Below are 115,343 nucleotides of genomic sequence, written 5' to 3'. Positions count from 1 at the left end.
CCCTGACGTTTGAGCCAGATAACGAACCCAGTACGTTAAGTTCAAAGGTCGCAGAAATAGGTGTTAGGAATTTTGTGCGATTGAGTACTATTGCTTAAAGGCAACAGTATTTAAGCGCGCCGGATAACCCAAACATAATAGGGAATCGGGGAGCTGCCCGTCAGTAGCCCGAACTGTACCCGCAACTGTGAGTAGTCGAAGCGTTTTGCTTCTTACCTACGAGTCAGGATACCTGCCTATTTCTGTTTTCGCTGCGTGCAGCCTTAGTTCTCGAGCGGGTAACTCGAGGGAGCAGAAGATGATATTAATGAGTTTCGCCCTGTTGGCCCAAGCGGCGGCAGGCACAAATAACACCAATCAATATCCATGTGGGAGCAATCGTTAGTGATGCCTTCCACATCGAGTCTTGCGCCCTTAGCGCCCGCTGCGACTTCCGCTAATATGGCACTTCAAGTGAGCCAATTGAGCTGGGCGATTGAGGGAAAAACCATTCTCTCGGAGATAAGCTTTGCCCTGCAGAAGGGGGAAATGCTCGGGCTGATTGGCCCCAATGGCGCGGGTAAATCCAGTTTGCTGCGCTGTTTATACCGCTTTATTCGCCCTGCTAAAGGGCATATCAGCCTGTTTTCGCAGGACATTAGCGAGCTGTCGCCCAAGGCGTTTGCCTGTAAAGTGGCGGTGGTGCAGCAGGATACGCCGCAATATTTCGATATGACCACAGAGCAATTGGTTGCCATGGGACTCACGCCCCATAAGGGGATGTTTGATAGCCATTCCAGCGAAGACAGTGACAAGATTGCCAAGGCGCTGGACAAGGTCGGCCTGAGCCATAAAGTGCATCAGCAATACGATCGATTATCGGGCGGTGAGAAACAGCGCGCCCTGATCGCCCGCGCCATAGTGCAGCAGCCGCAGTTATTGATTTTAGATGAGCCGACAAACCACCTCGATATCCGCTATCAAATTCAAATCTTAGAGCTAGTGCGAAGCCTTGGGATCAGTGTGGTTACCTCTATTCACGATCTCAACTTGGCCAGCGCCCTGTGTGATAGCTTACTGCTGCTGGACAAGGGGCAGGTGAGTGCCATGGGCACGCCGACTGAGGTCTTAACCGAAGAACGTATCGCCGAAGTGTTTGGGGTTTGCGCCCAAGTCATGCCCCATCCACAGCATGGTAACCCCTTGATTAATTACTTTTATGGTTATCAAAAGCCTAAGAGCGATACTGCGGACGCGGCGAGTGACTCCCATGCAGTTTCGGCTCAAGCGTTACCTCCTATGGCCTGCACCTGTCATACCTCCGGGGCACCAAGCGCGGCCTTGCACAAGCATAGCGTTGAACCCACGCCATGATAGACACTCTCAAATTGGTGACCATGAATTTTTTTAGCCACATTTTTACGCCGCTCACCCGCCAGCAATGGCTGATTTTAGGCTTGGCGGGCTTTGCCCTGCTCACCCCCATCGCTGCCGCGAGTTTTGGCGCGGCAAACATTAGCTTTTTAGATGTGCTGCATGTGTTTATCAATAAATTCAATCACCTTTTTGCCAGTGATGTCGAAGTCAGCACGGCCAGCATGACCGAACGGATTGTGATGGAGCTGCGACTGCCACGGATTTTACTCGCCTTTGTGGCGGGGGCTGGGCTGTCCTTGGCGGGGAGCGTGCTGCAAACCGTGACCCGTAACCCCCTTGCCGATCCTTATCTGTTCGGCATTAGCTCTGGCGCTTCGTTTGGTGCCGTGGTCATGCTGACGCTATTCACAGGTTCTGGCCTGTTTGGCAATGCGGGCGCAATAGCCAGTTCGGGGATTTTTAGCGGTTCGGGCAGCTTTGCGGGGCTGCTCTGGTTGAGCTTGCCCTTCGGCGCCTTTATTGGTGCCAGTCTGTCGGTGTTAATCGTGCTGGCGTTAGCTGGGTTAGGCCTTAAGAGCCAGGTAGAGCGGATGTTGCTCTCTGGCGTGGCAACCTCCTTTATGTTTGGCGCGTTAACCAGTTTACTGCTGTACTTTGCCAGCCCGCAGGCTACCGCATCGGTATTGTTTTGGAGTCTAGGCAGTTTTGCTAAGGCCAGTTGGTCGCTGTTGGTGCTGCCGTCCTTAGTGGTGCTGGTGAGCTTTTTGATTATTCTCGGTTGGAAGCGCCAAATCATGGCGTTGCAGGCGGGGGATGAAACGGCCCACACCTTAGGGGTGAATGTGCCTAAGCTGCGTCTCAATATGCTGCTGCTCTGCTCGCTTATCACCGCCATTTTAGTGGCGACCTGTGGCGGCATTGGTTTTGTCGGCTTGATGATCCCGCACACAGTACGTTTGTTATTCCCCGGTCGTCAGCCCATCTTATTGACGGCGCTAGTGGGCGGCCTGTTTATGGTGTGGATTGATGTGCTCGCCCGATGTTTGCTTGGCAATCAGGAATTACCCGTAGGGATTATCACCGCCGCGATTGGTAGCTTCTTCTTTTTGCTGATTTTACGTCGGCGCAAGCTATCGAACTAGTTGTTTGCATGCTGATGTTGATAAGCAATTGTTCGATAAGTGATTGTTGAAAGAGAAATTGCCCAACTCGGATGAGCCAAATTCGTACTTAGTGCGTATAGCAAATCGCTGCCGAATGCGTCGTAGTGGTTGTTCTAGAATGTAGTGGCGAACGCATCCTTGCGAACAAATCGTTGCGAACAAATTGTTGCGAACGAATCGTTGTAAATGAATAGTCGCGAGCGTATTAGCCAATAAGTTATGAGTAGCGGCTCCACTTAGGGAGCCTAAATTGCCACTGGAGCGTGAATGTCTCAATCTGCCCTGTTATTTCAAATCGAGCCTGCGAGTCGAGCGCAGGATCAGTTTATTCAACAAAAGATCGATCTGAAGACTAAGCCGCCGGGCGCTTTGGGGTTGTTAGAACCTTTGGCGCTGCAAATTGCCCGCATTCAAGGGCCGCAGCAATTACAGATAGTTAACCCAACCATGTTAGTGTTTGCTGGGGATCATGGGATTGCCGCCGAAGGCGTGTCGATAGCCCCGAGCGAAGTCACGCGGCAAATGGTGCAAAATTTTGCCCATGGCGGCGCAGCTATCAATGTGTTTTGTCGCCAATTAGGCTTCAATCTCGAAGTGATTGATTGCGGTATTTTAACCCCGGTTGAGGGGGGCGAAGGCATTATCGACCAACGCCTTGGTGCGGGCACTGGCGCAATTCATTTAGAGCCAGCGATGAGTTTAGCCTGTGTGGACAAGGGCTTTGCCATGGCGCAGGCGTTGATCGAGCGCCACCATCAAACGGGTTGTAACTTGGTCGCCTTTGGCGAGATGGGGATAGGTAACACCTCTTCCGCTGCGGCGATTATGGCGGCCATCATGCAACTCGATGTGGCCGACTGTGTTGGCCGAGGCACGGGGATCAGTAGCGAAACCTTAGAGCGTAAACAGATGCTTATCGAACTCGCACTGCTGTTACATCAAAGTGCGATGACAGGGCCTAAGCAAGTGCTGGCCTGTTTGGGCGGCTTTGAAATTGTGCAGATGACGGGGGCCATGCTCGCCGCCGCCGAGCGTAAGATGCTGGTCGTGGTGGATGGTTTTATTGCAACCGCAGCGGCTTTGGTTGCCGTGAGTATCAATGCCCATGTGCGGGATTATTTGATTTTTGCCCACCGCTCCGAGGAGCAAGGTCATCAGCGGATGTTGGAACATTTAAAGGCTAAACCTTTGTTATCTTTAGGGCTGAGATTAGGCGAAGGCACGGGCGCTGCCTTGGCATTGCCGTTAATTCAAGCCGCAGTAAATTTTTACAATCAAATGGCGAGTTTTAGTGATGCTGGGATTGAGGCTGTTGTATGATGTGCCCTGCTAAGTGTCTTATTTAAAATAATAACTTTTAGCTAACCGTTTTAATCTTAAACCTTGCAGCAAGTGTTAATTCACTAAGGATGCTTTATGTCAGAACGCGAAAGCTGGCACAAAGAGATAGATTTGTTTTTAGTGGCTATGGGCTATTTTACCCGCATTCCTATGCCCAAATGGGTTGAGGTCGATGCCGACAAGCTCAATAAAGCCAGCCGTTACTTTGGGTTAGTGGGCCTGCTGGTGGGGCTACTCAGTGCCATCGTGTTTTGGCTTACCCAAAACTGGTTGCCCGCCGGCGTGTCCGTACTGCTGTCGATGGTCACAGGTGTGCTGCTCACGGGCGGTTTTCACGAGGACGGTTTAGCCGATACCTTCGATGGTTTCGGTGGCGGTTGGACGGCGGAAGACAAGCTGCGGATCATGAAAGACTCTCGCCTAGGGAGCTACGGCGCCTTGGCTTTGATGCTTGTGCTGATGCTCAAGTGGCAATTATTAGTGGAACTCGCGCTTTATGATCCTGTGGTTGCTGGCTCGGCGATGATAGTCGCCCACACAGTGAGCCGCGTCGTTGCCGCCAGCCTTATCTTTACCGAGAAATATGTGCGCGATGATGAATCCAGTAAATCCAAGCCGTTAGCGCAGCATCAAGGTATTAATGAACTGTTTATTTTGATCGCCAGCGGTGTGTTAGTGCTGTTAGTGCTTAAGGGCATTGCCGCGTTGTCGTTGTTACTGGTGATGATAGGCCTACGTCGTTTGATTGTGGTGATCTTTAGACGCCAAATCGGTGGCTACACGGGGGATACCTTAGGCGCAGCGCAGCAGATCTGCGAAATCGTCTGTTACTTCGTGCTGCTCGTTGTGGGTAGCATACTGTGATCCATTTAGTGCTAGGCGGCGCGCGTAGCGGTAAGAGCCGCTACGGCGAAGCCTTAGTGCGCCAGTATACCGCCCTCGGATTCGATGCCTGCTATTTGGCGACTGCACAGGCGCTCGATGCCGAAATGAGCCGTCGCATTCGTTTACATCAGGATGGACGTGCCAAGGATGATATCGACTGGCAACTCGTCGAAGAACCCCTGGCATTAACCGCCAAGCTCAAACAATTAGCCAAACCCGGCCGAGTGATTCTGGTAGATTGTTTAACGCTTTGGCTCACCAATCAATTACTTGCACAGAGCCCCGAGGCCGAGCCCGCTTCAACGGAATCGGACTTTGCCTTGGATTTTGCCCGCTCTCGCCATGAGCCTTTAGAACACTGGCGGCAACAACGCGCCGATTTTATCCAGACCTTAAGCACCCTTGAGGGCGTGGTGATTTTAATCAGCAATGAGGTCGGCTCTGGCATTGTGCCCTTGGGCGAATTGAGTCGTCAGTTTGTCGATGAAGCGGGTTGGTTAAATCAGGCCGTTGCCGAGGTGGCGGATAATGTGACCTTAGTGGTGGCGGGTCTGCCACTGGTGCTTAAATCCAGCTAAGACAAACTGTTATCGACGCATTCTTAGTGAGGGAGCGAACCGTTTCCCCGTTAGTTTATTTTCCTCTGTTGAGTGATGTTCTTGCCCATGAATTCAAATAACGCCTCCAACTCCACTTCGGCCTTGTCGCAAAACCAGTTTCAAGGTGTTGCAAGTCAAAGCGAAGCTCAGCATTCAGGTGCAAAAGTGCTTATGGTGCAGGGGACAACCTCGGATGCGGGCAAAAGTACGCTGGTGGCGGGGATTTGTCGATTACTCGCTAGGCAGGGCGTGAAGGTCGCGCCTTTTAAACCGCAGAATATGGCGCTCAATAGCGCAGTGACCATTGATGGTGGTGAGATTGGCCGCGCGCAGGCACTGCAAGCCGCAGCCTGTTTTCTCGCGCCGCACACGGATTTTAATCCCATCCTGCTTAAGCCAAGTTCGGACACGGGCGCGCAGATCATCGTCCACGGCAAAGCCTTAACCACCCTAGAGGCCTCGGCCTTTTTCGGTGAAAAATCTAAGGATTATAAAGCCATGGCGTTAAATGCCGTGCTGGAATCCTTTGCGCGTTTAGGCCAGCAATACCAAACGATTGTGGTTGAAGGGGCGGGAAGCCCAGCGGAAATCAATCTGCGTGAAGGGGATATCGCCAATATGGGCTTTGCCGAGGCGGTCGACTGCCCGGTGATCATCATTGCCGACATCGATAAAGGCGGGGTATTTGCCCATTTGGTTGGCACCTTGGCGCTGCTGTCGCCCTCCGAGCAGGCTAGGGTAAAAGGCTTTGTGATCAATCGCTTTCGTGGCGATATCAGCCTGTTGCAGTCTGGTCTCGATTGGCTCGAGAATCATACGCAAAAGCCCGTGTTGGGGGTGTTACCCTATTTGCATGATTTGCATTTAGACGCCGAGGATGCACTTATAGAGTCGCCCACTAAGCAGACCAAAAGCCGTTTTAAGGTGCGGGTATTAGTGTATCCCCGCACCAGTAATCACACGGATTTTGACCCACTTAGGCTGCACCCCGATATCGATTTTGATTATGTGTCGCTCCAGACTCAGGCTTTGGCACAGACTCCGGAGATTGCCGCCGATCTGCTGATTTTACCCGGCAGTAAGAATGTTCGAGCGGACTTGGCTTTTTTGCGCGAGCAGGGTTGGGATAAGCAGATTGCTAAGCATTTGCGCTACGGCGGTAAGCTGCTGGGGATTTGCGGCGGCTATCAAATGTTGGGTGAACGCATTGCCGATCCCATGGGGATCGAAGACACACTTGGCGTGAGCCTAGGGCTGGGATATTTACCCATTGCCACCGAATTTAAGGCTGAAAAACAGCTACGTAGGGTCACAGGCCATTTAGCGCTGCTAGGGCAACAAGTGGAGGTGAAGGGCTATGAGATCCACTGCGGTGAGTCCCAATATCTTGCTCCCCATTACTTTGAACACCAATGTCTTGATCTCAGCGCTGCGGTAAAGTCTGCCTCACTATGGTTGAAAGCTGAGAATAGCCAGCAGGTTAACCCCTTTGCCGATGGCTGTTTAAGTGACGACGGGCAAGTGCTCGGCAGCTATTTACATGGGCTATTCGACAGCCCTGAGGCCTGCCAGCTCGTCCTTCATTGGGCTGGGCTGGAGAATGCTCAAACGATTGATATCAATGAAATTCGCGAACAACAGCTGGACCGTTTGGCCTATGTATTAGCCGAGCACCTCGATATGCAAAAACTCGCGTCCATTATAAATGCATAAGTGTTAGCAGTAGGATAAACAGAAGATCATGACAGCAGAGAACGAAAAACAGCTCGATACCGAACAAGCTCAAATCAAAGCCGAACGCCATAAGGCGCGCCAGCAAAAAGTGAAGGCAGGTGTGGACGCTAAAATTGCCGCCGCCCAAGAAGAAAAAGGCATTCTGCTGGTGCTGACCGGCAATGGCAAAGGCAAGTCGACCTCTGGTTTTGGTACGGTTGCCCGCGCGGTGGGGCACGGTAAAAAAGCCGCGGTAGTGCAATTTATCAAGGGCACATGGGAATGCGGTGAGCGTAATCTGCTTGAAGGTGCGGGCGTGGCCTTTCATGTGATGGGCACCGGATTTACCTGGGAAACCCAAGACAGAGAAAAGGACACTGCCGCCGCTCTGGTCGCTTGGGAAGCCGCCGAAGCCTTACTCCAAGACGAGAGCATTGATTGCCTAATGCTCGATGAGCTGACCTATATGGTGAGTTACCATTACCTCGATGTGGAGCGGGTGCTCACGGCGCTGAAAAACCGTCCGCCGATGCAGCATGTGATTATCACTGGCCGCGCTTGCCACCGCGCGATTATCGAACTGGCGGATACGGTTAGCGAAGTGCAGCCGATTAAACATGCCTTCGAAGCAGGCATTAAAGCGCAGCCGGGATTCGACTATTAAACAGCGCGGCTTAGGCGGATTGGTTACACCGCGATCCGCCCTTTAAACCCCATTAGGGCTGTTGTTCCTCGGTAAAATCCGTTAGCGTTTTATCTTTAGCCGTTAGCGTGAGTAGCATGGGTAACTCAAGGATGATGCGATGAATAAACGTATTGTGATTTGTGCAGACGGAACTTGGAATCGGCCAGAGAAAGACCTTAAGGTGGATTTTCCCACTAATGTGCTGCGTCTGGCGCGGGCCATCAGCCCGATGGCGGCCGATGGAAAACCCCAGCAGGTGTTTTACGACTGGGGCGTTGGTTCTTATTACGATCAAGCCATTGGCGGCGCGACGGGGCGTGGACTACACAAAAATATCATGGATGGTTATCGCTATTTAGTGCAGAACTATTCCCCCGGTGATGAGATCTATCTTTTTGGCTTTAGCCGAGGCGCTTACACAGTGCGCTGTTTATGTGGCCTTATCAATAATTGCGGCATCCTCAAGCGTCCCGATGCGAGGCTTATTCAACAAGCCTTTGACCACTATAAAAAAAGCAGCGCGCCCTTTGCCCCAAGTGGCGATAAATCCGTCGAATTTAGACAACAGCACAGCCACGAATCGCGGGAGATTAAGTTTGTCGGCGTGTGGGATACGGTGGGCGCCATGGGGATCCCGATTTCGTTTCTCGGCTTGTTCGAAGATAAAGACGAGTTTTACGACACTAAGATTGGCCGTAATGTGCGGGTTGCCCGCCATGCCTTGGCAATAGACGAACACCGCAGCGACTTTGAACCTACGATTTGGCAAGTGCGCGACAATATGGATATGCAGCAGGTCTGGTTTGCCGGCGCCCATAGCAATATTGGCGGCAGCTATCTACCGGATAAGGATGGCTCGCTATTGTCGGATAATGCGCTCGCGTGGATGATGGCCGAGGCCGAGCGGTTTAATTTGAGCTTAGAGCCGCACCTAGCGGCGAGTTTGCATCCCAATCCTTTGGCGACTTTACACGACTCGCGCCGCAGTTTTTACCGAATTAAGCAATCCTATTTGCGCCCAATTGATCCTAACGTCGCGCCCGTGTTGCTGCACCGCTCGGTGAAAATCCGCTGGGAGCAAGACCCTAAATATCGGCCTAAGAATCTGCAGACCTACCTTGAGCAGTACGGCTGGCCAGAAGAATTCATCGATTAAATATAAGGAATATCATGTTAATGCGACGCTTTATTGCCCTCGGCCTAAGCTTGGCGCTGTTACCCATAACGGCGCTGGCCGAGCCTGCAAAACGTATTATTGCGCTTTCGCCCCATGCGGTTGAAATGCTCTATGCCATTGGCGCGGGGGAGTCGATTGTGGCCGCGACAGATTATGCGGATTATCCCGAAGCGGCGAAAAAAATCCCCAGTATCGGGGGGTATTATGGGATCCAGATTGAGCGGGTATTAGAGTTAAATCCCGATCTGATTGTGGTATGGGATACGGGTAATAAAGCTGAGGATATCAATCAACTCAAAAGCTTAGGTTTTAAACTCTATAGCAGTTCCCCAAAGATGCTTGAGGATGTTGCCAAAGAAATTGAGGAGTTAGGAGCGCTCACGGGGCGCACTGAGCAGGCGAGCCAAGTGGCGGCCGATTATCGCAGTGAGCTGCTGCAATTACGCAGTGAGAATGCCGCGAAATCCGAGCCAAAGGTGTTTTATCAGCTGTGGTCTACGCCGTTAATGACGGTCGCGAAAAACAGTTGGATCCAGCAGATTATCGGTGTGTGTCATGGCAAAAACGTTTTTTACGATGCCGCGAGTGATTACCCGCAGGTGAGTTTAGAGAATGTGTTAATGACCTTGCCCGAGGTGATTTTACAGAGCGAAGAGGAAGGCAATGTCAAAGGGGTTGATTGGAGCAAATGGACCGAAATCCCCGCGGTTAAAAACCAGCATATTTATCAATTAAATGCCGATCTATTACACCGGGCAACACCAAGGGCGCTACTCGGTGTAAAGGCGGTCTGTGATGCTTTGGATAAAGCGCGTTAATCGCATATCACATATTATTCAATTTAATGCAATGTACTGTTTTATTGATATTTATCATCAAAATAATAAGGAAGTTCCATGCATACATTACTGACTTGTTTGTTTATCGCTATGTTATTGCCTTACTTAGCCAAAGGGCCCGTCGCATGGGCAATGGCTAAAGCGGGCGGTTATGATAATCAACATCCGCGTACTCAACAGGCGCAATTAACCGGATTTGGTGCGCGGGCACTCGCTGGGCATCAAAACGCCTTCGAATCTCTACTGATTTTTGGTTTAGCCGTAGTGACAGTTATCGCCACGGGCAAAGTCACTGCGACTGCTGAGTGGTTAGCGGTTGTGCATATCGTTGCGCGGGTGGCGTATCAGATCTTGTATCTGCTGAACAAAGGCACGTTGCGTTCATTGTCTTGGTTTGTGGCGATTTTCAGCGCCTTTGGAGTCTTCTTCCAAGCGTTTTAACGGCCTGAGGTTGGTTAACAGTGATGTGAGTCTCTCAGACCGAAGGAGCTGAGATGAGAGTAGTGGATGCTGAGAATCGAGCCTGGTTTTTGTTTGAACATAAGGGCGAACTTTATCTGGATGCTAACTGCAGTATGAGTGCATTTGGTTATCACTATTTGATCCAATTAAAAGAAGTGGAATCGGCGCGCTATCGTGATATGGGGCGAGCATACTTAACACAACTCGCCTACGACATTCATTATTCGGTGCCGATTGCTGAAAACAGCCGCTCGATTTATCGAGGCAGAGATCAATCCAGAGAATTTGAACCCTTAACTCGTCGTGCTATCCAGCTATGGCGAGAAAGGCTTCCTCCGACAACTTAAGACTGCACTATAGCCTAGGCTTGACTTGCTGTGTCAAAAATCACAACTGATGAATTTATCGTCGATTTTCTGACATTAGTTAAGCGGAACATGATTTATTGTCACTTAAAAATCTATGTCAAATAATCGCTCATTTTTAATGGTTAACAGCCAATTTTGACGGCTAGAGGCTGGCTTTAGTCTCAAATAGCTAAATTGATGTAATTAAAGGTTTTTGTGTTTCTGTATCCTATTGAATAATGGTAGTAATTTGACAATTTCAAGCCATTAAATTGACAGTTTTCTTTATGAAAAACCTCAGTTATATTGCAGTTGTTGATACAATTGTTGAGGTTTGAAAACCATGTTACGTCTAATGACCTATGGCATTGTCGCCTTTGCATCTTGGTTTATTTATCAGGATGTTTCCGACCATTTTGGGATGGAGACCTTTGATAAGGTCTTGGTGGAGAATGTGCAACATAAGGTTGAGGCTCGAAAGGCAAAAGCAGCGGCGGAGCAATACGCACAGCAGCTTAAGCGTCAGGCCGCAGCCGACTGCCAAACGACAAACGCATGCACTCAATAACGGCGATGTATCATCTTTGTTCTTGCTGCGCATAAGTAAGAAGCTGTTCGCCACAGTGTCATAGTAGAGGGGCAAATAATCCTATTTGCCCCTCTTGGGCTTATGAGCCCTAAACCAACTAAAGCAATCCTATTAGAGCAATTGTTTATTCACTGACTACTTTTGTGTGGCGCGGTAGTGGTCGAAGTTTTCGATATAGTCTTCGAGATTGGCGTCAATCATCTCTTTGTAGCGTTCGATATAGTAATCCATCATTTCCTGTTTTTTGGCCTGCATTTGTTCTTTGGATTCAAAGCTGGTGGAGCCAAACCAAGCGTTGTAGCGGGCGACGGCCCACATAAAGGAAGCGCTGACCTCACCGGTTTGGATCTCGGTGTTTTGGTTTTGCTGGTTCGCGAGCTTAATCATCTCGGTGGCACGTTCGTAAAAGGCTTGTTGGTTATCAGACATCAGCAATTCCTATTGTTGGGCAAAGTAAAGAGGGCGTTGAGTGCATCGCCCTTTAGGCTGTTATTAATAACCCTAAGGTATTTTGTGGTTGAGGGACAGTCGTGCGCTTCACAGAATCCGTTGATATCACACCAAAAGGTGGCGCCGAAATGAAATATGGGATAGGCGTAACATTTTTCACAGCTTTAGCGAGCGTCTTTGCCGCAGATGCTTGTTGTTACGCCAGTCAGCTTGATATGACCATTTAGCGCGCGCTCTAGTTAGCGGCAAAGCTCCACATCGCTTGGATAAGGCCATTAGCGACTTCAAAGACCACCATGACTTCAAAGGGCTCCTCGCGGATGCCGCTGATCCGTTCGTGATCGACCACCTTATTGCCGACCACCATACGATTGAGGATCTCGGCGTGCAGATGCGGCAAGTTAAAGCGTTCATTCTGATAGAAATCACTAAAGGCGGCCTTGCCTCGGATCACGGGCTCAGTGGCGGGTGGGCGGTAAATACAAACATCGTCGCTAAAGAGCGCGACAAAGCTTGCAAGATCGTGTTGGTTATAGGCGACTAATTGGGCTTGCACTAAGGCTTCGGCAGTTTGTTCTGCTATCTGGGACATTTGCTGGCTCAAGCTATCTTCCTTCAAAATAGGGGCTAAATCTGACAAGAGACGCTAGCCCGTTAAGGTTTACGAGAAAGGGCTTTCAAACGCAAAATGTCGTTATCTCAGCCTGCTTTCCCGCCATCGCGATTAATGATGAATTTATATTAAATTTTATTATTCCAATGACTTAAGCTGCGTTTGTCCCCAATGTGTGGCAAAGGGCATGGCTTCTTGTGGGGTTAAGGTAAACTCCAGCTCACAACCATCGCCACGGGGCATTTCCCAAAACTTAACCCCATTCGTCTCGAGGGTGAGCTGAAAATACCCAGAGCCGTCGGCTCTTGGGCATTCGGTATCTGGAACCGCATTAGCAAACAACCTTTCTTTAAGTGCAGGAGGGAGCTGATAACTCATGCTTTCTGGCAAGGTTTGCGAGGGTTTATCGGCAATAAACCACTGCCACGGATGGAAAGGTTTACCATCGGCGAGGGAGAAGCTAACAAACTCTTGGCTGATCCCATTGGCGCCAAAACCTGCCGCCCAGCGATATAAGCGCACGCTGAGCCAATGCTGATTAAGGAAAATCGGTTCTGCATAGGTTTCATCTGCCACAAAATGGCCCATTTGCGACAACATTCTGCGGCGAGTATCAAAGGTCTGTGCCAGCTGCGCATCATCGGTGAGCTTTTTCTCAAGCCACTGATTAATGGCGGGAATGCCTTTTTGTGGGCCGTTAAACTCGATACCGACTTCGGTGCCATAGGTCAATGGACGGTATTCAATGGTTTGAAAAGCTTGCCATTTTCCGCGGCTCAGTGAAGGTTTGGTTTCAAGCGGCAGATTGTAGGCATCGGCGCTGCAGTCATCTTGGTTATCCGGGCTGAGTTGGCGTTCAAGCTTTATGGGTAAGGATTTGCCTGAATTATCTTTAAACCAATGGCCGCTGAGTTGCTGCGCCGTAGCGCTATCGAACTGCCAGTTTCCAGTATTGTTTTCTTCTTTCCAAATACCGTTTTGCAGCTCGAGCTGTATTGGGGTTAGGTAGCGTTGATAGTAGTAACTGCCACTGCCGTATTGGTTAAAGCAGACCCTTACACTGCTTTTACCCAGCGTGCCTTGCCAGATTCCTGAGAGTTCATCGGCGGCAAAAGTGCTTAAAGGCAGTGTAGTGGCAAGTAATAGGCTTGAGGACAACAGCTTAAGTAACTTCCGTGTATTCATGTTTTTTCTCTTAAAAGATAATCGCTTATGACGTTATTTGCTGGTTATAAAAAAGTCGCCCTAAGGCGACTCTTAACGGTTTAGATCTCGATAAACGGCAGATTTAGATAGCCGTTTATCGCGTCAAAAGGCCCGTTTATTCGACCTGCCAATCGATTTGTTCGCCAGCGCGAATTGGCACAACGTTGTTGTCGCCAAGTGGGTAACTGACGGGCACATCCCAAGATTTTTTCACTAGGGTGATGGTATCGCTGTTGCGGGGCAGATTGTAAAAATCTGGGCCGTTGAAGCTGGCAAAGGCTTCTAATTTATCCAGCGCATTGACCGATTCAAAGGCTTCGGCGTACAGCTCAATGGCCGCATGGGCAGTATAAGAACCCGCGCAGCCACAGGCGGCTTCTTTACGATCTTTAGCGTGTGGCGCTGAGTCGGTACCGAGGAAGAACTTCTTATTGCCACTGGCCGCGGCGCCTAACAGCGCTTGCTGGTGGGTATTGCGCTTTAAAATCGGCAGGCAATAGAAGTGCGGACGAATACCGCCAGCCAACATATGGTTGCGGTTATAGAGCAAGTGGTGTGCGGTGATCGTGGCGGCCACATTGTCAGACGCTTGAGTCACGAAATCGACCGCATCCTTAGTGGTGATATGCTCGAGAACGATTTTGAGCTTAGGGAAATCGGCCACGATCTTGCTGAGGATATTCTCAATAAACACGCGCTCGCGGTCGAAAATATCAATCGATGAATCAGTCACTTCACCATGCACTAGGAACAACATGCCCACTTCCTGCATCGCTTCGAGGGCGGGGTAGATGTTCTTCAAATCGGTCACGCCAGAATCCGAGTTGGTGGTCGCGCCAGCTGGGTAGAGTTTAGCGGCAACGATTTTGCCCGAGGCTTTGGCTTTACGGATTTCTTCTGGGCTGGTTTTGTCGGTGAGATACAACACCATTAAGGGTTCAAATTGCGAGCCCGCTGGCACTTGCGCCTTGATACGTTCGTAATAAGCCAAGGCGGTTTCGGTATCGATAGCGGGAGGAACTAGGTTAGGCATCACGATAGCGCGGCCCATATAGCGGCTGATATCGCGAACCGTGTCTTTTAATTGTGCGCCGTCTCTTAGGTGAATGTGCCAGTCGTCAGGACGAGTAATAGTGAGTGTTGTCATAGGGCGATTCATCTTGTTGAATGTTTCTGCTGCGAGGGTGGCAGGATCTTATGTGGCAAGGATTTAGCTGTAAAGGGAAACTCAGCCATTTCACCAATAAAAGTGTTAACGCATGTTGAGTGCCTGCACTCCGTCTTACTCCTATGTTCACAAACCGCTTTTCAGCGGACACTTTCGCGAAAACCTGCGGACACTTTCTAATAAAGCCCTAGGTGTCCGCGGACACTTTTATCTTAAATATTACTTAACTTCATGAAAATAAATGCTTTAACGAGATTGGCATAGGCGTTGCTATTACTGGATATCGATTTTTAATAGTGTCCGTAGCGATGGGCCTATCCAGCCCTCCGACAGGGAAGCGAGAAACGCCATGATTAAAGATACCAGCGGCCAAGATAAAGTCCTTGTGCCATCGACCGCCAAACGCCTCAAGTTGCCTCTGATGATTGGCGGCTGCACCTTACTGGTTAGCGCCTTAGTGTGGGCCAGTTTTGGTAGCGATAAAGTCAGCCAGTCCATCAGCCGCAGCGAGCTCACTACCGCAACTTTGTACGTTGGCACGCTCACTCGAGATGTGGCCACCACGGGTAAAATTGTTGCTGCCAATGCGCCAATCCTCTACAGCACCGAAGAAGGCACAGTGACGCTACTGAGCAACCCTGGGGATAGCGTCAGCAAAGGTGATGTAGTCGCAAAGCTGGATAGTCCAAGATTAACCAATCAATTAGAACAGGCGAAATCGCTATTGGCGGGATTAGAGAGCGCCCTTGAGCGTGCCAAGCTAGATGCCAGACGTAACCAATTACAAGTCAATCAAACTTTAGACATGGCCTCAGTCGATTTGGAAGCGGCCGATCGGGAGAGCCGTCGCGGGGATTTATTGATCCAATCTAAACTGATCAGCCAAATCGACTATGAGAAGGGCAAGGACGATCTGCACAAGGCAAAACTCAAGTTTAAGCATGCGGAGCAGGAAGTGGCCTTAACCAAGGAAACCTTAACCTTTGAGGTGAAAAACAAGGCCTTGGAAATGGAGCGTCAGAGTCTGGCGGTAAAAGAGCTTGAGCGTCAGGTCGACGCCTTAAATATCAAGGCGCCGGTGAGCGGCATTATTGGTAACTGGTTGACCGAGCAAAAAACGCGTCTGAGCGCCAATCAGCCCATCCTGACTGTGGTCGATTTAAGTGCCTATGAGGCCGAGTTGGCGGTGCCTGAATCCTACGCCGACGAGTTAGGGCTCGGAATGGAGGTCGAACTGAGCTTCGGTGAAGTCAAACTCATGGGCAAGTTATCGTCGATTTCCCCCGAAGTGCGTAACCGTGAAGTGACCGCCAGAGTGCAGTTTGTCCAGAGCGAAAGCTTGAAGCTGCGCCAAAACCAACGGATCTCCGCCCGAGTCTTACTCGAACACAGGGCGAATGTGTTGATGGTTAAACGCGGTACCTTTATGACCAGCGGTGGCGGCGATGAGGTGTATCAAGTCGAAGGCGATATTGCTACCCGCCGCGAGATTAAGCTTGGCAGCACCAGCATGAGTCAGGTGGAAGTGATCGAAGGCGGTAAAGCGGGTGACGAATGGGTGATCTCCAGTGTTGAGCCCTTCAACCATGCCGAACAGGTCAAAATGCATTGATGACCGATAGTCAAAAATTACTTATTAATCAAATTGATGTAATTAACGCCGCTCTGGCTAAAAAGTCTGCGGCTAAGGTGTACAAGGAGTTCATTATGCGTACTAAAAACGTCGATCTTGGTCTGCTGATGTCATCCAAATTGTTTGGTGTTCTGGCCTTGGCCCTACTGGTCGTGGCGGTTGAGCTGGGCATAGGTGAGGCCAATAGCTGGTTTTTCCTCGGTTTAAATATTTTGGAATGGACGAATCCCTTAGAAGAGGCGCGCCAAGTGGGTGATGTCTCGATGGAAAGTGTGAGCTTTATATTCGCTTGTCTCAATGGGTTGTTCGATGCCTTGAGTGGGTTGGTGATGGGCCGTTTTGCGGGGTAATGGTTTTGTGTTAGCCGTTACCGCTTAAAGATAAAGAAAATACTGGCGCGTTTTATAAGCCGTTTGCGCGCAAAGATAAAAATTAATCAAGGAAATTAAAATGTTATCAATGAAGAATATCAGCAAGGTTTTTAAAACGGACTTAGTGGAAACCCACGCGCTGCGGGATTTCAACCTTGAGGTGAATGAAGGCGAGTTTGTGGCTGTAACTGGCCCTTCGGGATCAGGCAAAACCACCTTCTTAAATATCGCAGGCTTGCTCGAAGGCTTCACCCATGGGGATTATTTTTTAGATGGGATTAATGTCTCTAACCTTAGTGATAACAAGAGTGCCGCCGTACGCAACGAGAAGATTGGCTTTATCTTCCAAGGCTTTAACTTGATCCCCGATCTTAACCTCGCGGAAAACATTGAAGTGCCGCTGCGCTACCGTGGTTTCAGTGCCAAGGAGCGTAAACGCCGTGTGGAGCAAGCGTTAGAGCAAGTGGGCTTAGGTGCGCGGATGAAGCATTTACCGACCCAATTATCCGGTGGTCAGCAGCAAAGGGTGGCGATTGCCCGCGCTTTAGCAGGGGAGCCGCGTTTTCTGCTTGCCGACGAACCTACGGGTAACCTCGACAGCTTAATGGCCCGCCAAGTGATGGAATTATTAGAGAATATTAACCAATCTGGCACCACGATCATCATGGTGACCCACGATCCTGAACTGGCCCGCCGTGCCCAGCGCAATATTCAAATAGTCGATGGTCAAGTCTGCGACTTTACCATGTATCAACCCGATGCGGCCCGCAGTGCAAGCCACGGCAGTGTCGATAAACTGGTTGCTAACGCCCAAGGCTAGGAGCGGTTATGTTCTTCTATTATTTAGATTTAGCTTGGCGTAGCATCAAAAAAACGCCCATGTTGTCGGCATTGATGATCATGGCGATTTCCATCGGCATCGGTATCACCATCACTACACTCAATATCTACAAAATGATGTCGATTAACCCAGCGGGGGAGAAGTCGGGCCAATTGTTTGCGGTGCAGCTGTGGAGCCAAGGGCCTGATGCCTGGGATCGCTTCGATCAACAGATCACCTATCAAGACGGGATGAACTTACTCAAGAGTGATATTCCGAGCCTGCAAACCACCATGTTTCGCACGGGCGGCGCGGTGCAAACCGAAGATCCGGCTTTTTTACCCGTGCTGCAATCTCGGGTTAGGGTAACCAATAACGACTTTTTCCCACTGTTTGGCCTCGAGTTTCAATACGGTCAGGCATGGGATGACAGTGTCGATAAAGATGCTCGCTACGAAGTGGTGTTGACCGATGAGCTAAATAAGACCCTATTTGCGGGCCAAAATAGTGTCGGCAAGACGATTTATTTCAATGCTAAACCGTACCAAGTGGTTGGGGTGCTTAAGCCTTGGGAGCCGAGTCCAAACTATTACGACCTTAACAACGGTGCCTTTGGCAATGTGGATACCTTGTTTGTGCCCTACAGTTTGGCACCGATTGAGGAGTACGCCAGTTGGGGTAATACCAACGGCTGGAACTATGAAAGCATCAACAACTATGCACAGCGTTTAACCTCGGAAAAGCATTGGACGCAATATTGGGTGCAACTGGATACGCCTGAGCAAGTGGCTGAGTACCGTCAGTGGGTACGCCAATATATTGAACAACAAAAGAAATTAGGCCGCTTTAGCTCACCTAAGGCTGATGTGCAGTTGTCCGATGTTGACCAATGGTTAGCCATCAATAAAGTGGTGCCTGAGGATAACAAGGTGCTGGTGGGCCTGAGCGCACTCTTCTTAATTGTTTGTTTAGTCAATATGTTAGGTCTATTGCTGTCTAAGTTTTTACGCCGTGCTCCCGAGATCGGCGTGCGCCGAGCCATCGGCGCCAGCCAAGGGCAGATCTTTGCCCAACATATGGTGGAAGTGTCCTTGATGGGATTATTCGGCGGTTTACTCGGCTTAGCTTGGGCCTGGGGCTCACTGATGCTGCTGACGAAGAAGTTTCAGTTGGAGGCATCTTTAACTCACCTCGATACCAGCATGTGGTTGATAGCCCCTTTGATCGCGATTTTGGCGGCTGTGGTGGCTGGCATCTACCCCGCGTGGCGTGTGTGTACGACTAACCCTAGTGTTTATCTTAAGAGCCAATAATCGGGGGCAATATGTTACATATCAAACCTATTCTCAGCAGTTTATTACGCAGTAAAAGTGGCCCTTTGTTGCTGTTATTACAGATCATTTTATCTGTGGCTATCGTCGCTAATGCCAGCTTTATCATCGCCGAGCGCCTGAATTTAATGGCGCGGGATTCGGGGGTTGTTGAAAGCGAAGTCTTCGATTTCAGTATTTATCATTTTGATAAATCAACGGATTTAGTCGCGCAGGATAAACGAGATTTAGAGATCATCCGTGCGATCCCGGGCGTTATCGATGTGGCGCCCACCTCTATGGCTCCCCTGAGCGGTGGCGGTTGGTCGAGTAACTTTACGCTGGGGCCTGAGGAGCGCGCTAAATCTACGCCCAATACGGGCATGTATATGAGTGATGAGCATTTCATCAACTCCCTAGGACTGAAGTTAGTCGAAGGACGTAACTTCTATCCCCAGGAGATCACCACAGAGTTGCTGGAAGATGGTGGCAAGATGATCGTCACTAAAGCCTTTGCCGATAAGGTGTGGCCAAATGAGACTGCGCTCGGCAAGAGCGTATATATGGGCACGCAGCACTTTGTGGTGATAGGGGTGTTGGAGCGCTTACAAACGGCGTGGGTGGATAACAAAAACCTAGAGTTTAGCTCAGTGTTGTCGGTGAATTATCCCGCTGACTATAAACGCTATTTAGTGAGAGCTAAGTCGAGCGATATGGCCCGCCTCAAGGAAGTCATTCCCGAGCTGTTGCATAAGGAATATCCGAGCCGCGTGGTCGAAGGTTTTACGACCATGGGAGAGCGCCGTATCGAGGCGTACCGTGACCATGAGTTAATGGCAACCGTACTGACCATGATGGTGGTGTTACTGCTGCTGATCACATCCCTTGGGGTGACAGGCATGGTGATGTTTAATATCCAGCGCCGCACTAAGCAAATCGGCACTCGCCGCGCGTTAGGGGCGAAAAAACGGGATATTATCAGCTACTTCCTCGTAGAGAACTATCTGCTCTGCTTGCTCGGCGGTGGCATTGGTGTGCTGTTAGCGATTCAGCTCGGCCAGCAATTGATGAGTCTCTATAGCCTGCCGATGTTGGAGATAGTCTATCCATTGCTGACTGTGGCGGGGCTGTTTGCGGTAACTACCCTTGCGGTGTACTTGCCAGCTCGCAAGGCCGCTAAGATTTCTCCTGCGACAGCCACCCGCAGTGTTTAAATAGGATGAAGGGCATTAAGTGCAATAACATTAGGATGTTATTGCACTTTTTGTTACTTTAAGGTTAATAGTTTTACTCTGGACGCACATGCTCACATGGACACTATTCTGATTGTCGACGATAACCATGCCATCTGTCAGGCCTTAGGCTTAATGCTGGAGATCAATGGTTATCAGGTGTTGACTTGTCATACGCCCGAAGATGCCCTTAGCCTAATGGCAACCCAAGATGTTGATTTGGTTATCCAAGATATGAACTTCACCCGCGATACCACCTCGGGTGAAGAAGGGCGACAGTTGTTTTATGCCCTGCGTGAGCGTCAGCAAGATCTGCCGATCATCCTGATGACGGCATGGACCCAGCTAGAAACTGCGGTCGAGTTAGTTAAAGCGGGCGCCGCCGATTATATGGGCAAACCGTGGGATGATGCTAAGTTACTCAACAGTATCACTAATTTAATTGCGTTACATAAACTTGCCCGTGCAAACCAGCAGCTCGAACGGGTGAATTCCCAGCGTCAGGTGGCGATCGCCGATGCGGATCTCTGCGGAATCGTGTTTGGCAGTGGCGCTATGCAGCGCTGTATCGACTTAGCCTTACAACTGGCGCGCTCCGATGTGTCAGTGTTGATAACCGGCCCCAATGGTGCGGGTAAAGACAAGCTTGCCGATATTATTCACGCCAATTCCCCTTTAAAAAACAAACCTTTTATCAAGGTAAATGTGGGCGCCTTGCCGATGGAGTTACTCGAAGCTGAACTCTTTGGTGCCGAGGCGGGGGCTTTTACGGGCGCCAATAAGGCGCGTATTGGTCGCTTTGAGGCGGCCGATGGTGGCACGCTGTTTTTGGACGAAATTGGCAATTTACCTCTGTCGGGCCAAGTGAAATTGCTGCGGGTATTACAAACCGGGGAATTCGAGCGCTTAGGCAGCCATAAAACCTTAAAGGTGAAGGTGAGGGTGATCAGTGCGACTAACGCCGACCTGGCCCAAGATATTGCCGAGGGGCGTTTCCGTGAGGACTTATTCTATCGTTTGAATGTGATTGAATTGGCCTTACCGCCGCTGAATCAACGCATTGACGATATCTTGCCCTTAGTGAAGCATTTTGTCGGCGAGGGTTTTAGCCTGAGTAAACCAGCGCAGCAAGCCCTGTTGAATCACCGCTGGCCGGGCAATGTGCGCGAGTTGGAAAACGCCTGCAAACGTGCGGCGCTGTTGGCAAAAAGCCGAGTGTTAACCGAAGTCGATTTTGGTTTACCGCCCGCGCATGGCCACCATCAAACTAGCCATCAAATGAGTCATCATGCTAGCCATATGAGTGTCGCGCCCCTTGGGCAGACTCGGCCCTTAGTCACGCCACTTGAACCGCAATCCATGGCGAATCCACCGATTGAGCAGGAGAGCAATGAGACGACGGATGTGAGCCGTGAGCAGATTGAAATGGCCTTAAGGCAACACAAGGGCGTGATTGCGCGCGTGGCGAAATCCTTAGGGTTGAGTCGCCAAGCCTTGTATCGCCGCATGGACAAATTTGGCTTAGAGAAGTAACGATTGGCTGCATAATGGGTGGCGATTAGGCGGGAATTAACGTGCTACTGCGAACAAAATTAATCATTTATTCAACAGCTTGTTGTGCTTTGGGTGTGTTACTCACCCTAGGCGCCATGAGTTATCGCTCGTCAGTTTCCTCTCTTGTGGAGGATGCTCCCCATACGTTGCCCGATATTACCGTGCCAGAGCTGGATTTGGCGCAGCTCGAAGATGCGGTGGCCGCAATCGAATCGACGATTAAGGATACTGAGCAATTTCAAAAGGCACTCTCATTGCAGGAGCGCTTGAAGACAGAGCAAATCAAACACGAGTTGCAAAAGTTAGAGCAACTAAAGCAAGAGCAAGTGCAGATTAAGCTCTATAAACTCGATCGTTTGAAGGATGGGCTTTTTAGTCCCGCCCCCCATCCTATTGAGGCGCCACCAATGGTTGCGCCTGTTGAACCTGTGATCCCCGCCGAATTTAGCCTGTCGGAACACACTCAGTCGATGCCAGCAGTATTTGATATGCTGCTGATATTGCTGCTGGCCTGTGGTAGCTGCGCGCTTGGGGTTGCTTGGTTTACTCGTCATTTAGCTCGCAGTCTCAATGCCTTAGAGGTTGGTTTACTCAACTTTAACGACAATGACTTTAGCGTGAGCATTCCGGCAAATGGGGAGGGACAGCTGAAAGCATTGGCGGAATTATTCAATGATTCGGCGGCTAAGCTGCGCCAAGAGCGGCAATATATTTACCAGCGGGAACTGCTGCTGGATAAGGTGATTCAAAGTTCTCCGAATGTGATGCTGCTGTTTAACTATCACCAAAAACTCATGTATGCCAACGATGCGGCGCGGCATCTTTTTCATATCAAAGGCAAGATGGAAGGCTTAAGCCTCGATGAGCTGCTGCAAGACTTACCCGAAGCGCTTGCCTTGGCACTTAAGCAAGAAAAGAGCGGCCTGTTTACCATGGGTGAGGATGATACTGAGACTTGGTATCTGAGCCGTGGCCAGTTTTTACTGAATAACCAACAGCATAACTTAATCTTGCTCAAGCAGATGACCCGAGAGCTCAATCGTCAGGAAGTGGCGGTATGGAAGAAGGTGATCCGCATTATCAGCCATGAGTTGAATAACTCTGTTGCGCCCATCGCCTCCATGGTGAACTCGGGGCGTTTACTGACGAAAGATCTCGATAATCCCAAGCTTAAGCTGATATTCGACACCATAGAGAGTCGAACGAATCACTTGAGCCAGTTTATTTTCAATTATGCGCGCTTTGCTAAACTGCCTTTACCGCAGCGACGTGACGTGCCGTGGCAGCAGCTTATCGAACATTTAACCCAACATTATCCTTTTACCTTAGCCAATGAGTTACCCGCAGAGATGGGCTATTTCGACCAAGGGCAAATGGAGCAGGTTCTGCTGAATTTACTGAAAAATGCCCATGAATCAGGTTCCAATCCCGATGAAGTCACGCTCTCGATTCGCTACCAAACCATGGTGGATGGGGCGGGCTTTAGTATCAAAATCGAGGATCGCGGCAGCGGTATGTCCGAGGAAGTGTTAGAGCAAGCCCTATTGCCCTTTTACTCGACTAAACAATCGGGCACGGGGTTAGGTCTGCCCCTTTGCCGCGAAATTATCGAAGCCCACGATGGCAGCATTAGCATGCATAATCGCAGCGACGGTGGTCTGTCGGTACATTTGTGGCTGCCGCAATAAACCGCCTTTAAGTGTGTATCAAGAGGTTTCACTCCTCAGCCGAATGTATTACCCAAATGGGCTATTTTGCGGTTTTTACCTTAGCTTTTCGGGCTAATTTGCCCCTCCCTCTAATGACGACAGATCGGCTGTCCTGTTACCCTGCGTAAGCGAAAATGTTGACTAAGGGCTTGTCCTTGGTTCGGCTTTGGATATCGCGTAATGGGTGGCTTTCATCAACAGGGAGAGGAAAGTGAGATCGTTAAAAAAGCGGTTGTTCGTCTGCATCTTGTGTCCCTTGCTGTTTGTCAGTTCCCCCAGTGTTTTGGCCGATGATGACATTGAAATCAGTGGATTAGTCATAGACAGAACCTTAACCCGTTTTGGTAAAGATTTTGGCTTTTACTATTCAAGTTATTGGCGCGAATTGCCCTTTACCCAAGGCTTTAACGTGACCCTGTATGAAACCGTGTTTCCGCAGGCGGGCACGGTTTTAACCTTGGAGGTCAACGGTACGCGCATCTATACCACGCACTTTGGTCGCCGCGCCAATCCGATTAAGGAAAGCGCAGAGCAGGCCATATTGCTGACCATTGATTACTTAGCTCAGGTTCGAGCTAATGCCATTACGGGTGATTTTTCAGGAACAACGGACGACTTTTAGGATAATAATAATGACTTACAGGACGTTACTTTCTCTTGCCGTGCTCTGCATGGCATGCACAAGCCAAGCAACCGAATTAATCTATACCCCTGTGAATCCCAGCTTTGGCGGTAATCCGCTCAATGGCGCCTTTCTGCTGAATAAAGCGCAGGCTCAAAACGATAACAAAGCCAGCTCGACCGAGAAGGACTTTGTTACCCGCTTTAAGGAATCCTTAGAACGCAACATCATCAACTCTATCACCCGTGGCGTGGCCGATGGGGAAATCACCGATGGCGTGTACGATACCGGTGATTTTCGTATTGAAGTGGCTTCCACTGGCACTGGAGTGATGCTGACCATCACGAATATCGAAACCGGTGAAGTGACAGTGATTGAAATGCCAACCTTCGGAGGCGGAAACTAATGACTCGTTTCATCTTTATCGCCCTGATGCTGCTGAGTATGTCAGCCTGTAGCTTGATCCCAAAGCCTGACTTAAATATCACGCCCGCACAGGTGAACCCCGTGAGTGAGGTGATGAAGGGATTACAGAGTCAGCCTGGGCCTAAGTTTCCTATCCCTGTGGCCGTGTATTCATTTCGCGACCAAACGGGCCAGTATAAGCCTCAGGCGAACGTGAGTTCCTTCTCCACGGCGGTCACGCAAGGGGCAACCTCTATGTTGATGCAAACCTTGCTCGACTCGAAATGGTTTACCCCCGTCGAGCGTGAGGGCCTGCAAAATCTACTGACCGAGCGCAAAATCAGCAACAAACAAAATGGCACCAAGGGCGATGATATTCCGGTGTTATCGACGGCGAGATTGCTATTAGAAGGTGGCATTATCAGCTACGAGACCAACACCAGCACTGGCGGCACTGGGGTGGAATACTATGGCATCGGCGCCTCGGAAATGTACCGTGAGGATTTAGTCACTATCTATCTGCGCGCGGTCGATGTGCACACGGGTAAAGTGATGATGTCTGTATCTACGAGTAAAAGGGTACTTTCGCAGGAAATGCGTGCAGGCCTGTTCCGCTATACCAGTTTGAATCGTTTGGCCGAGGCAGAAGTCGGTTTTACCACTAACGAACCCGTGCAATTTTGCGTGCTGCAGGCCATCGAACTCGCGGTCGCCGAGTTGATTGATAAGGGCATTAAGCAAGGTTATTGGAGTCAGGCTCAGGTGACACCACCCGCTGAAAGACAGCAGGAGTTGAGCCAAGGTTAATTCCCATTGCGATAACAAGCACCGAGCCAGCGACATGTCTGGCTCGGTTTTTTTATGGTTAATCGGACTGTAACGCCTTCCAAAACAGCGCAAAGCTGGCATCGCGATAATGCTTATCTTTGCCTAATTCTGGATTATCGATAAAAAAGCGCGTGGCGGCCAAGTATTGGCCGTGACAGTTTTCAAGCATTAAATCAACGGGATAGTGGGCAATCAATCCCATCAGTTGCCCCTGTTTTATCAATTGCGCGATAAAGCCTAAGATGCTGTTCATCGCCTGCTCGCGAATATGCACTGCTATCTGCGGCGACATAGAATACTGCTGGAAAAACAACTGTTTGACTGGATTTTCAATCGACCAATCGATCGCACTCTGCCAAAGCGTTTCGGCATTGTGTTTAAGATCTTGCCCCTCACCGACCTTTAATAACAAGGCATCGGCAAATTCTTGCTTGATGGTAAGAAACAGGCTTTCCATCAGTGCTTCCTTGGTCGGAAAATGATGGAACAGGGTGCCCGTGGCGACGCCCGCCTGCTTGGCTATCGATGCGGTCGAGGTGCCATGAAACCCTTGGTCGACAAATAAGCGTAAGGCGGTCTCCAAAATGGCCTGACGTTTATCTGTCATGGGTTTAGTGTCTGTATCTGTTGGTAATAAGCTCGGCATAACCCCTCCTAAGTGCCCCTATTAGCGTAAAAACAGCTTCATCAACATGCGTTGGATAAAAGTACCATAGGGAGGGTGGACAAACTTACCCGTGTTGAAGCGACCTCGGCTGAGCACGGTTTTAGCGTGGCTAAAGGTGAGGAATCCTTCCTTGCCGTGGTAATGGCCCATCCCCGATGGACCTATACCGCCAAAGGGGGCATCATCGGCGGCTACATGGAACACGGTTTCGTTGATGCACACACCGCCGGAATGGGTTTGCTTGAGGATTTTTTGTTGGCTCGCTTCATCAAAGCTCATCACATACAGGGCTAAGGGGCGGGCGCGATGGTTCACGTAGCTAATGGCCTCATCTAGGCTGTCATAACCAATCACTGGCAGCAGTGGGCCGAAGATTTCCTCTTGCATGAGTAGCATATCTTCAGTGGTGTCGGTAATGAGCTGAGTCGCGAGTTTACGATGCTGGCTATCAATCACGTCATTCGAGGCGGGGATCACCTTAGCCCCTTTAGCCTTGGCATCCTCAAGCACGCTTAGCAGGCGCTCAAACTGGCGGGCGTTAATGATGCTGCCGTAATCTTTGTTGTGGGTAATGGCGCCATACATGGCCTGGAATTTCGTCTGATAGGCTTGGATAAACTCTGCCACTTTCGCCTTAGAACAAAGCACATAGTCAGGTGCTACACAGATTTGTCCAGCATTCAAACACTTACCATAAATCATTCGTTCTACTGCTATCTCAAGTGACATATCGGGGGCGATAATCACTGGCGACTTACCGCCCAGCTCGAGAGTCACAGGTGTGAGATTATTGGCGGCGGCGCGCATCACATGGCGACCGACTGTGGTTGAACCGGTGAACAGCAGATGATCGAAGGGCAGGGCTGAAAACTGCGCCGCGACATCGGCTTCCCCTTCGACCACGGCAACATGGGATTCTTCAAACACTTCGGCAAGCAATTGCTTAATGACGCTATTGGTCGCTGGGGTGAATTCAGAGAGTTTGAGCATGGCATGGTTGCCAGCGGCGATAGCCGTGACTAAGGGGCCGATGGAGAGCATGACGGGGAAGTTCCAAGGCACGATTATCCCAATCACCCCCAGTGGTTGATAATGCACTTTCACTTGGGCGGGGGCGAGTAAGATGCCCGCATGGCGGCGGCTTGGCTTGAGCCATTTCTTCAGGTTTTTTAGGCTGTAATTGATGTTGTTGACCACGGGCATAATGTCGGAAATCAAGCTGTCGTCGACCGATCTGTGGCCATAGTCCTGTGACAGCGCCTCGACGAGCGGCTGTTGGAATTTTAGCAAGGCGGCTTTAAGGCGGATTAAGCGTTCTTTACGGATTGCGTAATCGGGATTAGGAGCGGCCAAGTAACTTGCACGTTGGCGTTGGAGTAACTCGGTGAGTGGCGAGATTTTTGCTGGGTCTGTTGCCATATTCATAGTGATTCCTCGGATGCAAGTCTTGAGCTGATGACGTGATTTGTGGTGGATAAAAACAAACCGACTGATTAGTCGGTTTATCCTAGCGAACAGCGTGAGCATACGCAAGTGTTCTGGTGCATTTATGAGCAAGATCACGGCCCGTGATGGGCTTAACTTCTACACTTAAAAGGTAGTTTGTTAGACAAGGAGTAGGTATGACTTTGTTAAAGCATGGTATTTCAGTTGGCATTGAGCGTTATGGTGACGATGATTTTTTTGTTGCCTTTAAAGCGATTGGCACCTTAACCCATCATGACTATGAGGTGATGGTGCCCGTGCTCGAAGCCGCGTTAGCTGGGGTAAAAGATCCCGATATTTATGCCTTAGTCGATGTTACTAAGCTCGATGGTTGGGAACTTCAAGCCGCTTGGGACGATCTAAAACTAGGGGTTAAGCATGTTCGCCACTTTGAGCGGATTGCCATAGTTGGTAAAACGACGCTACAGGAGGTGATGGCAAAACTGGCAAACTGGTTTACTCCGGCAGAGGTTAAGTTTTTTGTCGATAAGCTGGATGCTATTACTTGGCTCAAAGATGAGCTTCACGATGACTAGCCATTAAGGAGAACAGATTATGCGTTCAGGTCAAATACTCTGGCCCACAGATTTTTCGGAAACTGCGGCCCATGCGCTACGTTATGCTATTGAAATGGCAAATCTATACCATGTAGGGCTAAAGATTTTACACGTTGTTGAGCAACCCTTGGGTGACGAAAACTATATGATCTTAGCGATCACGCCCGAAGAACTCGCTAAGAGTATGGAAGAAGCCGCCGCAACTAAGATGCAGGCTTTACTCGAGGGGCTCAAAACCGAATTACCAATCACGACCTTAATTCGCCGTGGCGATCCCGTCGATCAGATCCTCGAAGAGGCGAACGGTAAGGATGTGGGCATGGTGGTAATTGCCAGCCATGGCAGGACGGGGATCTCGCACTTTTTACACACCAATGTCGCCGAGGCTGTTGCCAATGGCGCCGATTGCCCAGTACTGGTAGTAAAATAGCGTTTAACCTAGGTACAAGAGGGCGCTAAGGCGCCCTTTGTTTTTGATTGCTAAAGCATAATTAATTTTACGCCCTAGCTGCTTGTCCCGATTTACTGCTATAAAATACAGATTATCAGCAATGCGATTTGCCCCCAATATTGGGCGAAACAACAATCAGCGATGGATAAGATTATGCGTACTCAAGAAGTGTTATGCCCGACGGACTTTTCGGCGACTGCCGCCCATGCTCTTAAATATGCGGTTGAAATGGCGAATCTTTATCAGGTGGATATCCGCTTGCTACATGTCGTTAGCCCCGCACGAAGCGCCCATTTTTACGGTGTAGCCGTGGAGACTCCAGCGGCATTGGAGCAAAAGCTGGCGGAATTTGTCGATGAAAAAATGCAGAGCCTACAGCTGGAGATGCAGCAAGGATTAAAGCCTGGCCTGAATATCAAATGCATTGTTCGCCACGGCGATGCGAGCGAAGAAATCCTCGCTGAAGCAGCCGATGTAGGTATGGTGGTTCTCGCCAGTCACGGTAGCAGCGGCTTGGCTGACTTTTTAAAACCCCATGTGAGCCAAGATGTGGTGAGACTGGCAAAATGCCCAGTATTAGTGGTTAAGTAAAAACTACAGCGGATCATGCTTTAACACTGTGTGTTCGAGCAGGGTATTTGAGGCCTCTGCATCGTTGTCGAGGGACACGAAACGTCGATATTTTTCCTGTAGCGCGTTGATGGTTCCATCCTCGGTGATCTGCTTCAATCCCAGATTAAAGTCATCCCGAATTTGTTCATTTAAAAAGGCAAATTTATATTCCGTTGGCGGAAAAATGCGATTGCAAATAGCCACTTGCTTGATTTCCGCCTCGGTCAATTTCCCCTCGATAAATGCCTGCTTGAGATAGTATTTAAAAATGTTCTTATCCATCACTACCACATCGGCCCTGTGTTTCATCAACATATAGACCTGTTGTATTTGCCTCGCCTGTTCTTGATAACCGCTGTTGGCTTTTGCCATTAGGCTAAATTCCTCGCCGAGCAACACTGAGGCCCGTTGAAAGGCGACTACCTTTTTATTGGCAAGGTCTTGAACACTGTTGATAGCGAATCGATGTTCATCGAGGCTGATGGCACAGTTTTGATAGCGGATAGCGACATCGGAGTAGAATACGTTATCCACCATGCCTTCTTTGATGTTGATAATGCCGTCGAGATTGCCCTTTCGAAGCTCATGAAAGGTACGCGCCAAGGGGAAATAATGGATACTGGCATTATGTCCCTTAACGGCGAGGGCTTTGTAGAGTAATTCAAGCTCTAAGCCACTATCGGTCTCTTGAATCACATAGGGAGGGATTGACACACTGACCCCTATTTTGAGTTCATCGGCTTTGCTTGAAAGGGGATGAAATAGGGCGATTAGCCCCATCAGCGGGTAGCGAATATGGCAAAATTTAGCGTAAGCCGAAGCAAGGTTAACCTGTCTCATCACTCATCAATACCTCTTAGTGAGTCACCAACCAGTTTTGGCCGCTCCATGACCTACTGCAATAAGTGTAGTTTGCTAATTTATAGTCTTGTTTAATTTATTTAGCAAAAGCGCAACTAGCCCTTAGAAAGAGGACCCCGGCTGGGTTAAAAAGGCGAGTTCATCGGCGGTGGATTCTCTGCCTAATATCTTGTTTCGATGAGGATAACGGCCAAATCTATCAATGATGGCTTTGTGTCTAAGCTCAAATTCTAAATTGGCGATTGCCGCTTCTCGATTGAATAACTTTTCGGCGACCTGATGAATGACGGCCGACTCGCTATGCATGTATGGCATAAATAAAAAGGGCACTTGTTTTGGCTTAAGTGCTTGGTCAACCTGCTGGGCGACAGCCTCCTGGGCAAGGACGAGCGCGATAGTATCGGCCTCAAAGGTGGCGGGCGTGTCGCGATAGATATTTCGGGAGAATTGATCCAGTACTATGATTTCGGCTAACCGTCCCTGAGGGGTGACGCGCCAATCGGCAAGCTCGCCCCGTTTCGCTTGTTTAAGCAACTCTTCAAATCGGGACTGGATAAGGGCGTCAAACTCGTGATCTTTTATCCACCAAGATTTAGGTGAGATTTCCTCAAACCAGAAATGCAGCACTTGCTCCGCAGTAATAATGTGGCTCATCGCTTGCTCCCATCGATTGACTCCTTTTAGAAATAACAGCGATGGGGGGATAAACACAAGTCAATGATGCAAAATTGTTCAATATTAGCGAGTGTAGCGCTGTAAACTCTGCCTAATAATTTGCGCTGAGGCTATTTCTTATTCACTGAATATCAAGTAGTTTTATTGTCTCTTGGTTAATTTTTGGATCGCTCCGTTATGCCCCTAGAAGTCGCAGCCACTCAATCGATGTCGAAACAGCATAAGGCATTTTTGCGTAAGCTATATTTAGCGCATTTAATGGATGATGAACGGCATAACCTTTTATCTCTCAATAAGTTAACTGGAATGCCTAGGCGCACGCTGCAAGATTCTATCGCCGCATTTGAAGATATTGGCATTCGAGTCGAGTTTGTGCAGGACGGCAGTCGTAACAATGCGGGTTATTATCGTATCGTTACCTGGGGACCCATCAGCAGCGCCTGGGTTGATACCCATGTCGATGAAATTGCCGCAATTATTGGTGTTAATGCCTCGAGTGAAACCTTGGCGTGAAAGAGCGCGGATTTTGGTTCGACACTGAGGCTAAGTTAATTCGACGAGCCGTTTTACCGCCCTTAGAGCAGGATATAAGCGCCGATGTTGCCATTATCGGTGCGGGGTATTCCGGGCTTTGGACGGCCTATTATCTAAAACAATACCAGCCAAATCTGTCAGTGGTTATCCTTGAGGCCGAATGCATAGGCCAAGGTGCATCCGGTCGAAATGGCGGTTGGTTGATGGGCAGTTTTAGTGGCGATGTGGCCTATCTCAATCTGCTCGAGGGCGAGCAGCGCCTTAGCGCTAAAGCCATTATTCAAGCAACCATTTCTGAAGTGGCCACCGTTTGCGCCAAGCATCATATCGACTGTGATTTACACCACGGCGGTAACTTGCGGGTGGCGGCGCGTTATCCCGAGCAATTAGCGAATATTAAAGCCGAATTAGCGCAGTGGCGCGCAGAAGGTTTTGGTGAAGAAGATATTCGTTGGATGGATAAGGCCGAGCTCGATAAGCAAGTGTCTATGGCCGAGGGCCAAGCAGCACTTTTTACTCCCCATTGCGCGCGAATACACCCGGCGAAACTCGTCTGTGGTTTGGCTGACCTAGTGCAACGCTTAGGGGTAAAGATCTACGAGCACACTCCAGTAAATCACATGGCGCATCTTGGTGATGCACAAACCCTATTGCAAACACCAAAGGGACGAGTTCGTGCGGCGATTGTGGTGCCCGCAGTGGAAGGTTATCTGCGTCAGCTTAGTGGACTTGGGCGATTTACCTTACCCGTGCAGAGCCTACTTATCGCCACGGAGCCGTTAACGGATGCCACATGGGATGCAATTGGCCTAGCCAATCGCGCGACCTTTAGTGATGCCAGCCGCATAGTGACTTATGGCCAGCGTAGCCCTGATAATCGGCTGATATTTGGTGCCCGTGGCGGCTATGGCTTTGGCGCGAAAATACGCACAGAATTTGGTTTTGACCCTAAGCTGTTTAATGGGAAATTTCTTGTAAATCAAAGCCTACCTCAGCGTGCTTTCGAGGGCGAATTTGGCTTTCGTTATCAATTATTATTGGCGTTATTTCCTCAACTTAAGGGCGTACAAATTACCCATGGTTGGGGCGGAACGTTAGCCTTGGCGAGGCGCTTTGCTCCCCATGCCATTTTTGATAAAAGTCTCGGTTTAGGCCTGATTGGCGGCTATGGCGGGGAAGGTGTCGGGGCGGCAAACCTATTTGCCCGTACGCTGGTGGACTTAATATTAGGGCGTGATACACAGCTTGCATCTATGCCTTGGGCGTTTAATGCTCCAGTTCAACAGGTATTAGCACCCTGGGAGCGCGAGCCTTTACCTTGGCTCGCATACCATGGCATGAATAAGATTTTTGCGTGGGAAGATAGGCTCTACAGTCAGCCAAAGAGTGCGGCTTGGCAAAAGGGTTTAGCTAAGCGGCTCGCGAATCGATTAGAAGGCTTAATGAGTTAATCTACTTATAAACCAGAGAGTTAATCAGCCCATTACCGATTCATCTTTTTAATAAACGATTTATTCATACACGATAACTACTTTGATGATCCGATTATGTTAACCGAGCAGTTTTTTCTACAGGGCCGCTTTAAGCTGGAGACCATTCCCCATGAAATGCGCATGTCCCATTGGGTATATGCGCCGAGATTAACCGACACGCAAAGCGGGCAAGTGCTGCTCGACCTTGTCGGCCAATGCTGGGATTGTCAGTCAGCCATTGAGCAGGACAATACGCTTTGTCTAACACTCGATGGCTACCCCGACAGAGCCAACTGGCTCGAGTTGGCCTTTTTACCCGAGACGGGGCGAGTCCAGCTAAAGGCTGGCAATATCAATGCTAAGGCACTAATGGCACAAGCGTTTCTGCCTCAGGAGCTGACTAGCTACCTTGATAGGTTACGCGCGAATATCCTCAGTTAAAGGAAGATATAAACCCCAAAGCCCAGCCAACTGAGGAGTAACAAGGCGATTGCTGCCCAAGCAACAGCAGTAAATTGAGTCTGCGGCAGCGAAAAATCTTCGCCATCGTCCATCTCGTCGGCCGCGCTCGCTTGTTGGTTTCTGGCCCTTATCTGTTGTTTTCTCAGTTTATCGCGCTCACGGGCCTTGGCTTTTTGGCGCTTTTTGTATTCGGCAATGCCTTTTTCAATCCCCTGCGCGATAAGCTTGGTCTGTTCCTTCGTTTGCCCCGGTTTTTGCGTGGCTTTGGCAATGCTTAAGGCGTCTTGCTGTGTCTCTGTGGAAATCGTGGTTTTCATCTGCTCAATGTACTGGCGATATCGATTGGCACGATTATACCCTTAACCTTAAGTTAAAAAGCTTAGCGAGTTCGATTTCGGATTAAAAAATCAATGGATAACCGCCCTGTGGTGCAGGAATAAACTCAGGTTCATAATCCCATACTTGCCGAATTATCTCGGCCGACAAAGCTTCCTTTGCCGAGCCTTCACTAACGATTTCCCCCTGCTTGAGGACGATAACTCTATCGCTGTAACGGGCGGCCTGATTGAGATCGTGTAGTACCACAATCACAGTGTAGGCGTGTTTGTGGGCGAGATTTTTTGCCAGCGCTAATACCTTGTGTTGCTGCGCCAGATCCAGTGCCGAGGTGGGTTCATCGAGCAGTAAAATCGGCGGGAAGGGGGATTGGCTCAACTGAGTTAATACCCGCGCCAGTTGCACCCTTTGTTTTTCGCCGCCCGAAAGGGTGGGGTAACTACGCTGTGCCAAGTGCAATATCTCTACCTGGGTGAGCCATTTGTTCACGAGATTCTGTCCCGCCTGTTGGCTCAGCGTGAGGGGATACAGGCCCATGGCGACCACTTCATTCACCTTAAAGGGAAAGGTTAAACTCGCGTGCTGTGGTAACACCGCGAGCGATTTTGCCAGCTCAGCCCTTGGCCAATCAACAAGCGGGCAGTGTCCAAGCCGGATGCTGCCGCGCGCGGCGGGGATCTCTTGGCACAGTGCCTTTAACAGTGTGGACTTACCCGCGCCATTCGGCCCTAACAGAGCGGTGACACTGCCCGGTTGAAATTGCACACTAATGTCCTTCAACACCGCCTTATCGCCGATAGCGTAGCTGAGTCTATCCACGCTTAATTGGGTACGTTCAAAATGTTGTTTAGCGACGGGCGCAGCCGATAAGCTCATAGCCATGGAGTTCTCGCTTAGATTAATTTGCTGCGTTGTTGCAGGAGTAAAAAGATAAAGAATGGTGCGCCAATGAGCGCTGTCACTAAGCCAACAGGCAGTTCCGCAGGGGGTAAAAAGGCGCGCGCGCCGATATCGGCAAGTGCCAACAAGGCGGCACCTAACAGAGCGCTCATGGGGAGGAGGCGTTGATGATCTGGCCCCAACAACATACGCACTAAATGGGGTACCACTAAGCCAATAAAACCGATAATGCCCGTTGCCGCAACACTGACGCCGACCCCTAAGGCGCAGAGCAGGATGAGTCTCAGCTTGAGTGAATCAACATCAATCCCTAAATGCCTAGCCTCGGCCTCACCGAGCAGCAGGGCATTAAGCGCCTTAGCATCACGATTAAATTGCCAACTGAGCAGGGCCAACACCACTAAACACAAGCCCACATATTGCCATTGTGCGCCAGCAATACTGCCCATCTGCCATAGGGTTAAGTCCCTGAGCGCCATATCATTGGCTAAATAGGTGAGCACGCCAATCCCTGCTCCGGCGAGCGCGGCAACGGCGACACCTGATAAGAGCAATAACACGACCGATGTGCCTAAAGCGCTGCTGGCAAGACGATAGACGATAAGAGTAGTGATTAAACCAGAGGTAAAAGCACTGACAGAAATCATGACAGATTCGGCGTGGGGGAATAGCACTATGCAGATGGCCGCACCTAATGCCGCGCCGGATGACACGCCAATAATCCCTGGATCCGCCAGAGGGTTACGAAACAATCCCTGCATCACCGCACCGCATTGGGCTAGCATAGCCCCAACGGCAAGAGCCAATAAGGTGCGAGGCAAGCGGACATTGCTGACAACCAGTTGCTCGTGGGGGGCGAGATTGCCAATGTTTTGTTCCGTGGCCCAATTAAATACCGCGCTGAGGGAGTCGATAAGGCTGATATTCACAGGCCCGACACTGACGGAAAGCAAGCTGCTAAGGAGTAGCAGCGTTGCCATGGTGGGCCATAGCCAGCGATGTTGTAACATACTCATCAGCCCTAACATTATTGATCTTGCTTGAGCAAAGTGGCGGCCAAGTCTTCAGCCGCTCCGATAGCACTAATGCCTAATCCGCCGAGTAAGGCTTGCGGCGCAAGGGTTTGGATATGACCATTTTTGCCTGCGGGAGTGTGGGCGAGTAACGGCATTTCCTTTAAGAGTGCTTGCGCGGTTTGTTCATCCGTTTGTGGATCGCTCTGCTCGCTGCGCTTAGAGAGTAAAATCACATCGGGCTGGAGTGAGAGAATGCCCTCTTGAGAGAGACTCTTGTAACCTTCAAAGTCGGCAATATTTTTCGCCCCCGAGAGCGCGATAATGGTATCGGCTGCAGTGCCTTTACCGCCGACACGGGCGCCGCGTCCTTCCTGTAATAACATAAACAGGATTTTCGGCTGGGCCTGCTGTTGGCTCAATTGCTGTTGCTGTTTATTTAGCCCATCAAGTCTTTGATACAAATCTTGTTTTAACTGTGTCGCTTGGTCTGTGCGTTTCAGTAGCTGAGCGAGGGTATCAATATTGGTCATCAGCTGTTTCTCATCGGCACTTGAGGGTAACTTCACTACCTCAATCTTGGCCTGTTTGAGCACATTAAGGGTGGTTTCTGGGCCCATTACCTCAGAGCCGACAACTAAAGTTGGCGACAACGCTATAATGCCCTCGGCCGACAGCATTCTGTGATATCCCAATTTGGCAACCGATGCCAAGTGCTCGGGAAGATAGCTGGTGGAGTCCACCGCAACCAGCTCGTGGGCTGCATCGAGGGCAAGCACCAACTCTGTCACTCCAGCGCCCGCACTAACCAGTTTTATCTCCTGTGATAAGGCATTGGTCGAGAATAAGGCCGCGAGCGTTGAGAGAGTGAGCGCCTGTAAAAATAGCCGCCAGTTATTGATTGATTGATTGGCATGACGATTGGCTTGAAACAACATGGGTAAACTCCTACTTCATCTGTGTGCAAGGCAGGTAAAATCGACTGCCAAGGGAAAATGTTCTGCTTTAACCTAAGTGATTAATGTTCCATCAAAATCTGCGTCTGGCTGATGGCATTGCCCTGCAAGAGCGCTAACAGCTGCATTAAGGGTTCTACCGGCGCGGCTTTATCTGCGGCGATAATGATACTGGCCTGAGGATGGTGTTTTAGCTGTTCTTCAAATGCCAAGCTGAAGGCGCTTAAGTCGGAATAGGTATCACCATTTAGCGCCCAGTGGGGAGCGCTTGCCATAATATTGATGGCGATGGATTGTTTCGGTTCGACGGCCGAGATCGCGCTGCTTGGGCTTTGCGGCACTTCCACGGGTAAACTCATCAAACGGCTATTGGCGGTGAGCAACAGAAACACTAAGACGATAAAAATAATGTCAATCAACGCAGTAAGATCGATGCTCGGCAGGGGCTCTAAGGCCGAGATCCCCGCTTGAGGTAATGAGGCTCTATCGGCACTGATCATGGCTGTGACTCGAGTTGAGTGTTAGATGCGGGTTTAGCGCGATTAACGTCGGCAAAAGCCTGATAGTGATTCTGCTCGAGGGCGATATGTTCAACCCCAGATAGCCACAAATTGAGTTGATTCAATACATGACTCACTTTTACGCACTGACTATGGGCCCAGATCCCAAACAGATGGGCGGCGGTAATGGTCGGCACCGCAATAATCAGGCCCGCTGCCGTGGTGTTCATCGCCAAGCCAAGCCCTGCACTGAGCTGTGATGGGGTGACAGGACCTTGGGATTGCCCTAACTGGGCAAACATTTCAATCAGCCCCAGTACCGTCCCCAGTAAACCCAGTAATGGGCTAATAATCCCAATCACTTGCAGTAACTTGAGGCCTGCTTGTAAGTCCCTTTGCTGTTTGTTCATCCATAGACTGAGTAATTCTTCCCTGAGCTGCTTTGGTTTATCAGCTTGTTTTAGCAGTAAATTGGCGCCTCTTGTCAGTAAGTCCTGCTGACGACTCGTACTATTGATAAGCGCTTGAATAGTATCACTGCTGGCCTTGGCATCGGATTGACGTAGCGTTTTCACCCAAGCCTGTTTTTTGGGGGACATAGATGCAAAGGATTGCTGTAAAAATAAGGCACTACGTTCGAGACAAATCATTAACGCGAGAAAGGCGCAGATAAGTAGCGGCCAAGTCAGGGCGCCGAGTTGAGCCTGTAGGGTAGAAAAGTCAGTCATGGGCAATTGAGCCTCTTAGGTCAAAATCGTTATCTAATAATGGGTTATCAAGCTATCAGCGATAACTGGAATGCTGCGGTTAGGGACGTTCAATTTAAGGCGAAGCGAATAGGTACTCTCACCTTGTAATGGCTGGCCAGTTTGTTGGTGGGAGCTTGAAATTCCCAAGTCTCAACCGCCTCTAATGCCGCTTGATCTAGCAGCCCCACCCCCGAACTTTTTACTAAGGTGAGGGCGAGCTGTTGTCCAAATTCGTTAAACATCACTTCTACCGTCGCCGTGCCTTCAAGCCCTTTTTTACGTGCCATGCGTGGATAGGTGGGTTGCGGCGGTTTACTGGCAAAAGTTGGCGTCGCCAGTTCAATAATCTCGGGAGTGGCGTCACTGCTCTCGCTGGTACTGGTGGACGTCATATTGGTGTTGTTAATGGCGGCCTTATCTTGAGCCTTGATTTCTGCCATTTGCGACAACACTCGATCAGAAGGTTTTGAAACCTCTTCAGTTTCTTTTTGATGCTGAGTATTAGTGGCCATAAGCGGCATAGCCGTTGTCGCATCAGCTTTCGAAGATGTGTTTGGCACAGGCTTGTTCTTTACATCAGATTGAACCGTTTGCGGCTTAGCTGTGGCTGGTGCTTGTCTTGCCATTTCTGCTGTTAGCGTTTCAGCTGGTTTGGGCGCCGTTAGGGGCTGACTGGTTTTAGACGAGCTGGTATGAGTCACATTTGTGGAGGTTTTATCCAAGGTAGCGGTATTCGCTGGCGTACTTTTTACCGCAGATATGGCTGCTGATTTTTCTGCTGCACGAGGTGCTGCAAAGCTTAAGGTAACCGCTTTATTTGCTTCATTGAATGCGGCCATTTGAGTCGATTCATTGAGAATACTTGGTAATGGCATAGCAGGCTGCGATGCAATCACACCCGTTTGGATTGCAACGGTTAATGCGCCAAAAACCAGATATCGTTTCGGTGTCACAGTACGCCTTCCAAGTTCAAAAAACAGTCTCTCATCAATCAATGCTAATTAAGATACATAAATACAATTGAGATCGCAAATGATAATGATTTCTATTTGATCAATTTTCTAATCTCAGTTAGAGTGCCAGCAATTACGAAAATGGATGCTCAAAAATGCAGCAGTTCGACCTAGGTTGACGGACCAACCACAAATGGTCGATTTGAATTCTAATCGATTAATATCATTGATGATTTGAGGATGTAACCATGAAAAAGAAGCCGTTAGTTATCGCCGTTGCGATCGCATTAACGACTACGGCGCTAAGTTTTACGTTAGCGGCTGAAGAAGGTGTGACTGCTCAGCGAAAGGAAAAAAAGCCAGGAGTAGTCGAGACTGAGTTTGATGAAGTATTAGTAAGCGCGACACGCTTGAGTGAAAAAGTCTCCCAAACGAGTCGCAGTGTCGCCGTTGTGAGTGAAGAACAACTCAATGTGGCTCAGGCATCATCGGTTGCTGAAGCATTAAAGAATGAGGCCAACATCACTTTAACCAATGGACCGAGAGCGACGTCTCAAGGGGTTGAGATCCGTGGCTTAAGCGGCGATCGCGTATTACAAACCATTGATGGCGCAAGACAGAATACCAGTTCAGGTCACCGTGGTTCTTACTTTATGGATCCTGAATTACTCAAATCGATAGAGGTGATTCGCGGTCCTGCCAGTAGCCTCTGGGGCAGTGGTGCCATCGGTGGTGTGGTGGCGCAGAATACTAAATCGGCTCAAGACTTCTTAGCCCCTAACGAAACCTTCGGTGGCTATCTAAAGCAAGGCTATGACACCAATGGCGATCGCACTAAAACCAGCGCCGCCGTGTATGGCCAACAAGATACTATTGATTGGTTAATCAATGGATCTTACTTCGACTCCAATAATATCAATACGGGGAATGACGAAACCTTAGCGAACAGTGCTTCTTTGGGGAGCAACGGTTTGGCTAAGTTTGGATGGCAAGCCGATGAGGCTTCACGCTTAGAGTTATCGGCAAGAGTTGGCAAGATTAATGAACTCGTGCCGAGTAATCCTTCCGCCGCGGTGAGCAGTTCGGTGCCTTTAGTGCGCCGTAAAACGGACGATCAAAACGTCACCCTTAATTACAGCTTGGCGCCGGCAAATAATCCGTATTTGGACACAAAAGTCCAAGTCTATTGGAATAGCACGGATTATGACGAAGACAGGGTGACCAAAGGTCAATTCGATAGCACCGAATACCGCACCATTGGGATTAATCTCAACAACAGTTCGCAGTTGGGTAACACTAAGTTGACCTATGGTGTCGATGGTTATCGCGATACCCTTAAAACCGTTAGAGACGACAAAGGCCAAGTGGGGCAACGCCCAGGGGGTATTGATGGTGAGACCACTGTGTGGGGCGCCTTTACCCGTGCTGATATTCAATTGTCGCAAACCGTCAATCTCGACGCCGCCTTACGTTACGACAGCTTTAAAAACGAGAGTCACAACCTCAATGCTTCTGCGGATGACAATGAGTTATCGCCTTCGCTGGGCTTGAGTTGGCAGGCTCAGCCGTGGCTGACCTTAAGTGCCCGTTACGATCAGGCTTTCCGTGCACCGACGGTAGAGGAAATGTTTTCTACCGGAACCCATTATTGCATTCCACCGATCCCAGGGTTTTTACCCCAAGGTCTGTGTAATACCTTTGCGACGAATCCCAACTTAAAGTCTGAAGTCGCCCGCAATAAAGAACTGAAAGCCGATTTTCGTTTCAACGACTTAGCCGGTGATGATGAGCTGGCTTTCACCGTAAACATCTTCCGTAACGATGTGGACGATTTTATCGTTCAGCAAGTCTCCAATCCGTTAATGGGGATCCCAGGATTTGAGCAAACCACCTCATGGAATAACGTGGAAGATGCGCAGTTAACGGGCTTTGAGCTCAGCGGCCGTTATCGCATTGGTCAAACACGGCTGACGATGAATTACGGTCAGACCCGCGGCGAAGACCGAAAGACTGGTGACTATATCGAAGGTATGCCCGCCAATAAGTTTAACGTCGATCTCTCCCAAGGCATTATGGAAGGCGATATGAAACTCGGCACCCGAGTGACCTATGTCGCCAGCCAATCCAATACACCCGAGGGTTATCGCGTGGCTAAGTATGACGACTACACCCTGTGGGATGTTTACCTCGCCTGGGAGCCTGCTATGGGGGCTATGTCTGGCCTGAGAGTCGATTTCGCCATTGAAAACATTGGTGACGAGAAATACCAACAGGCATGGCAGACCCTGTATCAACCTGGCCGCAATATGAAGTTGTCAGCACGTTATATGTTCTAGGCCCAGCTTTAGGAGACGCAAATGACACAAACAATCGACACCGAAATTGCTCACTCGAGCCATAAAATCGATGCCGGCTCGCAGTCAATGTTAAGGCAGCGCTTTGTCAGCCAGCCCGATTTAATGCCTGCACAACTGGCGAGTGAATTAGGTATTGCCGAGCTTGATGTGGTCGCAGCACTGCCGCAAGCGCAGCGGGTGTTTTTACCTTTAACACAAATCGACGAGCTGCTGCAGAGCTTACCCGAGTGGGGACCTCTGACCACGATAGTGATGCTCTCGGGCAGTGTGTTTGAATTTAAAGGTGATTTCCCTCAAGGGAAATTTGCCCATGGTTACTACAACCTCTACAGCAAAGGTGATGGCCTTCATGGTCATCTTAAGCTGGATAACATGCGAGCAATCGCCTTAATCAGCAGACCCTTTAGGGGCAGCGAGAGCCATTCGATTAACTTTTTTGGCCCTCAAGGCGAGGTGGTATTTAAAGTTTATTTAGGACGAGACAAGCAAAGAGTGCTTTTTCCTGAGCAAGTTCGCCGTTTTAAAACGCTAGCGGGCACCTTTGCCACTCAATAGTCACCGACATAATTTATTAAGGTATCCAACATGAAGCCTGAAATCTCCGAGCAAGAACAACGTTTAAGGGACAAACTGTTACCCGAAATTGAGGCCTTTAAACAGCAGCGCCATACTTTGCAACTCGCAACTGTGGATACGGATGGGCAACCCAATGCCAGTTACGCGCCATTTGCCTTAGCTGACGATGGGTTTTACATCTTAGTGAGTGACTTAGCCCGCCACGGCCACAACCTTAAACAGTCGACCAAAGTGTCTGTGATGCTGGTGGAGGATGAAGCCGAAGCTAAGTCGGTATTCGCCCGTAAACGCCTCACTTTCGATGCAATCGCTCAAGCGGTTGAACGCGATACGCCCTCGTTTAGCAAAGGAGTCAGCCTGTTATCAAAACGCTTTGGCGACATGTCCGATAACCTCGCGGCACTGATGGACTTTAATCTGTATAAGTTAGCGCCCCATCAGGGATTGTATGTGAAAGGTTTTGGCCAAGCCTTTAGTCTGACAGGGAGTGAATTACTCGATGTTAACTGGAAGCGTGATGGCCACCATGGCACGCCTAAAGCACCCGAAGATATGCAGGTAGCTTAAGTGCCTTTAGCTTAAACATTTGTGTTTTGAAAATCTGCGCCTTGAGCTTGACCGACTCAAGGCGCCAGCATAAACCCGCTATCTAGGCGGGTTTATTGTTATATTCCTCAAGGCATTTTTACTTTTACCTTCATCCTTTGTTATTGCCGGATTTCAGAGACGCCTTGCTAAACTCACTTTGTTTATCCTTAGGGCATTCGGGTATGCTCTGTTGATGCTCGCATGTGCTAAGGTTGATGGGCACATAAAGACTAAGGATATCAATAGTGAACAAACCGCTAACTGAGCCTACAGAATTGAGTACACTTCCCCCACGATCATTATCAGAGTCCACTATGCCTCACAACGCTGCTAATACCTCGATTCGCCAACGGGCGGTATTGCCCTGGATTTGGCAATTTCTTAAGCCCTATCGCCTGCGGGTGGTTGCGGCGATTGTATTTCTTTTGATTGGCTCCTTGGCCTGGCTATCCCTCGGGCAGGGCGTGCGGCTGATGGTGGACGAAGGTTTTATTAAGGATAACGCCCAGCGTCTCAATGAAATTATTTTGTTGGTACTGCTCATCACCGCCGTGAGTGGCACTGCGGTGTTTTGTCGTTTTTATTTGATGACTTGGCTCGGCGAGCGGGTCAGCGCCGATATAAGGCTGACGGTTTACAATCAACTGCTGAAGTTGTCTCCAGCCTTCTACGCCAAGGTGCGTACCGGTGAGGTGATTTCGCGCTTTACCGCCGACTCGACTCTGCTGCAAACCGTGGTCGGCTCGAGTCTCTCGATGGCGCTGCGCTCCGGCGTGACTGTGATCGGTGGGCTGGCGATGATGGGGATCACCAGCGTGAAGATGACGCTGCTCGTCTTACTGGCCGTGCCTTTGGTGCTGGGGCCTGTCGGTTTCTTTGGCCGAAAAGTGCGAACCTTAGCGCGGGAGAGTCAAGACCGGGTGGCGGATTTGGGGGCCTATGTGGATGAAACCTTACATGAAATTCACACAGTGCAAGCCTATGGGCATGAGGATAAGGACCGCAGTTTGTTTAATGGTCGTGTTGAAGATGTGATGACCGCCGCCAGTGGTCGCATTCGTTACCGCGCCATGTTGATTTCCTCCGTGATGTTTTTAAGTATCGCCGCCATTGCATCTGTGACTTGGGTCGGCGCCCACGACGTGATGTCGGGTAAAATGACGGGCGGCGAACTGTCGGCCTTTATGTTTTATGCCGTGATGGTGGCTGGCGCCGTTGCCACTATCAGTGAAGTTGTCGGTGAGATCCAACGCGCCTCGGGCGCCGCCGAACGTTTAATCGAGTTGGCTGAAACTGAGGTCGATATTCCTGCGCCAGTGGTGCCTAAAACACTGCCCACGAAAGTGCGTGGCGAGCTGCAACTACAAGAGCTGAATTTTCATTATCCCGAGCAAACTCAGTTAGTGCTCAGCGACTTAGATCTAACGATAACCGCGGGCGAGCGGGTGGCCTTGGTCGGGCCAAGTGGGGCCGGCAAGAGCACGCTATTTCAGTTATTGCAGCGGTTTTATGTGCCGTCTTTGGGCAGCATTCATTTGGATGGGATTGATATTGCTGAGCTTTCACCAAAGGATTTGCGGGCGCAGTTTGCGCTTGTGCCGCAGGACTCAGTGATTTTTGCTACTAGTGTGCTGGAAAATGTGCGCTATGGCCGCGTCGATGCCAGCGAACAGGAGGTGATTGATGCCTGTATTGCAGCCCGTGCCCATGAGTTTATCAGTGAGTTTAGTGAAGGTTATCAAACCTACTTGGGTGAGCGTGGCGTGCGCTTATCCGGTGGTCAAAAGCAGCGTATCGCCATTGCGAGGGCGATTTTAGCCGACAGGCCTATCTTGCTGCTCGATGAGGCGACCAGTGCGCTCGATGCCTTAAGCGAGCAAAAAGTGAAGCAGGCACTCGATGAATTGATGAAGGGGAAAACCACGCTTATCATCGCCCATCGCCTCGCCACAGTGATCAATGCGGACCGAATTATCGTGTTCGATAAGGGGCGTATCGTCGCCAGTGGTAAGCATCAAACCCTTTTACAAACCAACGCCTTATATCGTGAATTTGCCAGTTTGCAGCTTCTGACGGATGACGTGAGTGCGCTTAGCGAGTAAGGTTTGGATGGGAATGTAATGCAAACAAAACCCCAGAGTGTTGCTTTGGGGTTTTGTTTTGGATTTAAGACTGCTCGCACATCACTGATGTTTAGCTATGTTTAAGCCTGATGTTTCAGTTCTCGGCGCAGAATTTTACCCACGGTACTCTTAGGTAGCTGCGGCATAAATTCAATCAACTTCGGCAGCTTGTAGGCGGTGAGTTGCTCGCGGCAGAAGTTGATAATGGAGGTTTTCATTTGATCATGATCTTGGCTGTCATCTTTTAGCACAACAAAGGCTTTGACCGCTTCTCCTGAGTGTTCATCCTTTACACCAACCACGGCACATTCAATGATATTCGGATGGCTGGCGAGCACGTTTTCGACCTCATTCGGATAGACGTTAAAGCCGGAGACAATAATCATATCCTTTTTGCGATCAACGATTTGATGGAATCCTTCCTCGTTCAAAATCGCAATATCCCCGGTTTTAAAGAAACCATCGGCAGTCATTACATTGGCCGTTTCTTGGGGATTATTCCAATAACCCAGCATCACTTGCGGGCCTCGGGCGGCGAGTTCGCCAGCTTCCCCTTGCGCAACTTCATTGCCGTTTTCATCTAACAGTTTGACCTCAGTGCCGAGAACAGGCTTACCGATAGTGCCAATCTTCTGATATCCGGGAGCATTGAGTGAAATCACCGGTGAAGTTTCGGATAATCCATAACCTTCACTGATGGTATTGCCCGTAGTTTGTTGCCAGATATTGGCTGCGGCCGCGGTGAGTGCCGTACCACCCGAAATAGTGATTTTTAAATGACTGAAATCTAGCGCCTTAAACTCTGGCTGATGGCACAAAGCGACAAAGAGGGTGTTAAGCCCTGCAAAGCCGGTAAAAGGATATTTCGCCAGTGTCTTGATTAAGCCACTAATATCACGGGGATTGGGGATCAATACCGAGCAACCACCACATTCAAAATACAGTACTAAGTTCACCATAAAGGCGTAGATATGGTAAATCGGCAGTGGCGCGACAAAAATATCTTCCCCTTCGCTGATAACGCTGCCGATGCGGGATTTTACCTGCGCCGCATTGGCGAGCATATTACCGTGGGTCAGCATGGCACCCTTGGAGAGGCCCGTTGTGCCACCGGTATATTGCAGCGCCGCTAAGTCACCTGCGGCAGGGGCTACACGGTTAAAGGGTAGCTCGGACCCTTGTTTTAGCACATGACAGAATTCGACATTTTTAAGCCCCGTTTTGGGCTGCACCTGCGGATCGATAAGATCTAACGGGTGAGTGGAAATCACCAATTCAATTGGTGTGGTCGCAACCACTTTAGCAAGGGTTGGCAACAGATCTGACAGCACTACTAAGGCCTTCGCACCTGAGTCATTAAACTGATGAATAAGCTCTCGCTCCGTGTAGAGCGGGTTAGTGTTGACTAGGATAAGTCCCGCCCGCAACGCACCATAGGCGGCGATAACGAATTGGGTAATATTGGGTAATTGAATCGCGATCCGATCGCCGGGTTTTAGGTTAGTGTTATTCTGCAAATAGGCCGCAAAATAGCGTGAATCGCGTTCTATATCATTGAAGCTGCTGGTTTTCCCCAAACAAGCATATGCCGTTTTATCACCAAAGCGTTGGCTAGTGCGTTCGATTAAGTCTATGAGTGATGAGTATTTGCCAAGTTCGAGTTGTGACTCTTGATCGTATGCCATGCCTAACTACCTCAAATAGGTTTATCGTTGTTATTATTTTAAAATCAAACGAGTGTTTAGATTAGAAGGATTCAACCTGTCAGGTCAACGTTTATCGTTAAATTATTGTAGCAATTTGCACGGCTATCCAATTGTAAAAATAGAATTTTTACTCTAATGAAGGGCGGTGAACTGCAGTGCAAATTTACTACAGCACACCTGAATTTGAGATGAAAAAGCGAGGGTTAGCGTCGAAATTAACGGGGAGATTGCTCATCATGGCGTAGGGTGAGCACTTCGTATCCCATAGGGGTGACAAGTATCGTATGTTCTGATTGCGCCGAGAGTTTTTTATCGCGGGTAACAACCGTCCAACCATCTTTTTTGAGCTTTATCTTTTCAGTGCCCTGATTCACCATGGGCTCAATGGTAAACACCATGCCCGCTTTGAGCTTAAGGCCTTGATTCGGTTTTCCATAGTGAAGGACTTGCGGCTCTTCATGCATTTCTTGACCTATCCCATGGCCGCAGTAATCCCTGACGATGCTATAACCAAAGGATTGCGCATATTGTTGAATCGCATGGCCAATATCGCCTAATGTGGCCCCAGGTTTTACCTGTTTTATCCCCTGCCACATGGCAAGATAGGTCACATCGGCCAGCTTTTGGGCAGTGGCGGGCGCCTGTGGCATCGCATACATTTTACTGGAGTCGGCAATATAGCCGTCTTTCTCGAGGGTAATATCTAAGTTAATGATATCTGTGCTTTTGATGACCTCAGTCGCTGAGGGCACACCATGGCAGACCACCTCGTTAATGGATGAATTCAACACATATTGATAGCCATACTGACCCTTACTCGCGGGACGCGATTTTAGCTCATTGACGATAAAGGCTTCGACCGTATCGTTGATATCCATGGTGCTGATGCCTGGGCGGACATAGGTATCAAGGATTTGAAATACTTGAGCGAGTAATTGCCCGGCGCGGCGCATCAGTGCAATTTCTTCGGCAGATTTTATCTTCACTTGATTATTCATCGGCCATTTCCTTTACCTGGCTCACGTTGGCTAGGTTCACATCTGCAGATTTCATCAAATCGGCGACTAACTGATTAAAGGAGAGTTGTGGATGCAATTCTGCCAGCATCCCGATCCTTATCCAGAATTCTGCCTGCGAGTTGATTGAGCGTGACATGACCGAACTGGCTTTTCTCAGCTCATCATGCAGTTCTTCGGAAATTTTAACTATGCCCATAAATATACTTTATATATGTTTCGTATATTTATTGTATTCGATCTATATGGCGCTCCGTCAATAATAAATCGACATTGGTTTACCGCAATGACAGCCGAGCCTCTTTTGAGGCTGTCGCCGTAAGCGCAAGAGAAGTGGTTAGAAGGCTATGGTTTTGCATTGGCATATTTCATGTTTGTGCGGCGCGAGTTGAGGCTATTTAGCGGATTTAAGGAAACAAGCTGAGTAAAAAGCCCTGCAACCTCTGTTATTCAATGGGCAAGATTCGCGCAAGTGACTAACAGTGATGGAGTGTGCTCGCTTATCGGCGAGCACACTGCCGCATGACGCGCTAAGGGCTAAAGAAGCCGGTTTCTTGGCTAACGCTTTGTTCAGGTTTGCTCACATCCGTTACCGAGAATTCGATAATTTTGCGCCCCGTTGGGATTGCATCCTTATCGGCTAATACTGTCACGGGATAATCCGATTGCTCGCCCGGAGCAAGGGTAATGACCGAGTCGGCAATTAAGCTGAAGGGCATTTCGCTGTTGACCGCGAGTTGATATTGCTTGGTTTGCTGAGTCTTGTTACGGATCTTCAGCTGGTAGGTATTTTCAACTTTGTTATCGGCGGTTTCGCGATACAGGCTCTGTCTGTCGCGAATGACGTTAAGCTGAATTTCACTGCGACTGGAGAGATCTAAACCTATTACAACCAACATAATGACAACGGCTGCGCCGTAACCTAAAAAGCGTGGCGAGCGCCAGTTGGAATGGGTGATGCCCTTTAATTCATTCTCGCTGACATAGCTAATTAGGTTTTGTTTGTAGTCGAATTTTTGCATGGTTTCATTACAGGCATCGACACAGGCACCGCAGTTAATGCACTCGTATTGGAGCCCTTGGCGAATATCAATCCCCGTCGGGCAGACTTCGACACATAAGTTACAGTCAACACAATCACCGAGTTCAGTCTGTTGTTTGCGCTTACGTGGGCCGCGCGCTTCGCCGCGTGCGGCATCATAGGTGACGGTTTTAGTGTTGGCATCGAACATGACTGCCTGAAAACGCGCATAGGGGCAGCAGTGTAAGCACATTTGCTCGCGCATCCAGCCAGCATTTAAGTAAGTACAAATCGCGAAAAACCATACCCAGCAGGTTGTCCAAAAGCCGGCGTTGCCGGTAAAAATATCCAAATAGAGTTCGCGGGCGGGGATGAAATAACCGATGAATCCACAGCCAGTAATTAAGGCGGCTAATCCCCACAGGCCGTGTTTGAGACTTCTTTTACCGAGTTTATTGGCTGACCATGGCGCCTTATCGAGCAATTTGCGTTTGTTGCTGTTGCCCTCAATTCGGCTCTCGAGCCAAACAAACATAAAAGTCCACGCGGTTTGCGGGCAAAGATAGCCACACCAGACACGCCCCCAAAACACAGTAATGAAAAACAACCCAAAGGCGGCGGCAATAAACACCCAAGCGAGCAAGGTGAAATCCTGTGGCCAGAGCGTGAGGCCAAAAAAGAAGAACTGCTGCTGACTCACATCCAGCAATATCGCTTGCCGACCATCAAAGGAAATAAAGGGCAGAGCAAAAAACAGCAGTACTAACAGGCTATTCATTGTGGTTCTTAGACGCTGAAAATAACCCTTCTGCTCTCGAAAATGAATCTGACCATTCACGGGGGCTGGTTTATCGTCCGCCTGGATATTTTTTACGGGGATAAATTGCTCAGCAGAGGGGCGCTTGGCGTTCTCTCTGTGTTGGATGTCACTTTTGGGCATATGCTGTCCTAACGGCTTAAATAAGATTCGGCTCCCTATAGCAAGCGTTAGGCCAAGTTTAACGTATTGATTTTTAATGGTTAAATTGGATGGCAATTTGGCGGGTGTCGCGATATATCGCTAATTGGCGATATATCGCGTTTTTAAAGTTATTCTTCCGCGAGGGTTTGACGTGTAATCCCGAGCTTCTTCATCCGCGATCTAAGTGTACTTGGCGGGACGCCGAGCACATTGGCCGCACCGTTGGGGCCCGAAATACGCCAATTGAGCTGCTTTAATGTTTGCTCTATGTGTTGTGCTTCCGCCTCGGCCAAGGTTTGTAATGGTGAGGCCGCGGTTTGAGTCTGCAGGTGATGCGTGGGCATGGCATGGATATGTAAAATATCCGTTTGAGATAAAATGGCCTCCCGCTCGAGGATATTTTGCAATTCACGCACATTACCCGGCCAGCTGTAGGCCATCAGTTTTTGCAGACCTTTTTGGCTCACGCCGCGCAGTTTCTTACCGAGTTTGCGGTTTAGGGAATGCAAAATGTGGCTGACAAGCTCGGGCATGTCCTCAAGTCTTGCCCTCAGCGGCGGCACTTGGATGGGGAAGACGTTCAAGCGGTAATAGAGATCCATCCTGAATAAGCCCTGTTCAACGCGCTTGAGTAAATCATGGTGACTGGCGGCGACTAAGCGAATATCGACCTTAATGGTTTCACTGCCGCCGAGTCGTTCGAAGGATTGCTCTTGGATCACCCGAAGTAACTTAGATTGCGCCTCCAAACTTAATTCGGCCACCTCATCGAGAAACAGCGTCCCTTGATGGGCGAGTTCGAAGCGGCCCTTGCGCAGCTGAGTCGCACCAGTAAAGGCACCTTTCTCATGACCAAACAACTCACTCTCTAACAGCGAGGCTGAAAACGCCGCGCAGTTAACGCTGATCATGGGCTTATCTTTACGGCGACTCAGTTGATGTAAGTTACGGGCAACCAGTTCTTTGCCTGTGCCATTTTCGCCACAAATCAATACGGTACTGTCGGTATTGGCCACCATATGCAGCTGCTGGATCATATGACGGATCACCGCGCTACTGCCCGAAATATCCACATCGCCGGTCTTATCGGCTAACTCGGCTTGGAGATAATGATTCTCGCTGGCCAGTTGCTCCGACAGGGCTTGAACCTGCGCTAAAGCTTGACGTAGCGACTGCTCGGTTTGTTTCTGAATACTGATGTCACGAAATATCGCGACTACGCCGATAAGCTTGTTGTCCCGATAGACGGGCGTCGAGCTGTAATGTACTGGAAAGCTGCTGCCATCTTTGCGCCAAAACACATCGTGGGTGATTTCCCTTGCAATCCCATCCTTCAAGGTGTTGTAGATAGGACAATCTTCTTGGGGATAATGACTGCCATCCGCGTGGCTATGATGATGGCAATTATGGATATTTTTGCCGAGTAATTCTTCATTCTTCCAGCCCGTCATGCGCTCAGCGGCGGGATTAATGAAGACGGCATTACCATTTAAATCAAACCCATAAATGCCTTCACCCACGGCATTGAGCAGTAGCTGATTCTCTGGCAGAAAATGTTTATCCAAGGGCATTGCGGCGGGTTGTGTTGAGTTCATTCCGTTGATTCCTTAATACGAATGAGTGCCCAGAGTATAACCCCTTGAGTCGTGTCGCGATATATCGTGAATTACTCGGTAACGCTCGAATTGAATGGTTTAGAGATATGTTTAGAGGTCTGACCATTAACTTGTTGATAATAAAAAGCTTATATTTTAATCGATCGAAAGTTGTATTTAGTGCTGGCGTAAAAGAGTAAATTGTTATAAAAATGTTTCATAAATATCTTTGGCTAAGTTGACCTGAATAAAGCAGGCTCGCCCTTAATACTGGGGATTCACGGCAACGCAGGGATGTTTATTGCAGTACGGTGTGAGTGAATGACCGAGTTAAATAGCGTTTTGGGGTGAGATGGCTGTGTTAAGAGTATGGAGTGATTTTCTGCCCACCTTTCCGGGAAATTACTTTCTACTGATTTGAAGTGTGCAAAAAGGCTGCGATGCAGCCTTTTTTATTGCGCGAGTGTTTGTGTCTTAAAGCTTTGTTTTTGAAGTTTAAGCCAAATAAACAGCTTACAGTGCTTTTGCCTGAGCTAAGCCATTAAGCACGGCCTCTATGGTGAGCGTTGAAGGCAGCACTATGCCGTTTGGCGTCCTTGGACCATAGACCTTATTGTAAGGTGTACCCGGTACGCCTTCATGCTTCATATAACCCGCAATGGTGGAATCGGCTTCGCTCCAATTTCCCTGCATCAAAATAACCTTGTCGGCCATCAGCGCATTCACCACTTGCTCTCTATGGGTGACTTCAGCCTTGTTGGTTTGGCAAATGCTGCACCAGTCTGAGGTGATATCCACAAACACTGTGTAGCCATCGGCGACCAGCGGCGCGATTTTTTCAGGGGCCAGCGTATGCCACTGCAGCTTTTGATAGGCTTGATAATCTTCGCCTTTATGTACAAAACCGATAATTCCGCCTAGACCTACGGCGAAAAATCCCAATACAAAAATTACCGCGAGTGGAATGCGCTTACCTTTGCTGCGTTGCCAGATTAGCAGGCCAATCGCGCTCACGAGTAATGCGAGAATGACCAGACTGATAAGAGTGATAGTGCCCATAGATGCCTACATGAGTTTCCGATAATCCATTCTATCTTAGCGGCTAACAGCTTAAATCTGCGTGAATTTATGCTTTAAAAGCCGATTAAACCTTTGACGCATTCGGTTGCAATTGTGCTTTTGCGCCGAGTGCACAGTATTTGTAAGCTGGTGCACCAATAAAAAGATCACAAAATAACCACTACAGAAGGGAAGAATAATTGATGCGAGCGCTAACAGAGAAGCAAACGCCCTCAAAACTGAAATGGGCAAGTGTGCTGCTGCCCTTGTTATTCACTGTCTCCATAGTCGGTCATGCCGAGCCCGCGCAAAAAAGCGAAGCTAAAGTGGATAAGCTAGTGCCAGAGGTGGTGACGACTAAGCACAGAATGACGATTCAAAATCAGAAGATCAGTTATCAAGCCATTAGTGGAGAAACCATTTTAGAGGATGATAAGGGTGAGCCTCAGGCGAGTATCTTCTCTATTACGTATTTACGGGATGATGTGCAGGACAGCAGTAAACGCCCTGTCACGTTTATTTTTAACGGAGGCCCAGGTTCAGCTTCGCTCTGGTTGCACATGGGACTCTTTGGGCCAAAACGTGTGATTGTGCCCGGTGATGCCAAAGATGATGGTGCGGCGCCTTATCGGATTGAAGCCAACGATTACTCATTACTCGATGAGTCTGATTTAGTATTTATCGACCCTGTGGGTACCGGTTTTAGCCGCGCGCTTGGTGAGAAGAAAGGCGCTGATTTTTGGGGCGTGAAAGAAGATGCCCAATCCATTGCCGAATTTATGCGCCGTTGGTTGATTGAACATAAGCGTTGGAATTCGCCTAAATATCTTGCCGGTGAAAGTTATGGTACGACGCGAGCCGCAGCATTAGTGGATGAACTCCAAGGCGGTTGGACCGATATCTCGGTCAATGGCGTGATGCTGATTTCATCGATTCTCGACTTTAGCCACGCTCGTTATCAACCCGGTAATAACCAACCCTACATTGGTTTTTTACCGACCATGGCGGCAACTGCTTTTTATCACAATAAAGTTAGTGATGCCGACAAGGCCTTAGGGCTCGAAGTGTTTGTCGAACAGGCGCGTCAATTCGCTATTAAGGATTACGCCTTAGCCTTATTACAGGGCAGCCGTTTAGCGCAAAGCGATTATCAGAGCGTACGCAAACAGTTGGCGCGTTTTACGGGCCTGAGTGAGTCTTATCTTGACCGAGTAAATTTGCGGGTGAGTGCGAGTCGCTACACCAAAGAATTGCTCAGGGATCAGGATTTGACCGTCGGGCGGTTAGACAGTCGTTATACCGGCAAAGATTACGACAGTGGCGGTGACTCGACCGATAACGACCCGTCAGGATATGGTATCGATGGCGCTTATACGGCGGCAATCCATCAGTATCTGTATGAGGATTTAGGGGTTAAATTATCACGCCCCTTCAACGTGCTCTCCACCGATGCTAATCGTGGCTGGAACTGGAATATCAGCGGTAAGCAAATGCATTATGTGAATGTGGCGCCCTATTTAGGGCAGGCGCAGCGTGAGAATAAAGATCTGCGAATATTTGTCGGTAACGGTTATTTCGATTTTGCGACGCCCTTCTTTGCGACCGAAAATACCTTTGCCGATAATGGTATAGATAATAGCCGTGTCACTATGCACTACTACAAAGCGGGTCATATGATGTATGTGGAGCCCGCGTCGCTTGCGCAACTGGTGCAAGATATCCGCGCTTTTTATCATCCTAAGGCGGCTAAATGAGAGTGACCGTATTATTTGGCCAGTGTTAAACTGCCACTCCTGTGAAGGCCCTATTGAGGGCCTTTTTATGCTTTAAAGGGTTAAAAATGAGCTTTAGTACTTGGTTAGGACTATTGGCGATTTGTTGCTTGGGCGCTATGTCTCCCGGGCCGAGTTTGGCCATGGTTGTGCGTCATACCTTGGGCGGTGGTCGCGGCAAGGGGATCGTTTGCGCTTGGGCACACTCGATTGGTATTGGCATTTATGCGTTAGTGACGTTACTCGGCCTAGCCGTTGTACTGAAAAAAGCGCCGTTGATTTTTAATGGGATAGCGATTTTAGGCGCGCTCTATCTCGCATGGATGGGGATCCAAGCATTGCGCTCAAACGGTGGTATGCAGGCAAAGCTTGCGGCGGGGGAGGCGACGGATACACTCACAGCAGCGCGCGATGGTATCGCGATTTCCCTGTTCAATCCTAAGATTATGTTGTTCTTTTTAGCGCTGTTTAGCCAGTTTGTGATGGTGGCCGATAGCTTGACGGGTCAAGCACTTATCGTGCTAACGCCTTTGGTGGTTGATGGGCTGTGGTACACCTTGATTGCCTTACTGTTGTCCCATTCGAGTGTATTGCCTAAGTTACGGGAAAAAGCGGGACTTATCGATAAACTTTCTGGTGTGGTACTGATCCTGCTCGCGATACGCGTGGTGTACACTCTCTGACGTATCACAATGCACATTGATGAGTGTGAAGAAATAAGTGCGAAGAGATAAAAAAACGCCATCATAAGATGGCGTTTTTTATGGGATTTTAGCAGGCGATGCTTGGCCTATAGCGCATCATCAGCCTTTAAAGATTTGTACCGAGTCATCCGCCGCCACCGCTTCTTCCTGCATAACGGGTGGATTCGCGATATGGTCGTCTAGATTGTCGCTTAGCATTTCACGGTATTCGGCGCTAAACCAGTCGAGCGCATTGTCTTTTTCTGCGCCTAAATCGGCAGATTTGATCGCGGCTTCAAAGGCGTTAAAACGCGCTGCGGCAAAACGCAGGGCCGTGCCGACTTTACCGACATCACCTTCCTGCTGGCTTAGCTGATTGGCTAAGGCAATAAATTGATCGGCAAGTTCAAAAATCGTGGTGTTGCTGGTATCAGTCATAGCGCTTACTCAAAATAATTTATTGGTGGGCGATTCTATCCTAAATTCTGCAGGAAGGAACCGCTTACGCTTAAGTATTGGGATCTAAATCTGTTGTAGTGAGCCCAATACTTAGTAGGTCATCCATCGCTAAATTGCGGTTAGTTTGATGGTTGATTGGGCGATATTGTAATTGGTATCAATGGGTTTTACTTCATCATATCAAGGCAGAATATGCAGGTCTGTTCTGTCATCGTGATTTAAATTCTTGCCGATTTGGGATGTAAATAGCCTGCCGAAATACAAGGTCTGCATGGCGGTGCGGGGGAAATAATATCTGATTTAGCCTCCTGTGAAGATTCATCTTCTGTTCAGTTAGCCACTCGCATACTGCTTCCATCAACAGGAGAACCGCCATGAAAGCAATTAAACTTACTCTGTCAGCCTTACTACTCGCTGCAGCTTCATCTTCGGCCATTGCGGCTGATGTCGGAGTGTCGATTAACATCGGCGATCCAAACTTTTACGGTCAGATCAATATTGGTAATTTTCCTCGTCCACAGGTGATTTACGAACAGCCTATCGTGATAGAGCAGTCTCGGGTCGTGTATGAACCTATCTATCTGCATGTGCCGCCTGGTCATGCAAAAAAATGGGGCCGCTATTGTGCCTCCTACGGTGCCTGCGGTCGTCCAGTCTATTTTGTTCAGGATGTCTGGTATCGCGATGAGTACGTCCCCCGTTATCGCTCCTATAAACAAGATAAGCATCACCACAAACATTACGACAAACATGAGCGCCGCAAAGATAGGGATGACGATCGTGGTCATGGCCACCGTGGTCGCGATTAATACGGATTGTTTATACAAACGCCCCTATCACGCTAGCTGATGGCTTATCAGAGTCATTTGCGAATCAAAGCGCCGAGGCTCAACGTGGCTCAGCACTCAACTTTGCTCGAGTTAACTTTTGCGATTCGGGGCGTTTCTCGATAGCAATCGATTGCCTTAACCAAAGGGACGGAGCGGGTTTAGACCTTAATATGCTTGTGATATCTCAAGACTCGGGAATAAAAACCGGAGTTGGCTTGTCATGTCGCGCTATCACTTTTAAGCTAACGGCATCGTAACTTAAGTAAGAGAAACAGATTTTGGCGACTTGGCAGGCATTTATTGACCATCAACGTTCTCAACCCTATTACCAGCAGTTGATAGCATTTGTGAATCAAGAGCGTGAATTGGGTAAGGTGATCTATCCTCCTAAAGAGGATGTGTACAACGCCTTTAAAACAACCCCATTGGAGCAAGTGCGTGTAGTGCTTATTGGTCAAGATCCCTACCATGGTCCGGACCAAGCCCACGGTTTGTGTTTCTCGGTTAAGCGAGGCATTAAACCGCCGCCATCGCTGGCCAATATGTACAAAGAGTTAGTGGACGATATTCCCGGTTTCCAAATCCCGAACCATGGTGATTTAACCCAATGGGCGGAGCAGGGGATTTTGATGCTCAATACCGTGCTGACGGTGGAACAAGGGCAAGCCCACTCACATGCCAATGCAGGCTGGGAAACCTTTACCACTGAGGCGTTAAAGCTGCTTAATGCGCAGGAGCGGCCGATTATTTTCGTACTCTGGGGCAGTCATGCCATCAAAAAAGGGGCGGTGATTAGTGCGCCACAGCATCAAATTCTGTCGGGCCCCCACCCGTCACCACTGTCGGCTTATCGCGGCTTCTTCGGTTGTGGGCATTTCTCTAAAGTGAATCAACTGCTGATGGCGCGGGGGGAAGCGCCGATCCAATGGCAGGTTTAAGTTCACTTTGATAAAGAATGTTAAAAATAAAAAGGCCTTGCTAAGCAAGGCCTTTTTATTGATTTATCGCTGCCAATTAGTGGTTACGATCAACGGAGATTTTTGCCAGCGAAATTAATGCGGTTTTGAAGTCACTGTCGGGTAATACCGCCAACGCTGCAATCGCCTTGTTGGATTCTTCAATGGCTTTTTGCTGAGTGTAAGTGAGTGCGCCGCAGTGATGCAGAGCGGCAACAATTTTCTCAATGGCGTGTGTGCCATCACCTTGCTCAATCGCTTGGCGAATCAGTTGCTGCTCTTCTTCTGTGCCATGGGCAATAGCATAGATCAGCGGTAAGGTCGGCTTACCTTCGGCGAGATCATCACCGATGTTTTTACCTAACTCTTCACTGTCTGCGGTGTAGTCGAGTAAATCGTCGGTCAGCTGGAAGGCAGTACCTAAATACTTACCATAGTCGCCTAATGCGGCTTCTTGCTCGGGTGTGGCGCCGGCTAATACCGCGGCCAGTAACGTGGCGGCTTCGAATAGCTTAGCGGTCTTGCAATAGATCACCCGCATATAGCTTTCTTCAGTGGTATTAGGGTCGTTACAGTTCATTAGCTGCAATACTTCACCTTCAGCCAATACGTTAGTGGTATCGGCTAATACACGCAGTACTCGCATGCTATCGAGTTCGGTCATCATTTGGAATGAGCGGGTATAAAGGAAGTCACCTACTAATACACTGGCGCTGTTACCAAAGAGCGCGTTGGCGGTTTCGCGGCCGCGTCTGAGGGTCGATTCATCGACCACATCATCGTGCAGTAATGAAGCGGTATGAATAAATTCAATAATCGCGGCAAGCTTAAGGTGGGCTTCACCTTGATAGTCGACGGCGCGCGCTGCGAGGACGGACAGTAAAGGACGAAGACGTTTACCACCACCATTAATAATGTAAAAACCTAACTGGTTAATCAGGGCGACATCTGACTCCAGCTGTTTATAGATCAGCTGATTGACTGCTTGCATATCAGTGTCAGCCAGTTGACGAATAGCGTTTAAATCCATAATAGACTCTGGTTGTGGGGCCATTACGTACCCGGCCTCTATTTTAGGCTCACGTGTTATATAGAATGAATTTTACCTAAAATTCCGACATATGACAGTACTCACACTACTAATGTGCGAGTTATTCCGGCCTTTTTTTATTCTTTCCTAATTAGGGCTTGCCAGATAAGGATTCTTCGCGTAAACTCCGCGCCCATTGTCAATAAAGTTTTTGTAGCACCCTGCCTCCCATAGTGTGAGCCAGCGTGTTAGGAATATCGGAGTAAAATAGCTATGTACGCTGTTTTTCAAAGTGGTGGTAAACAACACCGTGTAGCCCCTGGCCACACAGTTCGTTTAGAAAAATTAGAAGTTGCTACTGGTTCAACTGTTGAATTCGATCAAGTATTACTGATCGCTGACGGTGAAAAAGTGCACGTTGGTGCTCCTTTAGTAGCTGGCGGTAAAGTCGTTGCTGAAGTAGTAAGTCATGGTCGTGGCGAGAAAGTAACTATCGTTAAGTTCCGTCGTCGTAAGCACCACGACAAGAAGATGGGCCACCGTCAGTGGTTCACCGAAGTTAAAATTACTGCTATCAACGCATAATAGGAGTCTAACTCATGGCACATAAAAAAGCTGGCGGTTCTACTCGTAACGGCCGTGATTCAGAAAGTAAACGTCTTGGTGTTAAGCGCTTTGGCGGTGAATCAGTTCTAGCTGGTAACATTATCGTTCGTCAACGTGGTACTAAATTCCACGCTGGTGTAAACGTGGGTGTTGGTCGCGACCACACTCTGTTTGCTCTGACTGACGGTAAAGTAAAATTCGAAGTTAAAGGTCCTAATAACCGTAAGTTTATTAGCATCGAAGCTTAATTTTCGAGTCTAGCTTATACTGTAAAGCCCCGCCATTGGTGGGGCTTTCTGTTTTTTATGCTTCTATTTACCTGCGTTTCTGGTGAGTTTGGTAAATCTTTATCAAATTGAGGGCGTTGGCTGGTAAGATTGGGAGCAAGTATCTCGAGTTTTTTGGCGACCGATGAAGTTAAACGGTATAATTCCTTCATTCAGTGATGCCAGGAGTAAGTATGAAGTTTGTCGATGAGGCAGTAATTAGGGTCGAAGCAGGCGACGGCGGTAGCGGTTGCGTGAGTTTCAGACGCGAAAAATATATCCCCGATGGTGGTCCTGATGGTGGTGATGGTGGTGATGGTGGCAGTGTCTATCTGCAGGCCGATGAAAACCACAACACCCTGATTGAATACCGATTTGAACGTTTTCACATGGCTGAGCGCGGTGAAAACGGCCGTGGCCGTGACTGTACCGGCCATAGCGGTAAAGATTTGATTTTAAAAGTGCCTGTCGGTACGCGTGCTATTGACGATGAGACCGAGGAAGTCCTCGGCGATTTAACCACCCATGGCCAAAAGCTATTAGTGGCTAAAGGCGGATTCCACGGTTTAGGCAATACGCGTTTTAAGAGCAGTACTAACCGTGCGCCACGTCAAAAGACCTTAGGTACTCCGGGTGAAGTCCGTAGCCTGAAATTAGAGCTGCTGCTGTTAGCCGATGTTGGCTTGCTCGGTATGCCTAACGCGGGTAAATCGACCTTTATTCGCGCGGTATCACGTGCAACGCCAAAGGTTGCCGATTACCCCTTCACGACATTAGTACCTAACCTAGGTGTGGTTAACCCTCGCCCTGGTCAAAGCTTTGTGATCGCCGATATTCCTGGTTTGATCGAAGGCGCGGCAGAAGGTGCGGGTCTAGGTATTCGCTTCTTAAAGCATTTAGAACGTTGCCGTATTCTGTTGCATATCATCGATATCGAGCCAATTGATGGCACAGATCCGGTGGATTCTGCCCGTGCGATCGTCGGTGAGCTTGAAAAATATTCGCCAAAATTGGCAAGTAAGCCACGTTGGTTAGTCTTTAATAAGGCCGATCTGCTGCTCGAAGACGAGCTGAAAGAGAAGGTCGCTCGCGTAGTTAAAGAATTAGGTTGGGAAGGTGACGTTTACACTATTTCTGCCTATAGCCGCGATGGCACTAAAGAATTAGCGACCAAGCTGCTGGACTTCATCCAAAGTCTTCCTCCGGAAGATAAAGATGCGAACCCAGATGCAGAGGTTGAGTTCAAGTGGGACAATTATCATCAAGCCAACATTGATGCGATCAATGAAGACTATGACGATGAATTCGACGATGACTTTGATGATGACGACTACGATGTAGAAGTGATCTACCAAAGATAATATCCCAACCTAAGTTTTGAGAGTCCCGTGTACGCAGATACTCAAAATGATATTACTCGGCAGGTTGTGCGTGTCGCACAACTGCTACTGGCCTACGGTGCTGAATCTGATTTAGTTGAAGAAATCAGCCAGCGCCTAGGTCAGGCCTTAGGATTGGCAAGTGTTGAGCTTTCCATCTCCTCTAATTCCCTCGTGTTAACCAGTTTAGTGCATGGTCGCTGTATCACGACGACGCGTCGGATCCGCGAGCATGGCATCAATATGACAATAGTCTGCGAGTTGCAACGCATCTGTTTGTTGGCGGAAAAAGGTCTCTATGGCCCCAACGAAGTGCGTAAACGCTTAGCGCGGATTGAACCTAAGACCTATCCGCCCTATCTCGTGATCTTGATGATAGGCCTGTCCTGCGCCAGTTTTTGCCACCTGTTTAATGGCGATGTTGCCGCATCAGTTATCACCTTTTTTGCCTCCGCGGTCGGGATGTCGGTGCGCCTTGCGATTGCCAAGCGGCATTTTAATTTGCTGGTCAATTTTGCGGTGACGGCATTTGTCACTAGCATGCTGGCGCAGACGGGTTATGTATTTCACTTGAGTGAAACCCCGCAGGCGGCCATGGCGGCCAGTGTGTTGATGCTGGTGCCGGGTTTCCCGATGATCAATGCGATTTCTGATATGGTCAAAGGCCATATGAACGTGGGCATTTCCCGTTGGGGTCATGCCACCTTGCTCACAGTGTCATCCGTTATCGGCATCACCATTGCGATGCAGATTGGGGGGATCTTCCTATGATCGCCTTACTGTGGACGCTGTTGCACGATGCCTTTTTCTCGGCGATTCCCGCAGTGGGTTTTGCCATGGTGTTTAACGTGCCGAAACGTTTCTTACCCTACTGCGCGCTTGCAGGCGCCATAGGGCACAGCTCGCGCACGTTAATGCTGCAATTTGGCTTGCCTATCGAATGGGCGACCTTTGCCGCCGCGGCTCTAGTCGGCACTATCACTATCGGTTTTGCTAAGCGCCATCTCGCGCCGCCGTTGATGTATGCCGTTGCGGCGATTATCCCGATGATCCCAGGCACCTATGCCTTTAATACTGTGATTGCCTTAGTGCAATTAACGGCGCAGTCGCAGGTCAGTCAAGAGCTAACCGGACAAGTGATCAGTAACGGCTTAAAAACGGTGTTTATCTTAGGTGCACTGTCGGTGGGCCTTGCCTTACCGAGTCTGCTGTATTTTAGAACCCGCCCTGTTATTCAATAAAAACAATACCAAAGGAGTGCTCATGCGCATTGCTATGATAGCCGCGATGGCAAACAATCGAGTCATCGGAAAAGACAACAAAATGCCATGGCATCTGCCCGAAGATTTACGCCACTTTAAAGCCATGACCTTAGGCAAACCTGTAGTCATGGGACGTAAAACCTTTGAGTCCATCGGTCGCCCTCTGCCTGGGCGCCACAATATTGTGATTTCCCGCCAAGCGGATTTGCAGATTGACGGTGTGACCTGCGTGACCTCATTTGAAGACGCTAAACTGGCGGCGGGTGATTGTGAAGAGTTAGTCGTTATCGGTGGTGGGCAATTGTATCAGCAATTACTACCTCAAGCCGATACACTCTACCTGACGCAAATTAGCTTAGATGTTGAAGGCGATACCTTTTTCCCTGCTTGGGATAGCGATAAATGGCAAGAAACCGAATCGGTAACCGGTATAAATGGCGATGGGGTGGAATATCGCTTTATCAATTTGACAAAAAAATGTTAAATTACGTTGTTCTGTTGTGTACCCTGTGCGTATGGATTGTCAATATGTCTAAGGTATTAGATCCGATAGGCCTGACTTAGTTGAGATAGCGGTTTTTTACGGCTTCTTTACTGATGATTCCTAGGAGGCCAATATCCGCTAGAGATAGACGCAAAACATACAAAACATAATAAAACTATAAGAAAGTATTAAGGAGTATCGGATGCGTCTTATGCCTGTAGCTTTGGCTGCACTAATCGGATTTAGCTATGTTTCTGTGCCAACCACGGCAAAAGCCGAAGCTGATCCACTTGTCGCGAGTATTTGTGATTACGTAAAAGCGAACGATAAAAACCGTTTACGTAAAAAACTAAAAGAAAGCCGTGTTAAGTTACGTCAAGTGTACAGCGGGATTAGCTGTGATGGTCAAAGCTTGTTGCGTACTGCCTATGCCGCGAATGCGAATGATGCCGGTGAGTTTGTGGCTAAGCGTTTATCAGTTAACGAACTGAGCGTACCAGAAGCCGATGGCATGACGATTCAAGCTTGGGCTGAAGCGAATGGTCACGGTGCTAGCCCTATCACAGCGGCAGTCAAAGAGCGTTTAGGCGCTGCTGCTGGCGGTGAAGAAGAGTAATCATCTGTCCCATCATTTTTTAATGTGCGTTTACACAAGGAAAAAATGATAGTTAAAAATGCCGAACTGAGTTCGGCATTTTTTATGCACGTCGTTTAGGCCGTTTTTACCGAATATTGAGCAGGGTACTTGAGTATGATGCTGATGAGTGTCGAAACTGAGTATATTGCTTGAGCTATTATTTTCGCCGCGAAAGCGCAAACCAAAGAAAAGGGCCGCAATCGCGACCCTATTGATGCCTGAGTGTTTGCTTACACTCTAAATTCACCGACAGAAGCTTGTAGCTCTTCGGCAAGCTTAGCCACCTGATGGCTCGATTGCGCGGTTTGGTCGGCGCCGATGGCGGTTTCTTCCGAAATGGCCGCGATATGCTCAAGTTTCTCAGACACTTGCTGACTTACCAGATTCTGCTCCTGCGCAGCATGGGCAATGTGCGTGCCCGCATCATAGGCCTTGTGGACCGACTGACTGATGGTCTCTAGAGCGAGGTTAGCTTGTTCGGTTTTGTCGACGCAGGCATTGGCTTGGGCACGACCCATATCCATTGCAGCCACGGCTTGCTGGGCGCCCTGTTGCAGCACTTCGATCATTTGTTGGATCTCGCGGGTCGACACTTGAGTTCTCGATGCAAGGCTGCGTACTTCGTCGGCAACGACTGCGAAACCACGGCCCTGTTCTCCGGCGCGCGCCGCTTCAATGGCTGCGTTTAATGCCAGCAGGTTAGTCTGCTCGGCAATGCCACGAATAACATCGAGGATCGAGCCGATTGAGGCGCTGTCCGATTGCACTTTGTTGATCACTTGGCCAGCTTTAGCGACTTCGTCAGCGAGGGCTAAAATGGTGCGCTTATTCTCTTCGGCGATAGTACGCATGTGTTTGGCTTCTTGATCGGCCTGCTTGATTTGCGCGAGTGCATCGTCGGCGCTCATCGACACTTGTTGTGCGCTGGAGCTTAACTCTGTGGTCGCAGTCGCAACTTGGTCAACTTGGTTCTTTTGCTCTTGAATGCCCGTCGTGGTTTGCGCCGTGATTGCCGAGGTTTGCTCTGCTGCAGCAGCGAGCTGGTTAGAGCGGTCCAAGATACCAACGATTAGGCTGCGTAAACTGTCGACTAAACGGTTACAGTTTTTCGCCAGTTCAGCAAATTCATCGTGGCCAGAGTCATCCAGTTTATGAGTTAAATTGCCAGAGGCTAACACGTTAAGTGCATTGTTAACTTGGTAGAGTGAACGCTTCAATGGCGCAACCACGGCAAAACTGATGATGACGGCGGCAACGATAGCGATTAGCACCACTATAATGGTACGGATACTGGCCGAATCAATTTTGGCTATGGTGGCTTGGCTCATTTCTGCGGCTGCCGACTCAATGTTATTACTTACATCTTCCATATTGCGGTCAATAACTTTGACGTCTTTCTCAATGATGGCCAGTTGATTTGCCGCCGCCTGAGCGTGGGTTAATTGGCTCGCCTTAAGTTGCACCATAGAGTCAGAGCCTTCGAGCAGCCCAAGGACTTTTTTAATGTCTTCGTTGACAGATTTTAAGGTGTCCGCATCCACAATATCCTGCGCATGGCGGTTGACGTACTCAAGCTTGTTTTTGCTCTCGCTCAGGATGTAGTCGAGTTCTTTAGAGATAAGCTCATGCTTACTCATTTCGTCATTGGTGACTAAATCGGTAATGGTGGTAATGATATTGCCCATGCTGGTATCGATAGCGCTTGCCGATGCCGCAAGACTCTGAGCATCGGGGTTTTGGCTATTTTCTAGGTCGATAATATCGAGTAATCCCGATGAGGCATCATCGGCGGCATTCTCCAGCTTTTTCTTTAATCCGATGAGTTGTTCTTGCTTGCTGAGGGTTGCTTCGCGCTCATTGAGCATGGCGAGGCTGTCACGCTCGAAGGTCGAGAAACTGCCATCCAGTTGTGAGATCAACGATGAAAGGTTCGCTTGCCCTTGAACCAGTCGCGTTAGGTTACTGATCTCATTTTTAAACTGGCTACCGTGGTCGCTAAAGACTTTACGGATATCGGGAATGTTAGAGGATTTTGGCGCATGAAAGGCAATGAGCACTTGGCGCTGTTGTTCGCTCAAGGATTCGGTTAAATGAGTGGTGGCCTTCAGGGCTGGCAAGCTTAACTCTTGCATCATAGCCGAACTATCTTTAAGGCTAATGTTCGTCAGGTACGAGGTAAATCCTAACAACACAAGTAAAAGTGTAACAACACTAAACCCGCCAATGACTCGGGTGGCTACATTAACTTTCATAGGATACTCCGGTTATTATTATATTATTCCGAATGAAAAGATTATTAAATTCAGGGCATAGGGTACTGTCGTATATCGACCACTCTCGGGCTTAGTTTAACCCTTTTTTAACTTTTTTTGGGTAATTTTTTGGTCTTTTTCAAGATGCCATAGGGTTAGATATTCGCCCCAGCAACAGCCTGTGTCTAGCGCTTTTAATTTGGGATCGTTCACTTTACCCATCAATGCCGCCCAATGTCCAAACACCAAAGTGTGACTCTGGCGTAACGCAGAGGTAAATTCAAACCAAGGGCGTAGCTGTGGATTGTTACAGTCCTCTGGCGGTTGTTTGCAGTCAAAATCTAAATGACCATCGACATACAGATAACGCATGCGGGTCAGGGCATTGATACAAAAGCGCAGGCGGTTTAAGCCTATGGCGCTTGGATCCCAACGCTCCGCAGTATCGCTGTACATTTGGCTTATCAGTGCCTCGAGGTAATCACTCTGCTTGAGGGCTTGGCTGACAAGTTGCGACTCTTGCCTTAAGACGTCTAATGACCACTGTGGCGGCACACCAGCGTGGGTCATGATGACCTTGTGCTCTGGCAACTCCCGCATTAAGGGTTGCTGCCTTAACCAATCGATTAAACTGGCAATATCAGGCGCATTTAACAGTGGCGCGAGGTTATCGCTGGGTTTATCCCGCTTGAGTTTGCCATGGAGAGCGAGCAGATGCAGATCGTGATTACCGAGGACGGTTTTACCCGCATCCCCTAGGGATTGAAAATAGCGCAGCGTGGCTAATGAATCGGGACCTCTGGCGACCAAATCGCCCACCGCCCAGAGTTCATCGCGGGATGGGTTAAAGTCGACCTCAGCAAGTAATCGTTTTAATTCGGCAAAACAGCCTTGGACATCACCAACAAAATAATGGGCCACAATATCCTTTCTATTTATAAATCAGTGTAATAAACCGGGGAGTGCTAAACGGAAGGGCTTAATCGTTGCCTTAAAACGTTCGCCAGATTCGCTGACCATACCATAAGTACCATACATAATGCCAAGGGGCGTATCGAGTACGGTACCGCTGGTATATTGATAGGCGGTATTGGGGGGGATCGTTGGGGTTTCGCCGACGACGCCTGCGCCTTGCACTTCACTGATTTTGCCGTTGGCGTCGGTAATAATCCAGTGGCGGGTTTCGAGTTTGGCGGCTTGCTCACCGAGGTTAACTATGGTGATAGTGTAGCTAAAGAGGTATTTCTGATCCTCGGGCGAGGACTGTTGTTCAATGTATTCGGTTTTGACTTCGACTCGGATTGAGTCATCCAATGCGCTCATGCTGCTCCCTTTAATAAGATAGGGCACCCTAAAGTGCCCATCAAACTGATATTGCTTAAGCCTGCTTATCACACACCATATTCGCCATGGCGACATATTGTTCAACGCTTATTTGCTCAGGGCGCAGGTTAGGGTCTATGCCTAGTTGCTCAAACTCTTCATCGCTCAATACTTGCTTGAGGTTATTACGCAGTGTTTTACGGCGCATGTTAAAGGCCGTGGTACACAGCTGGCGCAGTACATTCACATCCTTACAAGGGAATGGTTTTTCGGCATAGGGCAGTAGACGTACCACGGCGGAATCGACCTTAGGCGGTGGCGCAAAGCTATGGGGCGGTACTTCGAGTACGGGAACCACTTGGCAGAAGTACTGTGCCATCACAGTTAAGCGGCCATAGGCCTTGTTGCCAGGGCTTGCCGATAAACGCAGCACCACTTCTTTTTGCAGCATAAAGTGCATGGTTTCAATCTGCTCGGCAAATTCGAACAGATGGAACATCAAAGGGGTTGAAATGTTATAGGGTAAGTTACCAAACACTTTGAGTTTTTTACCCGGTACCACCAACTGGCTAAAGTCGAACTGCAGCGCATCGCCTTGGTGAATCGTGAGCTTATCCTTAAGTACAGGGTGATTCTGCAAGCGCTCAACAAGATCGCGGTCTAACTCAACCACTGTCAGGTTATCTATCGCTGTGGCGACAGGTTCGGTTAAGGCGCCAAGGCCGGGGCCGATTTCGACCATCACATGGTCATTATCGGGGGCGATAGCACCCACAATGCGGTTAATCACATTGTCGTCGGTTAAGAAGTTTTGTCCGAAACGCTTTCTGGCCGTGTGGCCTAAATGTACTTTGCTACTCATTAATATCTAATCGTTTAGTTTTTTGAGGATAACTCAATGGCTTTATTCAAGGCGCAGACAAAACTGCCAATATCGGCTTTGCCAGTTCCCGCAAGATCGAGCGCCGTACCATGGTCAACCGAGGTACGGATATAAGGTAAACCTAAGGTAATGTTTACCGATTTGCCAAATCCCTGTGACTTTAGAACGGGTAAGCCTTGGTCATGGTACATGGCCAACACGACATCCGCGTCCTGTAAATATTTAGGTTGGAACAGGGTATCGGCGGGCAGAGGGCCGACAATGTTCATTTGATATTCTTCACGCAGTTCATTCAGCGCCGGAATAATTACATCGATTTCTTCCCGGCCAAGATGGCCGTCTTCACCCGCGTGTGGGTTTAAGCCACAGACATAAATTTTAGGGGAAGCAATGGCAAACTTGCTGATAAGGTCAGCGTGTAAAATCTTGATAATATGATGCAAACGCTGGCGCGTAATGGCTTTTGCCACATAGGCCAGAGGAATATGGGTGGTCACCAGTGCCACCTGTAAACCTTGGGTTGCTAACATCATGACCACATCGGGGCAGTTAGCCTGATGGGCAAAAAACTCGGTATGGCCGCTAAAGGAAATCCCCGCTTGGTTGATGATTCCTTTGTGGACAGGGCCTGTGACAACGGCATCAAATTCGCCGCTCATGTTTTTTTCACCCGCATAACGCAGGGTTTCAACCACGTAAGCACTGTTCTGATCGTCGAGCTGGCCACAAACGGCGTCTGTTACCAGTTTGAAAGGCGCAATGGTAAGCGTGCCTGCTTCCTGCGGTTTAGGCGGTTGCTCAGGCAAGTAAGGGCGAAACGTGACATTCAGGCCGAGTCGTTTAGCTCGGCTGGCTAATAATTCGGGATCCGCACAAACGACTAACTCAGCAGGCCAAGCCTGCTGAGCGAGTTGCACGACTAAATCGGGGCCGATACCCGCTGGTTCTCCGGGGGTAACGGCAATACGTTTAGTGGTCAATTTACCTTAACCTCGGTTTGACTCAGGCTGAAAGACTTCAATGTATGCGTCGGCACGCATTTCGTCTAGCCAGTTTTGCAGTTCTTCATTAAATTTGCGACGGAAGATCAGTTGGTGCGCACGGTTAGTATTAAATTGATCCGTGGCATCGGTTTTTCTGCGCTCTTCCAGTTGCGTGATATGCCAGCCGTGGGTCGTACGGAAAGGCTCACTGATTTGATCTTGGCTTAAGCTATTCAGCGTTTGCGCAAACTCTGGCACATAAATGCTTGGCTCAGCCCAACCTAGCTCACCACCTTTGGCTGCTGAACCTGGATCTTCAGAGTATTGACGCGCTAAATCTTCAAACTTGGCTTCGCCAGAGCGAATTTGCTTTAAGAACTGCTCTAACATGGCCTTAGCACGGTCTTCCGACAGAATTGGCGATGGCTTGAGCAGGATATGGCGCGCTCGAACTTCTTCAATTTCTTTGGTTTGTAAACCACGGGCATCCATGATCTTGATGATGTGGAAACCTGCGCCACTCTTGATTGGGCCGATAATATCGCCTTTCTTGGCGCCGTTGATGACTTCCGCAAACAGCGTTGGCATCTCGTTGATGTTCATGTAATCCCAGATACCGCCTTCCAGTGCCTTAGGACCCGATGAAGAGGCGATGGCGGTGCGGCGGAAATCTTCACCACTCTTTAAACGCTCGAGTACGGCGTTCGCGCGCTTGCTCGAGGCTTCCAGTTGTTCACTGCTTGGGTTGTTAGGTACGTCAATCAGGATATGGCCGATTTGGTATTCGACGTCCTTCATGCCTTGCTCTTGGATCAGTTTTACTAGGCCGGTAATTTCCTGTGGTGACACTTGGATACGGCGTTGAACTTGGATACGTTGGATTTCACCTAGGGTGATTTCTTCACGCAGTTGCTCACGGTATTGGCTGAAGCTTAACCCTTCGCTCTCGATTTTTTGCTGCATTTGCGCCACGGTCATTTTTTGTTCGCGGGCAATGTTTTCAATTGCTTGGTCTAACTGTAAGTCACCGATATGCAGACCTATACGATCCGCCATCTGCAACTGCAAACGAGTGAGGATGAGTCGCTCGATAACCTGAGTACGCAGTGCACTGTCGGATGGCAACGATTGATTCGCGGCTCTCGCATTGGCTTTTACAGTGTCAATCATGTTGGTGATTTCACTTTCGAGCACAATGCCGTCGTTGATTTGAACGGCAACACGGTCGATTGGCTGGGGAGCGGCCATAGTAGGCTGGCTGATGGCGAGTGCAAATAAAGCAAAAATCAGATGTTTACTGGGTTTCATCCACAAAATCCTTGGCACGTTCTAAGGTCAAATTCGACGGCTTATTTAAGTTAACTTTACCATTTATATCGAAATTACAGTGAGTTGCCTAAATGTTCTTTTGTTAGTAACTCTAAAAGCGTGCGTTCCGAGACTTTTTTTGGGGAGGAGCGCACGGCTTTCATTAACCTGTTTGGACTCTCAGTCCTTGTTGAGGTTCAGCAATCTACCACAAATCTTTGCTAATTCCTCAGATAAAGCGGTTTTCTGTAGTTAAACAGACCATCATTGAGCATATCCGATACGCCTAATGGGCCAGAACCACCGAGTCCTTTGATGACTAAATTCAGGTAAACACCGCTTTCAAATTGCTCGCGCTCATCGATAACGGCCGAACCAATGTTGTCATCGTAATTGGTCTTAATTCGGTAGTGATAGCTGAGACGGATTGCATAACAGCATGATTCATACTGGAAACCTGTATAGGTTTCTATGCTGCGGCTCTCGTTGAGGTCGTAGTACCAGTTACCGACAAAATACAGACTGTCGTTAATCGGCCATGCGCCACGCACACCCGCTTGGGAAATATTCACCAGATCGTTGGTGTTGGAGTTCAATAGATCCGGCACATAACGATAACTGAGCTGCAAGAGTTTATTGGCTTCGGGGCGGAAGTCTAAGGTGACTTCGGTCTTCTTGTTATCGCTTGAGTTGGTGTCGTATTGAATCGCGGCACCTAAATACCAGTCATGGCTTAAGCGGGTATCTAATTCGGCGGCCAATACTGAGGTCGATTGATTTTGCTCGAAGAGGTTATCTTCGTAACCCAGTTTACTGTCCTGTAGATAGAGGATCTGACCTAGGCTGAACTTAGTCGCCTCTTGGTTGTGATCGTCGAAGAAACGCGTGGTCACACCTAGGGTGACTTGGTTTGCATCGGCGATACGGTCAAGACCTGAGAAGCGGCGGTCACGGAACAGACCAAAGTAGTCGTCCTGTAACTGGGCAGTATCGTAAATACCGATGCCACGCTGATCTTCATAACCCACGTACAAATACTGGAACTGAGGTTCGAGCGTCTGACGGTAGTTTTGATCGAACAGTTCGGTAAAGCGCTCGAAGTTAATCTGACCATTGATCCGCACCTGTGGAATCGTGCGGCTCACTGTATCGTCTAAGCCATCGAAGGCACTGTTATTTTGTTCCTGCCAATAGTTGGTTTGCATCAACTTTACTTGGCTGGTCAATGAGCCAGATGGACCATGAATAGGAAGCGTCAGGCTAGGTGCCATATGCAAACGAGTAGCGGTATTCATGTCGCTGTCTTGATGGGCGAAATTGGTCAGCTCCGAGTTAAAGCCAAAGTCCAAGTTGTTCCAAAAGTCGGCGGCGCGGTAGTTAAAGTTCACCTGTGGCATCACTTGATAAGGTTTTTCGTCCTCACCCAGTACTTTAATGTCTTGCACCCGCGTGCTGATATCCCAGTTACGTTCAAAGTAGCTGACTTCACCAATCCGCGATAATTGGTTATCGGTGGCGCGGTTCACATCTGACTTTAAGTCGTTGAAATAGTTGTTATCAGACACTTCGGTAAAGTTGGCGAGTACCCGCCAGTTTTTATCGATAGCGCCTTGATGTTGCCAGTTATAGAGGTAACGATTTGGGCTACCGCTGATCATCTGATCGTTGCCCAAATACTCTAAATTCAAGCGGCCATTTTGGGCCTCACCCGCGAGATAACGAAACTCTGTCTTGGTGAATAAACCACGGCTAGACATATAGTTAGGTGTAAAGGTGAGGTCATATTCCGGCGCGATATTCCAATAATAGGGCGCGGAAACTTCAAAACCGTTGGTGGTGCTGGTGCTAAAACTTGGGTAGAGGAAGCCAGTTTTACGTTTATCGGAAACTGGCACCGTCATATACGGAATGTAGAACACCGGAATATCGGCGACTCTCAGCTTGGCATTCCAAATCTCGCCCCATTCTTCTTCGCTGTTGATCTTGATTTTTTCTGCTTCGAGCAGCCAAGAAACATTGTCTGGCGGACAAGTGGTGAAGTTAGTGTTGGTTAAGATCAGGTTGTTGTTCATGGTGATTTGCAGCTTTTCGGCATCGCCGTGAACCTGCTGACCATGTAGCCAATACTGGGCACCCTTTAGGGTTGCGCGGTTGCTGCGCATCTGTGCCTGCAGCGAATCGGCGGTAACGGTAAAAATACTGTCTTGGAAAACGAGGTTGCCATTGGCATCGAACTGCTCGGTCGCTTGGTCGAGAATCGCTTCATCGGCGGCAATGTGTCTGTCGCCCTGACTGAAGACCACATCACCGGTAAAAATGGCTTGTTTGCCCATTTCGGCGTTGGAGCGGTCCGACACGATACGAATTTTCTCTTGATCGGCGGCGCTCAGGCCGGGCTCAGATACGATACGAGGTACTGGCGGTTCAATGACGCATTGTGACGCTGAGGCTGTGGGAGATTCGTCTGCCAGGACAACTTGCGGTAACAGGCTCAAGGCCAGAAAGTAACGGATCTGCATCTTAGGTCAATAATAATGATTTCTTTGTCTGGACAAGTATCGACGGGGAAAGTTGCAAACTACAAGTGCAACGCAGCAAATAAATCTCTCAATTTCTTAGCTGTTTCCAAATTATATGCCAGCTATAATAAAGCAATTTTTCTATAAGAGCCATGAAATGACTTTATCCGACTCGAGATTTATTTCCCTTAATCAGTGGCTGAACCGTTATTTTTCCTATGATGTGACCCCGATTCTGATTTCCGGTGACGCCAGTTTTAGGCGCTATTTCCGGGTCACGGACCGCGATGCAAGCTACATTGTTGCCGATTCACCACCCACCTTAGTGCCTATCGCACCTTTTATTGCCCTCGCCAGAGCCTATGCAGCGGCGGGACTGACAGTTCCAAAAGTCATCGCCTCCGATGCCGAGCAAGGCTTTATGCTACTGAGCGATCTCGGGGATACTCAGTTGTTGTCTGTGCTGACCGATGCGAATGTGGCTGACTACTATCGCCGCGCCTTGGCATTATTGCCTCAGGTGGCCTCAGTGGTTGAAAGCCTTGACCCTGTCACTGGCAGCACGCAGCCATTGCCTTTATATGATGAGGCGTTTGTGCGCCGTGAGCTGGGGATTTTTACCGAGTGGCTGTTAGAGAGACATTTACAGCTTGAACTTAGCCATGAGGAACGCTCACTGGTAGAGCAGAGTTTTGACCTATTGGTGGAAAATGCCCTCGCGCAGCCTAAGGTGGGCATGCACCGCGATTACCACAGCCGCAACTTGATGCTCAAAGAGGGCGAGCTGTGCGTGATTGATTTTCAAGATGCGGTACTAGGGCCTGTGACCTACGATGCCGTGTCATTACTGCGGGATTGCTATGTGCGTTGGCCGCAAACCATGGTGCAGGAATTAATGAAGCAGCATTATCAGCAAGTGCTTGAGTTGGGGCAAATCCCGGCGCAGACATCTTTTATCCAGTATCAAACCTGGTTTGATTTAATGGGGTTGCAGCGCCATATCAAGGCGGCGGGGATTTTTGCGCGGTTACATTATCGGGATAACAAGCCAGCCTATATGGCCGATATTCCGTTAACCTTGTCGTACATTGTGGATATTGCCAGCCTTTATCCTGAGTTGGCGCCATTTTCCGCTTGGGTGCAGTCGTGTGTTGTGCCTGCGTTTGCGGCTAAGGGAAAGAATTCTCTGCAGGGAGACAAGCAATGAAGGCCATGATCCTCGCAGCAGGCAGGGGGGAGCGTTTACGCCCTTTGACCGATACCCTGCCCAAACCTTTAGTGCCCGTCTTAGGTAAACCACTGATTGTGTACCATATTGAGAAGTTGGCCGCGGCGGGTATCGTGGATATCGTAATAAATCACGCTTGGCTTGGGCACAAGCTGGTCGAAACCTTAGGCGATGGCCACGCCTTTGGGGTCAAGATCCAATATAGCGCCGAAGCATCGGCCCTCGAGACCGGTGGCGGAATTAAGCAGGCCATATCTTTGCTGACAGACGGCGACTCGGATGCAGCGTTTTTAGTGCTCAATGGCGATGTGTTTATCGATGCCTTGCCGACGATTGCTCCCTTAGCGGATACTGCTCAAGCGCATTTATGGTTGGTGCCAAATCCAGAGCAACATCCTAACGGCGACTTTGCCTTGGAACAGGGCCTTGTGCGTGAGCAGGGTGAGCAAAAATACACTTTCTCTGGCATGGGCTTATATCGCCCATCATTATTTGACGGCACGCCAGATGGTGCCTTTGCCCTTGGGCCTTTGCTGCGGGCTAAAATGGCCGATGGCCTGATCACCGGAGCACACTTTAATGGACTCTGGTGTGATGTTGGGACGATTCCACGTCTGCAAGCATTAGAGTCAGCGCTGGCGTAATGGCGTATCGCCTAACGTTTAGCGCCTTGAGTGAACGGTTTCACTCGCTATGTCGATTGAGTGACTGAATAAATTATCAAATTGGGAATTAAGATGCGCCTTTGGGGTAAGTTTTTTGGATTTGTTATCGGGTTTATGTTTGGCCGTATTTTCGGTGCGCTACTGGGCTTATGGCTTGGGCATCTCTACGACAAACGCGCCGGTGGTGGCGCCAGTTTTAGCCAGATCTTAGGTCAGGCCAAGAATCGACAGGGGATATTCTTTAACACCACCTTCGCCGTAATGGGCCATGTGGCCAAGGCGTCGGGTCGAGTGACTGAGACCGATATTCGTATCGCGACTATGTTGATGGACCAGATGCGCTTAACGGGTGAAGCCCGTAAAGAGGCGCAGCAGGCGTTCCGTGAGGGTAAAGAGCCAGACTTTGACCTACGTAGCAGTCTGCAAGCCTTTCGCGCCGTGACCCAAGGTCGCCAAGAACTGGTGCAAATGTTTATCGAGATCCAAATTCAAACTGCCTTATCGGACGGTGAGCTCGATCCCGCTGAGCATGCAATCCTGATGACGGTGGCCCAAGAGTTAGGTTATGGTCGTGGGCAACTCGATGAATTACTTAAACGTTGGCAAGCGGAATACCGTTTCCACCAGACTTCTAATGGCAACAAAACCTCGATTACTGACGCCTATCATTTGCTCGGCATTAATGCCGAGGCGACGGATCAAGAGGTGAAACGGGCTTATCGCAAGTTGATGAATGAACACCATCCCGATAAGTTAATCGCTAAGGGATTACCACCCGAGATGATGGAAATTGCCAATCGTAAAGCGCAGGACATCCAAGCTGCGTACGACAGGGTGAAATCGGAGCGCGGCATGCGCTAACGCTTCCGTTAACGTTGTCGACGCAAGGAATAATAACGACAGATAAGGGATTAAGATGAAATACGTTAACCGATTTACTGTGATTGCTGGTTTGTTACCCCTCGCCCTCGCATTACCAACCTATGCAGAACCTGAGCTGTTTGTCGCCCCCTACGGTGGTTACAGCTTTGGTGGTAGCTCGTTCGATATCAATGAACTCGATGCGAACAAGGCCGAAACCGATAATAAGCAGAGTGTGGGTATCGAAGAGGCGAGTCATTACGGCATCATGTTAGGGATTGGCACTAACGATCCCGGCAATATTTACCTGCTCTACAGTCGACAATCCTCCGAGCTGAAAAGCGGCGGCCTGTTTACCCCAGACTTAGTCGCCTCCTTAGATGTGGACTATATCCACCTTGGCGGCACCTTATTCTTCCCAAGTGGCGATTTTCAGCCCTACATTACCGCCAGTGTCGGGGTGACTCGGATGATGCCCGATGATTGGTCAACGGAAACCCGTTTCTCCATGGGCATTGGTGGTGGCGCCGAATACCGCATGACGCAAAACTTCGCCCTGTTTGCGGATTTGCGTGGCTACGCCACCTTTATCGACAGTGACAGCTCACTTTTTTGTAATGAAGACCAATGCCTATGGCATGTAACATCGGATGTCATGTGGCAAGTGCAAGCCAATCTTGGGGTCAAACTCAGTTTTTAATTTCTCAGCTTTCGGGCAAGGTGCAAACGCAGTTAAGAGGTAAAGATGAAAATAGTCGTACTCGATGGTGAAACCTTAAACCCTGGGGATTTAACCTGGCAAGCAGTCAGCGCATTAGGGGAATTTAGCTGTTTTGCCCGCACGCCCTCGGCGGAGATTATCCCCCGCGCTCAGGATGCCGAGATAGTGCTCACCAACAAGACGCCCCTCGATGCCAACACCTTAGCCCAACTGCCTAAGCTTAAATATATCGGCGTGCTCGCCACGGGCACTAACGTGGTGGATCTTGCCGCCGCAAAAGAGTTAGGCATAGTGGTCACCAACGTGCCCGCCTATGGCCCCGATGCCGTCGCACAAATGGTGTTTGCCCATATTTTGCATCACACGCAAGCCGTTGCGGCGCACCATCAAGCCGTTGCCGCAGGGCAGTGGAGTAATTGCAGTGACTTTTGTTTTACCTTAATGCCGCTGCAATCCCTTAAAGGCAAAACCTTAGGCTTGATTGGTTATGGGGATATTGGTCAGCAGGTGGCTAAACTTGCCTTAGCCTTCGGCATGAAGGTATTAGTGAATACCCGCACCGAACCTAGCGATTTACCCCAAGGCGTGAGTTGGACATCCCGTGATACGGTATTTAAGGAGTCCGATATTCTCTCGCTCCACTGTCCTCTCACCCCTGAGACCACCGAGCTGATTAATGCTCAAACCCTCGAATTAATGAAGCCGCAGGTGCTACTGATCAACACCGCACGCGGCGGCTTAATCGATGAGGCCGCGCTGGCGGCCGCATTAACGCAGGGCAAAGTCTTTGCTGGCGTCGATGTACTCTCGACCGAACCACCGAGTGCGGATAATCCGCTACTAACAGCGCCCAATATCAGTATCAGCCCCCACAATGCTTGGGCGACCAAAGAAGCGCGGCAGAACTTACTTAATATCGCGACGGCAAATCTCAGCGCTTATCTAGCTGGCGATAGAGTGAATTGGGTAAATCCATAAGGATTATGGGTTTTGGGGGCTTTTGATAAGAGATAATGCGTTTATTCCAAAGTCACTCCGTTGTGTGCTGAAGAGTGTAATACATGGAGTAGATAGTGACGCTAAAGGGATAAATCTTGGGAATTTAACTCTTTAAGTGCTGAGTTATAGGTGAGTGAGCCATGGTATTCGCTCACCGACACGCAGCGAGTCCATCCGTGGATGCTCGACCGCCCCGTCCATGGGGCGGACGGTCGTCTCGCAAACCTCCATGGCTCACCTGCTTAGCATTGGCGTGGCATGTAGGTTTTAATAAAGAAATACACCGCATGTTTTGGGGCTGTTCCGCGTTACGATTTCTGGTGAATGTTGGACGTTTGGATAAATTCTGGTAGGGCAAAAGGAAATATCTAACCCTTTAGCTCTTCATGATCTTGATAATAAAAGCGATTTAAAAATGGACGACATGAGCAACATTGATGATAAACAAATAATCAATTGGATTAAAAACCGAAAATTTTCAAAGCTAACTTTTCTAGATAACTGTTGGCAGTCAGATGAAAATAAATGGTATCTAGGCTTTTATTACTTTATTCAATATCTAAAGCAAGAATGCTTAGATGATGTTATTGCTGAAGTAACTTCACGACACGGTGATGAATCGTCCGTCTACTGTTATCTTGGGGATACCGCCAATAAGATTTACAACTCATTCAATGAACAACACATACCAGCCTGCTTCTATCGACACGCTATAAAACTAAACCCAAACAACGCTGACGCCCATTGGGGGCTTTTCATAACGGATCACAATACGAATTCATGCATCAAATCGTTAAAACTCTATTATGAAAACAATCAATTTAAGCACTTAGGCCACAGAATAGATACCCTGCACCACCGCAGCCCACACTTCTCATGCTTTACACTTCATGACTGGCAGTTTATTAAATCATTAATTCAAGACAGTAACGTTACTTGCAAGAGTGACATGCTTGTTTTTGTGCATTTCTATCTTGATGAAGTTGAGGATTGTTTAGCCCTAATAGAATCAATGAAGACCGTAAGTATTGAAATCATCGAGGAGTATTTCAATCGCAACTTAATCAGTAAGGAGTTTGCGCTAAGCAAGCTTTTTTACTGGCAGATCGATAAGTTCTTGGGTGACGACTACAAAGCAATTTACCAAGCTTATGTTAAGGAATCAGAGAAAGTAGGATCTAACCCTCTGAGGCAGGTACTAATACAAAAAGCCTATCATGCTGGAGAATATGAAGACGTAGTTAGTTACTACGAAGAAGCACCAACAGACGATGCATTTTACCGACACGATATAAACGGAAGCCTGTATTATTTACTAGCGTTGTCACACCTAAAACAACCAGTAAACAAGCAAGTTTTGGAGTTTATTAATGGCAAGGCAGACATCTTGCGCGGGGAATCTAAAGTTCTATACCAAGCCCTTAGATGTAAGCACAAAATTGAGGAACTTGAGCAGCTATTCTTAGAGCAGACACACTTCGACGAGCAAATTGATATTTGGGGAATATATCAAGAAGTGACTAAGTCATTCGATTCCCCAGACCTAATGAAACACCAAATATATGAGCATTTGAGTAGCGAGTTACAGTCATTAAAAACTAAGTGGAATAATGCATACTTCGATACACAGTTCGCAGAGATGAAAGTCAAACTATCTAACGGAGATATGAGTAGTGACGATTTCCTACGTTTATACAACTTAGGTATAGAGTGCAATGAGTTTGATTTCGTAATAGAAAATGTCACCAAGTTTCATGCTAGTAACCAACCGACCATGTCATCTTACAATTGCATTGGCGTGTGTCATGAGCGCAAAAAAGAACTTAGTCATGCTTTTGAATACTACAAGCTTGCTATAGAGTTGATGCACTCATTAAAAGACTACAATCACATTATCATTGGCAATTACATTGGCTGTGCAGAAAGATTGCCCGACGTAGAAATCGCAGCAGAAGAATATAACGATTTGCGACGTAGGTATAATACTGATTTAGTCAACCAGTTCAAATGGCATACCTTTACAGCAAAATCAGGCCGACTTTTTAAGTACTCTCCTTTTAATGTCAATAGTATTGATGCACTTACAAACCAGTATTTCTATTTAGCGTCAAAAAAACAGTTAAATGACCCCATTGAACTACCAGCATTAAGCAAGCTTGATTCGAATAACCTCATAGATACTAACTATCGTATTTGCTCACTATCGAACAACAATAATTCTATGTTGATGTGGTCCCACTACGCCCAAGACCACCAAGGCATAATGGTCGAGTATTGGTTTGGCGGCGAATTCCCCAGTGGGGTTGGTATTGAAAAAGTGAGTTATTCGGATGAGTCTAAAAGAAATTTAGAAAAAGATTTATATGTTTTTAATCAGTACCTTATAACTAAAAACAACGACTGGTCTTACGAAGATGAAGTTCGAATATTCACTAATGTTAAAGAAAAGATCAACTTTGAGAGTTTTGAGTACCCAAATACCGACCGCACAAAAATCAACGCTAGGATTAGCAGTATTACGCTAGGGTGCGATTTCCCTGACGATAAGAGAAAACTTATAGCAAATATAGCTAACACTATAAATTCAAAAAGAAAAAGTCATGAACCTAAAATGATTTTGCGAGAAGCTGTTATCTCACCAGATAACTGTTTCGCATTAGAGTATCGGGAGATCGACATTTCAAAAATCTAATAAAATTAAAAACCGCGGGGACAGGCCTTTTTTCTTGCCATCTATTATTTTTGTATCTTAAACCAGCAAATTAACTAAACGAACAGCTAGAGGGATTGTTGTGATTGCCATTGTTGCAACTGTGACCGTTGGCGGCATGGCCGCTCTTTCACATCCATGTGATCGCGGCATTTACACTTCCATGTGTTGCAGATGCCGCCGTCGAGCCTATAGGGACAACTCTTGTTAAATAAAGAGGCGGCGTGTCACTGGGGAAACAGTGACAATTCCTCCTGCATACCTAATGACAAATTATCAGGCAGTTAGCTTTAGCGCCTTTCTTTGGTTATAAGAAAGGCGCTGTGTGTTTTTACTGTTTACGCTTTCTTCTGCGCCACGCGTAAGCGCCGAGTAGGGCGGCGATGATGGCAAAGCTAACGGCCACGGGCTTTTTCAGTTTGTGGTAAATCGCATTCCACTCGGCGATTTGGTTGGCTTTTTCCCGTTCGACGGCGCGGTCAAAGTCTGGGGTTTCACACTGCGTACCAAAATTCTCCGCCCAAGGCACAAAGGGGCCGTTGGCGACGTATTTTTTATAGTAGCGTTGGGCGAGTTCATCATCGCGATATAACACCCAACCTGTGGCTTGGCATAATAACGCCGCATAGGCTTGGCTGTTGTGGGGCACGAGATCGGCGGCCTTGCTTGCAAGTTCTGCTGCTTGGTAGCGATAGTGGAAACGTTTGTCGGGAATCGCTTGGCTGGCGCTGATGCGTTGCTGCTCTTTATCGCTGAGCTTATCCGCTGCATACCAATCTCTTAGGTCGAACATCCCAGCATAAATCGAATAATCCGGCGCTAATTCAAAGCCTAAGATTTCCATGCCTTGATGACGCGCGAGTTCGGCGGCAGACCAATAGGCGCGGGCGCTCTCAATGCCCTTGCTACTCTTGGCTGTGGTCAGTGCCTTGCCATACTCCTGCACATTGGCATTGAGTGTGGGATTACTGAAATAAGCTGGAGCCTCGGCAATCGCGCCTTCACGCAGTAAGCGACGACCTAATAAGTAACGCAGGCGATTGTTGAGTGGCTCGACACTGTCGTACCAATCGCTGTTCTTGGGATACTCGAAGTTCATTACTGGCACATGCTCGTCGATAAACAGCTTAAGCTCGGCGGTGGTGAGCACGCGCTCGGCCACATAGGCAATATCCTGCCAATACTCATCACCACTGGCGAACAGTTGGCTTAGGGCATCGATATATTCGCCCCGCTCAAGGGATAGCACGCCCTGCTCGGCGCGAATGCGGCAATAGGTGGCTTGCTCGGCATCGGCTTCAATGGCCTGCTGCTGGGCATCCTGTTGGCTGCCAGTTGCGGCAGTAGCGTTCATATCCGTTGGGAAATGGCGCACCGCTTCGGCATAGGCCTTGGCGGCTTGGGCTTGATCGCCCTTTTGCATCATTAATTTTGCCGTGAGCCACCAAGTCAGGCCGCTGGGTTTTGCGAGGGCAATGAGGCGCTCGGCACTGGCATAGTCGCCCAACTGATAATAAATCGCGGCTAACTTATCGCCTTGGCTCAGCATCAGGCCGTCGGTTGGGAAGACGGTCAGCGTTTTAGCGACCTGTTGACCCATTTCTGTAAGCTGTCCATCAAAGGCTAAGTCATTGGCACTGCTCTGCCAGTAGGCGATAAGCAACTGCTGCACACTTGGTTGCTGCAATAAAGGCTTAATCTCAGTGATATCTTTCGCCATTAAGCTGCGGCTTAACATCAACAGCGAATCATAACCGCTGCTGTCACCCTCGGCCGATTGAGTGGCATACAGCTCGATAATCTTATCCAGCGTCGCGGGATTTAAGGCCACATCAATTTTCGGCGGCTCATATTCCCCACGAGCCACTTGGATTTGAGCTTGGCCTTGATGCAGCAGAATATAAGCCTGCTCGCCAAGGCCTGCCAAACTCAAGCGCAGCGGATCGGCGGCGCCCTGAGTCACCTCAGTTTGTAGCTGCTGCAAGTAAGCATTAGCTTGGACAAAGTGGCTATTATCGCTGGCGGTTTTGCTCTTAATTAGCTCGATACGAGACAAGCTATACAGCGCCCACAGGCTGCGACCCGCGCGCTCAGTCTCAGGTAGGGCGATGACTTTTTTAAAGTAATCGCTGGCTTTATCGTACTCTTTGGCATCAAACGCCATGGCGCCAAGGCTGTACCAGGTTAAGGCAGGCGCTAAGCTCTCTTTTAACTGCGCGGCGATTTGCTCGGCTTCTGCCAAGCTTTGCGCATCACGCAGACTATTGACCAGCGCGAGCTGCGCCTCGGATAACTCGCTGTTTTCATAGGCGCGAGTCTGGGATAGATAGCGACTATGCACCTCATCCCAGAGGTATTCCTGTGCCGCAGGCTCATCTTGAAATTGCCAAGCTAACGGCTTAGCAAGCCCATTGATTTGCTGGCTAAAGCTGGTTTGCGGTAAATAGCTTAAGTTGTATTGCCTGTCTTGGGTTAATTGCAGCGGAAAGTCTGGGCCGCAGGCTAATAGCGCAGGGGAGAAGAGACTTAAGCCAATCAGGCTGGTTTGTTTGAATTTGGTTTTCCAGCGAGGGAGAGGATTCGCTGGCAATGAATGTGGCTTATGGCGCATAAATTCCCTGTAAATGTAATGACTCACAACGTGCCCAGCCTATGACTCTGCGTCCGTTTGGGCTTAGCTCGACCGCTGAGATTAAATTCGGCGCAAACTGCGAGGAGGCTGGCGCGGCTGCGCGCTCCGTTGAGGTGGCTTGCGGTAACTGCCACACTAATGTTCCTTGGGTTAATTTGGCTTGATAACCGTTTTGCGCATCATACCCGCTGCACGCCTGCGCCGCTAGGGACAACTGGCTCGGTAACTTGCCCGCAAGATTGCCCTTATTGACTAACACAAGTTGAAATAAGCGGCTTCCCGGCGCCTCATGTTGGGCCGAATCGGTATTGGCTTGGCTTAAGATTTCTAGCTCAATGTGCGGGGCGAGTGGTTGCTGCTGGGCGACCGCAATCAGGGTCGAGAGTGGCCAAACCCGTTTATCCCCTTCGAGGGGTAATCGAAACCAAATCATTCCCTTAAGCCTTGGGTCGGCAAAGGTGTACAGTTTTTTTACGAAGGACTGCAACTCCAGTGGATCGGCCATCAGCTCTTGGCGCGCAAGATGCTGCGAAGATGCCGTGTCTGCCAAAGGCATTCGCATCGGCACTTCACTCTCCACTCGATAACCCGATGCCGTGCTATACACCGCCGAGCCGTAGGATGGCAGGGCGATGAGAAATGGCACCTTGGCTAACCGTGACAGCTGCTCGACCCATTGCCAGCCTTGTGTGGCGTCGAACAGCCCTAAACGTGGGTCGCTGACACTGTGAATTTGCAGTACCAGCTCATCGATATTGTCAAACAACGGCGGAAACTCTGGGCTGCTCAACCAAGCGGGCAATGAGGTAATGCTGAGTTTAAACGTGTGAGGTAATTGGCTTTTTAACTCGCGTAAAAAGACGTTATAGGCCGCGAGTTTACTGCTGGCGCTATCGTGATCGATTTCAATTCCCGCAAGATTGGTGCCCTTTGCTTGCCAGTCTTGAACGAGTGCGAGGATTTTTTGGATGACTTCGCGATTATTGAGGCGCGTCAGTTGTCCATCTAATCTTATCACCGCCACTTTAGGGCGAGGATCGGCTTGTAACCAAGCATGGTTGACCTGCACTTCAAACCAAATATCCGCGCCATTGGGTTTAGGATGGGCCTGCAGTGCCAGAATGCGCACGCCATTAAAGGCGTTTTGGCTTTCGACCAAGGCGTTTTGATTGGCATCGCGCCATTGCCGCTGCCACACATACACCTCTTGGGTTAATTCACGCGGGGCGGTGGTGGCTGTTTTGATGCTCGGAGTATCTTGATTCGCAGGCTGACAGGCACTAAGGAAAACTAAGCCAAAGGATAACGCCAGCAGCTGGGATAACCTGAGCAAAAGTGAAAGGGTGCGATGTCTCGCTTGCAAGGATTTTGAGCGCTTGGGCTCAAAGTGCTTGGACTGAAAGCGACTAGAGTGAGATCGCCTAGAGTGAAAGCGCTTAGAGTGAAAAAGAGTGGAATAACGACTGCGTAAATCCATGGGATAAGAGTAAAAGCCTAGCGTGGGGCATGCCAAATATAGGACTACTATGCCTCAAAACCACCTTGGATTGCATCAGGCTTTTGCATTAGACGCGAAATCAATTGGAGTGAATAAGAGATGGCGGTTAACTCGGCTAAAATGCCTTAATAACGCGCCCAGCAACAGGCTGGGCGCAGTGATTATCGCCAAGGTGTTGGCGACAAGTCGTTAAGCATTCAAGCCTAGAAAATCACTTTTACCTTAGATGCACTATCCAGCGCTTTGTTGACTGCGCTTTCGATATCTTTATCGCGGGCGAGGGCAACCCCTAAACGGCGGCGACCATCGATTTCAGGCTTAGCAAATAATCTGAGCTGAGTATTCTCCGCCGCCAAGGCATCGGCAAGACCTTGATAGCGAATGTTTTTCGATTTGCCTTCCACCAATACTACCGCCGAGGCGCTTGGGCCATGTTGGTGGATATTCGGAATAGGTAGACCAAGAATCGCCCTGACATGCAGTGCAAACTCGGACAAATCTTGGCTAATTAAGGTGACTAAGCCGGTATCGTGCGGACGAGGCGAGACTTCAGAGAAGTACACATCACTCCCCTTAACAAACAGCTCGACCCCAAATAAGCCGTAACCGCCGAGGGCTTCAACCACTTTGCTGGCGATTGCTTGGGATTTTGCTAGCACGTCGGCCGACATGGCTTGAGGTTGCCATGACTCGCGGTAGTCGCCGTCTTCTTGTCTGTGGCCAATTGGTGCGCAGAAGTGGATGCCATTGACTGCGCTAATGGTCAGCAGGGTAATTTCGTAATCGAAGGGGATAAAGCCTTCGACAATCACACGGCCACCGCCCGCGCGGCCGCCTTCTTGGGCGTATTGCCATGCTTTGGCGCTTTGGGCCAGATCACGGATAACACTTTGGCCTTTGCCCGATGAACTCATCACGGGTTTGACCACACAGGGCACGCCAATCTTGCCAATGGCTTGATTAAACTCGGTTTCAGTGTCGCAGAAGAAATAGGGCGAGGTCGGTAGACCTAAGGTTTCGGCGGCGAGGCGACGAATGCCTTCTCTGTCCATGGTTAGCTGAGTTGCGCGCGCTGTCGGCACGACATTGAGGCCTTCGGCTTCCATCTCAACTAAGGTTTGAGTGGCAATAGCTTCAATTTCGGGGATCACTAAGTGGGGCTTTTCTAGCTCGATAATGGCGCGAAGCGCTTTAGCATCGAGCATATTGATCACATGGGAGCGATGGGCAATTTGCATGGCAGGGGCATTGGGGTAACGATCGACGCCAATCACTTCAACACCTAAGCGTTGGAGCTCGATGGCGACTTCTTTACCTAGCTCACCGCAGCCAAGCAACATGGCGCGTCGAGCGCCCTCTGTGTAGGGAGTTCCTATCATGGTGTGGGTACCTTTTTATATTGGGATAATTGACGCCTTTGGACGTTCTTGGGCCATAGTCTACCCCGATTGGCGCTAAAGCATGAGACTGAAATTAACAACTGTGTTTTCGATCAAGCTATTAGTGCTTGGGTGTGGTAAAAATCCTGTTTGTGGCGGTGTTTTATGTTAACTTTTCGTTTCATAACGGATTATGGAAACCTAAGATGCAAGACATTCGCGATTTGACCGCTGTACTACGCTCTAAAACGCCTATCGTAGTGATTGAAACCTATGAGGAATACCGTGTTGTAGACATGCTTAAGCGGGTGGCGAATGTGCTCTATCAGCCCTTATTTACTTGGAGTATTACCCAAGGGCTGACGCGGGTGGATAAACCCATGGCTGCGCAGAAATTTAATACTGAACCTGGCGATATCCTAGGGCAGATTAAATCGACGACCCAGCAGGGCATCTATGTGCTCTGTGATTTTCATCCCTTTGTGGTTGATGCGCCCAAGAATGTCCGTTTGCTTAAAGAAATCGCCCTCGAATACGATGCGCTGCAACATACGTTGGTACTGGTGAGCCATGCCTTTGAGATCCCGCCCGAAATTAAACGTTATTGCGCCTATTTTCAGCTGACCCTGCCGAGTACCTCCCAGCTTGAGAACTTGATTTATTTAGAGGTGGATAAAGTGCGCGGCCAAGGCATGCCGCTTACTGTGGATGATAAAGCCGTGGTTAAACTGGCGGAAAACCTTCGCGGTGTAACCTTAGATGATGCCAGACGTTTGATCCACAAGGCGATTGTGGATGATGGCGCCATTACCCATTCGGATGTGGACCTTATCAATAAAGCCAAATTCCAATTGCTCGATCTTAACGGTGTGCTGCAATTTGAATACGACACCAGTGATTTTTCGCAGATTGCTGGCTTACATAATCTCAAAAAATGGTTAAAGCAGCGCGCGCCCGCAGTGCAGATAACCACCGATGCCAAGGCTACTGTACAACCCGATGCGCCCAAGGGCGTGTTATTACTCGGAGTGCAGGGCAGCGGTAAGAGTCTTGCGGCCAAGGCGGTAGCGGGTGTGTGGCAACGGCCTTTGCTCAGACTCGATATGGGCGCCTTATATAACAAATACATAGGCGAAACCGAAAAGAACCTGCGCAACGCCCTCGAGCTGGCCGATATGATGTCGCCCTGTATCCTTTGGATTGATGAAATAGAGAAAGGCTTAAGCGGCAGTAGCAGTGATGAGGGCACTTCGACCCGCATTCTTGGCACACTGTTAACCTGGATGGCGGAGCGTAAGTCCGAGGTCTTTGTGGTCGCTACCGCTAACGATATTCAAGCTCTGCCGCCAGAGCTGATGCGCAAGGGGCGAATGGATGAAATCTTCTTTGTCGATTTACCCGACGAGGCCATACGTCAGGCGATTTTCCTGATCCATTGCCAGCGCCGTGGTATTGATGTGACTCGGCTCGACCTTGCGCAGCTTTCGCGCCACAGCCAAGGGTTTTCGGGAGCTGAAATCGAGCAAGCAGTTATCGCCGCCATGTACAGCGCCCGCAGTTTAGCGCGAATGCTCGACCAAGACATGTTGCTAGAAGAGCTGACCAAAACTAAACCTTTATCCATAGTGATGGGCGATAAGATTAATGCCCTAAGACAATGGGCCGCGGGGCGCACAGTCAATGCCCATGAGTAGCAACTTATTTCGCTATCACTGATCGCGTTCTGGTGGCGTATGGGGCGGCTGAGCCTTATCCACGATAAGCGGCTTTAGATTTTAGTGTTGGCTTTGGGTTGGGGAAAGTTGGATATCATCACAGTTGATGTTAACTTGCTGGTCGATATGGATTATTTTTCAGTTTTAATGGCAAGTTTTTAGTGTGAGTAATATTCGCCGTTTGAGCCGTACAGCATGATAAGCAGGGAAGAGATGAGTTTCGAGCAAGAGTTTACAGAAAAAGTCGGTGGTTACTTAGACAATCTCACCGATGAGTTACAGCCCATTCTTAAGCAACTGATTGAGCATGATTATCCCCAAGAGGTTGCCACGCTGGCGTTTGAAGTCTTTGTCGATAGTTTTTCATCCCAATTCCCGGTGCGGGTGTTTTTTATTGATATCGATGGCAAGGCCGCATATCCGTCCCCAGTCAATCCAAATTTGCTCGACATAGACCATGTCTATCCCGATGAGTTTGAAGAGGAATATATCGAAAAGGATGGGGACCTTGACCCTTGGCATATCGCGACAAACGCGCTTATCGAATGGTTCTCTCAGTGCTGGATTGCCGCAGGCGGCCAAAACTTTAAGCTAAAGGCCAATATCGCCCCCCATGACAGCCACTATGAGTTCAATTTAGTCGAGAGTCAGTGGCAAGAACGATGCTAACTCAGCATAAATTAAGCGTTCGGGGATTGTGAGATTAGGTATAGTAAGCTCGTTGTATTTTATTCTTCACTCTTTGGGGGGAGGAATAGGTTTTAAAACGCGCATCTTTTCTAATAAAATCTTAAAGGTGTTTATGAAGTTAACCGTAATTTTTCTATTTCTAATAAGCTACTCTACGCTTGCTGAGAATATCGATAATAGACTATGCAATGAATGGTCGAAACGAGAAGGAAAGATTGGAAGATACGATCTTTCATTAATATCTGAAGATAAAGCCAAAGCAAGCATCAAGATGATTAACGGCCTATTAGAATATAAAAGTTTTAATCCTAAGTGGTTCAGGGTATACGATGAGGCAGAATTTTATGTGAAGGGATATCTGCTAAAAATTGAGCTCGAAAAAGCATGGAGAAATCGGCAGTATGATGCGGATGAGATTGGCGCCTTGTGCAAACATTGGATTGAGCATGAGTAATACCATTAACCAGTACTGGTAGACTCGCAACAAGTTGCTCACCTTAGCTAAGGGCCTGACTGATTATGGATAGGCGTCAAATGGAAGCATTGAAAGGTATCGATCTCACCGATTCTTTTGTTTTAGATTGGAGTTGTGAGAATAATCGCTTGTGCTTTGAACTAGAAGTTAGCATCTGGCCAGAGTCAAAATATTATGTCGAACCCAAACTAAATGAATATACATGTTACCGAAAAGCAACGCTTCAATTCAGTAATATCATTTCCGTATTTGGTTTAAAGCCAAAACCAGTTGTAATGTCATCAATTGATCCAGATGGCTCAACTGATTATGGCAACATCGATTTTTTTCAGGTAGTTGACGGTGGATTTGAGCTTGAGGGAAATTTTGGCACTGTAAAAATATTTGGTGGTGACATTTTATTTGAAATTTATATATAAAAATGCAGCCATTGAATGATTTGAATAGCCTCCATTACTCACTGTCTGTTTGCTATTTGTGGCTCAGCTATATAGGTTATACTTGTCAACTTTATTTTGAAATATTCAAAGCTATATCGTGTTTTAGCGATAGTCATCTCAATACAATATTTGCTTTGTGAACCTCATTTATAACTGCGCGAAGTTATACTCATCCACGATAAATCCCACAGTTGAGACAAAGACGGGTGACACCAAGTCCATCGTTTTATTGTTAGATAACTCATGACGTCATCTTGGCGATAGGTCTCTATTGCCAGTTACATCCTTCCTTGAATGCCATTTGTTTCATCGAAATAAACAATTGTGTTTTTGATCAAGCTATTTGGATGGTTTTGTTGCGAATTTGTCATTCTGGTGTAGATCTATATTGTGTCGCAAATTGAACGACACGGCGGGACAAAGCACGATTTTGGTATGGGTGGTTTTACCGAAATTAAGATCGGGAAGGGAGTGGGAGCTGAGCATGTTTTTGGACTATTTTGCCTTAGGCATTTTGTTTTTTGTCATTGTGGTGATTTTTTATGGCGTGATTGCGATTCACGACATCCCCTATGAAATTGCGAAAAAGCGCAATCATCCCCAGCAGGATGCGTTGCATATCGCGGGTTGGGTCAGTTTGTTTACCTTGCATGCCCTTTGGCCGTTTCTGTGGATTTGGGCGACCTTGTACCGGGAAGACAGGGGATGGGGCTTTAGCACTGTAATGAAGCGCGAGCAGGCATTGGAAGAAGATGTTAAAGCGTTAAGGGAAACCGTATTGGCCTTACAGGCAAAGCTTGAGCAGCTCGAATCGTCAGCCGTACCAGCGGTAAACAAGCCAATGGATGCGATAACAACGGAAGCTAGCGTGACAGAAACTAGCCCAAAAGCCGAGGTGTAACATGGATTTACTACTGATATTGACCTATGCCTCGTTCAGCATTGTGATTTTTAAAGTCTTTAAGATCCCGATGAACAAATGGACAGTGCCGACCGCCGTACTCGGGGGCGTGATCCTCATCGGTGCGCTGTTACTTATCATGAACTACAACCACCCCTATTCGCGTTTTGCGCGGGAATACTATGTCACAATCCCGATTACGCCAGCGGTAAAAGGATTAGTGATTTCGGTGGAAGCTAAGCCTAATACGCCGATGAAACAAGGGGATGTGTTATTCCGTATCGATCCTGCGCCCTTTGAAGCCGTGGTCAAACGCAAACGAGCCGCACTGTTAGCGGCGGAGCAGGAAGTGCCACAACTTGCGGCCGCTTGGGAATCAGCCAAGGCGAATGTGGCCAGAGTGGCTGCCGATAGGGAACGTAATAAATCAGCCTATGACCGTTATGAGCAAGGCCACCGTAAAGGTGGGGCGAACTCTCCCTTTACTGCACTGGAATTAGATAACAGACGCCAACTGTTTTTAGCCTCAGAGGCTCAGCTAACGGCTGCGCAGGCCGAAGAGTTACGCGCACGTCTTGCCTATGAGTCAAATGTGGATGGGGTAAATTCTAAGGTGGCGGGGCTGCAGGGGGATCTTGAAAGTGCGCTCTATAATCTCGAGCAAACCGTCGTGCGGGCACCCGCCGATGGTATTGTGACTCAAATGGCGCTGCGCCCAGGTGCAATGGCGGTGCCTTTACCTTTACGGCCGGTGATGAGTTTTATCCCCGACGAGCAGCGTTATTTTGCTGGCGCATTCTGGCAAAACTCCCTGCTGCGATTACAGGAAGGGGATGAGGCGGAAGTGGTATTAGATGCGGCGCCTGGACAAGTGTTCAAGGGCAAAGTCGCTAAAGTACTCCCCGCGATGGCCGAAGGCGAGATCCAGATGAATGGCACGCTGCAATCGTCCAATCAGCTATTCCAAACAGGGCGGGTTATCGTGTTAATCGATATTGAAGACGATGCGATACGCCGCCAATTCCCTGCGGGTGTTGCGGGACAAGTGGCTGTGTACACAGAACATTTCCACCATGTCGCCGTGATGCGTAAAGTGCTACTGCGGATGCAGGGCTGGTTAAACTATCTGTTCTTCGATGGGCACTAGCTGAATTTTGCGCTAACGACTTTGCTTGGATTTGGTTTTAAGCTGTCCAAGAGTGAATAAAAAAGCGCTGACAAGACTGTCAGCGCTTTTTTGTTATATGCAGCGGTGAATGCAGGCTGCGATTAAATATCGAAGGCCAAGCTGCCCGGCGGCAGGAAGGGCCAGCTTTGACGAATAGGCGAGCCATCACCTTGTTCTCCAAAGAAATAAGCCGTTCTTGGGGTGGCGTAGACCACACTGCCTTTTTGCAGTCCTAATTCTTGCAGATGATGGTGGGTAAAGGTGGCTTCCCACAGTTCTTCACTCTGCCAGCCGATAGGCGCCAGTTCGACGCGCACTTCTGCACCAACTGGTGTTATTGCCACTATGGTAAAGGGAATATGGGCTTGGCTGTTGGGTTTATCCGCCAGTGCCAGCTCATGGCTACGCACATAGAGCGCGCCGTTTTGTTGCAGTGGCGCTTGCTCTGGCGGCACTAAGAAGGCGTCACCATTGGTCCAACGATTCTGTTGCCAGCTCGCTTCAAACCGATTGACGTTACCTAAGAAATCAAACACAAAGCGGCTATTGGGTTGGGCATACAACTCAATGGGCGTATTAACCTGTTCAATATGGCCGTTGCTCATCACCACCACTCTATCGGAAAGCTCTAAGGCTTCGTCCTGATCGTGGGTCACAAACACGCTAGTGAATTTCAGCTCATCGTGAAGGCTGCGCAACCAGCGGCGCAGTTCTTTACGCACCTTGGCATCGAGGGCGCCAAAGGGTTCGTCGAGTAACAGTACTTCGGGCTGAGTCGCTAAGGCGCGGGCCAAGGCGATACGCTGTTTTTGTCCGCCTGAAAGCTGCTCAGGGTAGCGCTGGGCTAAATGGCCAAGTTGCACCATTTCGAGTAAATGGCTGACGCGCTTTTGGATTTCGGCCTTAGAAGGTCGCTGATTTTTCGGAATGACTTCGAGTCCAAAGGCGACATTGTCGGCGACCGTCATATGGCGGAACAGGGCGTAGTTTTGAAACACAAACCCGACTCTGCGGTCGCGCACATGCACTTGGGTTACATCGCGATTACCGAAATGGATTTGGCCGCTATCCGCGCCTTCAAGGCCGGCAATAATCCGTAATAGGGTGGTTTTACCCGAGCCGGAAGGGCCGAGAAGACCAATCATCTCGCCTTCTTGAATATCCAGATTGAGTGGCGAAAGCGCCTGAAATTGGCCAAATTTTTTGGAAATATTAGTTAAACGAATACTCATAATGATTGGCTCTGCTCTTGGTTGTCATTGGCGGATAAGCTGCGTTGTTGGCGCCACTCTACTAAGGCTTTTAGCAGTAAGGTACATAGGGCGATTAAGGCAAGCAGTGACGCGCTCGCGAAGGCGGCTTCGGCCTGATAATCTTCGTAAAGTAATTGCACATGCAAAGGTAAGGTGTTGGTTTCGCCACGGATATTGCCAGATACTACGGCAACGGCACCAAACTCACCTACGGCTCTGGCGTTGGTGAGGATCACCCCATAAATCAGTGCCCACTTGATATTGGGCAGAGTCACGCGGCGAAACAGTTGCCACCATGAAGCGCCAAGAATAACCGCGGCCTCTTCCTCCGATGCGCCTTGTTGCTGCATCAAGGGGATTAATTCTCGGGCAACAAAGGGGCAGGTAACGAAAATGGTGACTAACAGAATCCCCGGCCAGGCAAACATGATCTGTAAATCGTGCTCAAATAGCCAAGCGCCGAGCCAGCCACTGTTGCCGTAAAGCAGTAGATAGAGCAAGCCTGCGACCACGGGTGATACGGCAAAGGGAATATCAATCAAGGTGATGAGTAACTTACGCCCCGGAAACTCAAAGCGCGTTACGCTCCAGGCGAGCAGTACCCCAAACACTAAGTTAATCGGTACGGTTAGCGCTGCGACCATCAGGGTCAGTCCGATGGCGTGGAGTGAGTCGGGTTGGCTCAGATGCTCGATATAACGCTCCCAACCACCGACGAAGGCCTGCTGGAAAATACTGACTAAGGGCAGCAGCAGCAACACCATGGCCAAAAACACGGCTAGGGTGATTAGGCTCCATTTGATAAGGGGCGCTTCACCGACTCTTAACGGTTTAAATGAGTTCATGGTGGCTCCTTATCGGCCGTGAATGCGGCGTAAATAACGCGCCTGCCACAGGTTAATCAGCAGTAGCAGCAACAACGAGGTTAGCAGTACGACGGAGGCAATGGCGCTGGCGCCTGCAAAATCAAATTCCTGTAGGCGAACGAAAATCATCAGGGAGGTGATTTCACTGATGTAGGGCATATTGCCTGCGATAAAAATCACCGCGCCAAACTCACCTAGACTGCGGGTAAAAGACAGCGCAGTACCGACCACTAAGGCTGGCGAGAGGGAAGGTAAAATCACCCGCCAAAACACGGCGCCATCGGTTGCGCCTAAGGTCATGCCGGCTTCTTCTTCATCGTGGGACAACTCTTCCAGTACGGGCTGAACGGTTCGCACCACGAAGGGAATGCTGGTGAAGATCATCGCAACCACAATCCCCAATGGCGTGTAGGCCACTTTGATACCGATTTCGGCTAATAGGCTACCAATCTGGCCATTCTCGGCGTACAGGGTTGCTAAGGTGATACCCGCGACGGCGGTGGGTAAGGCAAAGGGTAAATCGACTAAGGCATCGAGGATGCGCTTACCCGGAAACTCATAACGCACCAACACCCAGGCGAGTAACAGGCCAAAAAGACAGTTAAACAGGGATGCGGCCAGTGCAGATAAAATAGTGACTTTATAACTTGCCAGCACGCGGGGATCGGCAATCACCCCCCAATACTCTGCCCAGCTCATCTGGCTGGTTTGCATAATCAGGCCTGTGGTGGGGAGTAAGAGAATCAAGCTGACAAACAGCAAAGACACACCTAGGCTGATACTAAACCCCGGCAAAACCCGCTTGTGGCGTAAGCGCCCATTATTAAATATCACTGAATAACCACCCGATAAGGTTAATGGAGTTAATCCAATATTATTATGCCATTAGCACATTATTGCTCAATCGCGATAAAGACTGCTGATGTTTATCTTTATTGCGATATAACCACAAAACCCGGGACATTGCCCGGGTTGTGGATTTGGTGATTTAGCTACCCAAGCGGATGATCAACGTTTTAATAACTGATCCAGTTTGGCGCCATTGGCAAATTGGGTCTTCATCGCGTTGTCCCAGTTACCTATGATCTGCTCAACGGTCATTAACTCAACCGCAGGAAACTGCTTGGTAAATTCGGCAACAACTTTCTCGTTGTGAACACGATAGTTAAATCCGGCTAACAAACGTTGTGCTTCTTCACTGTAAAGGTAGTTTAAATACTCGGTCGCGAGTTCTTGCGTGCCGTTACGCTTAGCATTTTTCTCAACTACGGCAACGGGGAATTCTGCCAGAATCGAGGTTTTTGGCACAACAACTTGGTAATCATCGGCACCATATTGCTGACGAATATTGTTCACTTCAGATTCGAAGGTGATCAGCACATCGCCGATGCCACGTTCAACAAACGACGTGGTTGCACCACGGCCGCCCGTATCAAATACGGCAACGTTACCAAGGAACTTCTTCAAAAACTCATCTAATGAGGCTTGATTATCTTTACCATAGTTTTTCTGGGCATAACCTAAGGCCGCTAAGTAAGTGTAACGCGCATTACCCGAGGTTTTTGGGTTCGGGAACACCAACTTAACGTCATCTTTGGCTAAATCATTCCAGTCGCTGATTTGCTTTGGATTGCCCTTACGCACTAAAAACGCGATGGTAGAGTAGTAAGGTGAGCTGGCATTAGGCAGCAGTTGTTGCCAGTTTTCCGGGATCAACTTGCCGCGGTCATGCAGAATTTGCACATCGGTGACTTGGTTAAAGGTCACGACATCGGCGGGTAAGCCCTGAAGAATCGAGCGAGCCTGGGCGGAAGAACCCGCATGGGATTGTTTGATTTCAACGGTCTTGCCGGTTTGTTCTTGCCAATGTTTAGCAAAAACAGGGTTATAGGCATTGAATAATTCCCGCGCGATATCGTACGAGGAATTTAAGAGTGTCTGATCGGCGGCTGCCACATTGAGGGTGGTTCCCAGCAATAGGGTTCCCAGCAGGGCCTTAGTCAATTTTACTGGCATTTTGTACTCCTTAATCTGGCAACTGTGTCAGTGTATAGGAATAGAGTAATAGAAGATTTTATTTATAAAAAGCCACATAAATAGAACTTTTTTGAATAACTATGAGCGAATAATTGTATGCCTCGGGTGAGATTCATCGTGTTTGTTGTGGCTAACCCCCTTAAAATAACCCTATGCTGAATCGCTTTTATTAAAAGGATCATCCGAGTGTCTGACTTTCCGACTATTGAAGCCTGTATTGGGCAAACTCCGCTGGTACGTTTGCAGCGACTTGATTGTGGTAGCTCAACGGTATTGTTAAAGCTGGAGGGGAATAATCCCGCGGGTTCGGTAAAGGATCGCGCGGCGCTGAATATGATTATTCAGGCGGAGCTTCGCCAAGAGATTGCCCCAGGGGATACCCTCATTGAAGCTACGAGTGGCAATACGGGCATCGCCTTAGCCATGGCTGCGGCGATTAAAGGCTACAAGATGATCCTGATCATGCCGTCGAACTCCACCCAAGAGCGTAAGGATGCCATGCAGGCCTATGGCGCCGAGCTGCTGCTGGTGGACAATATGGAAGCCGCGCGGGATTTAGCCTTAGAGCTTCAGGCACAAGGCAAAGGTAAGGTGCTGGATCAGTTCAATAATCAAGATAACGCCAACGCCCATTTCCAGACCACAGGCCCCGAAATTTGGCAGCAGAGCCAAGGTAAGATCACTCACTTTGTCTCCAGCATGGGTACCACTGGCACTATTATGGGGGTGTCGAAATACCTAAAGAGTCGTAATCCCGATGTCACCATTGTCGGGCTACAACCCGCCGATGGCAGTTCGATTCCGGGGATTCGCCGCTGGCCACAGGAATATCTACCGGGTATTTTCGATGCTGCCCGTGTCGATGCCGTGATGGATATTGAGGAGCAAGACGCGAAAGCCATGGCGAGAACCTTGGCCCGTGAAGAAGGTATTTGTGCTGGTGTGAGTTCTGGCGGCGCGGTATTTGCGGCACTCGAGATTGCGAGGCAGAATCCGGGTTCCGTTGTAGTCGCAATTGTGTGTGATAGGGGCGACCGTTATCTGTCATCTGGGTTATTTTCTTAACCCTAACTAAGATTCACGCTTAGGATTTAACCTTCCTTCGGCAATAAAAATGGGCGTTAATCGCCCATTTTTATTGACTATCGTTTAAGTCATTATGGTTTAAATCATCAAGGATTAACCGCCATCAGACCTATCAATAGCACTTAATACAGCAGGCTTAAGGCTGCGGTGGAAACTGCGCCAAAATCCGGCTAACAGCCTTGGCTGTGTCTTGGGCTTTTTTATCGCCGCCCCCGTCAAAATCGAAACTATCTGTGCCGCGCCAAATCAGCTTATTGGTTTTAGTATCGATAATATCAATTTGAATGGTTTGAATTTTTGCCGTGTCACTGCCAAGTGGTACGCCGACGCTTGTGCCTACGCCAATGCCGCCAGAACGGCCAAAACTGCCCGTGCCTAACCCTATAGAGAGACCAGAGTCTTTAGGCTTATCTTGGGTTAATAACCCATAGGCGACTTTAAAATCGGGGGAAGTGGCAGTTTCAGTAAAGCCTTTTTGGCTTAATTGTTGGGTGATTTCGGTTTGAATGCGCTGGGCGCTGAGTGGGTCGTCGCTAGGTTGGGGAGCGAGCTGGCTGAAGCTTTTTAATGCCTTAAAGTCGTAATTGAGATCGTAATCGTTTTTCGGCTTACTGCTGCAGGCGCTGACTAAGACCAAGGCGACAAACAGACTGGCGATATTTTTGTATCCCATGATGACACTCCAAGTTGTACAAACTCTGTTCAATGTGCCTTGATTAACAACAAGACTGCAAGTAATTTAGTGAAAAGTGTTTAATTTTTGTATTGTTTTACTTGTGTATTTAAGGTCACGCATTTTAAGTGCTTAATTTGCCAGAGTAGCTCAACATCATGGAACAGTTAGCCTTTTTCGAAATACCTAGCCCTTGCATCGGTGTGTGCCAAACCGATGCCCGTGGCTATTGCAAAGGTTGCCTGCGTAGTCGTGATGAGCGATTCAATTGGTTGCACTTTACCGACGCGCAAAAGCACGATGTGATCCGTTTATGCCACCAACGTAAACGCCGGCGACAGTTGGCCTTATACAAAGCCCGTCAGCAAGCACTTGAGCAGGAGAGAGCGGCGCTTAATCCGCAACTCGATTTTGCGCCGCAAGATGCTGCCGAATTGGACCTCGGGGATTTTGATCTCGAGGAATAATCTAACTTTGAGAGCACTAATTAAGCGCTTAAATTTCCCGCTTCTTTGGCCAGCTTAAGGTAAAACACGTTTGAGTGGGATTGCTGCTAACGCTCACTTCGCCCTGATGACGCTGCATGATCCGTTTGATAATCGCCAGCCCTAAGCCATGACCCTTGTTACCATTTTGCACCGATTGACTGCGGTAAAAGGGCTCGAACACCATAGGTAAATCCACCTCGGGGATAGGCTCTCCATCATTACTCACACTCAACGTCACCCTTTGCGGGGTCTGGCTGACTTCAATCAGGATTTGCTGGCGAGCAAAACGCTGGGCGTTGGTCAGTAGGTTTTGTAGGGCACGTTCAATTAGTGCGGGTTCGCCGACCAAGGGGAGGCTTGTCATCTCCGCCTGTAAGTGGATGGGAGTATCACTTAGGCTGCTTAAACGTTTAATGCACTGGTTAACTAAGCTGAGCAGATCGTATTCATCCAACGGTGTGCCTTCGCGCTGAGCCTCCAGACTGGCGTAAGTCAGCAGTTCCTGCAGCAGGTTCTCCATTTCTTTTATGTCGAGCTGCATCTCATTGAGAAAGTCCTGACGCTTTTGTTCGTCGGAGTCGGGCTGGCAGTACATGGGCATTAAGGCGAGGGCGAATTTCAGCCGCGCAAGTGGTGTGCGGATCTCGTGGGAAACCGCATTGGATAAATGTTTTTGGTTTTCGATTAACGCACTGATATGGCGCGCCATTTCATTAAAGGTGTTCGCTAAGGGTTTAACCTGGGAGCGGTTTGAAAGGCTAATGCGTGTATCCCATTTGGCCTCGCCAAAATCCTTGGTAGCCTTACGTAAAATGCTTAAATCCCGCGACAGCGGGCCGACCCAAATCAGTGCAACTAATGCCAGTGAGAGATAGAAAAACAGCGTAAACAGATTACGCAGTGAGGCTCTAGGGTCTATCTCGATGGGACCCGCCATTAACACTTGCTCGCCTACCTGAATAAACTGGAATTGTTCGCCCTCGCTGGTTGTGGTGGTAACCACATGATTGGGCGTGAGCTGTTGGTCTTTGGCTAGCGCGATTTGATCTGGGCTGAGCAGATTAAGGGGCAACTGAGCATGGCTGGGCAGCGCCTCAAGATAGGCGTTACGATTCTCCTCTGGTAGCTGTGTTAGCAACTGGGCTAACGCAACCAGAGGAGCATCTAAGGCATTATTTTCGTCCACATTTTTCTGCCACAGGCTGTCCAGTGTCCAGCCTATGCCTAGAAAACTGAGGCTCAGCAGTAAATATAAGCTGATAAAGAGACGTTTCACGGGAGCTCTTAGTTGTTCCAAGCCTCGGGGGCGAACAGATAACCCTGTCCCCAGACGGTTTTAATTCTGAAAGGGGTTTCAATATTGTCGTTGAGCTTTTTACGCAGTCTTGAAATGCGCACGTCTATCTTTCTGTCTTTACCATCAAAATCAATGTTCAGCAGTAATTGATAGATGTACTGACGGCTCAGCACTTGTCCCGCCTGTGAGGCCAGCAACCACAGGAGTTCAAACTCATGGCTGGTGAGGTCGACTTCTTTGTTGTCGAGGCGTATAGCATGAGTGTGGGGATCGATGCTCAGCTTACCAAAGGTCAGGCAGTGGGATTCAGCTTGTGGCGGTTGGTTTTGGCGACGTAATAGGTTGTTGATACGGGCAACCAGTAGTGCTGGGTCGACGGGTTTCACCACGTAGTCGTCGGCGCCGAGTTCTAAACCTTTGATTTGATCTTCGCTAGAGCCCAGAGCGCTCATCAGTAGGATGGGGCCGGCAAAGTAATCGGGCAGCTTTTCACACAGGCTTAGGCCATCGATACCTGGCAACATAATGTCTAACAGTATGATATCGGGCTTGTAGTTGATTAAGCGGGTTAGGACTGTGTCACCACGGCGCTCGACTTCTACGTGCATGCCGTGGGATTTCAAATAATCTACGATTAAATTCGCAAGACGGACATCGTCTTCAACCAATAACACTCTGTGGGGTGATTGTGGATTCGTCATTAAAATAAACTCCAAGGGTTACGGTAACGTCTGCGCACCTGAGGCTGCGAGGTTGACGTGATTTTTAATTTGGCTCCAGCCAGTGTTTGATTGGTGTCCTTACTCACTAAGACAAATTGAATATCGTTTAATGTACTAATATTCAAAGTGATTTCGTGTTGCTCTAACGATTCGCTACACCATTTGGGATAGGCGTTATTATCGGACAAGATACAGACTAGCTCGTCGTGGGCGAGTTGCCACTGTAACTCGACACGGATCTCACAGGCTTGGCTTTCATCCCCTGTGATACAAATTTCCGGGGTCAGTTTTAACTTTGACTCTTCATCCGATGCGGCAAGTACATGGCTTGGCCCCATCAAGCTCACGCTTAGGCCTAACCAGCACAGCATCCTGATATGAAGGGGAGTCACTAGTGTCAGAACCTATACGCTGCGCCAATAAAATATGTGCTGCTATAGTCTTGATCGAGCAAGGGGCTGGCGGCAATTTCGTCTGCAAGTTGTGTGTAGCGGAACGCAAACAGCAGATCCCAGTTATCAGTTAAGATATAACGGGCTGTCATTTCTATTCCCTTATTCCAACCAGCATCTGCATGGTAATGTTGGCTCCAATAAGCGTTTTCACTCGGACGTACACCATAGTAATAGTCGACGACATTGGTACTTTTCCAATCAAATACGAGCGACATATCCATGACCCAGCGGGTTAAATGCCAACCATAGGTCCATTTTATTTGTGCTTCAGCGCCTTGATGTACGTTAAACATATCATGGGTGTAGGCTAATCTAACTACACCTAACGGGCTATAAATAAAGGCTTCAGCACCGCCCAGCATGGTAAAATTTCGCGATTCTAAGGAGTTGAATACTGGATCAGGCTCAGTGCTGAGGGCCGTATTGGTGGCGAGCATCTTGGCTTCTTCCTGTGAACTGCGCTTCAAAAAGATATTCGAGGGATCCCAGCGATAAAAATATGCCCTGTCCATGCTGTAGCTAGTGACTAAATTTAAGCTGAAATAAGGCTTCTCGAGCAGGCTATAGCCTAAGTTGCCATTATCAAAAAACCAATGTTCACCATAGTAAGCCACGGTCGGAATAAAAAAGACCGGAATATCATCAAAATCCCGCAATGGATTGGTCTTTTGTCCCCAGCCGACCGCCACGCCTAAATCCCAGTTACGCATTTGAATGCATTCATCTTTAGTGACGCACGGCTCTTTCGCCATTCCTATTGAAGGCAGGCTAAGTGCGGCGAGTAAGATAAACAGTTTTCGATACATGATTTTGCGTTCGGGTGTAATGTCGGTCGGTAATGGTCAACAGATTAGCATTTTATGCTTAAATCCACAGTGCTTTCACCTGAAGGGATGCAAAATGATACAGATATCATATAAATAGCTGATATGTAGATTACGCAATCAATTGAAAGACAAAATAAAAGCCTCAGAGGCCGTCGTTTAACACTTTTACGTGGTTGGATTTTTGTGTCTTATCTGTTGGCTTTTATTGTGGTTATTGTTGGCGATTTGCTTGTTGCCAATAAAAATGCCATTCAGGATGTGAATGGCATAAGGACAAGGCGCTAAAACCCGAATGAGCTTATAGGCTAAAGGAAGTAAAAACGATCAGTTAAGTTCTTTGACGGTTTGATAACCCATTTCAGTAAGCTGGTCATTCACGCAGTCGAGCACGTATTGCTTAAGCTCGGCATTTTCGACCTGATCTTCAGAGGCCATTTGTTGGCACACTTCTGTCAGTTGAGCGATATCATTTGCAGGGGCGGGTGGAAGAGTCGATTCGTCGGCAAAGGTTGCGAAACTCATAAGTGCCGACAGTGTGATAACAGCTGATAAGGTTTTCATTTTATTTCCTTTAGTTATTGATAGTTAACAACAGCCTAACTGGTTTCCCATCATGCCGCTGCGTCAACAGATAGCAATCTATCACTGCTATTATTTTTTAGATATAAATAATTTTTCGCTAATTTGGTGAGCCATTTTTGCCAGCAAAAGTCGCTTGTTTTATGGGCAATTTTATCGACGATTGAGGCCTGTTTTGCAAAGATGAATTAGCCGCACAATGCCACTCAATCGGTCGTCACTCAATCGCGTCCACTCTTGCGCCAAGCTTTGGCTGCTTCCATTAAGACTCTCTAAAACGGCTTAAGTTTCCTTGCTACACGCGTCTAAATGTTATGAATTTGTCTAAAACTAGACTTATCTCATCTTTGATAGCGTTATGAGATGGAGTTAATGTTTTTCTGGCTTTATCCCTATATGAGCTAACGTTATTTTTAGGTGGGAAAATGGGAAGTTTGAAGCCGAGCAAAATTAACCGATAAATTAGATGTGGCGCACTCTTTATGTCGATGTTTTGTAGTTGTTTGAATCTTATTGGATTAATTTTTGAACTTTAGGTTTAATTTGGTTTGTCTGTTTTTATCTGTATGATTTTTAACGGTTAATTATTGTTTTTCTTCGGTATTGATATTTTGGTTGTGATCACATTGGTAGTTATCTAAAATTCGCCGCTTTTTATAAAAGAATTAGTATCTAGGATTTGGCTAGGTACTGAGATTAACTTATTTATTTTTGGGGACTTTCTGTGTCGACACAACTGGCGAATCCTGCTCCATTAGGTTTAATGGGCTTTGGTATGACGACTATCCTGCTGAACATTCACAATGCGGGTTATTTTCCGATTGATGCAATGATCTTAGCGATGGGCATTTTCTATGGCGGACTCGGCCAAATCATCGTTGGCATTATGTGTTTTATGCGGGGTGATACCTTTGGGACAACCGCATTCACTTCTTACGGTTTATTCTGGCTAACTTTAGTCGGGCTGATTTTAATGCCTAATGCCGGGATTGCGGCGAGCCCAACCCACTTTATGGGATGGTATTTAACCCTGTGGGGGATCTTTACCGCCTTTATGTTTGTAGGCTCGCTACGCTACCCAAGAGCGAAACAGTTTGTGTTTGCCTCACTCACTATTTTGTTCTTCCTGTTGGCGGCAAGAGATTTCACTGGCAGCGCCTTGATTGGCACTATCGCGGGTTTTGAAGGGATTATCTGTGGTGCAAGTGCGATTTACTTTGCCATGGCGCAAGTGCTTAACAATGAATATGGCCGCACGATTTTGCCGATTGGTGAGTTAAAGGCAAAGGCTTAAGCGTCATTCTAGGTGGTGAATATTTAACAAAAAGGCTGAATCATTCAGCCTTTTTGTTTTTGGAAGCTACTACCGTTTAGGTTAGATTTTTGCCTTAATAAATGCGCTACAGGTCTCATCTAAACTGCGATTCGAAATATAACTGGTACCAGTTTTATGGGTGATCAGAAAACCTTTTTCCGTTGGCACAATCCGGTAAATATCCGTCCAGAGGATCTGGCTTTTAACGTATTGTGATTGGGTGCTAATCCCTTGCTCATCGACAACCAGCGTGACCTCATTATTGGCGGCCTTACTCATCATCTGCCGCATCAACCACCAGGCTTTGCTGTATTTCACATTCAAGGCTTCAATGACTCCAAGCCCGACAAAGAAATAGGCCAGATAGAGGCTGATATCCGCAAAAATCAGTGCAATACCAATGAATCCAAATCCCATGGCTTTATAGTAAGGCTTGAGTGTGGGATCGAGTTTAACTGACTGGGTGTAACACTCGTCAAAATGCGCTTTATCTAAGATATAAGTAGTGGAATAACAATAAGGTGTTGTCATCGAGTTATCTAATATTGGAAAGCCTGATTGTGCGCTAGTTTAGCGGTTTAGTCTGCCAAAGTAACGATTTTTAGGCTGGCGTCGATGGGAAGAACTGGCTCGGAATACTGGGTTTATGTATCCCGCCGCCAATAACCTTACTGCTTAATAACGATTGCGTTCATTGGGCATATCGCTGAGATATTCGACAAACTCGACCTCAAAGCCATGGGCATCGAAGAAGTAGATATTGCGGCGGAAGGGGTCTTCCATGCCATCTTTGGCTATCGGAAAACCGGCTTGGGTCAACCTTGCTATCACTGCATCTAGATCACTCACCACAAAGGCAAAATGGGCTAAGCCAATCTGATGACCCGTTAAGTCGCGGTTTTCGCCCTCACCGTTATCGCTAAAGGCAATGTATTGATAATCATCGCCAAAGTGGATCCAATTGCGCGGCTTGCCGTACCAAGTCCCTTTATCTCCGCCACGGACACGCCAATGTGGGAAGGCTGCTTGATAAAAAGTGAGTGCTTTGGGGATGTCGTCGACGACTAGGTTGATGTGTTCTAAGTGGATCATAATGCGTTCCTTGTAATGATTTTAATCAGTGTGATTCACATCCAAGCTGCTTACATACCGTAGCAGTATTCCTGCTGCTTGGGGTAGGGTTGATGAATATGGCGTTGGCGTATCGGCGCTAAGGCTTGGGCGTATTGATGCAACATAAATAAGCTATATTGCACTCTTTCCCTGAGGTTGATATCCCGTGTGCCTTGGGGTGTAGCGTTGAGTACATTCTCGACATTACGGATGATCAAATGGTCGGGAATGGGCACCAATTTATTGTTTTTGAGTGCATTCATTTTGACTTCCACAATGGGGTAAGCTCCGCTAATGCCGCTACAAACTGAAATCAGCAACACTGGCTTATGGGCGGTTTCCTGACGGCTACACATCAATAGGAAGTTTTTAAGCAGTGGCGATGCCATTCCACCCCATTCGGGCGTAATCAAAACGAGGGCATCCGCGGCATCGACTTTTCGCTCAATCTCAGGCCAATGTTCGCCCTTGTTGTCCTCTTCACCGTCCCAAAAAGGCAGATTGAACTGGCAAAGTTCTAAGTGATGGATAGCGTCGTAACCGACACTGTGGGGCGATAAAAAACTGGTTTCGGCTATGTATTTCGCGACTTTAGCGCTTTGCGAGTTGGCTCTTTGACTGGTGCTGATGATGAGTAAGTTCATTATGTAAACCTATTTGTTTATAAATTATTTATAAGGTAATTACTTTATTTAATCTTGTAAAGGATAAAATAAATAAAAAACTTTATTTATTCTGTTAAAAGGTGGGCGATTAAGGGATAATCCGAGGCGAAGAGCGGAGAGCGCATATGAAAACCACTGATAAGATTATTCAATTACTCAAGCTGCACGGTCCTTTAACGGCAAAGACCCTAGCGGAAGAACTGGCCCTGACCACTATGGGCGTCCGGCAGCATTTGCAGGCCTTAGAGGATGCGGGTGATGTTGATATTGAAGATAGAGTCGAAGGCCGTGGACGCCCAACCCGATATTGGGGATTAACCGAGCAGAGTCGCAGTCACTTTGCCGACCGCCACAGTGAGCTTAGTTTGCAATTAATTGATTCTGTTAAAATGATATTTGGCGATCAAGGCCTAGATAAACTGATCGAGCATAGGGAGCAAACGGCCATGCAGCAGTATCGCAGTGCGATGCTCGGCATGACGGATATTGCAAGTCGTCTAACGAAACTGGTGGAGCTGCGTACCCTCGAGGGCTATATGGCGACGCACGAACAAGCCGATGGCGTTTTCTGGTTGCTTGAGAATCACTGCCCAATTTGCAGTGCAGCGACTAAGTGCCAAAACTTTTGCCGCTCCGAACTGCAACAGTTCCAGCAATTATTTGCCGATATCGCCATTGTAAGCCGTGAAGAGCATATCATCGACGGTGCTCGTCGCTGTGCCTATCGCATTGCGCCTTTATCTTAGAGTTGGGTGGTGTGATGCAATCAAAACGTGGTCGTCTCGATAGATACCTTGCTGTTAAGTTACAAATTCACCGTAAAGCCGTGCGAGAACTCTTGCTGGCGGAGCGAGTGTATGTGGATGGTGCGCCTGCGAAAGCGCTCGATCTGCTGGTGGATGAATTTTCCCACATTGTGTTTGATGGGCAAGTCTTACAGGCCAACCAGCCAGTGTATTTGATGTTGCATAAGCCCGTTGGCGTGGTAAGTGCTACCAAAGACAAAGAGCATCGCACTGTGATTGATTTGCTCGATTGCGATACTCGCCATGAGCTGCATATAGCAGGGCGGTTAGATTTAAACTCTTCGGGCTTATTGCTGCTAACCAATGATAGCCGTTGGTCCGAGGCGCTCATGTCGCCTGAGCAAAAAGTGGATAAAATGTATCGGGTGACTCTGGCAAATCCTTTGAGCGAAGACTATATCGCGGCATTCGCGCAGGGCATGTATTTTGGCTTTGAAGATATCACCACTCAGCCAGCACAGCTTGTTATCCTCGCCCCCCATGTGGCAGAGGTGACCTTAAGAGAAGGAAAGTATCATCAAATCAAACGGATGTTTGGTCGTTTCCGTAATCCAGTGGTGGGATTGCATCGCCTTTCTATCGGTGAGATTACCTTGGATGAAGCCTTAAAGCCGGGCGAGAGTCGTATGTTGACAGCAGAGGAGGTAGATTCTATCTATCTTGCAGGGACGTCAGCTTAACTCAGTACTTATGGAATAAGTTTAAGCCACCTTACCTTGCGGGAAGATGGCTTCATGCTTTCGTTATCTTTCGAAGATGGATAACAAAGTTGCAGCTTTAGAGTTCGGCATGGGGGCCAAAGACTTCATAGTGCATTTGCTCGCTAGGTACACCAAGGGCGAGTAATTGCTGCTTGATCGAGGCCATAAAGCCAATGGGGCCACAGAAATAGTAATGTGCGTTGGTAACGATTTTATCGGCGACTGAGGTTAAGTTCATCGTTCCTTTGAAATCATAATCTTGGCCTAAAATGTCAGTTGCTTTCGGCTCGCGGTACCACACATGGCTGACAAGATTAGCGTGTTGAGCGAGTTTAGTGTTAATCGCCGCTTTAAACCCATGTACGTCACCATGTTCGCAAGCGTGCAACCAAGTCACTGTGCTTGGGTGTTTTAGTTTTAGTAGCTGATTCAACATGCTCTTCATTGGCGTTTGTCCAACACCCGCCGAAATTAACACTACAGGTGTCTCTGGCTGAGCGGTTAGGGTGAAGTCTCCTGCTGGTGGCATAACAGCAAGGATATCGCCCACCTTTAACTCATCGTGAAGCAGGTTCGACACTTGGCCATTAGGCTCACGTTTTACACTAATGCGGTAGCTTTTCCCGTTAGGTGCGTCGGACAGCGAATACTGGCGAATCTCATCGAAATCGAGCTTAGGATGTTGCAGCTTAATGCTGAGGTATTGTCCTGGGATAAAATCTTTTACCGCTTGCCGATCGACTGGCGCTAATACGAACGAGGTAATCACGGCCGACTCGGCTGTTTTCTCACGAATAACAAACTCACGTTCACCTGACCAACCGCCATCTTGCTCTGCGCTTTCTTGGTAGATCTGCGCTTCGCGCTGGATAAAAATATTGGCTAAAAACTGATAAGCATCGCCCCATGCGGTGAGCACTTCTTCGGTAACCGCCTCTCCCCCCAGCTCTTTTAGCGTGGCCAGTAGATGACCGCCGACGATGGCATATTGTTCTGGCTGAATTAAAAATCCTGTGTGCTTTTGGGCAATGCGCTCGACGGCCGTACCTAATGCACCTAGGTTATCGATGTTCTTCGCATAGGCTGCAACTGCATTAAATAAGGCTACAGGTTGACCGCCAGAATGTTGATGAGCCAAGTTAAATACATCTTTTAACTCAGGATTATGGGCAAACATCCGTTGGTAAAAATGCTGGGTGAGTGCAGGACCTGCTGACTCGAGAAGGGGAATAGTGCTCTTAATAATCTGGATGGTACGGCTATCCAACATAGTGAATCCTTAACATGCTTTATTTATGAATGTTATTCAAGTTTAAAGATTCATTTGATTTGGATCAATAAAAATCATAGTAAAAACTGTTAGACGGAATGTCATCTAAAGATAAAAAGTCAGCAGAATAATCAGCAAAGAGACTGGCACAGCAGGCCTGTGCCAGCGATATGAACTAGAGCCTGAATGCACTCACCTGATTACGCATACTGTTGGCAAGCTTGGTTAGATTGATCACCGACTCACTCAGCTCTAAGGCCGAATTAGTGGAGTGTTCGGCAATATCGCTAATGGCAATAATGCTACGGTTGATGCTCTCGGCCACACTACTTTGCTCCTCGGCAGCCGTGGCGATATGGGTATTCAATTCAGTGATATTGTCGACGGATGCGACAATCTCTTTCAGTGCTTGGCCTGCCTGATTCGCCTTGTCGTTGGCATCATCAACTTGATTAATCCCTACTTCCATCGCATTCACCGCTTCTTTAACCCCTTGTTGCAGAGTGGCGATCATCGCTTCAATCTCTTGGGTCGATTTTTGGGTGCGCTGTGCCAATGTCCGGACTTCGTCGGCTACGACGGCAAAGCCTCTACCTTGTTCTCCGGCGCGGGCCGCTTCAATCGCCGCATTTAATGCCAGTAGATTGGTTTGTTCGGCAATGCTTTTGATCACATCTAATACTCGGCCGATGTTTTGACTTTCATTGGATAAAAAGCCAATCACTTGCGCCGTTTTTTGAATTTGCTCAGAAAGTTGCGACATGCTGGTAATGGACTGCATCACAATGTGATTACCATTGGCGGCGTAATTATCGGCATCCTTAGCTGAATCCGCTGCCGCTGCGGCGCTTTGAGCCACCTCGGCAACCGTGGCCGTCATCTCATTCATGGCGGTGGCGGTTTGTTCGGTTTCAGCCTGTTGCTGCTGCATTCGTTTGTTGGTTTCTTGGGTAAAGCTACCAAGCTCTGTGGCCGAGCTATTCACAGTATTTGCCGCCTCAGCGATGGAGTGCAAAATTCCCCGTAAATGTTCAATAACCTGAGTGAGGCTAGTGGAGATCTGTCCGAGTTCATCATCGTTGAAGGTTTTAAACTTCACAGTGAGATCCGAGTCTTGCCGAATGATTTTCAGGTTTTGAACTATATCGCGAATAGGATTCATCACACTGCGATTGACCCAAAGTCCAATCACTATGCTGATCAGCATTGCCATCCCTGCGAGAATAATAAATATGGAAATGGATGATTGATAGATACTTTTTACGCTATCTCTTTCTTGCCCAGCGATCTTAATTTGCAGGTCAATCAGTTCGGAAACTTTACCGCTGATAGGGTCGATGGCGTTATATAAAGGCAGTATTTTGTCATTGAGTTTATGGACAACATCCCCATTAAAGCCCCTGAGGTAAGTGATTAATTGCTCTATCTGATCGTTGGCAGGAATAAATAAGCGTTCGGCTTGCTGGGCGAGTTGAGACTCTTCTTTGGTCAGCTCAGTGGCGAGATACTTTTGCCAGCGTTGATTGACGGTAGATTTGGCACTGCTAAGGGCATCAATGGCCTGTGAAGCACTAAACCCGCCCGCATTAGCCTTGTTTGCCGCATCAATTACATCCACGGCATATTTGTCGGCAATGACTTTAAGATCATCAAGGGGGACGACGCGGTCGTTATAGATACGTTCGACGCCATATTCGATTTTTCCCATCATGTTGATAGCGATAAAACCGATAGTGAGCAGCATGACAAGTGGCACGAGAATGCCAATAAACATCTTTTGTTTTATTTGTAGACCATTCATATGGATTTCCTCGGTGAAACAAGGGAGTCCTTTAGGCAGAGCTCGAGCTGTCCCTATGATGAGTCTGTATGAATAGTTATAGCAAATTTAAGGAAGGTGATAAGTTACTTAAGGAAATTTAATCGCAGATACAAAAAAACCTCGCTAAGCGAGGTTTAAATGTTGGTACAGATGAGAGGACTTGAACCTCCACGCCCGCAAGGGCACTAGCACCTGAAGCTAGCGTGTCTACCAATTCCACCACATCTGCATTGGTATCCGACATTGTGTCGAATTTTAATTTGAATCGCAATTTGGTACAGGTGAGAGGACTTGAACCTCCACGCCCGCAAGGGCACTAGCACCTGAAGCTAGCGTGTCTACCAATTCCACCACACCTGCACTGTACTTTATTGCGATTCTTTAACACTGGTCGCTAAGGCAACCAATTTAAAGATGGTGCCCGAACCCGGAATCGAACCAGGGACACGAGGATTTTCAATCCTCTGCTCTACCGACTGAGCTATTCGGGCGACGGGCGCAATTTAAAGGCTTTTCGGCTTTTGAGTCAACTGATTTTTACGAAATAATGTAAAAAGTGGTGCGGTTGGATAAGTTTTACTCGAATAGCGTATTTATTGGCTCTTACCCAGATGAAAAGGAACTTGGCGCGCTGTAGAACCTAAAAGGGAAGGAGCGTGAAACGCCGAACAAAGGAAAAAAATGCCCCTTATAAAGGGGCATTTACGCTTAGTTCGATAAGATTTCGTTGTTTGGGAAGTTAGCTTGCATTACCATGAGCACGTTTTGCTTCAGTTGGTTCTGACCTAACTCGCCATAAGCTTCTGCCATAATCTCCAGTGCACGTTCCGTTGAAGGAGTGCCGGGATATGTTTCCAACACAGATTGAGCACGAACGGCCGCAGCACTCCAAGCGTTCATTTTGATATAATACTCAGCAACTTGAATGGAATATTTTGCTAAACGGTTTTTCAGCGACAACATGCGTTTTTGCGCATCGGCAGCATATTTGCTGTTGGGATAGGTTTTGATTAAACGATCAAAATCCTTAAAGGCATCTTGGGCATTTTTAGGATCGCGATCGGTTCTATCGATATTCAACATATCGTGGAACAGATAGCTGTCCGCCTGCATATTGACGAGTCCACGCATATAGTAGACATAGTCGATATTCGGATGGGTTGGGTTTAAACGGATGAATCTGTCAATGTTGGCAATGCCAGAGGCAACATCGTCCATTTTGTAATAGGCATAAATCAGATCTAACTGAACCTGAGTTTTATGTGGTCCGAAGGGAAAGCGTGAGTCTAACGCTTCCAATGAACGGACGGCTTTAGAGTAATTGCCAAGTTCCATGGAGGTTCTTGCCTGAGAATAGAGCACATCAGGTGAGGTTTTGGCGGCAATATCGTTATCTTCAGGACTGCTGCTACAGGCTGATAACGCTAGCGAAAATAGGACTAAGGTTAAGCCTTTGGAGAATTTATACATACTTGAATTCAATTCTTTATAAGTTGTAGTTAAGAATTTTTCCATTTCACGATAAAATAGAAAGCATTCGATTGTAACAGATAGCACACATTTTTTGACCCCAAAATGGGGATACGGTTCCTATGACACAAGAGATTAATCTAAAAAGCGAGATTTCGGCAACACAAACTGGCCTGAGATTGGATCAAGCACTGGCTGAGTTGTTCCCAGATTACTCGCGCACGCGCATCAAGGAATGGATCCTATCTGATGCAGTCTATGTTGATGGCGTGATGGTGAATAAGCCGCGCGAAAAGGTATTCGAGCTGCAGCGCATTGAAATTAATGCCACGCTCGAAGAAGAAGTGCATGCGGCCGCACAAGCCATTGAGCTGGATATTGTCTATGAAGACGATGATATCTTAGTGATCAATAAACAAGCGGGCTTAGTCGTTCACCCCGGTGCAGGCAATGCCGATGGCACTTTGATGAACGCGCTGCTGCACCATTGCCCGAATATCGAGCACGTTCCACGTGCGGGTATTGTGCATCGTTTGGATAAAGACACCACAGGTTTGATGGTGGTAGCCAAAACGGTTGAAGCGCAAACCCATTTAGTGGCCGCACTGCAAGCCCGTGAAATCACCCGTGAGTATGAGGCGATTGTCCTCGGCACTATGACGGCGGGCGGTACAGTCGATGAGCCTATTGGTCGTCATCCGACAAAACGTACCCATATGGCGGTGCATCATTCGGGTAAACCCGCAGTGACTCACTACCGGGTAGCGGAAAAATTTCGTAATCACACCCGTTTAAGATTGCGTTTAGAATCGGGCCGTACTCACCAAATCCGTGTGCATATGGCATATATTGGCCATGTCTTGGTAGGCGATCCTGTTTATGGCGGCCGTCCAAAACCACCCAAGGCGGCGAGTCCTGAGTTTTTTGAGATCCTGAAAAACTTTAAACGCCAAGCACTGCATGCGGTGCGTTTGGAGTTAGCGCATCCTGTGACTTGTGAAATCATGAGCTGGACCGCGCCTATCCCTGAAGATATGGTGATTCTGACTAAAGCGCTGCGTCAAGACACCTTAGAACACCCAGTCGAGTACTAAGCTATGCTGCTCCACGATTGGCCTGTACCGGATAATGTGGCAATTGCGATGACTGACCGCCACGGCGGTGTGAGTCTCGCGCCCTACGATAGCCTGAACTTAGGGCTGCATGTGGGGGATGCGCCGCAGCAGGTATTGGCTAATCGTGGCATGTTGGCGAAACAGTTAGGGCTTGCGACTGAGCCTGTGTGGTTGGAGCAAGTCCATGGCACTCAGGTGGTTGATTTGGCGGATATCGCCCCAATTAATCTTGCCCAAGAAGCTCAATCTAAGAGTGTGGCCGGGCAAGATGCGCCACCTTTGGTGGCCGATGCCAGCTATACCGACCTCGCAGGACGTGTGTGTGTGGTGATGACCGCCGATTGTTTGCCAGTACTTCTGTGTAACCAACAAGGTACTGAGGTCGCCGCTGCCCATGCCGGCTGGCGCGGACTCTGTGATGGAGTGATTGAGGCGAGTGTGGCTAAGTTTACCTCTAAGCCAAGCGAGCTGATTGCCTATCTAGGGCCTGCCATTGGGCCCGAAACCTTTGAGGTTGGCGCCGAGGTGCGTGCTGCTTTTATGGCAACAGATCCAAACGCTGCAAACTGCTTCGTCGCTCAATGTCAGGCAACTAAGCCTGACAAATACCTTGCCGATATTATCGGATTAGCCAAATTGCGCTTAAAGAAACTGGGTATTACCCAGGTCTACAGCGCCGATATTTGTACAGTCTCTAGCCCTGATTATTTCTCTTATCGCCGCGATAAAATCACTGGCCGCATGGCTTCATTGATCTGGCTTAAGTCTTAGGTTTATTCCCCTACAATTTGTATTAATTTCCCGCCGTCTTGCTTGAAATCGGTTAAATAGCCCCCATCTTTTAACTAACAAAATGTTATACCTAATTTGTGAGTTTTAGGAGGCTGTATGCGACTCGATCGTATGACCAATAAATTTCAGCTTGCCATCTCAGATGCCCAGTCGCTCGCGCTCGGGCGTGATCATCAGTTTATCGAACCGTTACATTTGATGATGGCGCTGCTGAACCAGGATTCTGGTTCTATCCATCCTTTATTAACCCAAGCTGGCATTCGGGTGAGTGCGCTGCGCTCGCTGTTGAGCCAAGAGCTTGAACGTCTACCGCAGGTCGAAGGCACTGGCGGCGATGTACAATTATCCCAAGGTTTAATTCGCTTATTAAACCTGTGCGACAAGTTGGCGCAAAAGCGTAAAGACAAATATATCTCCAGTGAGTTATTTGTTTTAGCGGCACTCGAAGGCAGCGATGCCTTGGCGCAATGCTTAAAGAAATCCGGCGCCACCAAAGAGCTGCTCGAGCAAACCATTGAGCAAGTGCGCGGCGGTCAGAATGTGGATGATCCTAACGCGGAAGATCAACGCCAAGCGCTGAAAAAGTTTACCGTCGATCTCACTGAGCGTGCCGAACAAGGCAAACTTGACCCTGTGATTGGTCGCGACGATGAAATCCGCCGCACCATTCAAGTGCTGCAACGCCGCAGTAAAAACAACCCAGTGCTGATTGGTGAGCCTGGCGTGGGTAAAACCGCGATTGTTGAAGGCCTCGCGCAGCGAATAGTGAACGGTGAAGTGCCTGAAGGGATTAAAAATAAACGCGTTTTATCCTTAGACATGGGCGCACTGATTGCGGGCGCTAAATATCGTGGTGAGTTTGAAGAGCGTTTAAAAGCCGTGCTTAACGAGCTGGCGCAGGAAGAAGGCCAAGTGATCCTCTTTATCGACGAGCTACACACTATGGTGGGCGCGGGTAAAGGTGATGGCGCCATGGATGCGGGCAATATGTTAAAGCCTGCACTGGCCCGTGGCGATCTTCACTGTGTGGGCGCGACCACTCTCGACGAATATCGTCAATATATTGAAAAGGATGCCGCCCTTGAGCGCCGCTTCCAAAAAGTATTAGTGGATGAGCCTAGCGTGGAAGATACCATCGCGATTTTGCGTGGCCTCAAAGAGCGTTACGAGCTGCATCACCATGTGGAAATTACCGATCCGGCGATTGTAGCGGCGGCCACCATGTCGCACCGTTATGTGTCGGACCGTAAATTACCCGATAAAGCCATCGACTTGATTGACGAGGCGGCATCGAGCATCCGTATGCAGATGGATTCTAAGCCTGAATCCCTAGACAGATTGGAGCGCCGAGCTATCCAGTTGAAACTGGAAGAGCAGGCATTAGCCAAAGAAAACGATGAGGCGAGCCGCCGTCGACTCGAACATTTACGTGTCGAGTTGCATGAGGTTGAGGCTAAGGCGTCGGAGCTTAATGAAATCTGGCGTACCGAAAAAGCGGCGCTTGCAGGGACTCAGCATATTAAAGCCGACCTTGAGCAGGCTCGGATGGATTTAGAAGTGGCGCGCCGCGCGGGCGACTTGACCCGTATGTCCGAGCTGCAATATGGCCGTATTCCCGAGCTTGAAAAGCAACTGGACTTAGCATCGCAAGCCGAAATGCAGGATATGACACTGCTACGCAATAAAGTTACTGACTTAGAAATTGCCGAAGTGCTATCAAAGGCGACGGGCATTCCGGTTTCTAAGATGCTTGAAGGCGAGCGTGAAAAGCTGCTGCAAATGGAAGTGGCACTGCATGAGCGGGTGATTGGCCAAAACGAAGCCGTGGATGCGGTGGCCAATGCGATTCGCCGTAGCCGTGCAGGACTTGCCGATCCGAATCGTCCTATTGGTTCGTTCCTGTTCTTAGGACCAACAGGTGTGGGTAAAACTGAGCTGTGTAAGTCGTTGGCTAAGTTCCTCTTCGATACGGAATCGGCCTTAGTGCGCATCGACATGTCTGAATTTATGGAGAAACACGCGGTTTCCCGTTTAGTGGGGGCGCCTCCGGGCTATGTCGGCTATGAAGAGGGCGGTTACTTAACCGAAGCGGTACGCCGTAAGCCTTATTCGGTGATTTTGCTCGATGAGGTGGAAAAGGCTCACCCAGACGTGTTTAACATTCTGCTGCAGGTGCTGGATGATGGCCGCTTAACCGATGGTCAAGGTCGTACCGTCGACTTTAGAAATACGGTGATCATCATGACCTCAAACTTAGGCTCTGACATTATCCAAGAAGGATTCGGTCACCTAAGTTATAGCGAAATGAAGAGCGCGGTGATGAATGTGGTTACCCATAGCTTTAGACCCGAGTTTCTAAACCGGATCGACGAGTCAGTGGTATTCCATCCCTTGGATGCGGAAAATATCAAGCATATTGCATCTATCCAAATTGCTTCATTGCGTAAGCGTTTGGCAGAGAAAGACTATACGCTGGAGATCACCGACGAGGCATTATCGTTAATCGCCGAAATTGGTTTCGACCCAGTCTATGGCGCAAGACCGCTGAAACGTGCCTTACAGCAAGAGATGGAAAACCCATTAGCGCAAAAATTATTACGTGGCGATTTACTGCCCGGCAAACCGATTAAGGTCAGTTGCGCCGGTGGTGAGTTGGTATTCGAGCAATAATTTACGCGGATGCTTACCGTGCTAAATGCAGCTTAACCTAAATAAAAAAACCGAAGTCTTAGACTTCGGTTTTTTTATATCCAAACGCTACAGATAAATGTGCGGTAACCCTAAAAGAGCAGCACACGATAGTGTGGCGTGAGTATCAAGGTTTACATGCAGCTACAACAAACGCAGAACGTTATTTCTTATCGCAAAACAGTTTTATCCGCTGCTGATTCTCGCTAATTGCCGCTTGGCGCTCTTCTTCAGTCATTGCGACCGGCTCTTTATTACCTTCTTCTTGGCGGGTGAGCTTGGTATGAGTCGTTAACACATCTAAATTATGTTTAGCGTTTTCACAAATCGTTTCGGCTTGCTTAGCGTCTTTCTCTTTAATTAACGCTGCTGACTTTTCGGACTCGGACATTTCAGGGGGCGCATCTTTTTTAGCGGGAGCGATATAGCCAATTTTACCAGGCTCGATATCTTCGCTATAAAGTTGCTGCGTTTTGGGTTGTTCCTGCTCCGGTGGCTGCTGACTGTAATGGGTGACACCATTCTCATCGACCCAAGTGTAAATCACCCCGGCGAATACGGGCTGAGTGAGCAGCATTAAGCATGCAATCCGCAGAAACATTGCGCTAACCTTGGCTTTTCTTAACATAAAAATCATCCCTAAGGGTCACCATCGACATGATAGTAAAATATGCTATCTTGAAGCCTACTTCCATTTCAGCTCATAGCTTTATAAGTGTATGCAAAATTCCTCGAATCAAACAGTAAAGAATAAAGGTATCTATTTACTGCCGAATTTATTCACCACCGCCGGCTTGTTTTCCGGTTTCTATGCTGTGATTGCCTCTATGAATGCTAACTTTGAAGCGGCGGCGATTGCGATTTTTGTGGCCATGATTTGCGATGGTTTAGACGGCAGAGTGGCAAGATTAACGAACACGCAAAGTGACTTTGGTGCCGAATATGACAGCATGGCAGACATGGTGTCCTTTGGTATGGCACCTGCATTACTCGCCTACAATTGGGCGCTTGCGGATTTAGGCAAAGTTGGTTGGCTTGCTGCATTTATCTATTGTGCGGGCGCAGCATTAAGGTTGGCACGTTTTAATACCCAAGTTGGCGTGGCTGATAAGCGTTATTTTCAAGGCTTAGCGAGTCCTGCAGCAGCGGCAGTAATTGCCGGTAGCATTTGGCTTGGCAATCAGTACAACCTCGATGGTAAGAATATCAGTTGGATAGCCGGATTGATTACGGCCACCACGGGGTTATTAATGGTGAGTAATTTCCGTTATCACTCATTTAAGGAAATTGACTGGCGCGGCAAAGTGAATTTCATTGCGATTTTATTTGTGGTTGGCGTGTTTGTGGTGGTGTCGGTGCAACCAGCATTAATTCTCTGTATCGGTTTTTACCTCTACGCCATTTCTGGGCCAGTGATCACTATTCGCACCGTGAGAAAACTAAAAGTGGCGCACATTGTGGGCGATGGAGAGCATGAAAAGGAACAAGGCACGGGAGAGGGCACCAAGAGTTCGACAAATTCTACGGATAATCCTTAGCCCGACAGCTTCAATACAAGCAAGCGTTATTCAATGAGTCTGTTCTACGGTTCAAGAGTCGTTATTCTTGAACCGTTTTCCTCATTTGACAGCTATACATCTATATATACAAAAGTTTTAAAGCGCCCATTCTTAAGGCTATTCGATCTATAGAATTCCCTGCACATCCATGCCGCATATGCCAAACTTATCAACCCGAGTGACAAAGATTGCAGTATATTTATCCGATATTTGTAGTTTTGCTGGTTATTTGCTCACTTGACGTGATTTGTTAAAAAAGCCCTTGCACAAAAAGTTCTGCTGCCTATAATGCGCATCCACTGACACGGCAGACAGCGAAAGCAAGCGCGGTGACAGTGCGAATCGAATGCAAAATGTGCAGTTGATTCGAAAGCCTCAAGAAGTTTGCAAAAACGCCTTGACGCGACAAGGGAAATGCGTAGAATACGCAGCCCTGACCCGCTGAGCGGTAACGCGAAAGCCGAGGTCAAATGCTCTTTAACAATCTAAACAAGAAATCTGTGTGGACACTCACAGGTGTTGAGTTAATCGAAATTACTCTGCCGTTTGGCGAGTAATCAAAGAATTAAATCAATGAATGAGTGTTCATAGCAATATGTACAACGACTTATTAACTAAGTCGATTCAGAATTCATTGAGTCGAATCTTCGGATTCACAAAACTTTTAATTGAAGAGTTTGATCATGGCTCAGATTGAACGCTGGCGGCAGGCCTAACACATGCAAGTCGAGCGGCAGCACAAGGGAGTTTACTCCTGAGGTGGCGAGC

At 48.5% G+C, this 115,343-nt stretch carries 114 protein-coding genes, 3 tRNA genes, 1 rRNA gene and 1 riboswitch; of the genes, 65 read left to right on the top strand and 53 right to left on the bottom strand.

The annotated features are described in order from the left end of the window. The first annotated feature begins 95 nt into the window (after positions 1-95). A riboswitch (cobalamin riboswitch) is annotated at positions 96-254 on the top strand. Positions 255-387: 133 nt separating this feature from the next. The 12 genes from L2713_RS07690 (at position 388) to L2713_RS07635 (ending at position 11,135) form a co-directional block, all read left to right on the top strand. Further along, positions 388-1,353: an ABC transporter ATP-binding protein gene (locus tag L2713_RS07690; protein WP_248967592.1), complete on the top strand. Its 966-nt coding sequence runs from the start codon at positions 388-390 to the stop codon at positions 1,351-1,353. Beyond that, positions 1,350-2,498, top strand: coding sequence for a FecCD family ABC transporter permease (locus tag L2713_RS07685; protein WP_248967488.1), 1,149 nt, complete (start codon positions 1,350-1,352; stop codon positions 2,496-2,498). The genes L2713_RS07690 and L2713_RS07685 overlap by 4 nt, the downstream gene beginning before the upstream one ends. A gap of 288 nt (positions 2,499-2,786) precedes the next feature. Continuing rightward, the gene (gene cobT, locus L2713_RS07680) at positions 2,787-3,839 is read left to right on the top strand and encodes a nicotinate-nucleotide--dimethylbenzimidazole phosphoribosyltransferase (protein WP_248967487.1); all 1,053 of its coding nucleotides are present in this window, start codon (positions 2,787-2,789) and stop codon (positions 3,837-3,839) included. A 96-nt stretch (positions 3,840-3,935) separates the two neighbouring features. Beyond that, a complete protein-coding gene (locus tag L2713_RS07675) occupies positions 3,936-4,724 on the top strand; it encodes an adenosylcobinamide-GDP ribazoletransferase (protein ID WP_011621638.1) in 789 nt (262 codons plus the stop codon). Continuing rightward, a complete protein-coding gene (gene cobU / locus L2713_RS07670) occupies positions 4,721-5,323 on the top strand; it encodes a bifunctional adenosylcobinamide kinase/adenosylcobinamide-phosphate guanylyltransferase (RefSeq protein ID WP_248967486.1) in 603 nt (200 codons plus the stop codon). Before L2713_RS07675 ends, cobU begins: the two co-directional genes overlap by 4 nt. A gap of 87 nt (positions 5,324-5,410) precedes the next feature. Further along, complete coding sequence (locus L2713_RS07665) at positions 5,411-7,057, top strand: cobyric acid synthase (RefSeq protein ID WP_380823606.1); 1,647 nt, start codon at positions 5,411-5,413, stop codon at positions 7,055-7,057. A 28-nt stretch (positions 7,058-7,085) separates the two neighbouring features. Next, on the top strand, positions 7,086-7,721 hold the full coding sequence (gene cobO, locus L2713_RS07660; RefSeq protein ID WP_248967485.1) for a cob(I)yrinic acid a,c-diamide adenosyltransferase: 636 nt from the start codon (positions 7,086-7,088) through the stop codon (positions 7,719-7,721). A gap of 139 nt (positions 7,722-7,860) precedes the next feature. Beyond that, positions 7,861-8,898, top strand: coding sequence for a T6SS phospholipase effector Tle1-like catalytic domain-containing protein (locus L2713_RS07655; RefSeq protein ID WP_248967484.1), 1,038 nt, complete (start codon positions 7,861-7,863; stop codon positions 8,896-8,898). Positions 8,899-8,912: 14 nt separating this feature from the next. After that, a complete protein-coding gene (locus L2713_RS07650) occupies positions 8,913-9,737 on the top strand; it encodes a cobalamin-binding protein (RefSeq protein ID WP_248967483.1) in 825 nt (274 codons plus the stop codon). Positions 9,738-9,815: 78 nt separating this feature from the next. After that, on the top strand, positions 9,816-10,199 hold the full coding sequence (locus L2713_RS07645; RefSeq protein ID WP_248967482.1) for an MAPEG family protein: 384 nt from the start codon (positions 9,816-9,818) through the stop codon (positions 10,197-10,199). Positions 10,200-10,252: 53 nt separating this feature from the next. After that, positions 10,253-10,567: a hypothetical protein gene (locus L2713_RS07640; RefSeq protein ID WP_248967481.1), complete on the top strand. Its 315-nt coding sequence runs from the start codon at positions 10,253-10,255 to the stop codon at positions 10,565-10,567. 343 nt (positions 10,568-10,910) lie between these two features. Next, positions 10,911-11,135 (top strand): hypothetical protein, encoded by a 225-nt coding sequence (locus L2713_RS07635; protein ID WP_011621646.1) that lies wholly within the window; start codon positions 10,911-10,913, stop codon positions 11,133-11,135. 156 nt (positions 11,136-11,291) lie between these two features. Here L2713_RS07635 and L2713_RS07630 read toward each other — a convergent pair whose 3' ends face one another. The 4 genes from L2713_RS07630 to pyrC all read right to left on the bottom strand — a co-directional run bounded on the left by L2713_RS07630 (position 11,292) and on the right by pyrC (position 14,572). Further along, the gene (locus L2713_RS07630; RefSeq protein ID WP_011621652.1) at positions 11,292-11,585 is read right to left on the bottom strand and encodes a DUF3144 domain-containing protein; all 294 of its coding nucleotides are present in this window, start codon (positions 11,583-11,585) and stop codon (positions 11,292-11,294) included. A gap of 256 nt (positions 11,586-11,841) precedes the next feature. Further along, positions 11,842-12,198 carry a nuclear transport factor 2 family protein gene (locus tag L2713_RS07625; protein ID WP_248967590.1) on the bottom strand — a complete coding sequence of 119 codons (357 nt, stop codon included), beginning with the start codon at positions 12,196-12,198 and terminating at the stop codon, positions 11,842-11,844. A gap of 159 nt (positions 12,199-12,357) precedes the next feature. Continuing rightward, positions 12,358-13,404, bottom strand: coding sequence for a hypothetical protein (locus L2713_RS07620; protein WP_248967480.1), 1,047 nt, complete (start codon positions 13,402-13,404; stop codon positions 12,358-12,360). 136 nt (positions 13,405-13,540) lie between these two features. Continuing rightward, positions 13,541-14,572, bottom strand: coding sequence for a dihydroorotase (pyrC, locus tag L2713_RS07615; protein ID WP_248967479.1), 1,032 nt, complete (start codon positions 14,570-14,572; stop codon positions 13,541-13,543). A 370-nt stretch (positions 14,573-14,942) separates the two neighbouring features. Between pyrC and L2713_RS07610 the strand changes: the two genes are divergently transcribed. The 10 genes from L2713_RS07610 (at position 14,943) to L2713_RS07565 (ending at position 25,056) form a co-directional block, all read left to right on the top strand. Then, positions 14,943-16,205 (top strand): efflux RND transporter periplasmic adaptor subunit, encoded by a 1,263-nt coding sequence (locus L2713_RS07610; protein WP_248967478.1) that lies wholly within the window; start codon positions 14,943-14,945, stop codon positions 16,203-16,205. A gap of 95 nt (positions 16,206-16,300) precedes the next feature. Beyond that, a complete protein-coding gene (locus L2713_RS07605; RefSeq protein ID WP_041408976.1) occupies positions 16,301-16,576 on the top strand; it encodes a hypothetical protein in 276 nt (91 codons plus the stop codon). A gap of 100 nt (positions 16,577-16,676) precedes the next feature. Beyond that, positions 16,677-17,417, top strand: a complete 741-nt coding sequence (locus L2713_RS07600; RefSeq protein ID WP_248967477.1) for an ABC transporter ATP-binding protein — start codon at positions 16,677-16,679, stop codon at positions 17,415-17,417. 8 nt (positions 17,418-17,425) lie between these two features. After that, entirely contained in the window at positions 17,426-18,730 is a 1,305-nt protein-coding gene (locus tag L2713_RS07595) for an ABC transporter permease (RefSeq protein ID WP_248967476.1), read from the top strand. 11 nt (positions 18,731-18,741) lie between these two features. After that, positions 18,742-19,941 carry an ABC transporter permease gene (locus L2713_RS07590; protein ID WP_248967475.1) on the top strand — a complete coding sequence of 400 codons (1,200 nt, stop codon included), beginning with the start codon at positions 18,742-18,744 and terminating at the stop codon, positions 19,939-19,941. A gap of 96 nt (positions 19,942-20,037) precedes the next feature. Beyond that, positions 20,038-21,492, top strand: a complete 1,455-nt coding sequence (locus L2713_RS07585) for a sigma-54-dependent transcriptional regulator (RefSeq protein ID WP_248967474.1) — start codon at positions 20,038-20,040, stop codon at positions 21,490-21,492. Between the two features lie 41 nt (positions 21,493-21,533). Further along, positions 21,534-23,201, top strand: coding sequence for a sensor histidine kinase (locus tag L2713_RS07580; RefSeq protein ID WP_248967473.1), 1,668 nt, complete (start codon positions 21,534-21,536; stop codon positions 23,199-23,201). 232 nt (positions 23,202-23,433) lie between these two features. Further along, positions 23,434-23,844 carry a curli production assembly/transport protein CsgE gene (locus L2713_RS07575; RefSeq protein ID WP_088210324.1) on the top strand — a complete coding sequence of 137 codons (411 nt, stop codon included), beginning with the start codon at positions 23,434-23,436 and terminating at the stop codon, positions 23,842-23,844. Between the two features lie 10 nt (positions 23,845-23,854). Next, on the top strand, positions 23,855-24,250 hold the full coding sequence (locus L2713_RS07570) for a curli assembly protein CsgF (RefSeq protein ID WP_088210325.1): 396 nt from the start codon (positions 23,855-23,857) through the stop codon (positions 24,248-24,250). Then, positions 24,250-25,056 (top strand): CsgG/HfaB family protein, encoded by an 807-nt coding sequence (locus L2713_RS07565; protein ID WP_248967472.1) that lies wholly within the window; start codon positions 24,250-24,252, stop codon positions 25,054-25,056. Before L2713_RS07570 ends, L2713_RS07565 begins: the two co-directional genes overlap by 1 nt. A 58-nt stretch (positions 25,057-25,114) precedes the next feature. On the opposite strand, the gene L2713_RS07560 is transcribed toward L2713_RS07565, so the two are convergent. Together L2713_RS07560 and L2713_RS07555 are read right to left on the bottom strand one after the other, a co-directional pair. Further along, on the bottom strand, positions 25,115-25,723 hold the full coding sequence (locus tag L2713_RS07560) for a TetR/AcrR family transcriptional regulator (protein WP_089067117.1): 609 nt from the start codon (positions 25,721-25,723) through the stop codon (positions 25,115-25,117). Between the two features lie 21 nt (positions 25,724-25,744). Next, positions 25,745-27,169 carry a coniferyl aldehyde dehydrogenase gene (locus tag L2713_RS07555; RefSeq protein WP_248967471.1) on the bottom strand — a complete coding sequence of 475 codons (1,425 nt, stop codon included), beginning with the start codon at positions 27,167-27,169 and terminating at the stop codon, positions 25,745-25,747. A gap of 197 nt (positions 27,170-27,366) precedes the next feature. Here L2713_RS07555 and L2713_RS07550 point away from each other — a divergent pair, with 197 nt between their 5' ends. From L2713_RS07550 to L2713_RS07540, 3 genes are all read left to right on the top strand, one after another. After that, a complete protein-coding gene (locus L2713_RS07550; protein ID WP_248967470.1) occupies positions 27,367-27,765 on the top strand; it encodes a SpoIIAA family protein in 399 nt (132 codons plus the stop codon). A 19-nt stretch (positions 27,766-27,784) separates the two neighbouring features. Continuing rightward, entirely contained in the window at positions 27,785-28,216 is a 432-nt protein-coding gene (locus L2713_RS07545) for a universal stress protein (protein ID WP_248967469.1), read from the top strand. A gap of 174 nt (positions 28,217-28,390) precedes the next feature. Beyond that, positions 28,391-28,828 carry a universal stress protein gene (locus L2713_RS07540; RefSeq protein ID WP_248967468.1) on the top strand — a complete coding sequence of 146 codons (438 nt, stop codon included), beginning with the start codon at positions 28,391-28,393 and terminating at the stop codon, positions 28,826-28,828. Positions 28,829-28,831: 3 nt separating this feature from the next. On the opposite strand, the gene L2713_RS07535 is transcribed toward L2713_RS07540, so the two are convergent. Further along, the gene (locus L2713_RS07535) at positions 28,832-29,689 is read right to left on the bottom strand and encodes a substrate-binding periplasmic protein (protein ID WP_248967589.1); all 858 of its coding nucleotides are present in this window, start codon (positions 29,687-29,689) and stop codon (positions 28,832-28,834) included. A 123-nt stretch (positions 29,690-29,812) separates the two neighbouring features. Then, entirely contained in the window at positions 29,813-30,364 is a 552-nt protein-coding gene (locus L2713_RS07530) for a DUF924 family protein (protein WP_248967467.1), read from the bottom strand. Between the two features lie 198 nt (positions 30,365-30,562). Here L2713_RS07530 and L2713_RS07525 point away from each other — a divergent pair, with 198 nt between their 5' ends. The 3 genes from L2713_RS07525 (at position 30,563) to L2713_RS07515 (ending at position 32,832) form a co-directional block, all read left to right on the top strand. Then, positions 30,563-30,898: a winged helix-turn-helix domain-containing protein gene (locus tag L2713_RS07525; RefSeq protein WP_011621673.1), complete on the top strand. Its 336-nt coding sequence runs from the start codon at positions 30,563-30,565 to the stop codon at positions 30,896-30,898. Further along, positions 30,895-32,370: an NAD(P)/FAD-dependent oxidoreductase gene (locus L2713_RS07520; RefSeq protein ID WP_248967466.1), complete on the top strand. Its 1,476-nt coding sequence runs from the start codon at positions 30,895-30,897 to the stop codon at positions 32,368-32,370. Before L2713_RS07525 ends, L2713_RS07520 begins: the two co-directional genes overlap by 4 nt. Before the next feature lie 96 nt (positions 32,371-32,466). Further along, entirely contained in the window at positions 32,467-32,832 is a 366-nt protein-coding gene (locus L2713_RS07515; protein WP_248967465.1) for a hypothetical protein, read from the top strand. Here the strand turns inward: L2713_RS07515 and L2713_RS07510 are convergent. From L2713_RS07510 to L2713_RS07480, 7 genes are all read right to left on the bottom strand, one after another. Continuing rightward, positions 32,829-33,170 (bottom strand): DUF2956 domain-containing protein, encoded by a 342-nt coding sequence (locus L2713_RS07510; protein ID WP_248967464.1) that lies wholly within the window; start codon positions 33,168-33,170, stop codon positions 32,829-32,831. The genes L2713_RS07515 and L2713_RS07510 overlap by 4 nt on opposite strands. Positions 33,171-33,252: 82 nt before the next feature. Next, positions 33,253-34,071 (bottom strand): heme ABC transporter ATP-binding protein, encoded by an 819-nt coding sequence (locus tag L2713_RS07505; RefSeq protein WP_248967463.1) that lies wholly within the window; start codon positions 34,069-34,071, stop codon positions 33,253-33,255. Between the two features lie 11 nt (positions 34,072-34,082). Beyond that, on the bottom strand, positions 34,083-35,099 hold the full coding sequence (locus L2713_RS07500) for a FecCD family ABC transporter permease (protein ID WP_248967462.1): 1,017 nt from the start codon (positions 35,097-35,099) through the stop codon (positions 34,083-34,085). A gap of 17 nt (positions 35,100-35,116) precedes the next feature. Continuing rightward, the gene (locus L2713_RS07495) at positions 35,117-36,040 is read right to left on the bottom strand and encodes an ABC transporter substrate-binding protein (protein ID WP_248967461.1); all 924 of its coding nucleotides are present in this window, start codon (positions 36,038-36,040) and stop codon (positions 35,117-35,119) included. Between the two features lie 80 nt (positions 36,041-36,120). Next, on the bottom strand, positions 36,121-36,558 hold the full coding sequence (locus L2713_RS07490) for an ExbD/TolR family protein (protein WP_248967460.1): 438 nt from the start codon (positions 36,556-36,558) through the stop codon (positions 36,121-36,123). Beyond that, positions 36,555-37,292 (bottom strand): MotA/TolQ/ExbB proton channel family protein, encoded by a 738-nt coding sequence (locus L2713_RS07485; protein WP_248967459.1) that lies wholly within the window; start codon positions 37,290-37,292, stop codon positions 36,555-36,557. The genes L2713_RS07490 and L2713_RS07485 overlap by 4 nt, the downstream gene beginning before the upstream one ends. 83 nt (positions 37,293-37,375) lie before the next feature. Further along, entirely contained in the window at positions 37,376-38,260 is an 885-nt protein-coding gene (locus L2713_RS07480) for an energy transducer TonB (protein ID WP_248967458.1), read from the bottom strand. Between the two features lie 248 nt (positions 38,261-38,508). Between L2713_RS07480 and L2713_RS07475 the strand changes: the two genes are divergently transcribed. The 4 genes from L2713_RS07475 to L2713_RS07460 all read left to right on the top strand — a co-directional run bounded on the left by L2713_RS07475 (position 38,509) and on the right by L2713_RS07460 (position 43,883). Further along, positions 38,509-40,596: a TonB-dependent hemoglobin/transferrin/lactoferrin family receptor gene (locus L2713_RS07475; protein ID WP_248967457.1), complete on the top strand. Its 2,088-nt coding sequence runs from the start codon at positions 38,509-38,511 to the stop codon at positions 40,594-40,596. A 21-nt stretch (positions 40,597-40,617) separates the two neighbouring features. Then, positions 40,618-41,172, top strand: coding sequence for a heme utilization cystosolic carrier protein HutX (hutX, locus tag L2713_RS07470; protein ID WP_248967456.1), 555 nt, complete (start codon positions 40,618-40,620; stop codon positions 41,170-41,172). Between the two features lie 30 nt (positions 41,173-41,202). Beyond that, positions 41,203-41,760: a heme utilization protein HutZ gene (gene hutZ / locus L2713_RS07465; RefSeq protein WP_248967455.1), complete on the top strand. Its 558-nt coding sequence runs from the start codon at positions 41,203-41,205 to the stop codon at positions 41,758-41,760. Between the two features lie 335 nt (positions 41,761-42,095). Next, entirely contained in the window at positions 42,096-43,883 is a 1,788-nt protein-coding gene (locus L2713_RS07460) for an ABC transporter ATP-binding protein/permease (protein WP_248967454.1), read from the top strand. A 101-nt stretch (positions 43,884-43,984) separates the two neighbouring features. Here L2713_RS07460 and L2713_RS07455 read toward each other — a convergent pair whose 3' ends face one another. The 6 genes from L2713_RS07455 to L2713_RS07430 all read right to left on the bottom strand — a co-directional run bounded on the left by L2713_RS07455 (position 43,985) and on the right by L2713_RS07430 (position 51,262). After that, complete coding sequence (locus L2713_RS07455; RefSeq protein ID WP_248967453.1) at positions 43,985-45,589, bottom strand: long-chain-fatty-acid--CoA ligase; 1,605 nt, start codon at positions 45,587-45,589, stop codon at positions 43,985-43,987. A 236-nt stretch (positions 45,590-45,825) separates the two neighbouring features. Then, positions 45,826-46,608, bottom strand: a complete 783-nt coding sequence (map, locus tag L2713_RS07450; protein ID WP_248967452.1) for a type I methionyl aminopeptidase — start codon at positions 46,606-46,608, stop codon at positions 45,826-45,828. Beyond that, positions 46,601-46,825 carry a ParD-like family protein gene (locus L2713_RS07445; protein ID WP_248967451.1) on the bottom strand — a complete coding sequence of 75 codons (225 nt, stop codon included), beginning with the start codon at positions 46,823-46,825 and terminating at the stop codon, positions 46,601-46,603. Before L2713_RS07445 ends, map begins: the two co-directional genes overlap by 8 nt. Before the next feature lie 331 nt (positions 46,826-47,156). Next, a complete protein-coding gene (ccoG, locus tag L2713_RS07440) occupies positions 47,157-48,587 on the bottom strand; it encodes a cytochrome c oxidase accessory protein CcoG (RefSeq protein ID WP_248967450.1) in 1,431 nt (476 codons plus the stop codon). A 149-nt stretch (positions 48,588-48,736) separates the two neighbouring features. Then, positions 48,737-50,203, bottom strand: a complete 1,467-nt coding sequence (locus L2713_RS07435) for a sigma-54 interaction domain-containing protein (protein ID WP_248967449.1) — start codon at positions 50,201-50,203, stop codon at positions 48,737-48,739. A gap of 513 nt (positions 50,204-50,716) precedes the next feature. Then, on the bottom strand, positions 50,717-51,262 hold the full coding sequence (locus L2713_RS07430; protein ID WP_248967448.1) for a thioredoxin family protein: 546 nt from the start codon (positions 51,260-51,262) through the stop codon (positions 50,717-50,719). Positions 51,263-51,465: 203 nt separating this feature from the next. Here L2713_RS07430 and L2713_RS07425 point away from each other — a divergent pair, with 203 nt between their 5' ends. Together L2713_RS07425 and L2713_RS07420 are read left to right on the top strand one after the other, a co-directional pair. Next, on the top strand, positions 51,466-53,016 hold the full coding sequence (locus tag L2713_RS07425; RefSeq protein WP_248967447.1) for a S10 family peptidase: 1,551 nt from the start codon (positions 51,466-51,468) through the stop codon (positions 53,014-53,016). Between the two features lie 86 nt (positions 53,017-53,102). After that, positions 53,103-53,717 (top strand): LysE family translocator, encoded by a 615-nt coding sequence (locus L2713_RS07420; RefSeq protein WP_011621685.1) that lies wholly within the window; start codon positions 53,103-53,105, stop codon positions 53,715-53,717. A gap of 120 nt (positions 53,718-53,837) precedes the next feature. Here L2713_RS07420 and L2713_RS07415 read toward each other — a convergent pair whose 3' ends face one another. Next, complete coding sequence (locus tag L2713_RS07415; protein WP_011621686.1) at positions 53,838-54,155, bottom strand: DUF3144 domain-containing protein; 318 nt, start codon at positions 54,153-54,155, stop codon at positions 53,838-53,840. Positions 54,156-54,550: 395 nt separating this feature from the next. On the opposite strand from L2713_RS07415, the gene L2713_RS07410 reads away from it, so the two are divergent. Further along, entirely contained in the window at positions 54,551-54,985 is a 435-nt protein-coding gene (locus L2713_RS07410) for a hypothetical protein (protein ID WP_011627030.1), read from the top strand. A 299-nt stretch (positions 54,986-55,284) separates the two neighbouring features. Further along, positions 55,285-55,944, top strand: coding sequence for a uracil-DNA glycosylase (ung, locus tag L2713_RS07405; RefSeq protein WP_248967446.1), 660 nt, complete (start codon positions 55,285-55,287; stop codon positions 55,942-55,944). 76 nt (positions 55,945-56,020) lie between these two features. On the opposite strand, the gene ispB is transcribed toward ung, so the two are convergent. After that, positions 56,021-56,992: an octaprenyl diphosphate synthase gene (ispB, locus tag L2713_RS07400; protein ID WP_041413124.1), complete on the bottom strand. Its 972-nt coding sequence runs from the start codon at positions 56,990-56,992 to the stop codon at positions 56,021-56,023. Between the two features lie 273 nt (positions 56,993-57,265). Between ispB and rplU the strand changes: the two genes are divergently transcribed. From rplU to L2713_RS07365, 7 genes are all read left to right on the top strand, one after another. Continuing rightward, on the top strand, positions 57,266-57,577 hold the full coding sequence (gene rplU / locus L2713_RS07395) for a 50S ribosomal protein L21 (RefSeq protein ID WP_011621690.1): 312 nt from the start codon (positions 57,266-57,268) through the stop codon (positions 57,575-57,577). A gap of 14 nt (positions 57,578-57,591) precedes the next feature. Continuing rightward, on the top strand, positions 57,592-57,846 hold the full coding sequence (gene rpmA, locus L2713_RS07390; RefSeq protein ID WP_011621691.1) for a 50S ribosomal protein L27: 255 nt from the start codon (positions 57,592-57,594) through the stop codon (positions 57,844-57,846). 212 nt (positions 57,847-58,058) lie between these two features. Further along, a complete protein-coding gene (gene cgtA / locus L2713_RS07385; protein ID WP_011621692.1) occupies positions 58,059-59,225 on the top strand; it encodes an Obg family GTPase CgtA in 1,167 nt (388 codons plus the stop codon). Between the two features lie 27 nt (positions 59,226-59,252). After that, a complete protein-coding gene (locus L2713_RS07380; RefSeq protein WP_011627027.1) occupies positions 59,253-60,014 on the top strand; it encodes a threonine/serine exporter family protein in 762 nt (253 codons plus the stop codon). Then, on the top strand, positions 60,011-60,484 hold the full coding sequence (locus L2713_RS07375) for a threonine/serine exporter family protein (RefSeq protein ID WP_011621694.1): 474 nt from the start codon (positions 60,011-60,013) through the stop codon (positions 60,482-60,484). The genes L2713_RS07380 and L2713_RS07375 overlap by 4 nt, the downstream gene beginning before the upstream one ends. A 22-nt stretch (positions 60,485-60,506) precedes the next feature. Beyond that, positions 60,507-60,989 (top strand): type 3 dihydrofolate reductase, encoded by a 483-nt coding sequence (folA, locus tag L2713_RS07370; RefSeq protein ID WP_248967445.1) that lies wholly within the window; start codon positions 60,507-60,509, stop codon positions 60,987-60,989. Between the two features lie 202 nt (positions 60,990-61,191). Next, positions 61,192-61,605, top strand: coding sequence for a DUF3718 domain-containing protein (locus L2713_RS07365; RefSeq protein ID WP_011621696.1), 414 nt, complete (start codon positions 61,192-61,194; stop codon positions 61,603-61,605). A 251-nt stretch (positions 61,606-61,856) separates the two neighbouring features. Here the strand turns inward: L2713_RS07365 and L2713_RS07360 are convergent, their stop codons facing one another. The 7 genes from L2713_RS07360 to lptD form a co-directional block, all read right to left on the bottom strand. After that, positions 61,857-63,878 (bottom strand): methyl-accepting chemotaxis protein, encoded by a 2,022-nt coding sequence (locus L2713_RS07360; protein ID WP_248967444.1) that lies wholly within the window; start codon positions 63,876-63,878, stop codon positions 61,857-61,859. Positions 63,879-63,974: 96 nt separating this feature from the next. After that, positions 63,975-64,799: a symmetrical bis(5'-nucleosyl)-tetraphosphatase gene (locus L2713_RS07355; RefSeq protein WP_109287842.1), complete on the bottom strand. Its 825-nt coding sequence runs from the start codon at positions 64,797-64,799 to the stop codon at positions 63,975-63,977. A 21-nt stretch (positions 64,800-64,820) separates the two neighbouring features. Beyond that, on the bottom strand, positions 64,821-65,201 hold the full coding sequence (gene apaG, locus L2713_RS07350; protein ID WP_011621699.1) for a Co2+/Mg2+ efflux facilitator ApaG/CorD: 381 nt from the start codon (positions 65,199-65,201) through the stop codon (positions 64,821-64,823). A 55-nt stretch (positions 65,202-65,256) separates the two neighbouring features. Further along, positions 65,257-66,063 carry a 16S rRNA (adenine(1518)-N(6)/adenine(1519)-N(6))-dimethyltransferase RsmA gene (gene rsmA, locus L2713_RS07345; RefSeq protein WP_011627022.1) on the bottom strand — a complete coding sequence of 269 codons (807 nt, stop codon included), beginning with the start codon at positions 66,061-66,063 and terminating at the stop codon, positions 65,257-65,259. A gap of 14 nt (positions 66,064-66,077) precedes the next feature. Next, positions 66,078-67,064 carry a 4-hydroxythreonine-4-phosphate dehydrogenase PdxA gene (gene pdxA, locus L2713_RS07340; protein ID WP_089067145.1) on the bottom strand — a complete coding sequence of 329 codons (987 nt, stop codon included), beginning with the start codon at positions 67,062-67,064 and terminating at the stop codon, positions 66,078-66,080. A gap of 6 nt (positions 67,065-67,070) precedes the next feature. Next, on the bottom strand, positions 67,071-68,375 hold the full coding sequence (gene surA, locus L2713_RS07335; protein WP_089067146.1) for a peptidylprolyl isomerase SurA: 1,305 nt from the start codon (positions 68,373-68,375) through the stop codon (positions 67,071-67,073). Positions 68,376-68,596: 221 nt separating this feature from the next. Beyond that, complete coding sequence (gene lptD / locus L2713_RS07330; RefSeq protein ID WP_248967443.1) at positions 68,597-70,894, bottom strand: LPS assembly protein LptD; 2,298 nt, start codon at positions 70,892-70,894, stop codon at positions 68,597-68,599. Between the two features lie 115 nt (positions 70,895-71,009). Between lptD and L2713_RS07325 the strand changes: the two genes are divergently transcribed. The 6 genes from L2713_RS07325 to L2713_RS07300 all read left to right on the top strand — a co-directional run bounded on the left by L2713_RS07325 (position 71,010) and on the right by L2713_RS07300 (position 78,060). Beyond that, positions 71,010-72,101, top strand: a complete 1,092-nt coding sequence (locus tag L2713_RS07325; protein WP_248967442.1) for an aminoglycoside phosphotransferase family protein — start codon at positions 71,010-71,012, stop codon at positions 72,099-72,101. Further along, positions 72,098-72,766, top strand: a complete 669-nt coding sequence (gene murU / locus L2713_RS07320; RefSeq protein WP_248967441.1) for an N-acetylmuramate alpha-1-phosphate uridylyltransferase MurU — start codon at positions 72,098-72,100, stop codon at positions 72,764-72,766. The genes L2713_RS07325 and murU overlap by 4 nt, the downstream gene beginning before the upstream one ends. 93 nt (positions 72,767-72,859) lie before the next feature. Beyond that, positions 72,860-73,648, top strand: a complete 789-nt coding sequence (gene djlA / locus L2713_RS07315; protein ID WP_011621706.1) for a co-chaperone DjlA — start codon at positions 72,860-72,862, stop codon at positions 73,646-73,648. Between the two features lie 55 nt (positions 73,649-73,703). Continuing rightward, a complete protein-coding gene (locus tag L2713_RS07310) occupies positions 73,704-74,348 on the top strand; it encodes an outer membrane beta-barrel protein (protein ID WP_248967440.1) in 645 nt (214 codons plus the stop codon). A gap of 45 nt (positions 74,349-74,393) precedes the next feature. Beyond that, on the top strand, positions 74,394-75,347 hold the full coding sequence (locus tag L2713_RS07305; protein WP_248967439.1) for a D-2-hydroxyacid dehydrogenase: 954 nt from the start codon (positions 74,394-74,396) through the stop codon (positions 75,345-75,347). Positions 75,348-75,792: 445 nt separating this feature from the next. Beyond that, entirely contained in the window at positions 75,793-78,060 is a 2,268-nt protein-coding gene (locus L2713_RS07300; RefSeq protein WP_248967438.1) for a DUF2971 domain-containing protein, read from the top strand. Positions 78,061-78,409: 349 nt separating this feature from the next. Here L2713_RS07300 and L2713_RS07295 read toward each other — a convergent pair whose 3' ends face one another. From L2713_RS07295 to purT, 3 genes are all read right to left on the bottom strand, one after another. After that, positions 78,410-80,689 (bottom strand): tetratricopeptide repeat protein, encoded by a 2,280-nt coding sequence (locus L2713_RS07295; protein ID WP_248967437.1) that lies wholly within the window; start codon positions 80,687-80,689, stop codon positions 78,410-78,412. After that, a complete protein-coding gene (locus L2713_RS07290) occupies positions 80,679-82,187 on the bottom strand; it encodes a DUF3142 domain-containing protein (protein WP_248967436.1) in 1,509 nt (502 codons plus the stop codon). Before L2713_RS07290 ends, L2713_RS07295 begins: the two co-directional genes overlap by 11 nt. 224 nt (positions 82,188-82,411) lie before the next feature. Next, a complete protein-coding gene (gene purT / locus L2713_RS07285) occupies positions 82,412-83,587 on the bottom strand; it encodes a formate-dependent phosphoribosylglycinamide formyltransferase (protein ID WP_248967435.1) in 1,176 nt (391 codons plus the stop codon). A 206-nt stretch (positions 83,588-83,793) separates the two neighbouring features. Here purT and L2713_RS07280 point away from each other — a divergent pair, with 206 nt between their 5' ends. From L2713_RS07280 to L2713_RS07255, 6 genes are all read left to right on the top strand, one after another. Then, entirely contained in the window at positions 83,794-85,281 is a 1,488-nt protein-coding gene (locus tag L2713_RS07280) for an AAA family ATPase (protein WP_248967434.1), read from the top strand. A gap of 216 nt (positions 85,282-85,497) precedes the next feature. Beyond that, on the top strand, positions 85,498-85,971 hold the full coding sequence (locus L2713_RS07275; RefSeq protein WP_248967433.1) for a hypothetical protein: 474 nt from the start codon (positions 85,498-85,500) through the stop codon (positions 85,969-85,971). 133 nt (positions 85,972-86,104) lie between these two features. Continuing rightward, positions 86,105-86,446 (top strand): hypothetical protein, encoded by a 342-nt coding sequence (locus L2713_RS07270; protein ID WP_248967432.1) that lies wholly within the window; start codon positions 86,105-86,107, stop codon positions 86,444-86,446. 80 nt (positions 86,447-86,526) lie between these two features. Beyond that, positions 86,527-86,886, top strand: coding sequence for a hypothetical protein (locus L2713_RS07265; RefSeq protein ID WP_248967431.1), 360 nt, complete (start codon positions 86,527-86,529; stop codon positions 86,884-86,886). Between the two features lie 505 nt (positions 86,887-87,391). After that, a complete protein-coding gene (locus tag L2713_RS07260) occupies positions 87,392-87,808 on the top strand; it encodes a DUF3302 domain-containing protein (RefSeq protein WP_248967430.1) in 417 nt (138 codons plus the stop codon). A gap of 1 nt (position 87,809) precedes the next feature. Further along, a complete protein-coding gene (locus L2713_RS07255; RefSeq protein WP_248967429.1) occupies positions 87,810-88,955 on the top strand; it encodes an HlyD family secretion protein in 1,146 nt (381 codons plus the stop codon). Between the two features lie 122 nt (positions 88,956-89,077). On the opposite strand, the gene L2713_RS07250 is transcribed toward L2713_RS07255, so the two are convergent. From L2713_RS07250 to cysP, 4 genes are all read right to left on the bottom strand, one after another. Continuing rightward, positions 89,078-90,208 carry a sulfate/molybdate ABC transporter ATP-binding protein gene (locus L2713_RS07250; RefSeq protein ID WP_248967428.1) on the bottom strand — a complete coding sequence of 377 codons (1,131 nt, stop codon included), beginning with the start codon at positions 90,206-90,208 and terminating at the stop codon, positions 89,078-89,080. Then, positions 90,205-91,074 (bottom strand): sulfate ABC transporter permease subunit CysW, encoded by an 870-nt coding sequence (gene cysW / locus L2713_RS07245; protein WP_011627003.1) that lies wholly within the window; start codon positions 91,072-91,074, stop codon positions 90,205-90,207. Before cysW ends, L2713_RS07250 begins: the two co-directional genes overlap by 4 nt. 9 nt (positions 91,075-91,083) lie before the next feature. Next, positions 91,084-91,929, bottom strand: a complete 846-nt coding sequence (gene cysT, locus L2713_RS07240; protein ID WP_248967427.1) for a sulfate/thiosulfate ABC transporter permease CysT — start codon at positions 91,927-91,929, stop codon at positions 91,084-91,086. A gap of 174 nt (positions 91,930-92,103) precedes the next feature. Next, positions 92,104-93,111, bottom strand: a complete 1,008-nt coding sequence (gene cysP / locus L2713_RS07235; RefSeq protein WP_011627001.1) for a thiosulfate ABC transporter substrate-binding protein CysP — start codon at positions 93,109-93,111, stop codon at positions 92,104-92,106. 207 nt (positions 93,112-93,318) lie between these two features. Here cysP and cysM point away from each other — a divergent pair, with 207 nt between their 5' ends. Further along, positions 93,319-94,197, top strand: coding sequence for a cysteine synthase CysM (gene cysM / locus L2713_RS07230; RefSeq protein WP_248967426.1), 879 nt, complete (start codon positions 93,319-93,321; stop codon positions 94,195-94,197). 157 nt (positions 94,198-94,354) lie between these two features. On the opposite strand, the gene L2713_RS07225 is transcribed toward cysM, so the two are convergent. After that, the gene (locus L2713_RS07225; RefSeq protein ID WP_248967425.1) at positions 94,355-94,891 is read right to left on the bottom strand and encodes a DUF4136 domain-containing protein; all 537 of its coding nucleotides are present in this window, start codon (positions 94,889-94,891) and stop codon (positions 94,355-94,357) included. Positions 94,892-95,049: 158 nt separating this feature from the next. On the opposite strand from L2713_RS07225, the gene L2713_RS07220 reads away from it, so the two are divergent. Then, entirely contained in the window at positions 95,050-95,358 is a 309-nt protein-coding gene (locus L2713_RS07220) for a DUF1289 domain-containing protein (protein ID WP_011626998.1), read from the top strand. A gap of 28 nt (positions 95,359-95,386) precedes the next feature. Here L2713_RS07220 and L2713_RS07215 read toward each other — a convergent pair whose 3' ends face one another. From L2713_RS07215 to L2713_RS07195, 5 genes are all read right to left on the bottom strand, one after another. Next, positions 95,387-96,655, bottom strand: a complete 1,269-nt coding sequence (locus L2713_RS07215; RefSeq protein ID WP_248967424.1) for an ATP-binding protein — start codon at positions 96,653-96,655, stop codon at positions 95,387-95,389. 8 nt (positions 96,656-96,663) lie between these two features. Continuing rightward, positions 96,664-97,377, bottom strand: coding sequence for a winged helix-turn-helix domain-containing protein (locus L2713_RS07210; protein WP_011073412.1), 714 nt, complete (start codon positions 97,375-97,377; stop codon positions 96,664-96,666). Continuing rightward, positions 97,377-97,769, bottom strand: coding sequence for a DUF3019 domain-containing protein (locus L2713_RS07205; RefSeq protein WP_164717969.1), 393 nt, complete (start codon positions 97,767-97,769; stop codon positions 97,377-97,379). The genes L2713_RS07210 and L2713_RS07205 overlap by 1 nt, the downstream gene beginning before the upstream one ends. A 26-nt stretch (positions 97,770-97,795) precedes the next feature. Continuing rightward, complete coding sequence (locus L2713_RS07200) at positions 97,796-98,659, bottom strand: MipA/OmpV family protein (RefSeq protein ID WP_248967423.1); 864 nt, start codon at positions 98,657-98,659, stop codon at positions 97,796-97,798. A 345-nt stretch (positions 98,660-99,004) separates the two neighbouring features. After that, the gene (locus tag L2713_RS07195) at positions 99,005-99,241 is read right to left on the bottom strand and encodes a hypothetical protein (protein ID WP_011718003.1); all 237 of its coding nucleotides are present in this window, start codon (positions 99,239-99,241) and stop codon (positions 99,005-99,007) included. A 742-nt stretch (positions 99,242-99,983) separates the two neighbouring features. On the opposite strand from L2713_RS07195, the gene L2713_RS07190 reads away from it, so the two are divergent. Beyond that, positions 99,984-100,553 (top strand): acetate uptake transporter, encoded by a 570-nt coding sequence (locus L2713_RS07190; protein ID WP_089067174.1) that lies wholly within the window; start codon positions 99,984-99,986, stop codon positions 100,551-100,553. Positions 100,554-100,634: 81 nt separating this feature from the next. Here L2713_RS07190 and L2713_RS07185 read toward each other — a convergent pair whose 3' ends face one another. The 3 genes from L2713_RS07185 to L2713_RS07175 all read right to left on the bottom strand — a co-directional run bounded on the left by L2713_RS07185 (position 100,635) and on the right by L2713_RS07175 (position 102,331). Then, positions 100,635-101,105: a YcxB family protein gene (locus L2713_RS07185; RefSeq protein WP_248967422.1), complete on the bottom strand. Its 471-nt coding sequence runs from the start codon at positions 101,103-101,105 to the stop codon at positions 100,635-100,637. Between the two features lie 144 nt (positions 101,106-101,249). Continuing rightward, positions 101,250-101,666: a VOC family protein gene (locus tag L2713_RS07180; protein WP_248967421.1), complete on the bottom strand. Its 417-nt coding sequence runs from the start codon at positions 101,664-101,666 to the stop codon at positions 101,250-101,252. Between the two features lie 50 nt (positions 101,667-101,716). Further along, positions 101,717-102,331, bottom strand: a complete 615-nt coding sequence (locus L2713_RS07175; RefSeq protein WP_248967420.1) for an NADPH-dependent FMN reductase — start codon at positions 102,329-102,331, stop codon at positions 101,717-101,719. A gap of 146 nt (positions 102,332-102,477) precedes the next feature. On the opposite strand from L2713_RS07175, the gene L2713_RS07170 reads away from it, so the two are divergent. Further along, positions 102,478-103,098, top strand: a complete 621-nt coding sequence (locus L2713_RS07170) for a helix-turn-helix transcriptional regulator (protein WP_248967419.1) — start codon at positions 102,478-102,480, stop codon at positions 103,096-103,098. A gap of 14 nt (positions 103,099-103,112) precedes the next feature. Beyond that, complete coding sequence (locus tag L2713_RS07165) at positions 103,113-103,838, top strand: pseudouridine synthase (RefSeq protein WP_248967418.1); 726 nt, start codon at positions 103,113-103,115, stop codon at positions 103,836-103,838. Between the two features lie 97 nt (positions 103,839-103,935). On the opposite strand, the gene hmpA is transcribed toward L2713_RS07165, so the two are convergent. The 6 genes from hmpA to L2713_RS07135 form a co-directional block, all read right to left on the bottom strand. Then, complete coding sequence (gene hmpA, locus L2713_RS07160; RefSeq protein ID WP_248967417.1) at positions 103,936-105,129, bottom strand: NO-inducible flavohemoprotein; 1,194 nt, start codon at positions 105,127-105,129, stop codon at positions 103,936-103,938. 175 nt (positions 105,130-105,304) lie between these two features. After that, positions 105,305-106,930 (bottom strand): methyl-accepting chemotaxis protein, encoded by a 1,626-nt coding sequence (locus L2713_RS07155; RefSeq protein WP_248967416.1) that lies wholly within the window; start codon positions 106,928-106,930, stop codon positions 105,305-105,307. Positions 106,931-107,093: 163 nt separating this feature from the next. Beyond that, positions 107,094-107,180 (bottom strand) — tRNA-Leu (locus tag L2713_RS07150). Positions 107,181-107,224: 44 nt separating this feature from the next. Then, positions 107,225-107,311, bottom strand: a tRNA-Leu gene (locus L2713_RS07145). A gap of 55 nt (positions 107,312-107,366) precedes the next feature. Next, positions 107,367-107,442: transfer RNA gene (locus tag L2713_RS07140), tRNA-Phe, on the bottom strand. Between the two features lie 217 nt (positions 107,443-107,659). Further along, positions 107,660-108,421, bottom strand: coding sequence for an outer membrane protein assembly factor BamD (locus L2713_RS07135; RefSeq protein ID WP_039978513.1), 762 nt, complete (start codon positions 108,419-108,421; stop codon positions 107,660-107,662). Between the two features lie 122 nt (positions 108,422-108,543). On the opposite strand from L2713_RS07135, the gene rluD reads away from it, so the two are divergent. The 3 genes from rluD to clpB all read left to right on the top strand — a co-directional run bounded on the left by rluD (position 108,544) and on the right by clpB (position 112,998). Then, positions 108,544-109,515 (top strand): 23S rRNA pseudouridine(1911/1915/1917) synthase RluD, encoded by a 972-nt coding sequence (gene rluD, locus L2713_RS07130; RefSeq protein ID WP_011623739.1) that lies wholly within the window; start codon positions 108,544-108,546, stop codon positions 109,513-109,515. 3 nt (positions 109,516-109,518) lie between these two features. Next, positions 109,519-110,307, top strand: a complete 789-nt coding sequence (gene pgeF / locus L2713_RS07125) for a peptidoglycan editing factor PgeF (RefSeq protein ID WP_248967415.1) — start codon at positions 109,519-109,521, stop codon at positions 110,305-110,307. Positions 110,308-110,424: 117 nt separating this feature from the next. Further along, positions 110,425-112,998, top strand: coding sequence for an ATP-dependent chaperone ClpB (clpB, locus tag L2713_RS07120; RefSeq protein WP_011623737.1), 2,574 nt, complete (start codon positions 110,425-110,427; stop codon positions 112,996-112,998). A gap of 181 nt (positions 112,999-113,179) precedes the next feature. On the opposite strand, the gene L2713_RS07115 is transcribed toward clpB, so the two are convergent. Then, positions 113,180-113,644: a DUF4124 domain-containing protein gene (locus L2713_RS07115; RefSeq protein ID WP_109287875.1), complete on the bottom strand. Its 465-nt coding sequence runs from the start codon at positions 113,642-113,644 to the stop codon at positions 113,180-113,182. Between the two features lie 91 nt (positions 113,645-113,735). Here L2713_RS07115 and pssA point away from each other — a divergent pair, with 91 nt between their 5' ends. Both pssA and L2713_RS07105 read left to right on the top strand, forming a co-directional pair. Then, on the top strand, positions 113,736-114,554 hold the full coding sequence (gene pssA / locus L2713_RS07110) for a CDP-diacylglycerol--serine O-phosphatidyltransferase (protein WP_248967414.1): 819 nt from the start codon (positions 113,736-113,738) through the stop codon (positions 114,552-114,554). A gap of 686 nt (positions 114,555-115,240) precedes the next feature. Continuing rightward, positions 115,241-115,343 (top strand): 16S ribosomal RNA (locus L2713_RS07105); the annotation flags it as partial.

This window comes from Shewanella seohaensis (assembly GCF_023283775.1).
In the GTDB taxonomy this organism is placed as follows: domain Bacteria; phylum Pseudomonadota; class Gammaproteobacteria; order Enterobacterales; family Shewanellaceae; genus Shewanella; species Shewanella seohaensis.
This window is presented reverse-complemented; position numbering and strand designations above follow the sequence as displayed.

Coding starts and splice junctions, on each gene's coding strand:
- L2713_RS07690 (WP_248967592.1), top strand. CDS start 388: ATGCCTTCCACATCGAGTCTTGCGCCCTTAGCGCCCGCTGCGACTTCC.
- L2713_RS07685 (WP_248967488.1), top strand. CDS start 1,350: ATGATAGACACTCTCAAATTGGTGACCATGAATTTTTTTAGCCACATT.
- cobT (WP_248967487.1), top strand. CDS start 2,787: ATGTCTCAATCTGCCCTGTTATTTCAAATCGAGCCTGCGAGTCGAGCG.
- L2713_RS07675 (WP_011621638.1), top strand. CDS start 3,936: ATGTCAGAACGCGAAAGCTGGCACAAAGAGATAGATTTGTTTTTAGTG.
- L2713_RS07665 (WP_380823606.1), top strand. CDS start 5,411: ATGAATTCAAATAACGCCTCCAACTCCACTTCGGCCTTGTCGCAAAAC.
- cobO (WP_248967485.1), top strand. CDS start 7,086: ATGACAGCAGAGAACGAAAAACAGCTCGATACCGAACAAGCTCAAATC.
- L2713_RS07655 (WP_248967484.1), top strand. CDS start 7,861: ATGAATAAACGTATTGTGATTTGTGCAGACGGAACTTGGAATCGGCCA.
- L2713_RS07650 (WP_248967483.1), top strand. CDS start 8,913: ATGTTAATGCGACGCTTTATTGCCCTCGGCCTAAGCTTGGCGCTGTTA.
- L2713_RS07645 (WP_248967482.1), top strand. CDS start 9,816: ATGCATACATTACTGACTTGTTTGTTTATCGCTATGTTATTGCCTTAC.
- L2713_RS07640 (WP_248967481.1), top strand. CDS start 10,253: ATGAGAGTAGTGGATGCTGAGAATCGAGCCTGGTTTTTGTTTGAACAT.
- L2713_RS07635 (WP_011621646.1), top strand. CDS start 10,911: ATGTTACGTCTAATGACCTATGGCATTGTCGCCTTTGCATCTTGGTTT.
- L2713_RS07630 (WP_011621652.1), bottom strand. CDS start 11,585: ATGTCTGATAACCAACAAGCCTTTTACGAACGTGCCACCGAGATGATT.
- L2713_RS07625 (WP_248967590.1), bottom strand. CDS start 12,198: ATGTCCCAGATAGCAGAACAAACTGCCGAAGCCTTAGTGCAAGCCCAA.
- L2713_RS07620 (WP_248967480.1), bottom strand. CDS start 13,404: ATGAATACACGGAAGTTACTTAAGCTGTTGTCCTCAAGCCTATTACTT.
- pyrC (WP_248967479.1), bottom strand. CDS start 14,572: ATGACAACACTCACTATTACTCGTCCTGACGACTGGCACATTCACCTA.
- L2713_RS07610 (WP_248967478.1), top strand. CDS start 14,943: ATGATTAAAGATACCAGCGGCCAAGATAAAGTCCTTGTGCCATCGACC.
- L2713_RS07605 (WP_041408976.1), top strand. CDS start 16,301: ATGCGTACTAAAAACGTCGATCTTGGTCTGCTGATGTCATCCAAATTG.
- L2713_RS07600 (WP_248967477.1), top strand. CDS start 16,677: ATGTTATCAATGAAGAATATCAGCAAGGTTTTTAAAACGGACTTAGTG.
- L2713_RS07595 (WP_248967476.1), top strand. CDS start 17,426: ATGTTCTTCTATTATTTAGATTTAGCTTGGCGTAGCATCAAAAAAACG.
- L2713_RS07590 (WP_248967475.1), top strand. CDS start 18,742: ATGTTACATATCAAACCTATTCTCAGCAGTTTATTACGCAGTAAAAGT.
- L2713_RS07585 (WP_248967474.1), top strand. CDS start 20,038: ATGGACACTATTCTGATTGTCGACGATAACCATGCCATCTGTCAGGCC.
- L2713_RS07570 (WP_088210325.1), top strand. CDS start 23,855: ATGACTTACAGGACGTTACTTTCTCTTGCCGTGCTCTGCATGGCATGC.
- L2713_RS07565 (WP_248967472.1), top strand. CDS start 24,250: ATGACTCGTTTCATCTTTATCGCCCTGATGCTGCTGAGTATGTCAGCC.
- L2713_RS07560 (WP_089067117.1), bottom strand. CDS start 25,723: ATGCCGAGCTTATTACCAACAGATACAGACACTAAACCCATGACAGAT.
- L2713_RS07555 (WP_248967471.1), bottom strand. CDS start 27,169: ATGAATATGGCAACAGACCCAGCAAAAATCTCGCCACTCACCGAGTTA.
- L2713_RS07550 (WP_248967470.1), top strand. CDS start 27,367: ATGACTTTGTTAAAGCATGGTATTTCAGTTGGCATTGAGCGTTATGGT.
- L2713_RS07545 (WP_248967469.1), top strand. CDS start 27,785: ATGCGTTCAGGTCAAATACTCTGGCCCACAGATTTTTCGGAAACTGCG.
- L2713_RS07540 (WP_248967468.1), top strand. CDS start 28,391: ATGCGTACTCAAGAAGTGTTATGCCCGACGGACTTTTCGGCGACTGCC.
- L2713_RS07535 (WP_248967589.1), bottom strand. CDS start 29,689: ATGAGACAGGTTAACCTTGCTTCGGCTTACGCTAAATTTTGCCATATT.
- L2713_RS07530 (WP_248967467.1), bottom strand. CDS start 30,364: ATGAGCCACATTATTACTGCGGAGCAAGTGCTGCATTTCTGGTTTGAG.
- L2713_RS07525 (WP_011621673.1), top strand. CDS start 30,563: ATGCCCCTAGAAGTCGCAGCCACTCAATCGATGTCGAAACAGCATAAG.
- L2713_RS07515 (WP_248967465.1), top strand. CDS start 32,467: ATGTTAACCGAGCAGTTTTTTCTACAGGGCCGCTTTAAGCTGGAGACC.
- L2713_RS07510 (WP_248967464.1), bottom strand. CDS start 33,170: ATGAAAACCACGATTTCCACAGAGACACAGCAAGACGCCTTAAGCATT.
- L2713_RS07505 (WP_248967463.1), bottom strand. CDS start 34,071: ATGGCTATGAGCTTATCGGCTGCGCCCGTCGCTAAACAACATTTTGAA.
- L2713_RS07500 (WP_248967462.1), bottom strand. CDS start 35,099: ATGTTACAACATCGCTGGCTATGGCCCACCATGGCAACGCTGCTACTC.
- L2713_RS07495 (WP_248967461.1), bottom strand. CDS start 36,040: ATGTTGTTTCAAGCCAATCGTCATGCCAATCAATCAATCAATAACTGG.
- L2713_RS07490 (WP_248967460.1), bottom strand. CDS start 36,558: ATGATCAGTGCCGATAGAGCCTCATTACCTCAAGCGGGGATCTCGGCC.
- L2713_RS07475 (WP_248967457.1), top strand. CDS start 38,509: ATGAAAAAGAAGCCGTTAGTTATCGCCGTTGCGATCGCATTAACGACT.
- hutX (WP_248967456.1), top strand. CDS start 40,618: ATGACACAAACAATCGACACCGAAATTGCTCACTCGAGCCATAAAATC.
- hutZ (WP_248967455.1), top strand. CDS start 41,203: ATGAAGCCTGAAATCTCCGAGCAAGAACAACGTTTAAGGGACAAACTG.
- L2713_RS07460 (WP_248967454.1), top strand. CDS start 42,096: ATGCCTCACAACGCTGCTAATACCTCGATTCGCCAACGGGCGGTATTG.
- L2713_RS07455 (WP_248967453.1), bottom strand. CDS start 45,589: ATGGCATACGATCAAGAGTCACAACTCGAACTTGGCAAATACTCATCA.
- map (WP_248967452.1), bottom strand. CDS start 46,608: ATGAATAATCAAGTGAAGATAAAATCTGCCGAAGAAATTGCACTGATG.
- L2713_RS07445 (WP_248967451.1), bottom strand. CDS start 46,825: ATGGGCATAGTTAAAATTTCCGAAGAACTGCATGATGAGCTGAGAAAA.
- ccoG (WP_248967450.1), bottom strand. CDS start 48,587: ATGCCCAAAAGTGACATCCAACACAGAGAGAACGCCAAGCGCCCCTCT.
- L2713_RS07435 (WP_248967449.1), bottom strand. CDS start 50,203: ATGAACTCAACACAACCCGCCGCAATGCCCTTGGATAAACATTTTCTG.
- L2713_RS07430 (WP_248967448.1), bottom strand. CDS start 51,262: ATGGGCACTATCACTCTTATCAGTCTGGTCATTCTCGCATTACTCGTG.
- L2713_RS07425 (WP_248967447.1), top strand. CDS start 51,466: ATGCGAGCGCTAACAGAGAAGCAAACGCCCTCAAAACTGAAATGGGCA.
- L2713_RS07420 (WP_011621685.1), top strand. CDS start 53,103: ATGAGCTTTAGTACTTGGTTAGGACTATTGGCGATTTGTTGCTTGGGC.
- L2713_RS07415 (WP_011621686.1), bottom strand. CDS start 54,155: ATGACTGATACCAGCAACACCACGATTTTTGAACTTGCCGATCAATTT.
- L2713_RS07410 (WP_011627030.1), top strand. CDS start 54,551: ATGAAAGCAATTAAACTTACTCTGTCAGCCTTACTACTCGCTGCAGCT.
- ispB (WP_041413124.1), bottom strand. CDS start 56,992: ATGGATTTAAACGCTATTCGTCAACTGGCTGACACTGATATGCAAGCA.
- rplU (WP_011621690.1), top strand. CDS start 57,266: ATGTACGCTGTTTTTCAAAGTGGTGGTAAACAACACCGTGTAGCCCCT.
- rpmA (WP_011621691.1), top strand. CDS start 57,592: ATGGCACATAAAAAAGCTGGCGGTTCTACTCGTAACGGCCGTGATTCA.
- cgtA (WP_011621692.1), top strand. CDS start 58,059: ATGAAGTTTGTCGATGAGGCAGTAATTAGGGTCGAAGCAGGCGACGGC.
- L2713_RS07375 (WP_011621694.1), top strand. CDS start 60,011: ATGATCGCCTTACTGTGGACGCTGTTGCACGATGCCTTTTTCTCGGCG.
- folA (WP_248967445.1), top strand. CDS start 60,507: ATGCGCATTGCTATGATAGCCGCGATGGCAAACAATCGAGTCATCGGA.
- L2713_RS07365 (WP_011621696.1), top strand. CDS start 61,192: ATGCGTCTTATGCCTGTAGCTTTGGCTGCACTAATCGGATTTAGCTAT.
- L2713_RS07360 (WP_248967444.1), bottom strand. CDS start 63,878: ATGAAAGTTAATGTAGCCACCCGAGTCATTGGCGGGTTTAGTGTTGTT.
- apaG (WP_011621699.1), bottom strand. CDS start 65,201: ATGAGCGCATTGGATGACTCAATCCGAGTCGAAGTCAAAACCGAATAC.
- rsmA (WP_011627022.1), bottom strand. CDS start 66,063: ATGAGTAGCAAAGTACATTTAGGCCACACGGCCAGAAAGCGTTTCGGA.
- surA (WP_089067146.1), bottom strand. CDS start 68,375: ATGAAACCCAGTAAACATCTGATTTTTGCTTTATTTGCACTCGCCATC.
- lptD (WP_248967443.1), bottom strand. CDS start 70,894: ATGCAGATCCGTTACTTTCTGGCCTTGAGCCTGTTACCGCAAGTTGTC.
- L2713_RS07325 (WP_248967442.1), top strand. CDS start 71,010: ATGCCAGCTATAATAAAGCAATTTTTCTATAAGAGCCATGAAATGACT.
- murU (WP_248967441.1), top strand. CDS start 72,098: ATGAAGGCCATGATCCTCGCAGCAGGCAGGGGGGAGCGTTTACGCCCT.
- djlA (WP_011621706.1), top strand. CDS start 72,860: ATGCGCCTTTGGGGTAAGTTTTTTGGATTTGTTATCGGGTTTATGTTT.
- L2713_RS07310 (WP_248967440.1), top strand. CDS start 73,704: ATGAAATACGTTAACCGATTTACTGTGATTGCTGGTTTGTTACCCCTC.
- L2713_RS07305 (WP_248967439.1), top strand. CDS start 74,394: ATGAAAATAGTCGTACTCGATGGTGAAACCTTAAACCCTGGGGATTTA.
- L2713_RS07300 (WP_248967438.1), top strand. CDS start 75,793: ATGAGCAACATTGATGATAAACAAATAATCAATTGGATTAAAAACCGA.
- L2713_RS07295 (WP_248967437.1), bottom strand. CDS start 80,689: ATGCGCCATAAGCCACATTCATTGCCAGCGAATCCTCTCCCTCGCTGG.
- L2713_RS07290 (WP_248967436.1), bottom strand. CDS start 82,187: ATGGATTTACGCAGTCGTTATTCCACTCTTTTTCACTCTAAGCGCTTT.
- purT (WP_248967435.1), bottom strand. CDS start 83,587: ATGATAGGAACTCCCTACACAGAGGGCGCTCGACGCGCCATGTTGCTT.
- L2713_RS07280 (WP_248967434.1), top strand. CDS start 83,794: ATGCAAGACATTCGCGATTTGACCGCTGTACTACGCTCTAAAACGCCT.
- L2713_RS07275 (WP_248967433.1), top strand. CDS start 85,498: ATGATAAGCAGGGAAGAGATGAGTTTCGAGCAAGAGTTTACAGAAAAA.
- L2713_RS07270 (WP_248967432.1), top strand. CDS start 86,105: ATGAAGTTAACCGTAATTTTTCTATTTCTAATAAGCTACTCTACGCTT.
- L2713_RS07265 (WP_248967431.1), top strand. CDS start 86,527: ATGGAAGCATTGAAAGGTATCGATCTCACCGATTCTTTTGTTTTAGAT.
- L2713_RS07260 (WP_248967430.1), top strand. CDS start 87,392: ATGTTTTTGGACTATTTTGCCTTAGGCATTTTGTTTTTTGTCATTGTG.
- L2713_RS07255 (WP_248967429.1), top strand. CDS start 87,810: ATGGATTTACTACTGATATTGACCTATGCCTCGTTCAGCATTGTGATT.
- L2713_RS07250 (WP_248967428.1), bottom strand. CDS start 90,208: ATGAGTATTCGTTTAACTAATATTTCCAAAAAATTTGGCCAATTTCAG.
- cysW (WP_011627003.1), bottom strand. CDS start 91,074: ATGAACTCATTTAAACCGTTAAGAGTCGGTGAAGCGCCCCTTATCAAA.
- cysP (WP_011627001.1), bottom strand. CDS start 93,111: ATGCCAGTAAAATTGACTAAGGCCCTGCTGGGAACCCTATTGCTGGGA.
- L2713_RS07225 (WP_248967425.1), bottom strand. CDS start 94,891: ATGGGATACAAAAATATCGCCAGTCTGTTTGTCGCCTTGGTCTTAGTC.
- L2713_RS07220 (WP_011626998.1), top strand. CDS start 95,050: ATGGAACAGTTAGCCTTTTTCGAAATACCTAGCCCTTGCATCGGTGTG.
- L2713_RS07210 (WP_011073412.1), bottom strand. CDS start 97,377: ATGACGAATCCACAATCACCCCACAGAGTGTTATTGGTTGAAGACGAT.
- L2713_RS07205 (WP_164717969.1), bottom strand. CDS start 97,769: ATGCTGTGCTGGTTAGGCCTAAGCGTGAGCTTGATGGGGCCAAGCCAT.
- L2713_RS07200 (WP_248967423.1), bottom strand. CDS start 98,659: ATGTATCGAAAACTGTTTATCTTACTCGCCGCACTTAGCCTGCCTTCA.
- L2713_RS07195 (WP_011718003.1), bottom strand. CDS start 99,241: ATGAAAACCTTATCAGCTGTTATCACACTGTCGGCACTTATGAGTTTC.
- L2713_RS07185 (WP_248967422.1), bottom strand. CDS start 101,105: ATGACAACACCTTATTGTTATTCCACTACTTATATCTTAGATAAAGCG.
- L2713_RS07180 (WP_248967421.1), bottom strand. CDS start 101,666: ATGATCCACTTAGAACACATCAACCTAGTCGTCGACGACATCCCCAAA.
- L2713_RS07175 (WP_248967420.1), bottom strand. CDS start 102,331: ATGAACTTACTCATCATCAGCACCAGTCAAAGAGCCAACTCGCAAAGC.
- L2713_RS07170 (WP_248967419.1), top strand. CDS start 102,478: ATGAAAACCACTGATAAGATTATTCAATTACTCAAGCTGCACGGTCCT.
- L2713_RS07165 (WP_248967418.1), top strand. CDS start 103,113: ATGCAATCAAAACGTGGTCGTCTCGATAGATACCTTGCTGTTAAGTTA.
- hmpA (WP_248967417.1), bottom strand. CDS start 105,129: ATGTTGGATAGCCGTACCATCCAGATTATTAAGAGCACTATTCCCCTT.
- L2713_RS07155 (WP_248967416.1), bottom strand. CDS start 106,930: ATGAATGGTCTACAAATAAAACAAAAGATGTTTATTGGCATTCTCGTG.
- L2713_RS07135 (WP_039978513.1), bottom strand. CDS start 108,421: ATGTATAAATTCTCCAAAGGCTTAACCTTAGTCCTATTTTCGCTAGCG.
- rluD (WP_011623739.1), top strand. CDS start 108,544: ATGACACAAGAGATTAATCTAAAAAGCGAGATTTCGGCAACACAAACT.
- pgeF (WP_248967415.1), top strand. CDS start 109,519: ATGCTGCTCCACGATTGGCCTGTACCGGATAATGTGGCAATTGCGATG.
- clpB (WP_011623737.1), top strand. CDS start 110,425: ATGCGACTCGATCGTATGACCAATAAATTTCAGCTTGCCATCTCAGAT.
- L2713_RS07115 (WP_109287875.1), bottom strand. CDS start 113,644: ATGTTAAGAAAAGCCAAGGTTAGCGCAATGTTTCTGCGGATTGCATGC.
- pssA (WP_248967414.1), top strand. CDS start 113,736: ATGCAAAATTCCTCGAATCAAACAGTAAAGAATAAAGGTATCTATTTA.